This is a genomic window from uncultured Aquimarina sp. (genome assembly GCF_947492405.1).
Classification (GTDB): domain Bacteria; phylum Bacteroidota; class Bacteroidia; order Flavobacteriales; family Flavobacteriaceae; genus Aquimarina.
This window is the reverse complement of sequence record NZ_CANLMP010000001.1, coordinates 230,685-346,027: the sequence shown is the minus strand read 5'-3', so window position 1 is coordinate 346,027 and position 115,343 is coordinate 230,685. Positions and strand designations below refer to the sequence as shown.

Genomic DNA, 115,343 nt, shown 5'->3' with positions numbered 1-115,343 from the left:
ATTGATATCATGAAAGGAGTGGTGGCTAAAAATCTATCGCTGGATGCAGAAAGGAAAAATATTGAGTTAAGTAGTCAAGATCTAAAAACTGCTAAAAGTAGTTATCTTCCCAATGTAACTGCCAGTGCCAATAGTTTATATCTAGATCCGGAGGTTGCAGAGATTTCTAATGGCGCTAATCCCGAGTTTTCTACTTCTGGAAACGTAACCCTGGAACAAGTTATATATTCTGAAGGTGCGGGAGCCAATATCACAATCAGTGAGAATTTACAAAAAGCACAAGAAGAAACCTATAACGCAGCAGAACTGGATGCACTATTAGATGCATCGGTAGCCTATTTTAATGCTTTGATTTTAAAAACGAATGTAGAAATTCAAAATCAAAATCTTCAGGTTACAAAAAAGAATTTGGAAATAGCAGATCAAAACTTTGCTGCTGGAGAATCCGGAAAGTCTGATGTATTACGTTTCAGAAGTCAACTAGCACAGAATACCCAGAGTTTAATTAATGCAGAAAATCAAAAACAGCAGGCTTTCAATGCGATTAATCAGTTGATGAATAACCCTATCGCTACTGAGATTGATATCGATAATGCCGAAATATCTGAAGGAATATTTGAAAATTATAAATATCAGGATTTTAGAGAAATTTTGGACGACCCGAAACTAAGACCTGCACTTATTGAGTTTTTAGTCGAAGAAGCAAAGAAAAATGCTCCTGAGTTAAAAAACATTGGTTACAATATGGAAGCCACCCAACGTAATTATCGATTGAATAATCTTGGACGATTTGTACCAACCGTAGCGTTACAAGGGCAATATAGTCTTGTCTTTTCAGAATCAGGTAAAGGGTCAACAGTGCCAGCTGGTTTTCCTGATGCTCCTGATGGAACCTATAATGTAGGTGTAAATCTTTCTTTACCTATATTTCAGCAAAATCAACGAAACATTAACAGGCAAACTGCAAAAATTCAAGAAGATCAATTATTGGTTCAGAAAGAGAATGTAGAACTAAATATCGAAAGAAATGTGAACGACATTTTACTAGATATGATCAATCAAATTGCAAACATCGAAATATCCAAAATATCAGAAGAGGCTGCCAAAGAGAGCTTAGAACTTACTCAAAATGCATATTCTCAAGGAGCAGTTCCACTGATTCAGTTAATCGATGCTCAGACCAATTACTTACAGGCTAAACTTGCAAGAGCAACAGCCAATTATGACTACTTATTAACCTCAATGCAGTTAGAAAGGTCGATAGGATATTTCTTTTTAATGAATGATGAAGCAAATAATCAGGATTTTATTCAAAGAGCTAACCAGTATATTTTAAATAAAAACTAATAAACCACCTATGAAATCTATAAAGCATATAGTACTTATGGTTTTTTCATTATTAATGATAAATGCCTGTAAAGAAAAAGAAGTTATAAAAGAAGAAGTACTGAGACCTGTGGAATATCAAGTTGTAGGTAGTTCTAGCGCTCAAAAGATGAGAACCTTTAGTGGTATTGCTAAAGCTGGTGATGAAATAGAACTAAGTTTCAGAAGTACCGGAATCATTACTACTCTTGATATAAAAGTTGGACAAAAAGTAACTAAAGGTGATCTGATTGCTAAATTAGATAATGTACAGGCTAATCTCGCTTATGAGCAATCAGTTTCTGCCCTGAACAGTGCCAAATCTTCTATGAATACTGCAAAATCAAGTTTGGATCGTATTAAATCATTATATGAAAAAGGGAGTAACTCCTTAAGTGATTATGAATCTGCAAAAAATTCATATCAGAGTGCTTTGGATCAGTATGAATCTGCAAAACGAAACAAAAGCATCCAGCAATCTCAGATCAGTTATGGATATATCAAAGCGCCGAAGACAGGCATCATTGCTGCAAAAAACAGTCAGCTAAATGAAAATGTAAGTGCAGGACAGGTTATTGCAATATTAAATGCTGGAGATCATACGAATATCGAAGTAGGCTTACCAGAAAATGTAATTAATAAAGTACAATTAGGAATGAATCCTGAAATCTCATTTTCCGCTTTGAATGATAAAAAATTCGCAGGAAATGTTATCGAAATTGCTCCTATTGTAGGAGAAGGCTCTGCTTCCTATCCAGTAAAAATTGATATTACAGATTCAACTAAAGAAATAAAACCTGGAATGACCGCTAATGTTACTTTTAATTTTGGAAATACGCAAACCAGTAGTGATACTGCATTAGTAATTCCAGTAAAAGCTGTTGGAGAAGATGGCGAAGGTAATTTTGTTTTTTTAATTGAATCTAAAGATGGAACCACAGGTATTGCAAAAAAACATCGTGTAGAAATTGGAGAACTTACTACAGATGGTTTTAAAATTAAAAGCGGTCTTACAGAAGGACAAAAAATCGCTACCGCGGGACTTCAGACCCTGCTAGATGGACAAAAAGTGAAGTTACAATAACTACTATCAAAAGAAGAATATATGAATTTTGCTAAATTTTCTATTGAAAAAAATCGTGTTGCACTAAGTATTCTTACTGTAGTGATGGTAATGGGGATGGTTTTTTATGCTTCACTTTCACGAGATAGCATGCCGCCATATACGATTCGTGTGGCATCTGTTGTTTCATCATTTCCGGGAGCAAGTCCAGAACGTGTTGAGGAATTAGTAACCGATAAAATTGAAAAAATAGCGCAGGAACTCCCTGAACTAAAAAAAGTAACCAGTACTTCTAGAACCGGACTTTCGGTCGTTCAAGTTGAGTTAAAAATGGAAGTCACTCCCGAGCAGTTACAACCCGTTTGGGATCGATTGCGACGTAAACTAAATACAATCCAAGGATTGCCAAGTAATGTAGTTCCACAATTGAATGATGACGGTATTGGAGAAGTATTTGGGATAGCTGTGGGAATTACTAGTGATGGATTTTCATATGCAGCTATGAAGGAACAAGCAGATGATCTTCGTGATGATCTAATTAAATTAGAAGATGCAGCCAAAGTAGAAATCAATGGAGCCCAAGAAGAACGTGTTTTTGTGAAATTTGACAACACAAAACTTAAGGCATATGGATTAACATCAAGTAGTTTGCAAGGAATTATTGCAAGTACAAATATCCTGAATTCTGGTGGAGAAGTTAATATTGAGGTCGAACGTATCATATTAGAACCAACAGGAAATTTTAATGAAATAGAAGATATCAAAAGTATGCTGATTCCTATTGGGCAAAGTGGTCAAGTAGTTACTTTAGGAGATATTACGGATATAGAAAAAGGATATATTAATCCACCTAATCAAAAAGTACGAATTAATGGAAAAGATGCAATTTCATTACATATCTCCTTAAAAGAAGGGAGAAATATTATCCAATTAGGAGAGGAAATCGATCTGCTATTGACAGCATGGCAAGCAAAACTTCCTGTGGGATTAGAAGTTTCTCGATTAGCATCTATAGATCAATATATCGATCTTAAGATTAGTGATTTTTTAGGAAATTTGATGCAAGCCATTGCTATTGTACTAGCAGTAATGCTTATTTTCTTGGGATTCCGCACAGGAATGGTTATTGCCAGTTTGATCCCTATTGTAACGATAACAACGTTAATGGTTATGGGACTTATCGACGTTGGTCTTAATCAGATAACGCTGGCAGCTTTGATTATGGCATTAGGAATGATGGTGGATAATGCCATTGTAGTAGCAGAATCCATTATGGTAAAAATGGAAAATGGGATTGAAGTTAAAAAAGCGGCTATTGATTCCTGTGCTGAATTATTTATGCCTTTATTGATTTCTACACTAACAACTTCAGCAGCATTCCTGGCATTTTTTATGGCAGAATCTGTAATGGGTGATATTATGGGGCCTATTTTTGTAGTGATTACCATTGCTCTCTTATCTTCCTGGATTATTTCACTGAGTATCATCACTTTATTCTGTGTATTTTTTCTAAAAATAAAAAAACGAGAAGGTGGCAAGGTTGGTTTTTTGGATCGTATGATCAATAACCTAAAATCCAAATATAAAGATCTCATCCTAATCGCTTTGGCTTGGAAAAAATCTGTTTTGGTGAGTATTGTAGTGCTATTCTTTTTATCACTCTATGGTTTCACAAAATTAGCATTTGTATTTTTCCCGGATAGTGATCGTAATATGATTACGATAGACATTAATTTACCTCAGGGAACAAAAATTGAAAGCACTACAGAAACCATATTAGCCATCGAAGAATTTATAACGAATACGCTAAAAGTTACTGAAGAAAAAACAGATGGTATTGTAGATTGGTCCTCGTATATTGGAGAAGGACCATCATCCTATGATCTGGGATATAATGCCGATGAGCCCAATTCTAATTACGCTCATATTTTAGTCAATACTTCCTCATTTTTAGTAAATAATGATATGGTAAAGCAACTGGATGCTTTTTGCTTTGATACCTTTCCTAATGCAGATATAAAAGTCGGATTGTTAGGATCAGGCGGTGGAGGAACTCCAATAGAAATTAAGGTTTCTGGCGATAATCCGGATAAACTAGCCAGTATTTCTGAAGAAATCAAGGCAAAACTCTTTAGTATTTCAGGAACTAAAAATATTAAGGACGATTGGGGTCCTAAAGGAAAAAAGTTTGTCATAGATATTGACCAAAATAAGGCACAGCTCGCAGGAATTACCAATCAAGATGTCGCCATCTCTCTTCAAACTGTATTAGATGGTTTTCAGGCAGGAGAATTCAGAGAAAATGATAAATCTATACCGATTGTTATGACCAGTAATCAAGGAAAACAACAATCTTTAGCTTCACTAGAAACGCTTAATATTTATGGGCAAAACTCTGGAAAAAGCGTCCCTCTATTACAAGTAGCTAACATTATTCCACAGTGGCAATATTCTAAAATAAAGCGATTAAACCTTACACGAACCATCAATGTATCCAGTGAATTAACCGAAAATGGAAATGCTTCAGAAGTGACTGCAGTAATAACTCCTTGGTTAAAAGAACAAGAATCAAAATGGGGAAAAGAATATACCTATACATTAGGGGGAGATGCAGAGAATAGTGCTGAAAACATGGGAGCTGTAGCGAACTACTTACCTCTTTCAGCTTTCATTATAGTTATGTTATTGATTATTCAATTTAACTCTTTTAGAAAAATGACAATGATCGTTACCACCATTCCTCTTGGTGTGATTGGTATGGTTATAGGTTTATTAATTTTTGGAGTTCCTTTTGGTTTTATGGCCTTCTTAGGTGTAATCTCTTTAGCAGGAATTGTAATAAACAATGCCATTGTATTGATCGACAGGATAGAAATAGAAGAAAACGAATTGAAACGAAAACCTCAAGATGCGATTATAGCAGCTTGTATTCAACGTTTTCGACCCATTTTATTAGCTACTTTTACTACGGTACTAGGTTTAATCCCATTGTATCTTGGTGGAGGAGAAATGTGGGAACCTATGGCGGTAACTATTATGATTGGATTATTATTTGGAACTGTGATTACCTTACTATTTATTCCTGCTTTTTATAGTGTATTGTATAAGGTGGATTATACAGAATATGAGTTTGATGATACATTGTTAGAATAAAAAGATACTTAAGAATTTATTAAATGACTAATATTTAGGTTTAACATATCTAATGAGCCATACTAAAAAATCGCATTATAATGCAAAATAAAGTTTTGATAGTCATTTGTTTTCTTGTAATCAGTATTATCGCGAGGGCACAAGAAAAAAATCACATTAATATAGATCCTCTTTTACCCATTTTTGGTACTGTGCAGCTTCAATATGAACGAGCTATTAGCGATAAAATGAGTATTGGAATGTCGGTTGGGCTAAAAACAGGTTCAGGAATACTTAAGATTTCGGGAATTAATAGAGATCGAATTTCTATTGATGAGTTAAGTTTTAAAGGTATAAAAATCTTGCCCGAATTTAGATGGTATACCCAAAAATCCAGTAATGGACTATCAGGGTTTTATCTTGGAGTTTACACTAAATATCAGAATTTTACTGATGAAATTTCTGGTATTTATACGGATAGCAATCAAATAGATAGTACTATCGAAGTTGATACGAACATAATAACATTTGCTGGTGGATTGGAAATAGGCTATAAATTAATGATTTGGAAACGTTTCTTTATCGATTTTTTGATTGCAGGGCCTGGTGTAAGTACTAATAGGATTAAACTAGTGGAAAAGCAACCCATACCAGATGAATTCTATGATGATGTATCTGATGCGCTTTCTGAATATGCTTTTTTTGATGGACTTAATCTTGATTTTCGTATCAATGGAAATCAAGACACTAACATTGTACTTCCTGCATTTCGCTATGGGATAAAATTAGGATATTCATTTTAATAAAAATTAATAAAATTGATCAACTAAATTTATACGTAATGAAAAAAATAAAACATCTTCTAATAGTAATCCTAGTTGGCATGGGTACTTGGAGTTGTTCTACAATCAAATTAATTGATTCTTGGAAATCAGAAGATTTTCAAACGGTAAAAAGCAAGAAGATTTTGGTAGCTGCAAAAAGTCCTAATCCTACTATTCAAAAATCCTATGAAAAAGCAATCGCATCCAAACTGCGGGGACAACAGATTGATGCTATTGAAATGCATAAGGTATTTCCTAGTATTGAAGATAAAAAAGAACGAACTGCAGAAGAAATTGAGCAAATTCTAAGAATGTTCAAAGAAAAAAAAATAGAAGCCTTATTAATTACATCATTAAAGAAAACTATCGAAACCAACAATTCTTCGAAACCGGAAAGAGGAAAAATTCTTATGAAAGATATAAAAAAAGGCTTTTTTTCAATAGAAGATTATGATAATTTAAAAGATTTGCCAGATCTAGACAAGTTAGATTTTGATACATCACGTGAATCAAAAACTATAGCTACTACATATATTTTAGAATCTACTACCTACGATTTAGCCTTAGAAAAAAATCAACAATTAGTTAATGTATGTCTTTTAGACGTCATCGATCCTAATACTTCTGATCAAGTTCTAAATGCCTTTGTTAAAGTGATTTCTGACCAATTTAAAAAATAGTTAATGTGCAACTAGGTAAATCTATTTATAGGAATTCATTGATGCTACTTCTTTATTTTGCTTGCACTAGTTGTTCTATTAAAACTCCTATTGTTCACAATCCAATTTATAAAGGAAAAAATCCTCGAAAATTAGCAATATTTCTGGATGGCACTCATAATAATGAAGCGAGTCATACGAATATATCTAAACTTTATAACCTAACTACGCTTCAGGATAATCCAGATGTAAGTGCCGTATATCTAAGAGGAGTCGGAAACGGAGCAGATATATTGGGTATGGTGGCAGGTTCAGGAATGAAACGTGAAGTATGTAAAGGATACCTTTATTTAGCAGAACATTATAATCATCAAAGACAAGATGAAATCTATATTTTTGGATTTAGTAGAGGTGCGTATGCTTCAAGAGTTTTAGCTGGTTTGATTTACGTTGCTGGAATAATAGATGTAGAAGATATTCCTAAAGAAAAACGTCTAAAATTCATCAAAAAAATCTTTGATGCTCATAAAACTAAAAAGACCTTAGAAGATCGGAGAAAAGATATTTTTGAAATAACAGGACAATCGATACATCCTGATGATTATAAGATCAATTTTATGGGATTGTGGGATACGGTAGCAGCTCTTGGAGTTCCAAAATATGATGAGGAGTATTATGCTCCTAAAAACAGCTATCTTGATCAATTATGTAATGTAAAAAAAGCAGTGCATGCCCTATCACTTAATGATAATCGAAGTTCTATATTTACACCTGTATTGCTTACACAGCAACATATGGTATCTAGCTGTTCAGAAGTAAAACCAGAAGATGTTGCTAATGAAGTTTGGTTTTTTGGAGCACATTCTGATGTAGGTGGAGGCTATAGAAACACTAATATTAGTGGAGTTTCTCTAAACTGGATGATTCAACAATTAGAACCGTATCAATTACTTCCTTCTCAGACCAAGGTATATGAAGATCGTTTTGATAAGACTAATAATCCAGCAAAAGGCTTTGTTCGATTGTTCTACCCTAGAAGCAGTCGTAAGCTTTCTTTTTTAGTTTCTAAAAATGGTTATAAAAAAGAAAAACTAAAAATTCATAAATCCGTTTTAGACCGATTAAAAGTATCTTTACAAACCTATGAAATTAATCTTATCAAGCTTTTTAGCGAATGTTTTGAAAAAAATCAGATCGGAGGATACAATTATAATAAAGATGCTGACTGTTTTATAGTGATCGAATAATTTAATATGATGAAAAAATTATACCCATACCGTTTTGAACTCTTTCTATTTAGTCAGATCGCCATTCTTTTTGGGTCTCTGCTTGTTCCCGGAGACTTTTTTGAAATTGTTATATCTCCCCTACTCTTTCTAATCAACCTCGTGGCTGGTGTTTTATTGATTTCGAAGAAGAAAAAACTAATGTGGTTTTTTATTGCATTGTTAATAGTATCGGGCGTTGTATTCAGTGCAGATGTGTTAGAGGATCAAAACAATAAACTTCTGAAGTTTCTTAATATGGGAACCTACTTCTTGTTTTATACGATGGTTACTTTTGAAATAATCAAACAGATTTGGGAGACTAAAGTCATTAATAAAAATATGATCTTTGGATTGATTAGCGGATACATTTCGCTAGGGCTTATTAGTTTTTTTATTTGTTTAAGTATAGAATTGGCATATCCCGGTTCTTTTGAAGGACTCAATGCAACTATGAATCAACAACAACAATTTACAGAGAGGATCATGTACTATAGTTATATTACCCTAATGACCATTGGTTATGGTGAGATCGTACCAGTAACTTCTCTGGCTCAAAAAGCATCTATTTTAATTGGAATGATGGGACAGTTCTATTTAGTGATTCTAACTGCTATCATAGTTGGAAAATATGTAAATAAAAGAGACAATAACTAAGCCCTAATATGAGCGTGTTTCTTTTTCCAAAAGAAAAATTGATTCTTTATAAATCTATATGCCTAGGCTCGAAAGTTTAAAAGCACTTTTTTTAGAACCTTCATGATATACAACCTATACACTAAAGACAAAAACCACATTAGAGAAATTCTAAGGTAGTTTTAAATTTTTTATGATGTTATTTTAACTTACATCTGTCAGCTCAAAGCATCGATCTGTTTTGTTTTTCATGTATATATTTACTCATTTTTTAAATCACTCCAATATGTTATTAAATTCAGATATTTTTAACTAAAACTAGTGTAACTATACTATATACTTTTGCGTCTATATTATATGGAAAAGCTCTTATGGGGGATATTATTTTTTAGTTTATCTATTGCCAAAGTATATGCAAACAATACGAATGATATCGTTTTTGATAATAATAATATAACTTTTCCAAATGCAGAGGTTCTTAATGAATTTACTACTAGAATTCCCTTTAAGCTAATTGATCACTTGATCGTTATAGAAGCGGCTTTATTGAATAAAAAAGGAAATTTCATTATTGATACTGGTTCTGAAACCTTAATTCTGAATAAAATTCATTTTCCAACTAAATATTCTCACCGAAAAAAAAGAAAAGAAACTTCTGGAGTTCTTGATATAATTGAAGATACGAACACAACAAAACTAAAAGAATTCATACTACAAAATTTTAATCTTAAGAATAAAGCCTCTGACATAATAGATTTATCGCATATTGAAAAAACGAAAAAAATGAACTTATTAGGCATTATTGGCTACAGTATTTTAAAGGATTATGAAGTTTTTATTGACATGCATCTTCACCAAATCACTCTCACTAAAGTGGACAAATTTGGTAATACTCTAGATAAAAAGGTGTATGCAGAAAAATTTACTGACAGTATAAGTTTTAAACTTAAAAAACACACGATTGTCTTAGACACCTATATAAATAAACAAAAATTAAAGTTTGGATTAGATAGTGCTGCCGAGTATAATCAAATTAACAAAAACAGTAGTAAAAAAGTACTAAAATATTTCTTCCCATCTAAAAGAATAGTATTAACAGGAGCCAGTAAAAATACAATTGAAGTTATGGCAGGAAAATTGTACCGTGTACGGTTAAGTGAAACAACATACTGTGGACCGATGATTACACTTCTAACAAATCTGACAAAAATGAGTGAGGCATTCGGGACTCAATTAGATGGCATTTTAGGCTATGAATTTTTAAGACAAAAAAGAACAATCATAAATTATCAAAAAGAAAAGCTTTACTTTGTTGATTATCCTATTATAATACATTGAAAAAAATAACATTATATATTATTTATTCCTTATTTGCTTTTATAAGTATATCCATATACGCTCAAAATGAGTACAAAAAAGTAAAAGGATACCGAATTGATGGTGATGAACTTGTATTTACTTTCGATAAGAGAGATTATGACAGAGTAACATCTGACACCCACGGAAGTATACACGACTTTCAGGATTTAGATATAAAAAACGTAGTTGTTTCTGGTAAGTTTAATAATTGGTCAAAAAAACAATGGAGAATGACCAAAATTGATGATAATATATATGAACTTAGAAAAAATATCCAAGATTTTTCTGACGAACTCTCTTGGGAATTTAAGTTTGTAGTTAATAACAACTATTGGGCTGAACCATCAAAAAAAGATCTAAATATAACGCGAGCTAAAAAAAATGGACACTCTCTAAATGTATATAACTTAAAAATGTATACTGTGGCTTATCCTGATAATCAAGGGAACATGACCTTTAACTTACCGGGGCATACAGAAGCTGATAAAGTTATTTTAAGTGGAAGTTTCAACAAATGGAATGAACACATTTATGAAATGAATAAAACCGAAGATGGTTGGGTGCTAACATTACAAATAAAACCGGGAGAATATCAATATAAGTTTATTGTAGATGGCGAATGGATGGAAGACCCTATTAATCCTAATAAGACATTGAATGAATATCAAGGCTACAATTCCATAATAAATATTAAGAAGCAAATAAACTTTGTTCTTAATGGATATTTAAATGCAGATAAAGTAATATTATCCGGTTCCTTTAATAACTGGTCGGAGAATGATTATATTATGGAAAAAACAACCAATGGATGGAAATACACGATACTTCTTTCTGCCGGAAAACATCATTACAAATTTATTGTAAATGACGCGTGGGTCTTAGATCCGTCAAACTCGGTTATTGAATATGATTATAATGGTAATATTAATTCTGTTTGTATGGTAAAATAAACCTATGATTTGATAATTTATATTATACTAAAAAACCACCTTAAAAAATAAGATGGTTCTCTAATCAAAAAATATTTTATTATAGATTTTACATCTGTCGACTCAAAGCATCGATCTGTTTTGTTTTTTCCTGCATATATTTACTCATTTTTTCAATTTCTCCGGCAGGTAATGTAGAAATCAATTTTCTATATTGCTTCGTTAAATCACTACTAGATTTGCTCAATTTTAGGAAAGCGTCCATATCCGCTTTGGATTCGACCGCTTTTTTGTATTTAGAAACGTATGCTTCATAATCTCTAACATATTTTCTAGCAGCAGTACTATTAAAAGAAGGCGCACCAGCTGGAACTTCTATAACGTTTGTTTTTGGCTTCTTTTTCGTTGTTTTCTTTTTCTTTTTCTTTTTTACCACTGGCTTCTTTTCCTCTACAACCTCTACTACATCTGTTGAGTCTACAACCTCCTCCACAACTTCTACTTTATCAGATTTAGGGTCTTTTTTACAAGATACCACAGATACTAGCAAGAGACATAACAATGAACTCAATAAGATATTTTTCATAATTCTAATTTTAGGGTAGTTAAATAGTGTTTATTTTTAGTCTGGTAATTACGTTATCTATTGTAAAAGTACTTTTAATTCTTTTAAATCCATTGATTCCTGAGTACCTGTTTCCATATTTTTAACCGTAAAGCTATTATTTTCCACTTCTGAAGCACCTGCAAGAATCACGAAAGGAACAGCTCTTTTATTAGCATATTTCATCTGCTTATTCATTTTTGCACTATCAGGGTATAGTTCCGCAATCGTTCCATTACTCCTTAGTTGTTGTATAGCTTTTAAGCAATACAACGCTTCGATCTCTCCAAAATTAATAAATAATGCTTTTGTAGATGGAGCTACTGTTTCTGGAAACAATCCTAATTCTTCTAGCACAAGATATATTCTATCTAATCCAAAAGAAATACCAACACCACTTACATCTTTTAATCCGAAAATTCCGGTAAGATCGTCATAGCGGCCTCCACCACCAATAGATCCCATTTTCACTCCTTCTGGAGCAGAAACTTCAAAAATCGCGCCAGTATAGTAATTAAGACCTCTAGCTAATGTTACATCTAAATCAAGAGAGGTTTTATCTAAAGGAATTTCGTTAATCGTATTTATAATAAATTCTAGTTCTTCAACACCTTTTATTCCTTCTTCAGAAGAAGCCAACAAATCTTTTAATTTATCTATTTTTTCTGAAGTGGTTCCTGTAAAATTAAAAAGTGGTTTCACTTTATCAATTGCTGACTCAGAAATTCCTTTAGCCAACATTTCTTTTTTAACTCCGTCTTCACCTATTTTATCTAGCTTATCCAAAGCAACAGTAAAATCAATCAATTTGTCACTAGCACCAATGACTTCTGCAATACCAGAAAGAATTTTACGGTTATTCATTTTAATGGTAACCCCATTCAATCCTAATTTGCTAAATACTTTATCATACAATTGAATAAAATCAACTTCTTGCCATAAAGACTTGCTTCCTACTACATCAGCATCACATTGATAGAATTCTCTAAACCTACCTTTTTGTGGACGATCAGCGCGCCAAACTGGTTGTATCTGATACCGTTTAAACGGAAAGTCAATCTCGTTTTGATGTTGAACTACATAACGTGCAAAAGGAACGGTTAAGTCATAACGGAGTGCTTTTTCACTTATCTTAGAAGTCATCTTTATACTTTCTTTACTAGCATATAAAGCATCATCGACTTTACTCAGATAATCTCCACTATTTAGTATCTTAAAAATCAATCGATCTCCTTCTTCTCCATATTTACCCATTAAGGTATCACTATTCTCAAAACTAGGAGTCTCTATAGGATGAAAACCAAATAACTGAAATTGTTCTTTGATTGTATTCATTATATAACTTCTCTTTGCCACTTCTATCGGAGAAAAGTCTCGTGTTCCTTTTGGTATGGATGGTTTTTGTGCCATATATTTTTTCTACATATTTTGCTAGATAGAGGTTATTTTATCAATATCTGCATCAACAATTATCTTTTCTTAAAGGATGTAAATATCTAAAAAAGCTTTAAAATTTTACACGAAAACCATAAAGAGTTTTACTTATATCCAGAAAATTTACTTTTTTGAGTAACTTTAGACTCGTTTTGTAGTCTTATACTGCAAATGATACTAATTCACCCACTATGTTTTCACTTTTTCGAGAGAATATCCGTATCGCATTAGATTCCATAAAAGGACAGCTTTTACGTACGATTCTTACCGTTTTGATTATAGCCATTGGTATTACTGCACTAGTTGGTATTCTTACATTTCTTGGAGCTTTAGAAAATACGATTACAGGTGATTTTGCCTCAATGGGATCTAATACATTTAATATTCAACGCTATGAATTTACCACAAGACGTGGAGGAAGTGGCGAAAGAGAGAAAATAAACCCTATTATCAGCTATCGTAATGTAAGACAGTTTAAAGAAAAGTTTCAATATCCTTTTTCTAAAACTTCTGTATCCTTTACAGGAACTAAAAACGCCGAAGTTAAATTCGAAAATGAGAAGACGGATCCTGAAGCATCCGTAGTAGGTGTGAATGAAAATTATCTAGAGAATACTGGAACTGAAGTTGAATTCGGGAGAAGTTTCACCTTTTTTGATATAGAAAATAACAATAACGTATGTTTAATCGGATCGGATTTTAAAAAGAATATCTTTAAAGACACAGACCCTATTAACAAAACCATCAGCATTAGAGGTGTTAAGTTTAAAGTTATTGGTGTCTTAGAAAGTAAAGGAGCTACTTTCAGAAATAATCAAGATCTTAAAGTATTAATTCCGCTTCAAGTTGCTCGTTCTATTTATACTTTACCTAGTATCAATTACAATATCAGTGTAAAAGTTGATGACAAGCAATTCTTAGAAGGTGCACAAGATGAAGCAATTATAACTTTTAGAAAAATAAGAGGCTTAAATCCTGTAGAAGAAAATGATTTTGGTTTAGAACGAAGCGAAGACCTTATTAACCGTATTTCGAGTATCACCGGGTATCTATACTGGGCAGCCTGGATCATTAGTATCATTACTATTTTTGGATCCTCTATTGCTTTAATGAATATCATGCTGGTTTCTGTTACGGAACGAACTCGAGAAATAGGAGTACGTAAAGCCCTTGGAGCCAAAAAGAACACCATATCAAGTCAATTCTTTATGGAAACCGTAATTATAGGACAAATCGGCGGTATCGTTGGTATTATACTCGGCATCACCATTGGAGCAATTATAGTGGCGGTTTCTGGTTTTGAATTTAGCATTCCGTGGCTAGCGATCTTTGCTGCAGTAGTCACTTCTTTCCTAACCGCGGTGGTTTCTGGATCGTATCCTGCAGTAAAAGCTGCTAGACAAGATCCTATAGAGTCATTGAGGTATGAGTAGTTGGTAGTCGGTAGTCGGTAGTCGGTAGTCGGTAGTCGGTAGTCGGTAGTCGAGTTTAATAAACTATGTTTACCTCACCAACAAGAACTATGAAAATCAAAAAAATAGTATATCAACTTTTGGCCATATAAGATATGATTTTTCAAAGAGACTCATTTTTTCTAAGTGCTAGATTTGGGCTAATTTCTTTAGGAACCTTTTTAGCTGTATCCTTTGGAAAATTGTTTTTGAGCGGAGGAGTATTAATTTCATTCTCGAATGATGTAAAACTTATCAGTGTTGGAACTATAGTTTTGATTAATTTATTTATGGTTCATACTATTAAACTAGAAGACAAGACCTTATTAATGAAAAGTATTTTCGGGATAACAATAAAAAGAATCAAATCAAAAGAAATAAAAGGCCGAAAAGTAAAATATACTCATAAGCCCAGTAATATTCCCAATATCTTATTTAGCAAAAAGTTTGACAGAAATTGTCAAGTAAAATTTAGCTTAACTCAAGACTCATACTCTTTTAATGGTCATATTCTATCTAACAAAGGTTTACAACAGTTACTTACTAAAACTAAAAAATAAAAAGTACCAAATTATTTATTAGCACTAACAATTTTCTCAAAATACTGATACAATTCGCCTTTAGTAATATTAGCACCTTGTAAAATAAGTTTGAATTTATCCATGTTAGAGTCTTCACTATAATCTTTATTAGCATTATAAAAAGCTACCTGATCATCTAATAAATTATTTCTTAACCAATCATACCCTTGTTGAGTCGTAATGTCAATATCAGGAACATTCACTTTTATAGCTATAAGATTCATTTCGGTTTCACCCAGATAGAATAGATGAATTTGATCTTTAGAAAAGTGTTCTAAAAATTGAGCATTACTCAAGACTCCTTCCCAAACCAAATCGCTAAAGATATCTAGCTCTTCTTCTGCTACCTCAGGTTTGTTTTCTTTAATCTCACTCCATTCGTCTGCAGTAATAGATTGTGTTGCTAAAAAATTGATGAATTCCTGATGTAATTCTTCAAATTGTTCTTTGGTAAGTCTTTGATATTTCATCTTTTCTCCTAAAATTGGCTGCAAAAATAAGCATTAATCAACAATCAGAATAAAAGACTACTAAGTATGTTTTCAAAAAAACACTATCTTTTTTTATAGAAAACTATTAGAAATAGAAACCGCTATAAAAGAAAATCCGTTCCCAATAAATTAAGAACGGATCTATAACCTTTAATAAATCTAATCATTTAGTTAAAAATATATCGAAGTCCAACCTGTGCCTGCCATCTAGAATCCAAGCTAAAGTCATTAGCAAATGTTTTAGTCTGCGAAGTATCAAATGAATACGTTGGCGTATTGGTAGCATCAACTGTAACACCAATTGGTTGATCATTTACAGGAATTTCTATTACACCCCAGTCTGAGTTTAATAAGTTTCCGAAATTCAGGATATCAACGCTTAACTGGATAGTATTTGTTTTATCACCAATTTGAAAATTATAATCTTGTAATAATTTTACATCCCATCGTCCTCTCCAAGGACTTAGAATAGCATATTTCTCTGCATAATTTCCTCTGCGTCCTCTTAGGTATTCATCTTGCTGTATATAAGCCTCTAAGCTTGCTCTCTGATCAGCCTGTTCTGCTGGAGTACCGCTAAAATTATACGACGCAAGTTCTGATTCAGTAGGAATATAAATCAAATCATTCAAAACGGAACCATCATTATTTATATCTCCTGAATATGTATATGAAAACCTTCCTCCTTGAGCATATTCATAAAAAGCTCCTAATGAAGTCCTCCATTGCTTATTTTTCCCATAATTAAAAGACTTATTAATTTGCCCAACAATTCTATGTTTATCTCCATATCTAGAAGCGGTACTTACAGCTTGATTAACATTACCAATAGCCGGATTTCTATCATACGCATCACTGGAAATTTCAGCATCCAGCGAGCTTGCATCTTCCGCTTCTAAGAAATTATAAGCAACACTAGCAAATAGTCCATTCTTAAAATTCTTTTGCAATTTAAAAGACCAATTAAACGAGTAACCAACATTAGTATTTGTAAATACATAGGCATTTGTTATGCCTCCAAATTCATTCACTGCTCTATCAGATGCTAAATAAATAGGTCTTTGATCCGCACCATTCAGTGTTCCCGAAGGATTCGCTAATCCATAATTCCGAACCATCTGTGCATTAATATCTTCTGTATAAATAATATCTGTAGAAGCGATCAACCCATTTTTAAACTTATAATCTACTCCTAAACTATTTCTAAACACCTGAGGAAACTGAAAATCCGGTGCTGATGTTGTGTAAAAAAAGAAATTTGGATTTGCAACTTGATTACCAATCCACACAAAAGGAAGACGTCCGGTAAAAATACCCGTACCTCCTCTTATTTGGATTGTTTTATCTCCTTTTACATCATAATTAAAACCTAATCTTGGAGAAATTAGTAATTTTTTAGAAGGTAAATCTAAACTGTTCAAGTTGGTCGGGGTTCCATTTTCATCGAAGTATGTAATTCCAGGTTGATAATTCCCATCAGGAAACTCTCCTCCAGCTGCTCTTTCAATATTTTCGGCAATTTTATCTCTAGTATCAAAGAAAAGCGGTTGATCCACTCTAATACCATATGTTAAAGTAAATTGATCACTCATTCTCCATTTATCCTGAGCATAAAATGCCAATTGCCCTACATTGGTTTCTGCTAATGCCCAACTATCTGCAGTATTATTTGTATCAAAAACATTTTGAGCATTAGCCAGAGCCTCTGCAATAAGACCATTATTAATTGCTTGCTCAAAACTATTAGTAGAACCAGCCGTTATACGAACACTATCAAAATCAGGAGCGAATGTACCGACTCCTCCATTAGCATTAAAATAGGTATACAAACCAAGATTGAATGAATTATCAAATTCAAATCTTTCAAAGCTTCCTCCTAAAGTAATTGTATGTTTACCAGTAACAATATTTAAGTTATTCGTCACTTGATACACTTTTTGCTCTAAACGATTATTAATAGAAAAAGGTTCATGACCGGCTACAATATATCGTACACCATCCTGCGCTATGTTAATAGGAGGAGCTGGTGCAGAAAACGGATCTCTACTATCATCAAAAAATGTATATCCAGCTTGAAATTTATTAGATATATTCCCTCCAAAATTAGAATTCAATTCTACCAAAAACGAATTAATCTTGTTATTTATAGTATATCCAGCATTTCTAAACTGAAGTGTTGTTAAATCTGGACCTCTCCTTCCGATAGCTTCTGGATTTGCAGGCAAATCACGAGATGCGTCCAAAAAGTTATATATCAAAGCTAATCGATGATTGTTATTAATATTCCAATCAAGTTTTAAAATCCCTTTAGTAGATTCCGTATTATGCGTATATCCTTCATAAGGTCCTGTCTCATAACCCAACAAACCAAGTTGTTGAGAAACGTAATCCAAATCTTCCGCAGATACTCTTGAGATATTAGCTCCAGTTAACCCTGGTCTTGCTGCTAAAAAATTTGAACCTAAATCCTCTCGATCATCAATTTCAAAATTTCCAAAAATGAATAATTTGTTTTTTATTATTGGACCACCTACACTAAGACCATATTGAGCCTGAGTAAGATCCGGAACAATGATATCATCATCACCCACCTTATCTCCAGTCAAATCTTGATTACGGTAAAAGCCATATACAGTACCCTTCCATTCGTTCGTACCACTTTTAGTAACAGCATTTACTGATGCTCCTGTAAAACCAGCTTGAGTCACATCATAAGGTGCTGTAGAAACCTGAATCTGATCAATCGCATCTAATGAAATTGGCTGTGCATTAGCCTGACCACCTGGTGTTGCTGCATCCAGACCAAAAGGATTATTAAAAATAGACCCATCTAAACTAAAGTTATTAAACTGATCATTTCTTCCTCCGAAAGATCCGTTACTAGACGCCGTTGGTTCTAAACGATAAAAATCTGCTGCCGAACGTGTAATCGTAGGTAAAGATTTTAATTCTCTATTACCAATACTGGTTTCGGCTCCTGTTCTTTCACTACTAAAGGTAGCATTCTTACTGGTAGTGATTACTACTTCTTCTAGCTGATTATCATCCTCTATCATAACGACATCTATATTATAAGTTTGCCCTAATTGAAGAAAAACATCATCGTATACCTTTTTCTTAAAACCTACATAACTAATAGTTACTCGATATGGACCACCAACTCTTAAATTAATAAGGTCGAAACGACCATCAAAATTCGTAGTTCCTCCATAGGTCGTTCCTGTCGGAGAGTGGATTGCTGTTACGTTAGCTCCAGGCAATAGCTGGCTAGCATTATCATATACTAAACCAGAAATATTAGAAGTTGTTACCTGAGCCCGAATGGTTATTGCCAATAATACAAAAACCAGAGTGAGAATATTTTTTTTCATTGATTGCTGTTTTTGTGTGAGTACCAATGAAATTAAACAAAAAAACCGCTCAAATGAGCGGTTTTAAATATTCTTATAAACCAGTTATTAACTGATTATGAGACTTTCAGATTATTTAGCTTGAGCTACAATCTCAAAAGCAACTGGAGCAATTACTGCTCTGTGTAAACGAACAGATGCTTCATACTGACCTAAACGTTTGATAGTTCCTCCAGGTACAGTAATAAATTTCTTTTCTAGCTCTACACCTTCTTTTGCTAAAGCTTCAGAAACATCAGCGTTAGAAACAGAACCGAATAATTTATCTCCAGATCCTGTTTTAGCAGCAATCTTAATTTCTAATCCAGTAATTTTCTTAGCTATTTTCTCAGCATCTTCAATTTCTTTCTTCTCTTTAAAAGCACGTTGTTTTAACGTTTCTTCTAAAACTTTCTTAGCAGACGGAGTCGCTAATACAGCTAAACCTCCAGGAATCAAAAAGTTACGTCCATAACCGTTCTTCACCTCTACTACATCGTCTGCGAATCCTAGATTCTCAACGTCTTTCTTTAATATAAGTTCCATAATGTTATGACGAATTTTATTTTAATAAATCACCAACGTATGGCATTAATGCTAAATGTCTTGCTCTCTTTACAGCAACACTCACTTTACGCTGATATTTTAAAGAAGTACCTGTAAGACGGCGAGGTAATAATTTACCTTGCTCATTTACGAAAGCCATTAAGAAATCTGGATCTTTATAATCAATATACTTGATTCCTGATTTTTTAAAACGACAATATTTCTTCGTTTTTGTAGTATCTATATTTAATGGAGTTAGATATCTAATTTCTCCATCTTTTTTTCCTTTAGCTTGTTGTTCTATAGATGACATAATTAAGCTTTTTGTTTGTTTCTATTTCTTCTCTTTTCAGCCCAAGCAATTGCATGCTTGTCTAAACGAACAGTAAGATAACGCATTACTCTTTCGTCTCTTCTGAACTCCACCTCTACAGTGTTGATAGCTTCTCCTGGTACAGTGTACTCAAACATGTGATAAAAACCACTCTTTTTGTGCTGGATTGCGTAAGCAAGCTTCTTTAGCCCCCAGTCTTCTTTGGATATCATCTTGGCACCGTTAGAAACAAGAATGTCTTCGTATTTCTTAACTGTTTCCTTTATCTGTTCTTCAGATAAAACGGGATTCAAGATGAAAACAGTTTCATAATGATTCATAAAAAATCTATTTTTAATTAAATTGGCTGCAAAAGTAACACTATTTTTTTGATTTTCAAATAAAAAAGTGCTTCGACGAAACACGTCTTTTATCGATAAAAAGCGTAAAATGTTTGTGGAAATAATATATATTCATTAATATTGTATAGAATATTAACCTATGCAAGTGGAACAATCTCAATTAAAATGTGCAGTAGTGGACGATTCCCGTCTGCAAAGACTGGCTATTGTTAAATTAATAGACGAGCATTCATCACTAGAATTGGTGGCTGAGTGGAACAATGCTATTGAGACAAAAAACGGATTATTAGATACTCCTGTTGATTTATTATTTCTAGATATTGAAATGCCAATCCTTACAGGATTTGATCTTTTAGATGATCTGGAAAATAAACCTCATATCATTTTTGTTACCGGAAAAACCAAGTATGCTTTTAAAGCTTTTGATTACGATGCAATTGACTACTTAAGAAAACCTCTTAAAAAAGATCGATTTAATGCTGCTGTAGAAAAAGCATTAAGTATGTCTCGCCTAAATTCAGAACAAGCCTCTATAGAAGATGATGATTATATTTTTGTAAAAAGTAATCTCAAAAAACGTAAAATATTTTTAAGTCAATTAAAATATGTAGAAGCTTTAGGTGATTACGTAAAATTAATCATGGAAGATGGTGATCCTATAGTTGTATTAGCAACTATGAAATCCTTCGAAGCTGAGCTACCTAGTGATCGTTTTCTTAGAATACATAAATCGTATATCGTAAATCTTGACAAAGTAGAACGTTACAACAGTCGTAATATCGAAATTGCGGATGAGAAGATTCCTTTAAGTAGGCATAAAAAGCATTCTTTAATAGAAGCTTTAAGCGGATAAAAAATTACTATTGATATATTAAAAATCCCACTTTTTTCTGAAGTGGGATTTTTTGTTTTTAATATATTCTTCGTCTAATTTAGGCTGTTTTCTTTTAACCTGGAGACAATCAAATTACAATCATTGCCTCTCCTATAAATCTAGTAGTAATAGTATCATAATGTAAAGACCTAATATCAGAAGCTTTGCTACTTTATAAACACTAAAGTTTTCTAATTGTAAGATCTTCTTAGTGTAAATACTTTCGGGTGGGATTCAACCAATAAAAAATCAAAAATAAAATAGCAGGAACTAGAAATAGGATTGAAATGGCAAAAGCAAGCTCACTTACATCACCTAAATATTTAATATCAGTATAAGAAGATGCTGCTATCGCTATAGTTATGATATACATTATTTGACTTACAGTATATACATAAAGTCCTATCTTTTTTCTTTTACCAACCATAACAATTGCACCAATCAAAGTTCCAATACCCGAAATAATATAGAGCCAACCCCTATAATACTCCTCATACAATATTGTATTTTGATCATACCAAATACCTGAAAACAATTGATACCAAAATCCTCTTATTATTACAAATAAGGATCCTAGAATGGTTAAAACACATAATGCTATAAAAAAGAAGGGTAAGGATTTCTTATTTTCGTGGTTGTCTAAACTTTTATTGGAAATAGTAGTTCGATCAAGGTTGATCACATTTTCTCCTCTTGCCTCTTTACTAAGAGCACTATTTTCTTTCATAAAAAGGATTTTAACTTCGTACTAAAAATTTTAGCTAATAAATAATGAACCCTAAATATACTTATAAAAATGAATTAATAATTATCTACATTAATTATAATTCTTACTCCAGAAAACTCTTTAATACTTCTAAAAGAGTTTTGTACTTTTTTGATCACTTCTTTTGTTTTCTTTAATGATTGTCCTTGAGGTATTTTTATCAAGATATTCTTATTGTATTGATTTCTTATCCTAGAAATAGGAGGAAATTCAGGTCCAAGAACATTTTCTTTAAAAGTTATTGCTAATGATTTTGCCAACCACATTGTTGCTTCATTGACTTTATTATAGTCCTTATGGCGACCTGTGATCTTAATAATTCGATGAAAAGGGGGATACTTGTATTGGTAACGATCTTCTATCTGATCTTTATACATTCCGGTATAATCATTAACCGACACCTGCTGAAGAATTTGATGAAATGGATTATAAGTTTGGATTAATACTTTTCCCCTTTTACGTGTTCTCCCTGCTCTACCTGCTACTTGTTGCATTAATTGGAAACTTCTTTCATGCGCTCTAAAATCTGGGAAATTAAGGAGATTATCAGCATTCATAATTCCGACCAACGTTACGTTTCTAAAATCTAACCCTTTTGTTAACATCTGGGTCCCAACCAGAATATCTATTTCTCCTTCTTCAAATTTATTTATTATTTTTTCATAACCATGTTTCCCTCTGGTAGTATCTTGATCCATTCTACCAATATTATGATCAGGAAATAACTCTTTGAGCTCATTTTCTATTTGCTCTGTCCCAAAACCTTTGGTAGATAACTCGTGACTATCACATGCCATACATTTCTGTAACATCGCTATATGATATCCACAATAATGGCATCGCAACTGATTACGATAATTATGATAGGTAAGACTGACATCACAATTAGGACACTGAGGTGAATGTCCACAAGTATTGCATTCTACTACTGGAGAATATCCTCTTCTATTCTGGAATAAAATAACTTGTTCTTGCTCTTTTAATGCCTCTTGAATAGCTGTTAACAAGGTATCACTAAAATGCCCTGTCATTTCCTTTTTTTTGTATTTAGTCTTCAGATCTACCAAATTTATATCTGGCATTAACACATCTCCATATCGTCTAGATAATTCTACCATTCCATATTTTCCCTGCTTCGCGTTATAATATGATTCTAATGCTGGTGTAGCAGATCCTAACATTACTTTAGACTTGAACATATTGGATAATACCACAGCCGTATCTCTAGCATGGTATCTGGGTGCTGGATCATATTGTTTAAAAGAACTTTCGTGTTCTTCATCTATAATAATTAATCCAAGATTCGTAAAAGGGAGAAAAATTGAAGATCTTGCTCCAATAACAATTTGGGCTTTGGACTTAGCATCTTTGACATTATTCCAAGCTTCTACCCTTTCATTTACGGAGTATTTAGAATGATATACTGTTAATTTCTCTCCAAAATATTCTCGCAACCTTGTTATTAATTGCGTGGTTAACGCAATCTCTGGTAATAAATACAAGACTTGTTTTCCTTTTTCTAATTCTTCTTCGATCAATTTTACATACACTTCTGTCTTTCCTGAAGAAGTTACTCCATGAAGTAAACAAACGTCCTTTTCTAAAAGATTTTCTTTAACCTCCTTTAGCGCTTGTTCTTGGTATTTATTTAATTCTTTAGTACCACTTACTGTACCTTGTTCATATTGAATTCTGTCTGTTTGTAAATGATATTCTTCTAAAATATTTTTATCTATTAACACCTTAATAACCGCAGCATTACTATTTGCTGCTTTTACAAGTTCACTCACCTTAATCGCATTCTCACTTTTGGCCTGCAGCATAAACAAATGCATCAAGACATCTCTTTGTTTAGGAGCACGAGTTAAGGAGTCTAATAGTAATTGCAGACCTTCTTCGCTTGTATATTCTGATTGTAGTTTGACATATCTTACCAGCTTGGGCTTATACTGCTCATAAATTTCTTCTTGAACCGTAATTACTTGTTTTTCTATTAATCTTTTAATCAGGGGAAGTACGCTTTTCTTCCCAATGATATCCATTACTTCTTGTATACGCAGTAAACTTTGATGCTGAAGTGCTTCATATAGTAAGAATTCATCATCTTTTAATAAGCTTTCGTCAACTGAAGCATTATCATTTCTTAGAATAATTGTTTCGCTCTCTAATAAAAATGCACTGGGTAAAGCCGCTCGCATTACCTCTCCCTTTGAACACATATAATATTGAGAGATCCATGACCAAAGTTCTAATTGATGCATCGTAACTATAGGCGTTTCGTCTAAAATGTGTTCTATCTCTTTAGCTTCGTATACTTGGGGAGCTATCTGATGTATTTTCGTAACCAATGCTGCGTATACTTTACTTTTACCAAATTGTACGGCAACTCGCATTCCTGGTTTTAAGAAATGAGCCTCATTCTCGTTAATACTATACGTAAACTCTTTATCTAGAGGAATAGGAAGGATTACATCTATAAAATACGTCATCGACACTTTTGATTCTAATACCAATTATATTGCGAAATGAGCTGGTCAGACTCGTTCATTTCATTTTTATAACTTCTTATTCTCATTTTTGATAGCGCTACTATCAAAAACTATCACGGCGACATATAAAAAGAAAGCAACTTCGTTTCTAGAAACTCATTTTACAATATAATTGGTATAACAAAAATACATCTTTAACCCTATTACATACAACAAAAGCCTGATCAATTGATCAGGCTTTTGTTTATTTTGGGGTAAACTTATTTATCCGTTCTGTCCTAACATTCCTCCTTTAATTAACTTACAAGCTGGCTCATCACCTAACCAAATCTTAAATAATGCATATTTAAAATCTCGCCCTTCTATATATCCAACTTCTTCTCCATTTTTAAAGGTTCTTATCCCTTTTCCTTTTATATATACCAGATCAAAAAAATCATTAATCTGAGTGCTACTTCCGAACAATTCTAAAAACTCATCAATTCTTTTATCAAGGCTTTGCGTATTTCCAAACATAGCATCATCAAAACCTTTTCTAAATACCTTTTTCATTCTTTTATTAGTCACTTTCTTAGAATTAATAACTAATCGGATAGACATACTTTCGTCTGCATCTAAAACTTTTCTATCGTCTGTATACTTATTTACAGTATATAATCCTCCAGAATATGTTTCAACTCCTAACACTTTTCGAACACCTGCTCCATTTAGGGTTAACTCTTCTCCTTCAAAAGTTACTTTATATGGTACTACTGCATCTCCAACTCTAATTTGAGCTGTTGTCATAGCTGTTACAACTAATAAGATAGATAGGGTAATTATTTTTTTCATGATTTAGTTTTTAATTATTACAAGAGCTTAGTTCTGTATTTTTTAAAAAACTAACAATCAGAAATGTTAAAATTTTCTTTAAAAGAAAATTTTACATAAAATCACTATGCTTTGATCCATTGCTGAGTTCGAAACAAAAATGCAATATACCCCCTAACATTCAACACATTAGGATCATCTTCATCTACCCAAATTTTACATTTATAGACTTTTCCATTTTCAGGATCCATGATTGTTCCATCTTCATACTCATTTCCATCTTTCTGTAAACCTTTTAGAATAATCATTCCTTCTATAGGTTTATTATAGTCCTCACCTTCGCATTCTTTACATAGCTTATCTCGGTCAGACTCTTTTAAGATTCTGTCGATTTTACCATATATTTTGCTTCCTTTCTTATAAATAACTACAATTGATTTAGCCTCTCCTGTATTATCATCAATCGTTTTCCATTTACCAATAATTTCACTCTGAGCACTTGCAAAACTTGTTATGAATATTAATGCTACAATAAGAATTTTAGATACGTTCATTAAATTAATAGTTTTAAATTTTTGGGTTCAATATAGAAAATATGAATATAACAAAAAAGCTATCTGTATTTCAGATAGCTTTTTAATAATAATATAGAACAGGGAACTATTGAAGTCCTAACATCCCGTTCTTGATTCCTTCACTGGCTGGTTCATCACCTAACCATATTTTGAATAAAGCATATTTAAAGTCTCTTCCTTCTATAACTCCAAGCTCTTTTCCATTCTTAAAAGCTTGTACTCCTTTATCTTTTATATATACAATATCAAAAATGTCATTCTTAACTATAGGTTCATTAAAAAACTTAATAAACTTGTTTATTCTTTCATCTAGCGGTTTGGTGTTACCAAAAGTTGCTTTGTTAAAACCATCACGAACTGCCTTAATCATTTTCTTTTGTGTTACAAAACCAGAGACTATATTTAGTTTTATAGACATTGTTTCGTTTGCATCGAGAATCGCTCTTGGGTCTTTACTCTTTTTTTGCAGATAAAGTCCCCCTGCATATAAATCGATCCAAAGCATTTCACGCATCCCCGCTCCGTTTAACTTAAGATCTGTATCTCCGAAGTTTTCTTCGTAAGGCAATACAGCTTTACCGACTCTGATTTGTGCTGTAGCAGTTGTTAAAGAAATAAGAGCTACAACTAGTAAAGTAATTTTTTTCATCTTTGTTAAAGTTTTATTGGGGTGTATTAATATTTAAATTTTTCCTTTCTATTGCAAAAATAGTTAAATTTATTATGCGCGCACAGCAAAAATTGAAAAAAAATGTTAAATTTGTGTATTTCACCGCTAAAATAATACTTTTAATCCTAAAAAGCGCCTAGCATTTTATTTTTCAAATCTTTATCTGCAGGATTATCTCCAATCCATATGTTAAATAATGCTTTTTTAAAGTCTAATCCTTCTACATATCCTTTTTCTACTCCATCCTTATAAATCACACTTCCTTTACCTTGTTCATAAACAATGTCATAGATTTGTCCTTTTTCGATTTCATCTTTTATGAACCCAACGAACGTGTTAATTCTTTTATCTAAAGAGCTTGTATTTCCTTTAGTAGACTTTTTAAATCCATCTCTTAATGCTGATTCCATTTTACTTCTAGACATCATACCTGATACTATATGTAATTTTATCGCCATTGTTTCGTCTGCAGCAGCAATAGAACCTGCACTAGCACTTTTTTTCTTGAGATATAATCCTCCATTATAAATGTCGAAAAAGAACTTTTCTCTTACTCCTTCTCCATTTTTCATCAAGTTTTCTCCATTAAAAGTTACTGTGTCGGGCAGTATAGCATCTTTGTCTTGTGCCTGAGTAGTTCCTAGAGTTACTAAAAGAATAAATAATAAGCTTAATTTTTTCATTTTTATTAAATTAATTGTTTGTATAATGCTAAAATATTAAAAATTCTTCTTCAATTTTATAAGTGACGCATTTAATTCGAAACCTAACAAAAGTAAATTTGCATTTAACCATATATATACCATTAAAATTAGCATAGCTCCAATCGATCCATACAATTTATTATAGTTAGAAAAATTGTCTATATATACTCCAAACAAATATGTTGTTATCATAATAAGTATGGTAGTCATAAACGCTCCAGGCGAAAAAAACCTATTCATTTTTCCTTCTGTGGTACCAAAGTAAAATAACGTTGCTATTACCAGAAAAATCATTAAAACGAATAAACCATATTTTCCAAATTGTAACCAAAAAACGGTATTATCCATAACTCCTATTTCCTTTAGGTTTTCCAATAAATAACTAAAGTATAGTGTTACTATTACTGTGATTAGCAATAACGATGCCACAATTAGTGAGACACCTAAAGCTACTATATATTGTTTTACAAAATTACGATTGAGTGTAACATGATACGAGTATTCAAAACCTGAAAATACCGCATTAATGCCGTTGGTCATTAAAAAAAGTGAAAGCACAAAAACCGTAGATAATAAACCTGTTCTAGGGTTCGCAGAAATATCATTATATATCTCTTCAAAAAACAACTTAGACTGATTTGGCAACGCAGAGGTTATAAATTCGAAGAAATTCTCCTGAAACCCATCAATATGTATTATGGGAATTAAGTTTAATAAAAATAGAAGAAAAGGAAACAGGGATAAAAAAAAACTCCATGAAATTGCACTGGCTCTTGCAGAGAATGTTCCTTTAACAATCCCTATTGTATAAATTTCTACTAAATCATAAAGAGAAAGCCCCTCAAAACCTGGAAGAATAATTTTCTTTCCGATTTTAACCAAAATATTTATAATCGGAATCTTATTAAGCTTATCTTCAACTGCTTTTGACATATACTATACTGCTTTCAAGCTCAAATCGAGATTATAAACAGAATGTGTTAAAGCGCCACTACTTATATAATTTACACCACATTCTGCATATTTGCGAACTGTTTTTTCATTTATTCCTCCGCTGGATTCCGTAAGACAGGTATTCCCAATAAGTTCTACTGCTTTTCTGGTATCTTCATAATTAAAATTATCTATTAGAATTCTGTACACTCCAGGAGTTTTCAATATTTCTTTAATTTCATGGAGATCACGAGCTTCTACAATAATCTTAAGATCTCTATTGGTATCCTCTAGATATTTCTTTGTCTTTTCTATTGCATTGGTAATACCTCCCGCAAAATCAATATGATTATCTTTAAGCATAATCATATCGTATAATGCAAATCTATGATTCTCTCCCCCACCAATTTTTACTGCCCATTTCTCTAAAGCTCTAATTCCCGGAGTCGTTTTCCTTGTATCTAATATCTTCGTTCCTGTTCCTTCTAATAACTGTACGAATTGATTTGTCTTCGTAGCAATAGCACTCATTCTTTGCATTGCATTAAGCACCAATCTTTCTGCTTTTAGAATGGATTGAGAGCTTCCTGATACATAAAAAGCAATATCACCATGTTTCACCTTTGATCCGTCTTCAATCTTTACTTCAACCTCCATTTTTGGGTCTACATAGTTAAATACATTTTTAGCAAATTCGACACCTGCTAATATTCCTTCATCTTTAACTAATAATTTAGCTTTTCCGGTTGCTACTTTAGGAATACAGGCTAACGAACTATGATCTCCATCACCTACATCTTCTCTAATAGCATTTTTAATTATTAATTCAATTTCGTTATCAAATTGAGCTTTTGTAATCATATTGAATGGTTATTTTTGCTAAAGTAGGAAAAGAAGTTGGAAGTACGAAGTTGGAAGTAAGAAGTCAATAAAGAAACTATATCAATGACAATTAAATTAATCGCCGTAGGTAAAACGGATCATAAACAACTAGAGAATCTTATTGCTGAGTATATCAAAAGGTTAGGGTTTTATATCAAATTTACGTTTGAAATCATATCCGATATAAAGAATTCTAAAAACCTAAGCGAGGCACAGCAAAAGGACAAAGAAGGGAAATTAATTTTAGCTAAAACCAACATTTCTGATGTTTTGATACTACTGGATGAAAATGGTAAACAATATGATTCTGTTGGGTTTTCAGAACTATTGCAAAAGCATATGAATAGCGGTATTAAACAATTGATATTTGTTATTGGTGGTCCTTATGGATTTAGCCCTGATGTATACAATCGGGCTAACGGTAAGCTCTCTTTATCAAAAATGACATTCTCCCATCAAATGATCCGGTTATTTTTTATTGAGCAATTGTATAGAGGTTTTACCATTCTAAAAAATGAGCCCTATCATCATCGATAGAACCCATTTAAACAGTTATTATACGTATTAATCCTTGATTAATTCTCTTAAATCACTAAAAGCATATATTAAATCTTCTACCAAGTCAATAGATACAACTTCTTTGTCCAAAAAAACAGATAGTTTTCCTTTTCGTAATTTAACTTTATATCCTTCTTCTCCTCTATTATTGTAATTCCAGCTGTACGATCCATAACTTTTAGACATTTTTGTTTCTAAATGATCATTTAAAAACTTTTTAACCTTATCTGTTTTATCAGAAGGAAAGCTAGCCTTTAGGGTATAAATATCATCTGTATTGGAAACAGAAATATTTATTTTGTAACCGTTACTGTCATCATCGCTAGAATAATTAACGGTAACTTTATTATTAGAACTTGTTTGTGCTTTGACCATTGGTATAGCAAATGCCATACATAACATAAAAATGATTGTTTTCATAATATTCGTTTTTTGATCCTCCTGAGGCGGACGGGTTAATGATCCACGATAGGTGGACAGATTATTGATTGATGTTTACTATTAATGATTTTTAACTTTTTTCTGAGTTTGAAGTGATTGATTTTAGTTCTTTGCCTATTTCTATAAATCTTTTGATGAGTTTGTCTGAGGCAAGATCTTTATTTAGGTTAATCCTTAATTTATTCCCTTTCAATCTCACTTCATACATTTCTTCTTCATCTACTTCTTTATTCCAAAGGTATATATCATCCTTTACGATCATATTTTCTTTCCCAAACTGATCTATCAAGTAGGATTTTACGTCAGATTTTAAGTATTTCATAAATCTAACTTTTATCCTATAGTCATTATCCATGTCTAAAACAGTAAAAGATCTATAATATTTTTTATTGGGAGCATCCGAGTCGTATGTAATCGAAAACTGTGATGAAGATTTTGACGAGCTAGTTTCTGTTGTTTGAGCTATGGTTGTACATATTCCTAAAACAAGACTGACTGTAATTAAAATTAATGTTCTCATGATATTTGATTTTGATCCGCCATGGGCAGAAAGGTTATTGATTGATATAGCCTAAATCGTATTGGCATATTGTTTTTTGTATTCTTTTATTGCATTCCATATGTTTTGGACAGAACGTATAATGTCTTTATTTTTTTCCAAAGAAGTATTCATAAAAAATATAGCTCCTATTTTTTCCTTTTTATTAAAGTACATCAACGTTAGTATTCCGGGATCAGATCCATTATGCCCCATTTTTCCGGTAGGAGAAACTTCCCAAAAGAATCCATAATTATCTCTTAATTCTTTTTTAGTATTATAGTGTTCTTTGGTTAACTTTGGTGACATCATTTCCTGAAAAGATTCAGTTTTAAGTATACCATCTTCTCCATAATATCCTTTCATAAGACCTTGCAGATATATAGATAAATCTTTTATACTACTTTTAAATCCTCCATCAGGATATGTGCTCAATTGATACTTTGGGATTTCATTCCCAGCTTCAGTATATATTGAAGCATATTGTTCTGCACTTCTAGATTCGTATGACCAACCTGAACTATTCATTTGTAATGGATCCAAAATATGTTGTTGTGTATACTCTGGAAATGAAGTATTTGTTACTATTTCGATAATATATGCTAATAAAGCAGATCCTACATTAGAATATCTATACCTATCACCTGGTTGATCCTTTAAAAAATTACTTTTCTTGTACCATTCTCCTTTTGGAGTTAAATGATTTTTCAGAAAGCTTTCCAAACTATATTGTTTATTAGACTTCATTAGTTTAAGTTCTCTATATTCTTCTTTGGTATAGTTTTCTTCTTTTAATTCTACACCCTTTTCAAAAACATAACTCTTTTCGTATGCATCAGTATCTAAAATTGAAGATGTATGGGTCGCCAAATGTTTTACAGTAATTGGAACTTCTGAATATTTAGGATGATTTATTTTAAAAGGTAAAACATCATTAATAGGAGTATCTATTGTAAGCCTTCCTTCTTCAATAGCTTTCATTAAAGCTATCCCTATAAAAGTTTTAGAAACAGAGCCAATATTTTGTAATGTATTTACAGTATATCTTTTATTAGTTTCTATATCAGCGTAACCAAATCCATTTTGATAAAGTATTGTATCAGGTGTCATTATAGAAACTCCAAAACCAACTATTTTACTTGTTTTATATATAGAATCTATCTCTTTATTTAACTGATTAACTGATGTTTGCGCATTCGCATAAAATGACATGACCAAGCACAGAATACTACTAATTGTTCTCATAATTTTTCGTTTTTTGATTGATGATTGATGATTGATGATTGATGAAATTTCTTTATTTTAAATTAAATGTGAGACCTACTCCTCTTACACTTTCTATTGTTATATTATTATCTTCTTTAAAATACTTTCTTAATCTACTAATAAACACATCCATACTTCTTCCTGAGAAGAAATCATCATTACCCCAAACATCTTTTAATAAGTGTTCTCTTTTTATCATTGTGTTTTTATGATCATATAGGTATTGAATTAAGATGGTTTCCTTTTCTGTAAGCTTTTGTCGCTCTTCATTTAATTTTAGACAATGATTAGTTGCATCAAACTTATAATCTCCTATAGAAATGACTTCTTCGCGGATGGCTTGAACCTTTTGTGATCGTTTCAGAATATTCTGAAGCCTTAGCACCAAAATATCTGCTTCAAAAGGTTTTACGATATAATCATCTGCCCCAAGTTTTAAACCTCGAATTTTATCTTCTTTCATTTTTTTTGCAGTAAGAAAAACAAAAGGAATTTCCGGATTTAATTCTATTACTTTTTCTGCCAATGTAAATCCATCCATCTTGGGCATCATTACATCAAAAACACAGATATCAAATTGTTCTTCGGAGAATATTTGCAAAGCTTCTTTTCCATCTTGAGCCCAAATCACTTTATACCCATGAAGCTCTAAATATTGTTTTAAAATACTTCCAAAATCAAAATCGTCCTCTGCTAATAATATATGTTTCATACTTATTCGGTTATTGGTAATGTTATGGTAAATGTAGTTCCTAAATCGGGCTTACTTTCTAAAGAAATTACTCCTTGATGTGCCTTAACTATCTGGCTGGTATAAAATAATCCTAATCCTAACCCTTTTACATCATGAACATCTCCTTTACTGACACGATAGAACTTCTCAAAAATCTTACGCTGTTCTTTTTCAGAAATTCCGATTCCATTATCATGGATAGATATCTCATAATGATCATCTTTTAGGTAAGTTCTAAAAACGATTTCTACTTTTTCATTTCCATATTTTACAGCATTATCCAAAACATTTAATAAAGCTGTGGTAAACATAAATTTATCTATCCTTAAATGCACTTCTCTAAATTCAATCTTTGAGGCAATACTGACTTCTTTGTTCTGAACAGAAAGTTCAAAATCATTCAAAACATTCTGAAAATATGTGTCATCTAATATTTCTTCTTTTTTAAGTACTATTTCTTCAGATCCTAAACTATTAGTAACTACCTGATCAACAAGTTTCTGTAATCTATTGTTCTGACGATCAAGGATATCTAATGTACTTGTAAATGCATCAGAAGAATTCTGTATTTCTTTTTTCCTCAGACTCTTAGAGGCAATTCCTAAAGTCGCCATTGGAGTTTTAAGTTCGTGGGTAATATTATTTATGAAGTCAGTTTTTATATCTGCTAGTTTTTTCTGGCGAATCAAGTTTCTGATAGAATAGAAAAACAAACTAACTACGAAAAGAAATAATAGTACTGAGAAAATAAATAGCATAGCCATCTGCTTAAATACTATTCGTTTCCATCCTATTATGTTAATATAATCTTCAGTTCTAACTTCTATATCCAAAGACACATTGATTGATCCGTCATTAACTTCGCTTTCATAATCAAGATCTGTAAACCAGCGAGCTTTACTCATTAGCACTTCATCTTCTTTAGGAAATTTTTCTCCAAAAGCATATATATTCTCTCCATCAACAGCAGAAAAAATAGTATCCATTTTTTCGCCTTCAAAAATCACAATACTCTTAATATCTTTTTTGTACTGTATATCATATTCTAAATTACGGCTTGCAATTTCTTTTTTATAATATGTTATGAATAGGTCGTTTAAAGAATCTGTTTTAGGTCTAAATTTATTAAGTGCTTCTTTCTTTTGAATCTTTTTTTTCTTGTAATCCACTAAACTTTCACTCAAATAAGTATACCAGAGCTCTGCTAACGAATCCATCTCTTTTGTGTTATCAATATTGCTTATAGCTCTTTTTGTTTCCTTGATAAACACATCTTTCTTTAATTGATATGTATTATGTATCAAATATGCCTGTATAGCACATAGCGCTAATAAAGCTATAATCGATGTAATAATAAGTGTATTTACTTTCTGCTTCATTATAAAGATTCTTTAATAATTGCAATTGCTTTTTGCAATTGATCCTGGGTATCTAAGATATAATGTTTTGGACTAAAATCTTCTCTAGTTGTTCCATTCATATGAAATAACTTTTTTACAAGTAAAATAAAATCATCATCATTTTGAATTGTATTTACAGAAGGTTGATAAATCCTTCTTTCATCCAAATTGGTTTTCTGAACATCAAGATCTTTCCGATACTTTGTTTGTCCAAAGGAACTAGACACTACAAATAAAATGATGATGATTCTTAGCATTACTATTCGCTTTTTGATTGTTGATGAGATCAAAATTATAGCATACTCTTAAACAAACCGAAGAATTCAGCTCCGTTAACCCACCGTTAACGTTAACAAATCTTTATCACCTTATAAAACAAAGGGTTTAAGAGGTTAAGTTAATACTGCATCCAAAAGGATAAATTATTACATTTGCTGACTAATAATATCCGTTGTCTATTGATTTCTATAAATTAGAAATTCGTCAATTCGAGTACTTCGACCATAGGAAGAAGTGTATCGAGAATATGATTTCGGGTTAAAAAAGCTATTCTCGATACAATTTTTCTGCATTTTATTCCGAAAAACCACTCGAATCGATGCTTTTTATCTTATTAATTTTAAAATTTACTACAGGTTAACAAAACACATCTTTTCATGCAAGCATATTTAAAGCTAATTAAATTCGATAATCTTATTCTTATAGCCATAGCACAATTATGCATTAAATATGGTCTTTTTGAACCTTTTGATATTGCAATAACCTTAAATGGATTCGGAATTTCACTTTTGATTATCGCTACCATTTCTTTGGTTGCAGCGGCAAACTGTATGCTATATATTGAAAACAGAGAATATGTTATTAATAAGCAAAACACAAATGCAATAATCTCTGAAAAGATCGCTAATCGTCTTTTTATAATTTTTAATGTTATTGGTGTTGCGATTGGTTTTTATCTATCCAACATTATAGGAAATCCTAAGTTAGCTGCTTTATTCATAGTGGTTTCTGGTATATTTTATATCTACGCTACCTATTTAAAAGAAATTTTAGTTCTAAAAAACGTGGTTATAGGTGTTCTTATGGCTTTGGCTTTAATTTCTGTTGCCATTTTTGATTTACTTCCCGCTATTACTGATCAAAACAGGGATTCGCAGAAAGTTATCTTTCTAATTATAGTTGACTATTCCATTTTTGCATTTACGATCGTTACTATTAGAGAAATTGTAAAAGATTGTTTCTCAATAGACAAAGATCATAATGCTGGCATACAAACAATTCCCATTGCATTAGGAAAGGATCGCACAGTAAAACTGATTGGTGGATTAACAATAATTCCGATTGGATTAATTATCTATTATGTCTATACATATTTATTTAGTAATTCTACTGCCGTTGTTTTAGTTTTGGGACTCTTGGTAGCACCTTTATTATATTTTATGTTTAAAAGCTGGAGTGCGGAAACTAATAAAGACTTTAAAACGTTGAGCTTCATTTTAAAACTTGTATTATTTATCGCATCCCTATCTATACTGCTTTATCAATTTATTTTATTGTAACACATGCTAAGAGAATTATTAAAGAATCACAACGTTATTCTAGCGTCCGGATCACCTAGAAGACAACAATTTTTCAGGGATTTAGATTTTGACTTTACTATTCAACTGAAAGAAGTCAACGAAATATACCCCGATCATCTTAAGGCATCCGCAATATCAGATTATCTGGCAAAACTAAAAGCAGATGAATTCACACAATTAAAACCAAACGATATTTTAGTCACCAGTGACACCATAGTTTGGCATCATAATAAAGCTATCGGAAAACCTAAAGATGCACAAGACGCTAAAAATATGATAGAATCATTATCAGGAGAAACTCACGAGGTAATTACATCAGTATGTTTTAAAACGGCTACTACCATCAAAATTTTAAATCAAACCACAAAAGTTACCTTTAAACCACTTACATCTGAAGAAATAGACTATTATGTAGATACGTTTTCTCCAATGGATAAGGCAGGTGCGTATGGCATACAAGAGTGGATTGGATATATAGGTATTACTCATATAGCAGGAAGTTATTTTAATGTTATGGGACTTCCTGTTCAACTTGTTTATGAAACGTTAATGGAACTTGCCAGATCATAGCTTTATCGTAATTTGCTTTATAAAAGCATAAAAAAACATATTATGAAAAAGTCATTGCTCTTATTCGGAATATTAGGTGTTTTGATAATTATTGCGTGCAGTAATATCAAAGCAGATGAAAAGAACAAAAATGCTGAAAAAGTAATTATCAAAAATACAGCAACAGCATTAAAACCAGCAAAAGAACTTTCGGAAAGCTTTAAAAAATACTGGTATGCCGGTAATGCAGAAATTACATCGTATCAATTAGAACAAGCGAGATATGGTGAAATTAGAGAAGGAAAAGCAGTTCTCATTTATGTAACCGAAGATTTTCTTAGTAAAGAACAAGTCAAAGCAGATTATCAAAACAAAGAAAACATAGCTGTTCTAAAGTTAAATGCTACCAAAAAATTTAATACAGGTATTTATCCATATTCAATTATGCAAAGTACTTTTTATCCTGTAGCAGACAATCAGCATGCCATAAAAATATCAAGTTCTATGCAAGAGTGGTGTGGACATGTCTATGCACAGTTAAACAATAGAAAGAAATTTGATATTATGTCTCACTCCTATTTCCAGGGAGAAGCTGATCAGAATTTTTCATTAGAAAAAGATATTCTAGAAAATGAATTATGGGCAAAAATCAGAATCGATCCTAATAACTTACCACAAGGGGATTTAAAGATCATTCCTTCTCTAGAGTACTCCAGACTCAAACACAAGGAGATTAAAGCATATTCAGCAAAAGCTACCTTACAAAAAAACACTACTTCTAATGTTTACACCATAAACTATCCAGAATTAGATAGAAGTATTAGCATTACCTTTACTAGTTCTTTTCCATACGAAATAGAAGGCTGGACAGAAACTTTTAAAAGTGGATTTGGAGCTAATGCACAAGAATTAACTACAAAAGCTACGAAATTAAAAAGTATTAAATCTGCTTATTGGGGAAAGAACAGTAATAAAGATGAGGTATTAAGAGATTCTTTGGGATTGAGATAAGCTAAATACACTTTTTCGACCTTAAAACACTGAAAATCAAAATAAAAAAAAGCACTCTGCACTAAGAAACAATTGTTGAGGTATATTAGGAAAACTGAGCTTTTATTAAGAAATTGGTATTGCCAAAAAATTAAACTTAACAAATCTACTTAATTATGAAAAAGCATGTGTTATGCATATTGTTTGTAATAGGTTTAAATGGAATCCAAGCACAATCATTATCTGATTATATTGTAATTGACCAGTTTGGATATAGACCTAATTCAGATAAAATAGCGGTAATTAGAGATCCTCAAACGGGCTTCGACTCTGATGAATCTTTTAGCCCAGGAAACACATATGCATTAGTAAATTCATCTAATAATCAACAGGTTTTTACGGGAACACCTATAATATGGAATACCGGTGCTGAAGACACATCTTCAGGAGATAAAGCTTGGTGGTTTGATTTTAGTAATTATTCCATTTCAGGAACTTATTATATTCTTGATGTGACTAATAACCTTCGTTCTTTCGAATTTGAAATAAGAGAAGATATCTATAACGAAGTATTAAAACAAGCGGTAAGAACCTTTTACTATCAAAGAGTAGGGTTTACTAAAGCCCTCCCTTATGCAGAAGCGAATTGGGTAGATGATGCTAGCCATATGGGATCATTACAAGACACTCAATGCAGAAGTTATGATGCTCCTAATGATCCTACAACTGAAAAAGATGTAAGTGGTGGTTGGTATGATGCTGGTGATTATAACAAATACACCAATTGGACTTCTAATTATATATATGAAATGTTACTTGCCTATACAGAAAATCCTGATGTTTGGGGAGATGATTATGACATCCCAGAATCCGGAAATAACATCCCCGATATATTGGATGAAGCTAAATGGGGAATGGATCACTTATTAAAATTACAAAATAATGATGGTAGTATGATTTCAGTAGTTTCAGAAAGCCATGCGAGTCCACCTTCTTCTGCTACTGGTCAAAGTCTTTATGGAGATATAAACACAAGTAGTACCTGGAATTCTGGGAGTACATTTGCTTTTGGAGCTAAGATATTTAAGTCATTTGGGATGACTGTTTATGCCAACACCTTAGAACAGGCGGCGGTAAATGCCTGGAACTGGGCTACGGCAAATCCTAATATTATCTGGAGAAATAACGATGCCACTAATGGATCACAAGGAATTGGTGCTGGACAACAAGAAGTAGATGATTATGGAAGGGCAATGTATCGCTTAAGAGCTGCAGCGCATCTATATGAAATTACTGAACAGGAAAACTATAAAACTTTTTTTGAAAATAATTATACAGAAACTCATATGATTGCCTGGAATTTTGTTTTTCCTTTTGAAGCTAGAGAACAAGAAACCTTACTCTACTACACCAGAATTCCAGGAGTTTCTACCGATGTAATTGATAACATAACCAACACCTATAACAGTTCAATGAATTCAAACGCTATTAATTTTATGTCATTTGATAATAAAGTTGATCCGTACATGGCTCATTTGGAAACATATACTTGGGGAAGCAATAATACAAAAGCAAAGAAAGGACTTACTTTTTACAATATTAAAGAGTATGAACTAAATACTTCTCGAGCTTTGGATGCCGAAAAAGCTGCAGAAAATTATATTCATTACTTACATGGAGTAAATCCTCTAAACCTAACATATCTAACAAATATGTATAATTTCGGTGGTGATCGTTGCGCAAATCAAATATATCATACTTGGTTTCAAGATGGAACTGATTGGGATGAAACTGGAGTTTCTCTATATGGTCCTGCTCCTGGTTTTGTCCCTGGTGGACCTAATCCAAGTTATGATAGAGATCAATGTTGCAATAGTAGTTGTGGAAGCTCTGCCAATGATGCTTTATGCAATTCTATTTCTATATCTCCCCCAAAGGGGCAACCGAATCAAAAATCTTATTTAGACTTCAATAATAATTGGCCACTAAATTCCTGGTCAATCTCAGAAAATAGTTGTGGATATCAGATAGCTTACATAAGACTTTTATCTAAATTCGCTTCAGAATCTGGAGCCTTATTATCTAATAACACACCAAATATTGAAACTCCCAAATTGGTATTATACCCTAATCCAACCAAAAATTCAATCAAAATCCAATTTCCTGAAAATATAGATACAACAAATTTCACTATTACTATATCTTCTATTATTGGAAAAAAGTTGATCCAAACTGAAGTTAAAGACTATATCAATGTTTCAAAATTAAATCAAGGAATTTATATTCTTAAAGCTGAAACCGCCAATAGAAGCTTTAGTCAAAAATTTATTATTCAATAAAAACAATCACGTAATAATCACATAACAATGAAACTAACTGAAACTGAAATTACCTCTCGACTTGAAAAAATGGATGGTTGGGAATATGAAGATAATGCACTTCATACATCATTCGAATTCGAAAACTTTAAAGATGCTTTTTCGGCTATGTCTCGTATTGCTTTTGAAGCTGAAGCATTAAACCATCATCCTGATTGGTCCAATGTATATAATGTAGTTAATGTAAGTCTGTCCACACATGATGCAGACGGCGTTACTGAAAAAGATTTTCAACTTGCCAAAGCTATTGATGGAATTGTAGAAGAAGAATAAAAATTAAGTGGAAATGAATATGTATTTGTGAAACATTTGGTTTCTACTTATGTTTGTATTCAGATTTTAAATTTAGATTATGGGAAGAGCTTTTGAGTTCAGAAAGGCACGTAAGATGAAACGTTGGTCAGCAATGTCCAAAGCATTTACTCGTATTGGTAAAGACATTGTAATGGCTGTAAAAGAAGGTGGTCCGGATCCAGCTTCTAATTCACGTCTGAGAGCAGTAATACAGAATGCAAAGTCTGTAAACATGCCTAAAGACAATGTAGAACGTGCAATTAAAAAAGCTTCTGACAAAGACCAAAGCGATTATAAAGAAGTCTTATTTGAAGGGTATGCTCCACACGGAATTGCTATTCTGGTAGAAACAGCTACTGATAATAATAATAGAACAGTTGCTAATGTTCGATCCTATTTTAATAAATGTGATGGTAACCTAGGAACCTCTGGTTCTGTAGAGTTTATGTTTGATCATACCTGCAATTTTAGAATTAATGGAGAAGGACTTGATCCTGAAGAAATAGAACTAGAATTTATAGATTTTGGAGCAGAAGAAGTTTTTCAGGATGAAGACGGTATATTGATTTACGCTCCTTTTGGTAGCTTTGGTGCTATCCAAAAAGAATTAGAAAGCAGAGAAATTGAAATCTTGTCATCTGGTTTTGAACGTATTCCGCAAGTAACTAAGAAACTTACTCCAGAACAAGCAGCTGATGTGGAAAAGCTTCTGGAAAAAATAGAAGAAGATGATGATGTACAAAATGTATATCATTCTATGGAAGAGTCGTCTTCTGAAGAGTAAACAAAAGCATAACAATACTTTATGAAAAGACTGCCTAATTAGGTGGTCTTTTTTTGTTATGTTTAAAAAGTATTTACGACCTAATTAAAAATCAATACAATTATGAAGCATTGGATCTTTTTGGCATTTCTTTTTCTGGGATTATTTTCTCAGGCTCAAAATATGAACAATCATACGTTAGGTGAAATTATTACCAGAAAATCAGATACTTTAAAAGGAATATCAGGAAACTGGCAATTTGTTTATAAAGAAACTCCTATGTTATGTATTACGGATGCAAAAAATAACAGAATGCGAATTATAGCACCTATTACAGAATCCAGTAATCTTGATAAAGATTTACTATTAGATTCTATGACAGCAAACTTTCATTCTGCTCTTGATGTAAAATATGCGATTTCTAATGGGATTTTATGGTCTGCGTACGTACACCCTTTGAAAGAATTAACCACAGAACAGGTAGAAAGCGCTATATCGCAAGTTTATCTTGCAGCAAAAACTTTTGGAACAACCTTTTCCAGTACAGAATTACTTTTTGGAGCAAGCGCTTTAGAAGAACAAAAAGAAGAACCTAAAAAGGAGATTATAAAAAAAGAAAATACTCGAAAGTTTTAAGATTCTGGTTCAAAACTATATTCTGGGACTTTTCCTTTTACACCTTTAAAAAAGCTATACATAGATTGTAAATCTTTATCAATATCATCTGTAGGATAAAACGCTGAAGATATTACTGCTTGTTTGTTTCCAAAGTCAAAAGCAACCATAATGATAGGCACATTAGCAGCTTGAGCGATATAATAGAAACCTGTTTTCCACGAAGTCACTTTTTTCCTTGTTCCTTCTGGAGCCAATGTTAATCTAAGCTCATCACGTTTCTCGAACTCTTTTGCGATCGCTTCAACCTTGTTTTGACCAGGAGTTCTATCTAACGCAATCCCTCCTACTTTTCTAAAATACCAACCAAATGGCCATTTAAAAAGCTCCTTCTTACCCATAAAACTTATTTTAACACCAGCAACTTGTCGGATAAGTAAACCAATATAAAAATCATGCCAACTAGTATGTGGAACTGCAATAACAACGCACTTCTTTATATTATCATTGTCAAAATCTCCTATCATCTTCCACCCCAAAATTTTGTGAAATATAAAAGATGATAGTTTTCTCATGATTATCTGATTATAGTATTATTAGGCTTATAATGTACGATAAATTGCCTTTAACGTATCGGCATTCATCTTTTCTTGCCAATTTTTGCCTAAAGCGTTTTCCCATAAAGGTACCAAACCTAGAGCTACAGATGCCATAGTATCTAGTTGTTGTTCTGTTACATTAGCACAAATTCCTGTAGGGAGTTTAATGTTATGAACTTCTTTCATTTTCTTAAAAAGCGCTACTCCTTCAGGATAATAATCTCCTAACTTATCAAAAACAATACAGTTCCCTATTCCGTGCTTCGTTCCTAAAACGTATGCTAATCCATAACTCATAGCATGTGCAACGCCTACCTGCGAATAAGCAATACTCATACCTCCATGCCAAGAAGCCATCATTAGTTTGGCATCTGCCTCTTCTTTATCTAATGTGTTTTCTAGAAAGATCTCTTTGCAAAGGTCATATGCTTTCTCACCATAACTTTGACTAAACGCATTGAGATAAGTACCATTTAAAGATTCTATACAATGAATATAACAATCCATCCCCGTATAAAACCACTGATCTTTAGGCACCTCTTTTATCAATTCTGGATCCAGAATTACCTGATCAAAAGGTGTAAAATCAGAATTGATACCTAATTTCTTTTCAGGACCTGTTAATACTGTTGTCCTTGAAACCTCTGCTCCTGTTCCCGAAATCGTTGGAATTCCTACATGATATACAGCTTTATTATCTACAAGGTCCCAACCTTGGTACTCTGTAGCACTACCGGTATTGTTCATCATAATAGCTACAGCTTTTGCAAGATCCATTATTGATCCGCCACCAATACCAATAATACCGCTTGGTGTAAAACTGTATGTACTCTTAAACTCTGAAACTAATTGGTCTACCTGAGAAGTTTTAGGTTCTTCTTTTGTAGATACGTAAACTATACTATCATTTCCTGATAAATTTATCCTATCTTCAATAAACGTTTTATTATTTTCAAAAACATCATCGATAAGATAAATAAAAGGGGCTCCACTTTTTCTTTCTGGAGAGAGGATTTGTTCTAGTTGATTAAAGGATCCTTTACCAAAAACCACTCTTGGTACCATAGGAAAATTCTTATGGATTGATTCTTTAACGTTAGAAGTAACCGTAGATGTAATATTCAAAAGATTTTGTTTATTAATTAAATTCCTTGCTTTTTCTAAATCTTCCGGGGTATCTATTTCCACACCTTCGTGGTGTGTTTCTATCATTTTTATGTTCTTACCATACTCCAAATATCTAATACACTCAATCTTTTCTGAAGCTTCTAAAGTTCTCATCGGTAGGCGATAAAAATCCAGAATTGCTTGCTTTCTGAATGCATAAATTCCTTTATGTTTATAATATGTATGGCTAATTTCTTTATCTCTAGGATATGGAATTGGAGCGCGAGAAAAGTATAAAGCATAATCGTCTTTGTCTACAATTACTTTCACGCTATTTGGGTTCACGATATCATCCCAATCATTCATTGGAGTCATAAGACTTGCTAGATCTATTTTATCTGCATCATCTCCCTGAAACACTTCCAAAACTTTTTCAAGACTTTCTCTTTCGGTAAAGGGCTCATCCCCTTGTACATTGACTACGATATCAATATCCATATTCTCCACAGCTTCGGCAATTCTATCACTCCCGCAATCATGGTCTTTAATACTCATGATAGCTTTACCACCGTGAGCTGTAATTTCTTTAAAAATAATATCGCTATCAGTAACCACATAAACTTCACTAAATAACGATGTATTTACTGCTGCTTCGTATGTTCTAAGAATAACTGATTTCCCTTCAAGATCCTGCATTAATTTCCCAGGAAATCGGGATGCAGCATATCTCGCAGGAATCATTGCGATGGTTTTCAGATTAGTTTTGTTCAAAATTGTGTGCTTTTTGAAGGATCAAAAATAACTTTTTTAAATCGATTTTCAAGAAGAGCGAGTAAATAGTTTTTTATAAACTTTTCTTAAACCAAAGAACAACAGTATTACCAAAATAATTGCCAAAGGTGCTATAAAAATAGATACCAAAGACATCACAGATGCTGTTCCAGTTTCTACAGTCGCTATAACAGGATTTGCCAATCCTCCTGTAGTTGCTGTAGATGTTAGTCTAGACGCTCCCATTGTGCTTTTTACAGTAGTTGCTGTTCCTCCACCTGCGATAATAGCTAGTGCCCAAGTTACTGTAGGACTCAGATTAGCAACAGTTGATACCATAACCGCAGTACCCGCTATTGCGGCAAGTGGAATCGCTATCGTATCCAATAGATTATCAAACCAAGGGATATAATATGCTAAAATTTCAACTATTGTAGCTATAGATAGAACGAGCAACGCTACATTACTCCCTACCCATTCCCAACTAGAATTTAACGGAATAACACCATAATGACCTGCCAAACTAACTGCTAATAACGGCAAAAACACTCTAAAACCAACAGAAGCTGCCAATCCAATTCCTAAACATATGCTTAAAATTGTTTCTTGCATTTATAAATAAATTTAATTCTCAATAAAAAAATCGTCCTTAAACCCAATAAGATACAGTTTTTCTTTAGCTCTAGTAACCGCTGTATACAACCACCTTAAATAATCTTTGTTAATCCCATCAGGAAGATAAGGTTGTTCTATAAAGACAGTATCCCACTGTCCTCCTTGAGATTTATGACAGGTGATCGCATAAGAAAATTTCACTTGTAATCCATTAAAAAACTTATTGTTTTTCACACCAAGAAACTTTTTATATTTTGATTTTTCACCTTCAAAATCTTTCATTACTTCTTGATATAACTTATTAGATTCTTCATAGGACAAAGAAGGTGTTTCTGAAGTTAAAGTATCTAAAATCAAAACGGTTTCCAATGGTTTTTGATCCGGATAATCAACCATAGCTATTTTCACTTCTGCAAAACGAAAACCATATAATTCTTTTATAGCATATATCTCCAAAATTTTAATAATATCTCCATTTGCTATAAACCCTGCTTCACTCTTATTGTCCAACCAAAAGTAATTATTCTTTACAACCATTAGGTAATCTCCAGCTGAGAGTTCTTCTTCCTGAAAAAGTATTCTGGAACGAATTTGTTGGTTATATATATTGGCTCTTTTGTTAGATCTCAAGATAATTACTGATTCCTCATGACCTGAACTGGCATAAGAATCATTTAAAGCATCCATAATATCATGTCCATCAATTAGCCTTATAATATCTGGATATCCTTCTATATTAAATTGAAAAGACTCATAAAACCCATCATTAAGCAGTTCTCTTAATGATGTTGCATTCATTAGAATACCACTGTTTTCAGCTTGTCTTACTACTTCATCTAATTCTATTTGGGTTACTTCTTTATTAAAACCCATTGATAAATTATCGGCATCCAAAGCTGGACTTACTTCTAATTTAACCGGAGGTAACTGAGCTGTATCACCAATAAAAAGGATTTTACAATTATGACCTGAGTACACATACATCATTAAATCATCTAATAATGATCCATTTTCAAATAGTTTACTATCACTAGGAGTGTCTGGAATCATAGAAGCTTCATCTACAATAAAGATGGTATTTCTGCTTTTATTTTGTTTTAACTGAAAAGCAAGACCTCCACTACTTGTTTTTTTTGGATAATAAATATTTCTGTGTATTGTTTGTGCTTGTCTGCCCGAATAGTTGCTAATTACCTTCGCAGCACGACCTGTAGGAGCCAATAAAACAGAATTTAATCTCGCTTTTCCAAGGTTTTTGACCAAAGTTCCTATTAAAGTTGTTTTTCCTGTTCCTGCATATCCTTTTAATAAAAAAAGTGAATCTTTTGTGCCTGATAATATAAAAGCAGAAAGCTTCTGAAGTACAATGTCCTGTCTTAGAGTCGGTTCAAAAGGAAAATCGTCTTTTAACAATTGATAAAATTCTGTTTCCCTCATGAAATATCCATAATACTTAAATTCATATTCTGTTAATAAATCAAAGATAGTAATGATTTTTTGGCTATAAACTTTTACGATTGAAAAAAAATTGTAGATTTGCGTATACACTAATGTCTAAAAGCTAAATTATAAAATGAAAATTGTTCTTCAATTAGTTCTATGGGTAGTTATCGCAGCCTTGGGTTACATGGTATACAATTCTGTAATGGGTCCTGTACGATTCAACAAAATTAAAAAAGTGCGTTATGCAAAAGCTATCGAAAACTTAAGAGATATTCGACAAGCAGAACTAGCTCATAATACGGTAGTTGGTAGATTCGAAAAAGATCCGGCCAAGTTAATTGCTTTTATAGATACTGCTAAATTTACTCTTACACAACGTAGAGATTCTAGTTTTATCAGATTTAATAAAATTTTACAGATAGATGAACCAAGAGATACTGTAGTTGTTGATACACTTGGTTACGCATCTATAAAGGATTCTTTGTTTGGAGGAAGCGATCGCTACAAAACTATGATGAATGTGCCTGTAGAAGGTAAAGACGCTAAGTTTGACCTTGATGCTGGTTTTATTGATAAAAACGGAATTAGAATTAGCGTTTTTGAAGCTAAAGTCTCTAAGGATATTTTATTACACGATCTAGATAAAGATTTACTATATCAAGAAAAACAAGTAAAATCTGTAGAAGGTGTGGATGGACCATTCTTATCAGTTGGTTCGATGCAAGAAGTAAACACTACAGGTAATTGGCCAAAAACTTATGACTCAAATACAACAGAACAAGAGTAATACTTTTGGTAATACAAAATATACATTGTCCATTCAGGTAAGCCTGAATGGACTTTCTTTTTGTACAGTAAATTCTGATAACGAAGTAATTGCCTTAGAGAAAGATGATTTTGGTATACATTTATCTCCAGAACAAGTATTAGAAAAGATAAAATATAGCTTTGATCACAATACAAATCTAAGACACAACTTTGATGTTGTAGAAGTTATTTATCAAAATGACCTCTATACTTGTGTTCCAAAGGCTTTGTTTGATTCTGAATCTCTAAAAGATTATCTAAAACACAATATCAAAGTATTAGAAAACGATTTTATAGCGTATGATGAATTGGATCAACACGAAATAGTTACTGTTTATATTCCTTATACCAATATTAATAATTTCTTTTTTGAAACTTTTGGATCATTTACCTATAAGCATTCTGCTACAATACTAATTGATAAGGTTTTATCAAAAGAGAAAAATACCGAAACTACGAGAGTTTTTGCACATATGAATTCTAAAACATTCGATCTGGTAATCACTAATAAAGGAAAATTACTATTGAGTAATTCATATATTTATGAAACCAGTGAAGATTTTTTGTATTATGTGATGTTTGCTGCAGAACAATTAAGATTGAATCCAGAAGAGTTTACATTAATTTTCTTAGGTGATATTTCTAAAAACAGCTCTTGTTACGACATTGCACATAAATACATACGTCATGTGGGTTTTGGGAACAGAAACAACAATACCAAATTCTCTGAAACTTTACCTTCTATTGATAATCACCAACATTTTATTTTGTTAAATCATTTTTAGTATGCGAATTATCTCTGGAAAATATAAAGGAAAAAGACTACAGGCCCCGAAAAAATTACCTGTACGACCTACAACGGATATGGCCAAAGAAGGGTTGTTTAACATCCTAAATCATCATTATGTATTTTCTCAGGTTACATTGCTTGATCTTTTTGCAGGAACAGGTAACATCAGCTATGAGTTTGCCTCACGCGGTGCGGATAATATTACAGCCGTTGATTCGCACTATGCTTGTGTAGGCTATATAAAAAGTATAGCAAAAGAGCTTGATTTCGAAATAGAAACCATAAAAAGTGATGTATATCATTACTTAGAAAAAGTAAAACGTACATCAGATATTATCTTTGCCGATCCGCCTTATGATTTTACAAATGAACAGTTTGCAAAGATTGCCGAATTAGTTTTTGAGCACGATTTACTTAATGAAGATGGTATTTTAATTATTGAACACTCTAAGCACACTAAGCTTGATGATGTTGCCAATTTTAGCAATGCTCGTAAATATGGAGGATCTGTCTTTAGCTTTTTCGAAAAAAGTAAACCTTAGCATACTACCCTAAAAAAGGTGGTTAAAGATATTTTTGTCTAAATATATACACTCATCCACATTTTTCTGTAGAACTTCCACAAGATTAAGTTTTATAGTTTTTAAGAATTTAACTTAGAACTATATAACTTAATAAATTTTTCACATTATGATTAACAAAATCAAAAACTTAGGGACTTCTCTTAACAAAGAACAACAAAAGGAGATCAACGGAGGAAATATCGGTGGAAGACGATGTAATACAAATTCAGACTGCTGGAATATGTCTCCATTCTTGGGGCCTGGAGATGTTTCTTGTAGATACACTCCTTTTTCTGGATTTAAGGTATGCCAATTTAATTAAGAGGATTTATTCTCATTAATTAAAATAATTAAGGAGTTATACCATCTGTGTAACTCCTTATTTCATAATGCTACATTATCTGTTTTTCTTTTTTGAAGGAACTCTAAATGCTCTCCTTGCTTTTATCTTATTATATAATACAATTACCACTGCAAAAAGCGCTAACAAAGCAAATCCACCTCTACCCAATAAGTAATCAATAATTTCCATAGCTATAATTTTACTCTAGAGTCGATAAAAATAGTAGATACTTACAGTTTTTCTAATCTTCTTAACTATAAAGTTTAGGCAGATAATATCTAAAATATTAAATGAAATTTATTCTATTTCTCTGTAAGAACTATAATAAAAAAACAATAAACACTTAACCAGTCATCACGGAGGTACGTATAGAATATTCATCTATGCTAGAAAGATTACTAAGCGAATGAATCTGATGTGAAGTATTGCTTATGATATCTTCATAATACGCCAAAGTCCTGGCATCAAAACCAGGAGTATCTTCTGCCGTGATTTTAAATATATCCATTTGATAAATAAAATTATTTAGAATATGATGACTAGAAGATAGCATTGCTTTATAAATTTTTAATTTTGCATTTTCCAATTTGATTCTTTTGACACGCCTGCGCATATCAAATACCCAAAAAACGAAAAACAAAAGGAAAGGAATAATAAACTCATCGAACTCGAATTGCTCTATGCTGGACATAAATACCAATACTTGTTCAAAAAGGTCTAGTTCTAAAAAAATAGCGGAAAAATAAACGAACGCGGATATTACAAATCCGATGATCGTAAGTTTGTAGTTGTTCATTGGAGGGGTCGTGAGGTTTAAGTAATGACGATTTGTGATTGTTTTTAATACATTATGATTTTTATTTCTGGATAAAATCATATAGGGATCAATTGTTAAGCCGGATAAATGTACACAAAATTTAACAAAAAAACGGTTTAACCGTAACTTATTAACAATGCACGCATAGTTATTCACAATTTTAGGTGTCTTTATAGAACCTTATTATCAAAATTTGGCTACGGCACACATACCCCGCATATAACCGTAGCCATTGATTCTTGTAATTGCTATTCAATTAAATGCCTACCTTTATTTATTGAATTTTGCTCTTACTATAAGTAAGTGTCATTAGGAGGTGTTTTGTTACTGTCTATTTTCGAGTTTTTTTATTTTATTTCTAATCTGATTTATATTCTACTGAATACCAGTATTTTGAATATTTTTTTTTGGACGTTTTAAATCAAGAATTAAATTACTCTTATAACAACACAGGATTTATTCAACCGGAGAACGAGAAATAATGAAACGCGACGCTATATGTGTTAAAAAATTAACAATACTATACTCGTAAAGGGTACTTATAAAGTACCCTACCCCTAGTTCTTATAATAGGTGAGTCCTCTGTGAAACACAAGTAACACTTAGCTCTGACACAGGAAGTACATCTGTTTTAAGTACCCATATCCAGTATTTGCACTACCCAATGCGAAACTTTTAGATACAAAGACCTACTATTATTAGTACCCCCAGCGATACTCCGGTGCTCACATACCGACTTATATAAGTACCCTCTCCCCACTTATGGTAGTGGGTTTTGGGTGTTTTATGATTTTTTTGTTATAAAAAATGTAAAGAAATGCTATAGTAAAATTTACAGTATAAATTATATTCTTGATATACACTACCCCTATAATCTCTCACCCTAACCCTTTGATAGAACTTAATACGATTTATTTTTTAATTCTCTATATTAGATAGCGATAAAAGCTTTTTATAACACCCTAAAAAACATCAAAAAAAGTGGCTAAAATTTTGTTGTTTTTGGTATTAAACGGTTATTTTTATCATATTAAAATAATTGTAAGTTCTTATAAATACTGACGCACCTGTGATTTAGATTACTATCCGTTTGGGATGCTATTAACAAACCGAAATGGAAATGCCGGTGAGTACCGTTATGGCTTCCAGGGACAGGAAATGGATAACGAAATCAAAGGAGAAGGGAATAGTCTGAACTATAAGTATCGAATGCACGATCCAAGAGTGGGTAGATTCTTTGCAGTGGATCCTTTGGCACCAAAATATCCTCATTATTCACCATATTCTTTTAGTGGAAACAAAGTTATACATGCAGCTGAATTAGAAGGATTAGAAGAAATTACTATTCATAGCCCCTGGTTTGTTGAAAAAATACGAAGTCAAACATCATCAATTGTTCTTCAAAATGACGATGTGATATTAACTTTAGTATTAAGAGCTATGGTAGCAAAATCTAATGATGATTGGGGAAAGGCAAGATTTAAAGAAAGAGGAGGCGATGGTTCAGTCGCGGCAAGTCATACGGCAGATATTGCTTACCCAAATAAAATGGATATCTATACCATTAGTCCTGAGAGTGGAGAAAAAATATTCATAACAAGTATTTCTACAGGAGAAGCAGTGGTTACTAAAACACTAAATAACTTAAAAGAAGACAAGAGTTTTTGGAGTAGTTTGAATAACTTTTTAAAGGAACAAGGTGGAGGAATATATTTTAGCGATGGAACTGGAGGAAACAAGAAAGGCTTAGGCGGTTCTCGTGAAGGAAAGGGAGATATTAATATTGACTTTGGAGGCGCATTATCAGCACTTACAGCAATATTAGGCAGAAAACTAGGAGGAGCAGAGGCTGGTATTACATCAATTACAGATTTATCCAAAAGGATATCAGATCTTCTCAAAGAAAATACTGAAAATAATGATCCATCCACGGACCGAAAAAATGTACCTAAACCAGAAATTAAAAAAGTTAAAGTAAGAATTACGAAAAAAGATGCTAAAGTAAGAATAAATAAAAGTGATAGACTTAAAGTTATTCATATACCAAGAAGTGACACTCTTATTCCTGATACACCAGAAAATAGAGAAGCGAATAGGTTATTAGATAAAGAAAGAAGACAAGCCAAACAGGATTCTTTAGAACAAACTAAGTAATTATGTGGAAAATTAAATATTTATTTATTTTATTATTAGTTATTTCTTGTTTAAAAAGAGATAAAATTGATAATAATGCTTTTTCCTTTGATGAAAGCAAGAATGCAATGTATATATCTGGGAAAGACGATAAATTAGCTAAAGAGACTTTAATTGATTTTTTGATACCCGATACTTTAATTTTAAATAAGAAAGTACGTGGAGAAATTAAATATTTTAGTTCTTTAGAAGATAGTATCAAAACTACATCGAATGATATTAGGTTTTTGCTTGCGTGTTTGGATGTCAAACCCATAAAAATGGCGGATGACGAGTTATTTAAACGTTATTTTAATTTACCTTGCGATACTTTAGTTGGGCATTCTAAAAGTTTTTTAGATACTATTACGAAACCTTTTTATATTACTCCAACAAAACTAGGTGACAATTATATTCGCGGCATTATAAATGATCATATTTCTTTAAAAGCTTATGGTATGTACAAGGGAACAGATTCTGCATCTTATAGGGTTACCGATGCAAAATATTGTTTTCAGTTTAAGGTGTATGTAAAGAACGAGTAATTAGAAGTGGCCCTCGCTTTCACTAAAGTGATCGCTACCGCTATATCTTTGACTAGTGGCCGAAGATGTAAACCCGATAGCGCAGATTTGCAATCCGTGCATTTATAAAAAAGATACTATAATTTATAACAAAGCTACTTTTGCAGTAGCTTTTGTTGTTGTAAGAATATTCAGTGCAGAAACCAGCTACTCACCATAAGCTTCCAGCTTATTATGAATTTTTTCTATTTCTGTATCTACATAAGACTGCGCGAAATGTACATATCGATAAAAAGAATTACTGTTAGCACTATGACCGCTAATAGAACGTACCAAGTGTTCTGGCATACCTAAAATTAGTAGTGTAGTAATAGCTGTACGTCTCATCATATGAGAACTCATTTTATCACAAAATCGCTCAGGCTTTTTCTGTACGTTTTTAGAAGCGTTGTAGGGTTTCCCTTGTCGTTCTCTAGAAAGCTCGATAGGAGCCGTAAAATTAGCTTTCTTACCAATGCTTTTTAAGGTTTTATTAAAATTAAATAACGTAATCGGTGTAAATAGCATATTCTTGTTACTTCTGGATTTGTATTTCTTATAAATATCTATGACGTAGTTAGGAAGCTTTACTGCGCTATACGACTTTGTTTTTTTACTTTTCACCTTTAGGTACCATTCGTCATTTTGCAGCTCAAAATTCTTATTGGTCAACAAAAATATATCCGAGAATCGTAAGCCTGTGGTACATCCAAAAACAAAGATATCTTTAATACGCTTTTCTGAAGGAGTTAATATTTTCTGAAACTTCTGATCATGAATCAGAAATTTTAACTGTTCTGGAGACAATACCAAGATATCTACTTCTTCTTTACGTACATATAACAGCTTATGAAAATCCCCGGTATTATAGTGTTTTTCGTTTTTTAGATAATTAAAAAAGGTTCGTATCTGTTTCATATTCGCACCGACATAATTATCATAACACCCCTTTTTGTACATAAAATCAGAGAATTTGCGATAGAATTTTTTCCAGTAATTCTTTTCTGAAGCTAATTCACGTTTGGTCAGTTTACTAGCATCACTGATGCGCAGATCAAAATCTGTAGTAGTTGTAAACTCTATTAAGTTATGCAGTACATACCGATAATTCTCGATAGTACCTTTAGTAATTTTAGTACCATTCTTTTTTAAGCGCTTACCTGTCTCAGAATCACGAATAAACTGCTTAAATAATGGCAGAATGGGAGTAGTTTTTTTCATATAGCCTAAAAATATAAAGCCTTTAAAACTATAGATGTTTTTGTGAAGAGCTACAAATGTACTGTTTATATTAATTAGCGCAAAAATTGTTTTTCATTCAAGTTACTAGAATAAAAAAAACTACCTAAGGCCTATCTAAGCAGCTTTTGTTTATAATTTGCTACAACCTCACAGGTTACAAATCCACGCCATCCAGATTTATATTTTTTTCCAACTGATCCAATATGACACTCGTCTATGAAGAATCCTAGCGAGGAGGTTTACTAGAAAAGAATCTAATTTTTTTTACTTTTTTTTAATAAATTTTATCATTTGTTTTTGTTCAATTTGATTCGTAGGTTCAATTCTTTCTATTTCAAAAACAAATATTTTTAAAACTTCAGATTTTAAATAATCATTGTCTATTAGCTCAAAACCACTAAATTTAATCTTACCCAGATAATATTTATTTCCCTTAATTTTTTTTAAAAAATATTTTTCATTAATAGTTGAGGTATCATACTCATAATGAAAATAAACCAGTTGAAAATTAAGATTCACATAAAATTTTAAATCCTTCTTTTTTATATTAGAACTTTGACCTTCAAAATCATATATATTTTTATAAACTTTTAAGCCCTTCGCAGAACGAATTTTATGTTCTAATTCATCATCTTCAAATTCCAAATTCTTTTTATCAAAAATAAAACTATGTTTTAAATAATTTGACGGCAAATAATAGTACTGATTTAGATTTTTATCTCCAGTTTCAGAATTGTCAATACATAAAATATAGCCATCATAATTTTGTTGAGAAAACAAAAAACTAGTAAAAAGAAAACATATTATAAAAGTAAATCTAAACATTAATTGTTAATTATTTCTTTGCTTGAATTATCTCTGGGTACTTCAGATTCATTAACTGCTGGAACAGTACTCAAAATAAAATCAATATTGTTCTGTGATGGAGGTGAATTCTGTCCATAAGTCATAGCACCTCCTCCTCCAATTTTTTTGTCAGAATGTTTCTTGGGATCATTTAACATCTGTAGTTTAGGGTTGTAAGAAAAGAAATTATGTATTATCTCGTGAACAATTACTGACAACCCGGGTCTTCTAAAAACAATCCCATCACTCCCAGAAGTAGCTATTTTAGCTCCATTTACAACCTCAGTTGATTTTTCAATCCTACTTATAGTTACAGCTCTTCTTATTACATCACCATCAGTTGAAACAAACTTATTATCTTTACTGTTCTTTTGAGTAGCTGCATCTGCATTCATATGACGGTCTCTTTTGCTTTCGCCTCCAACGTGATTTTGTTCCTTTACATTAAAAATGAACTCCACCGGAACTGTATGCCCATCAATTGTTGTCGTATACTCTCTTTTCTTTTTTCCTATTTTATCTTTTCTTAATTTCCTATTCAGCCAATTATCCTTATAGATAGCCGATGGATTAAAATTATCATTCAATATTTTTTCTACTTTTTCACCAGTGCCAGTGGTAAAACTGATTTTTTCATTTTTATTATTAGTAACCAAAACAATAACATCTACCTCAACTATTTGCTTCAGAGGCGTCTTTTGCCCATTCACTATACCATATTTCGTATATTGAAAACCTTCTAACCCATCAATTTCTTTAGAATCAACAGGTCTATTTCCGCTAAATTGATAAGGGCTTAGCATTGGATATTTCTTTTCTAGAGGGTCTATAGAAAAGAACCTACCGATTCTAGGGTCGTGCATTCTAAAGGTGTAGTTCAAGCTATTCCCTTCCCCTTTTAGTTCATCGTCTTTTTCCTGTCCCTGGAAGCCATAACGGTACTCACCGGCATTTCCATTTCGGTTTGTTAATAGCATCCCAAACGGATAGTAATCATTATATGAAAGAACGTCCGGAGTAAAGGTAGCTAAATTCTCCGTATCAATCAACTTACGATCGGTGATTACACTCAATACATTCCCTAAATGATTGCTTAGTTCATAACGCTTATCTCCTACTCCATTGGTAAACATGTCTGCTAGTGCAGTCTCCTCATCGGTAGTTTTAATACGTTTTTCTTCTAACCCTAATCGGCTGCTACCGTAAATATGATGCTCGGTTAAGAACACGCCTTCTTCATTACCTACCATTCCTTCTACCGGAGCAATCTTAGCGAGTATATCTGCACCAGCTTTAAGGTGCGTATTAGGCTTTAAGGTAATCCCATTTCCTGCTGTATAGGTAACCGTAGCTGTAGGCTCTACCACTACTTCTTCCGTCTCCGTACCCAGAGTAATCATATCTACTGCTTTGAAATCTTGATTATCGGCAATGTTTTCTCCTTTTTGTTCTAGCTCTATTGGATTTACTTCTGGATTTGGTATTCCGTCAGAATAAGTATCGTATACCGCCATGGTATTTCCTTGTGCATCTCGCACATATAAGGTCGTCTTATTCTCTGGCATCACAGTTTTAGAAATACGATTTCCTAATCCGTCATATCCAAAACTAATGGTAGTTCCATCATTCTTAGTTACCTTCCTTACTTTACCATCTACTCGCCATTCTATAACAAGACCTTCTGCCTTATCCTCTATCAACTGTCCGATCTCGTCATAGATATAGTTATCTAACTCCTGCCCGCTATCAATATCTTTATCATATACTGCATCTATGCTCGGATCATCATAAACTGAGCGCAATTGATTAGATAGTTTGTATTTTTTGTTGGTTATCGGATCAGCTGTTGCCTCTTCATTATAATTATAGGTAAAATTATCCATTACCGTACCGGTATCATCGGTACGCATTAGCTTTTCTAAGTTACCATTATTATCATAGTCGTAGGTAGTTTTATAATTTTCATTTCCACTACCATCATACCCTTGCATTTGTTTGATACGATTCAACTGATCATATTCATATTCGTTACGCTGTAATCCCAGCATAGACTCATCATTATCGATCAAACTGGTAATCATCTGTTTGATATTACCATTATACAGGTTTTTACCGGCTGTGTTTCCGTTAGCAAAAGCTGTAGTACTTATGTTTCCTACAGAGGTATAGTCTCCATTAGTTGTTGCAGGATCTGTTACTCCGTAATAACTTAAAGAGTATCCCATAGCATCTTTTGCTACTTTGGATCCAGCAGCACCATCATTACCCATATCGGCATCCGGGGTTAGGCTTTCTGAGTTCACTCCTTTTAACCAACCTTGTAAGGTGTAGGCGTAATCCATACCTTGTACTTTGGCATTACCCAGTTCGGTTCTGGCTAACGGTCCGTGTGCAAAATATTGATAGGATGCATCTTGCTCCCAGATCATATTGTCATCAGAGGTCTGCACATTAACAATACGGTTATCAGCATCATATTCGTATTTATGAATAAACTGATCCGGTTTTCCTTTTTGATAAATTACGCGCTGCACATTACCACTGATCAGGTCATATTCATATTCTATATTCTTAATTCCAGAGATACTGTTAGTAGGATCTGTAGCCATTTGCTTATTATGCTGTACTACTTCTTTTACATTCCCGTGGATATCATACGCATAGAAAATCGCATTATTATATTGTCGGATTAACATACCTGATTCAAAAGCATCAAAATAATAGATCCCTGTTACTCTATTTCTGGCATTATCTACTAGATCATCGTTAGCGTCTACAACCGTATTAAAAATAGCAGCTGCATTAAACACCGGTGTACTATAAATCGTTTTGGTTACCTCTATCTGGTTTTCAGAGATATTTTTTGGGTAATTATCCTCTGGTCTATTAGGCACCCAAGTATTATCTGCTGTAAATATAAGTTTACCAGAACTTTCTTCTATAGCAATACTCTTTGTCGGTATAAGTTCGCCGGCTTCTGTAATACGCCCTAATTGATCATAGGTTGTGTAACTAAAGGTATTATCTTCTTTTTGTCTCGCGTTTTGCGAAGCAATGATTCTACCTAGATCATCATAGGCAAAACGAGTTTCTCCACCATCCGGAGTGTATTGCCACACTAATTGATTAAGCGAGTTGTACTTATACTCTGTCACCAAACGGTGGTTTGGCAGCAATGTGGCATTTTCTGTAGCATTATTTAAAGCTCTATGCTCATTGATCTGCGCATGGATACCATTAGCATCGAGTTCATCTTTTGTAAAACGATCAATTCCTGCAGGTGGCACCGTCTGTGTTAAGTTACCTGACTGATCATAATAATACAATGTATATTGATACTCTTTATCAAAATAACGCATGGTAAAGGTCTCATTAACATTTTTTAAAGCAGCTTTTAGATATGCTTTCTTAAACGCCAATCTTTTCGCTTCCAGGAAATTATTATAGCTATCTGCATTATAAGTCTCGCTTACATTAAGAATAAATTCCTCACAGTCATTTTCATTATCAATAATATCCACCTCTACATCAGGAATTACGGTGATCACTGCAGGCTGACAAGGCAGTTCATTCTCTGTTAAGTACTCTCCTACAAAATCTACCCAACTATCTGCATTGTCAGGATCTGGATTGACGTGCTGTACATATGCATCAATTACAGTCTTTGTTGCGCTGCTTCCGTAGTTAAGACCTGAAGAAGCAAATTCTGCTATGGTTAAGAACTGTAAACTCTCTATATTGTTTATACCAAGTCTATCGATATAATATTTATAATCCTCGGTGATCACTGCATATTTGATATCACAGAAATACTCCTGCGTATATAACTCTGGTAAAGTATAACCTTGTATACCTGCTGCAACACTTTGTAGCGTTATATAGGCATCTGTACAACTTACCGGTTCTACAGTTTGTGGGATACAAGGTAGACAAGACCCTGGTTCTTCAGAATTTGTTGTGTTTTTTGTATTGAAAGATAAGTCTTGTGAAGAGGAATTAATATTCGTTCTAATAGATACAGGTTCATAATCTAACAAAGTACAAAGGAAAAAAGGAGCACTTTGCCAAAGCTCAGGATTGTCTGGTTGTGGACTTCTAGAACGAAACTCGACCAACGTTTCAGTGGTAACTGTTTGTTTCTTTTTATCAATATAAGTTAATCTAACTCTTTCTAATCTCGCTGTTGTATTTAGAACCCTACCTATAAAATCAAAAGAAACAAACTGTCCTACATCATTAAGGTTAAAAGGCTCTTTAATCTGATTTTCTATAAAAGGACTACTTTCATATCCTAACCTAATAACAAGACTATGAACATCTGAGTTTGATTCAGATTCCCCAATTAAAATTGTTGAAAAATTATCATTAACCTTATATTCAGTTAAATCATCCTGATCAAAGAAATAATTGACACTAGTTGCTTTTAATTGTATAACCCTTTCATTTAAATCAAGTTCATTAACAAAATTATTTACCAGATTATCTCGGAATATACCGAAATTAGAAGTTTGATTTTTTTGTATAATTAAATTCCATAATTGGGTTTGGTAGTCCTCAAATAGAATCTCATCCTCTGCATAACTGGAACAACTTATACCTGTATTCGTATCATCTTCCAGAATATCAAACAGATCACAAGAGAAATATGCGCCAGAGAATTCCCCTTCTTCCGAAGGATATTCTGAAGAAAACTGAAATCCAAAATCATTACCATTTCTTTGTCTTTCTTCAGTTGTATTATTAATGTAATAAAAGAATCGAAAACGTCTTCTTCCTTCAGAACTAGCCCCCAATTCTATTTCTTTTACCAATGTAATGTCATCAACATCTCCATCTATTACAATGTCAAAATTGTGCTGATTTAGATAATGAATTCTTAGGCGAATTTGACTACTAAAATCATTATATGACCAGAAAACCTCATTCGTATTGAAAAAATCTACAAAATCATTATTAGTACAACTCCCAATATCCCCACAATTTCTTAAGGCATTTGATTGTAAATATTTCTGAATAAAATCGTTATACTCAGGATAATTCCCTAGGGATACATCTTTATTAAAAAATTCTCCATTTGCCAATAAAGCATTCATCAACTCTTTAAAATAAAATTCTACTTGTGAGTCTAAACTAACGCCTCCATTTTCACAAGTTTCGAAATCATCTTCACCTGGATTATCAACCACGCCACAACATGAGAAATTAAGTAGTGTTTTTGCCTCTTTAAAAATTCGACCTTCTATTTTTACTTTAGAAAAGTTAGCATCTAAATATGTTAGATTGGCTACATTGGATAGTCCTGTAACGTTATTAATAGTTTCCCCAATAAACAATCCACTGATGATATAATCTGATCCCGAAGGTAAATTACCATCCAACACATACGTAAGATGTGTTTCGTTGTCAGTTTCTATATAACAGGTATTACCCAATACATTCCAGTATACCTCTTCTCCCACAGGAATTTCAAAGTACTCTGGCAAGTAACTATCTCTATAAGCATCTAAATTGGTAATTTCATAATCTGTACTTCCGATATTACCGTTTTGTACCAAAGCATTCATTAAATTAATCATAGCAGCTTTGAAACGAGGTTGCTTATCACAATCATTAAAAACTGAGGTTCCTTCTGCTCCAGATCCTAAATCCTGACCAACATCATTCCCGGAATTGTTTATTGAACATTGTCCTATTCTGGCTTGCGTAGTACCTGACAACACTATTTCTTCAAAAGAACTTGTATCCCCTGTAGTAGGCTGTACTCTAACTAAAATCTTAAAACCAAAAGTTTGGGTAGATGTATTATATTGGTTCTCATCATCATAAACACCACTCATCTTGGTGATACGCCACTGATTGTTATATCCAGTCCAAGAGTAATTAGCAGCATCTATATCGGTTAAGGTTAAGGTAACAGGAGTTCCATTATCAAAAGTTAAAGACAAGGTACTACCATTTGGAGTTCCCACCACATTAAAACTACCCACCGGAAGTGTACCTCCTAATTCTTCAAATAAATCCTTACTCAGATACTGTCCTTTATATTCTCTGGTACCTACTAACGAGATTGGCTTTTCATTATCGTCCAATTCTGTAGCTAATCCATTAAGATACAATTCCATATCTCTAGCCATAGGACATATTCCTGTATTGATAAAATACTCATAATTGGCTTGATTAATTGTTTCTTGTACCACATCTGCTGTATCCTGACCGGAATTGTATAAATCATCGATTGGAGGAAAACGTTTTTCTTTTTCCAGATACAATTCATTCCCGTTTGTATTACATAAGTTATCCGAAGGCTGATTAAACAATCCGTTAATCGCTCCTGCTTGTGGATAATCAGAAATTACAGCTACTAATGAAGCCGGTGCTTCATCGACACCAATACAGGTGTTATAAAACCCATTATTGTATGCGTATAAAGAAGATAATACAAACTGAATCTTTTGCTTTAATGCTAAATAATACGATCTATATGTTTGCCATACTCTATTTTGATCAGCTGGTGAAAGGCTACCCAAAGAAATGGTTAATTCACCAAATGAAGAAAAGTTATTATTACAATCAGACACACTATTACAAAATGCCGTATTATAAGCAACCTGAAGCATAAATGTGTCGAAGCTATCGTAATAGGTATTCAATGCGTACTCCATTAGATTTACTCTATTGGAATAACTGGCGCCAATTTCGAAATTAGGAATACTTGATCTAAAGTACGGATCATTATCAGATAGAAATGTTTCCGCGCCTGTACTAAATACTCCAAATGCCTTTGCTCCTTCATAATCCAATCCCATAATATAGTTATTGAAACCATCGCTATTCATTCTAAACGATGTTCCAATATTCTCTATCTGTGCACATACTGCAAAAGAATATTCCAGATAAGTATATTCTGGATGGTATACAATTAGCGATTCTCCCCAGGAATCCTGCCAATAACTTCTTAGCTGATTTATATCTGTAATATATTGTGGTTCTACATTGTAATATCCTTCTTGCTCTGTTTCTTCTTTTGGCGCGCCTTCCAGAATTTGTGGATCATAAGTATCATTTCCTAAATCTTTTACTCGGATATAGCTAACAAACCCATTTTCATCATAATAATGCCCTGTATCTGATCCTAGATCTTTTTCATAGTGAAAAGGATTTCTCCAGCTATTTCCATTAGCACTGAATAATATATTGTCTTCTTTGAAAATACTTAGGGGTTCTAAATTTTCCCAGGTTTGTAATGTTTCATCTTCTATTGCCTCTTCAATAAACTGCATTCCGTATTGACCTGCGATACTCATGTCTTTTATGAGTGCATCTTTATCATTATTACACGAAATAGAATTTTTGATCACCTCATCTTGATTATCAGTTCCATCAGTACTAATACCATCTGTTCCAAAGGTTTCCTCGCAAACTGCTAATAACAAATCAAATTCTCTTGCAAAACGTTCTCTTAACATAACAATTTCATCAGCTGTGGAAAACTGATTATAAGACTCAAGTTGTTGGGTGATATAATTCTCTTTTGCTATACCCACTTCTTGTCCCATTAAAATAGCATTTCTACAACTTTCTTTATCTTTTATAAAACATCCATCTAAACTTGCATCAGGAGAAAATGGAGATGGGTCTATATAACATTCCGTATTCGTCTCATCGGTAATTCTTGCTATATAATCCTCGGTATATTCTTCTAACTTCTCTTTGTTTATTTTTAACAACTTTGCAATACCAAAAGAACCCGCCTCGAGATCTAAGACACTGTCTTTTAAAGTTAACAAAGACAATGAGGTATCTGTTGTCAGTGTTGTATTTACAGAATTGGTCAAAAGAGACTCCCCTATATCATTCATTACGTCTAACTGCAGATCATATACATAAGGGTATCCATTGGTGTCATCTGCGCACTCATCAGTGAATTTTAATTCGTTTACATCTAACGTATAATCAAAGAAATAATCCGTAAGATCCGCAGCGTTTACTTGTTGAGACGCATAGAACTTAGCATCTTCTAATGCTCCAAAATTCCGTGTAACATAATTGGCATTACTTTTTGGGTCCTCAAAAAGATCAAATGTAATTAGTTCGTGTAAAACATTATTAGTTTCATCAAACAAGGGAACTAAACTTGTTGGACTTCCTCCTGCTAATGCTGTAGCAATTGTTCTCCCTTGTGGATCTATATAACTAATACTGGATTGACCGTTTGGATCAATAACCACATTTTTCTTATAGTGAATCTCATTACCTACATTATAGCCAAAAAGTCTATTTAACTCTTTTTGTTTTGGTTTTCCATAGTAATAACGCATCTCATGCTTACTCCCTAACTGATGATCTGATCCAACTCCTCCTTTTCTTTTAATACGTCCCGTATTATCAGAAGTATATTCTATCTGAGAAAATGGTTTCCCACTTGCCTGAGCAATACGATCTCTAAAAATAGTAGCAATATCATTATTTACTGAGTAATATTTACTAGCTCCTGCAGCATTAGACATACCTATTGTTTTCACTTCATTAGGAGATATTTTATCTTCAGTATCAAAATCCTGGTAACTATATGGTGCATTGGTTTCGTTTAAATTGAAGTTTTCATAATAACGAATTTCATTCTCGTTTACAGGAACGGGCAATACCTCTATCCCTGGTCTTCCTTGTGCATCGTAGATTACTTCTCCGATAATTGCACGGTTATCACTATTAATTTTAGTTACTGTTTGACGATTTCTTAAGGTACCATCAAAATAACTTACCACTTCTTTCTTTTTACCTTCTTCGGCATAACTAGCCTGAAACTGCCAGTTTTTATTATTCTCATGATCCTGAGTCACTTCTACTACGTGTGGCCATTGGTCAACTTTTTGTTTCTCATCTAGTCCGCTACTCCATTGACCGTATTTATATTTTGTAATATCTTCAAGATATTTACCTACTGCACGAACCCTAAAAATGATATATCCTTTTGAATAAATAAGCGGAATCGAATAGTTTGTCGTATCTGTTTGAATTCTGGTATTATCCAATTCAAAATCCCTTGTAGAGAAATCAATTTGGTCTGGTCGTAACGGTGTGTTAAAATCTTTTGAATAACTATCTACCCAAGTCCACTCTAAATCATACCCTATAGCCCCCGTTACCTCTGTCCAGCTTATTGCTACTTCTTTAGCAACCGCAATATCTTGTGCCGTTGGCACTGAAACTTGTGGAGCATTTGCAGGATCCAAGTTAAAATAACGATCCACATCAAAACCTACAGTTAACGACACATTTTCTGGAATTGATACATTATTCTGTTCTGCACTATCCGTATCAACATCCTTATACGTTGTTTTAACAATCCTAACCGTAGCACCGTAAACATCTCTTAATAAATGTTTATTTACATTCGTAAAACTCCCTCCAGAACCGGGTATATTATTACTTTCTACTTCCAAAACTACAGTTTTGGCTGGTTCTCCTTCAGGAAATAATGATGTGATTTCTAATTCAACAGAAAACCTAAACCAGGATGCAGCACCTAATTGCTCATCGACATTCAGTGCTATATATGTCATAGGATTTACATCCTTGATATCATCATTAGGTAATACAGATTCCTCGAAAACAAATGTTGCATTAGAATTATCTATAATATCGTTAAGTTGATCTGCTGTATATACATCTTCGTTCTGCGCATACCCGATACTACCGATTACCAATAACAGGGATAATAATGCTTTATGTAAATTCTTAGTATTCATATTGTCGTATAGTGAGAATTACTATTTATATTTTATTTATTAGATAGGTTTACTACCTTATATCCTTTATATTTTTTAACAGAAGTCATATTGCTTCCAGATCCTTGTATATAATTGCTTACTTTATCATTCACCTTGTCTGACATAGTAAGGTCATGCGTAAAGCTTATCTCCAGCCTACCAAAATCTTCTTCAGTTTTTCCTCCTTTTGTTTTAAAAGGCAACTCCCTACTCAGAAACAAAACTTGTTTTTCAACAAAATGATAGTCTTTATTAATATATAATAAGATCTTATTACAAGGAACAAATGCTGCAGAAGGTTTTACGTTTAATTCACAAATCCATTGTTTTTCCGTGCTTTTTAAAGAAGAGCCTTCATAATGTTTCAAAAATCCGCTAATATCAATCGGAGCTGAAACACCCTTTGAAGTTTTATTATATTCAATGGCCTTACTGTCATGGTCAATTATTAAACGAACATTAGAGAATTCAACGACCTCAGAATTTAATAATTCAAGTTTGGAATAACTCTTATCTTTTGTGAATTTTCCGCTGTAGCTTTCTGAGATATTGTTTCCTGTTTTTCCTCTTAATAGCGTTTGTTTTATGGCTACATTATACCTTGATGTAGTATCATAAAAACTTGTTACCTTCTCTAAAATTGGTTTTATATCCTTTTTCTGTTGTCCGAAAAAAACCAAAGGAGCTAACAGTATAAAAAAGGATAAATAATATGTCTTCATTCTATTCATAACAACACAGCTACTAATTATTATTTAATTTAGAATTCCCTGATCTGGTTTCCTGAATGGTATATACACCTCTTTCTGTTTCTTTCTTCACTCTAATCAAACCACCTTCTTTATCATATTCATAAAAAGTAGCATAATTATTCTCGTCCAATTCTGATTGTAATCGTTGTGTCTCGGGGTCATACACAAAAGTTTTCATATTACTGTTAAATGGATGGAATCTTATATCATCAAAGTATACATTAAGATTCGTATCTTCACTCTGAAGAGAAATGGTCATAAATTCCGCATTATCGGGTATTCTAAAATCCGTAGAAATACGCTGCCACCCATCAACGATATTTCCTTTAGGTCTAAAACTTACGGATCCGTCATCCTCTAATTCTACACCTTCTCTATCTGTATAGGTAATTTTTAATAATGAATTCGCATAGGTCATTGCCTGGTAATCAGGATCAGGAGTGTATGTATTAAAATCTACAGATTCTTTTAAAACATTATCGACCGGTATACTCTGAGGATAATTTATACTTATCGGGATAATCACTATGACAGTGTTATAAACAAAGTTAGTATTTACACACAGACCTTCTGTACAAGTTTGTAAACCCGTAAAATCAATACTAATAGCATCTTCATTTCCAACAATTGGAAAACTATAGTAAATATTATTAGAAGTAAAACCATTTAATGGTGTTTTATATGTAAATGTGGTTTCTCCTTCTTCATCAAAAGAAAAAGAAAACCCTACCGTTCTTACAAATCCATCTTGATCTTCTTTAACTGGTTTCAAGTTGTAAATTGTAAGGTTATCAATACCTGTTGTTTTAATATAAGGTACTAAAGCATCATAAGTTCTGTCTTCTGGAGAAGGTATATAAACCGGTGGAACTGGAGTTTGAGTAACAATAATATCCTTTAGTTCATTTAAAAGCTTTGCAAAAAGCTCACTTATTTCTGAATAGCTCTTTGTTTCTGTCGAAGCTATCGTAACTCCATTTTCTCTTACCCAGCCGCTCACTACATATTTATCACCAGGTTGTGGTCTGAATTTCTCACAACTGAAGTATTGTGGTGGTAATTCAGGAAGGATTCGTACACGCACAGCTAAACGATCAATACTTCTACAAGTTCCAGAAATATTTGCTTGATCTGCATAATATATACCTCCATCTTCTAAAGGTTCATCAAGAGATAATTGTATTCCGTCACTGTCGTACCATAACACACCATTACCAAGCGCTACAAGGTTTCTTACTGTTGCACCATCATTCGTATATATAGTTTGTTCTGAAGCTCCGATAGGTGCTGATACAGATATAAGAGAAACATATACAGATATCCTATCAGAAATTGAGCCATTGCTTGTAACCTGACTTACATAGTAAAATCTAGAATTCACTATTTGAGTATCTTCGCTTAAAGGAGTAACAGCGTCTATAGAATCATACCAATTAATGGTATAAGAAGGATCTGATGGAATCGCTACCAAATCTCCAATTGTCGGTAAATCAGAAGCACATAAAATCTGTATTCCATTAACATCTGGGGAATTCAATTTTATTTCAACTTCAACTACCAACCTACAATCTAATCCGTTATGACCAGCATAATAGGTATAACCATCAATTAATTCTACATTTTCTAGTAAAGGTATTTGACTAGTTGGGGATGCAAACCATTGTACATTATTTCCTATTGCCTGTAAATTTGCTACTGTTGGGTTATTTAATGGATCAAAAACCTGAAGCGTATTTCCTGTAGGGATTCCTTCATTAATAACCACGCTAACAGGTTTTCTTCCCGTAAACTGAGAACTTTCTGCCCAGTATACGTCTGTTGAAGGGATTCCATTTCCGCCAACTAAAAGAATGTCTTCTGAAGAATATTGATATCCATTCACCTCACTACTATACCATAGAACATCGGTCGCCCCGTCTGGTGGTAATAAATCACCAACTGTCGGATCCTCAAACATACTACAAAAGCTTTGCGTATCATAGACTATATCATCTGGACATCCCGTATCGCCTCCTGTTACTTGTGATAATTTGATCCCATCAATTAACATATATACATATCTAGTAGACGTTGTCTTATCCGCAGAAGAAGCATTAAATTCTAGTCTAGCTTCTGTGGTATTGGCAGTAAATTCTAATGTCGATTTCTGCCATACAGGATTTTTACTCACTACCATATATGCAGAATATTGAATTTGATCTCCAAAAATTACTTTCCATCTTGCCTCTTCAAGTCCTTCTGTAGTATCAAAATTACCAGTTACATTAGATTGATAAAACTCAATTCTATATGTTTCCCCAATATTAAGACCATTAAGATTAGTATAAAAAGATTCTAACTCATTAGTGTTTAGAGATTTTGCAATTGCACCCGCCGCAACTCCATTATCCGGAGAAGGTTGAATGTTATCTGCGATACCGCTATGAGATGCGTCAAATGGAAACTTCCAGGTATCAGCAGAACCTTTTCCATTTATCCATTGTCCACAGGTAACATTACTGTTATGCCCATAAGAACTGGCTATAGATTCGCAATTTTCAAAAGATCCATCAACATATTGATCAAGTATATTACAATCCGTTATCACACCTTCTATTTTTACCGCCACACGTAGTCTACATTTACTATACCCGTTTGCAGCATAGTAATATGTATTGTGGAGTAAAGGTGTATCATTAGATAAAGTAACTTCTCCATTTTCCGAAAGATACCATTGGATATTGAGTCCTGTTGCTTGTAAATCTGCTACTGTTGGCGCATCTGCTTCATCAAAAATCTGAACCGTATCTCCCGTTGGTACTTGATCATTCAAAATTATACTTACAGGTACTCTTGGTAAAGAAGGGTTTTCATCAGATGAAGCCCAATAGATGGCTGATTCAGGAATCACATATTCTGGTAATATTAGCGCTTTATCTAATTCGGTTCTGTACCATGAAGCCGTACTTCCTGGGAACGGTGATTGTAGGTCACCAATAGTTACTTCTCCATTTAGTATACAGAAACGTTGAATAGCTATCCCATCACAATCTTCTTTGATGATGATCTGCACCGCTACTCTTGGATTCGTAGAGTTTCCTTCTGCCCATAATGTAACAGTTTCAGTAATCTCCATTGCAGATGGCAGCGGAGCACCGCCAGTTTCATTTTCAAACCATGCAATAGAATTTAGGAAAGGAGACTCTAAATCATTAATTGTCGGTACTCCATCAGAAAGACAAAATTCTTGTACTAATGGATCAACAGGATTACAATTCTGTTTAATTACTTTGATTCCGTCTATCAAAAGATTATAATAAAATACATTCTCTACAACATTTATTAAAGATCCAAATGATGAAAAACTTAATTCTTGTTGTGTAGCTGTAGGGACGAATGTAATTTCCTGTTTTTCCCATACCGGAGCAACTGAAATATCGGAAATTGACTGGATCGGAATTAAATCACTACTTTTTGTTTCACTTCCAAAACTTACATTCCATTGTGCTAAAATATTTTCTGAATTTGGAACTGTAGTGTTCCCAAAAATATCAAAACTACCTCCTTGTGACTGGTAAAAACTAATTGTATATGTCTTACCTATTTCAAGGTTATTTAATGTAGTTTTAAAACCTTGTCCTTTTGTTAAGTTTGATGTTCCTCTTCCATGAGTAACTAATGCTGATGCAAATATCCCTCTATCAGGTGACTGTCTTACTTGGGATGTCATTACTGGGTTTAGATCACTTACCGGATCGCTCAAATCCACAATCCAGGTACTCGGTGAAGAAAGAGCGTTGATTGGTTGCCATCCACTACATTCAATATTATTATTATAACTTAATTGTGTAGATCCTGACACTAAAGCACAATCCTGGAAACTTCCATCTACAATACCATCCAAAATGTCACAATCTCCATCTCCAGATGTATTGATAGTTACCAAAACCTGCAGTCTACAAATGCTATTTCCTTCTGCAGCATAATATGAGGTATTATTGATTAGTGCAGTACTATTAGCTAAAGGAGTCTCTCCTGATTCTAAAGAATACCACTGTATATTAGAACCTGTAGCTTGTAAATCAGCTATCGTTGGATTATCGATTTCATTAAATGTCTGAGTAGAGGAACCTGTTGGAGTTCCGCTTTCTAAAATCACCTTCACTTCAATACGTGGTAGCAAAGGATCGTTATTAGAACGTGCCCAGTAGGTTACATTATTAGCTAATATCGTTGGAGGAAGTAACGCTTCATCGTTATTTTCTCCGGTAAACCAGGTAACTGTAGTATTAGGTATTGGAGATACTAAATCTCCTATCGTAGGCGGTGTTTCATTATCCGAGCAAAAGCGTTGTTCAGTAATTTCTTCATTACAGTTCCCATTTACTTTTATTACTTTGATTCCATCAATTAAAAGATGAAATGATGCTCCTTCTACAAATACTGCTTCATCTGGATAGCTAACATTAGGAGTAAAACTTAAATCTTGTTCTGATGTGGTTGCTGTAAATCGTAACTCTACCTTTTCCCAAGGAATTGATTCCGTAATATTTGAAATTGGACGAATACTTATTGAGTTACTAAATTTAGATTCGTTTCCAAAATTTACCTCCCATTGAGGATCTGAAAAAACTGCTATTCCATTTAAATCATCAAAACTACCTCCATGAGATTGATAAAAACTAATTATATATTCTTCTCCAATTGTCAGATCATTTAGAGTAGTTTTAAATCCATTACCTTTGGATAATCGTCTTTGAATTTCTAAGAAAGAGGATGTAAATACTCCTCCATCTGGCGAAGAAGAAATGTATTCACTAAACTGAGATTCTGGCATATTAGAACTATTCCCATCAACAAACCAAGTACTTATAGAACTTTGAAACAAAGGGTTTACAGGAAAAACACTCGTTAACTCCCAATTACTACAATCAATTGTTCTATTAAAGTTTTCTTCTGAAATAGGACCTGCTACAGATAAACAATTTTCAAAACTTCCATCTACAACACCTTCTAAAATATCACAACCATCAGGATCTGTGTTACCTAAAACCAGAGTAATATTATTTCTAGTTAATGTTAAATCATTAACCACACTGTTAGTTGCTGTAAAATAGTATTCCCCAAGATCAGCAGCTGTAATGTTATCAATAGTGATCTGTGGTAAAGTAGTTTCTATAAGTACATCTGTACCTTTGTACCAAGTGTAGGTATTATTAGTACTTGTTAATTGCGTAGTAGCTAAGGTAACAGAACCTCCTAATTGTACTTCTATTGTCTCTTCTTGGTCTACATCTGCTTGAGGCGCATATATAAAATTATTTCCTAATCTGGCTTGAATTTCATCATATTCAACTTCTATTTCATTAAAAACATAACCATTGTTTTGTATATAAAAACGAAAAATATAAGGTAAGTTTATTATCTGGAAAGGTATTATTCCTTGAAATTTATTATTCTCAATATAAATAATTCGTAAATCATTTAATTGATCTAACCCTAATGGTAATTGACCTTCAAAATTATTATTCCTTAAAATAAGTTCTCTTAAATTAATTAAATTTTCAAGTTCAACAGGAATACTTCCCGTGAATTGATTATAACCTAAATTAAGGATTTGTAATAAACTTAAGTTACCCAATTCAGCCGGTATATCTCCTGATAATTGATTATTAGATAGAGTAATATCTAATAACCCACTAATCTGTCCTAATTGAGGAGGTATACTCCCTGTCAACTGATTACCAATCAGACCTAAATACTGCAATGATCTTAAATTTCCTAACTCAGAAGGGATATTTCCAGTAAGTTGATTTCTACCAAGGTATAAAATAGTAAGGTTAGATAAATTCCCCATTTCTAAAGGAATCTGACCTGTAAGACTATTTGATAATAAGGATAAATATGTTAAATTATTTAAAGAACCTATAGAAAATGGAATACTTCCTGAGATTTCATTTATAGATAGATTTAATTGATTTAAGTCAGTTAGACTACCTATTTCTATTGGGATTTCACCAATTAATGAGTTATTACTTAAATTTAGTATGGTAAGACTAGGCAAATCGCCTATACGATTAGATATTGTTCCCGATAAATTATTCTTGACTAATTCTAATTTCGTTATTTTCCTGTTTTCCACAGTCACTCCATACCAATCACAAACGGGAGCATCAGTTAACCAGTTGGTATTATTAGTCCAGTTAGCACCATCTGTGCTATTATATAAATCTACTAATGCTTGTTTTTCTGCATCAGAAACTCCACAGGTGTCTAGATCTATTGTTATTGATGTAGCTTCCTGTGCTAACGTTACACCTGGGTAGGTGGGGTTAGTAATTTGTAGTTTGTAGATTCCCGCATCATCTACATCAACATTTTCTTTACTATAATCTTTGCTAGTAATCCCTGTATTAACAAATGTAGCTCCACCATCATCCGATTTAAACCACGCATATTGATTATTGTCTTCTAATAATCGTTCATTTGCTAAAATTGTTAAAGTATCACCTTTTGAGATTGTTTGATCCGGTGCAGCTTCTAAAGCCGCTTGAAAGTTATACGAAAAGGCTGCATCATTATAAGATGCTTGAAAATCATCGTATACAAAATTGTTGTGAAACACATAAACCTTTGTTAAAGAATTAACCCCAAACAAAGGAAGCTTTCCAGAAAACCTATTGTTATTCATTTGAAAATCTCTCATCAAACTAGAATCAGTAAAAATATCTGGAATTTGGCCTTCCAAATTATTCTCACTAAAATCTAATCTTATCAAATTTTCAAGTTTTGGCCCTACTGGTATTGAACCAAAAATTTGATTTCTTTCTATGTATAGTCTTTCAATATTCAACAGCTCTGTAAAGCCATAAGCTGAAAATTCACCATTTAACTCATTATCTTGTGCAGATAAGTTTTGAAGGTTTGGCATGTATTTACCAAAATCAAAAACACCTGTTAAACCGTTATTACTTATAATCAACTTTGTTAAACTAGTATTTACATAATCAAAATCAGTAGTAAACTCTTCGGTAAGATTACAACTCCAAACTTCCAATGAACTTATATTTGGCAACTTAAACAAAAAAGAAACATCACCAGTTATACCTATATTACCACCTAAACTAAGTGCAATTATATTAGTTAAATTAGAAAATGAAGATGGTATATTCCCTTCTAATTTATTACTGGCAAGACTTAAATTATTTAAATTAGTAAGATTACCGATACTTTCTGGTAACACTCCGCTAATTTCATTACCATATAGGTAAAGTAATTTTAAATTAGATAAATTACCTATCTGATCCGGGATGGTAGAAGAGACACTATTAGTATTTAAATGTAATTGCTCTAAGTTTATTAAGTCACCTATTTCATTAGGTAATACACCTACAAGATTATTATCACCTAAAAATAACCTTGTAACTTTACAATCCTCTACTATAACCCCTGCCCACTCAGAAACTGGTTCATTAGATAACCAGTTAACATTGTTAGTCCAGTTTGCTCCGTCTGTACTATTATATAATGCTACCAACGCCGCTTTTTCTTCCGCAGATACACAATCCGCAATACCTTCTGTAACTGTTACTGTAATAGGATTACGCTCTAAGGTAAGATCTGTAACCACACTATTAGTAGCTGTAAAATAGTATACGCCTGCGTCCGTTGCTGCTGCATTGTTAATGATATAATCGTTACTCGTTGCTCCTGGAATCGCAGTGTTATTTTTATACCATTGGTAACTATTATTTCCACTGGTTAATTCAGTACTGGTTAACGTGATACTAGCGTTTTCTGTAACTGAAAGCGTTTCAATCTCATCAACTTTTGCTTGGGTGAGGTAATTGAAAGCTATAAGATCACTTTGATAAACAGGGAACTCTGTTTCGAAATTATTAAATACAAAATTGTTCCTGTCTAATGTTAATGTATTTAATATATCAGATGAAGCCAATATTCCAAAATTAGGCGGTACTGACCCTGATAATTGGTTGGTAGACAACCCTAAAGTTGTTAATTTTGTCAAATTACCCAATGCTTCAGGAATACTGCCACTAAGTTGGTTTCTATATAGCTGTAAAACTATTAAATTAGATAAATTACCGAAGGACAAAGGAATTGCTCCGGTTAATCCATTACTAAACAAATTAAGAGATTCTAAATTTTGCAAATTCCCTAATTCTGATGGGATGGAACCACTTAGTTGATTACGAAATAAGTTTAACGTTTTTAAGTTATTCATCGTACCTAACTCTGAAGGGATTACACCCGTTAACGCGTTAGAACTTAGATCAAGAGTTGTTAAATTAACAAGATTACTTAATGTAACAGGTATGGAACCTGTTAAAGCGTTTCGAGTTAAACCTAATTGTGTTAAACCGGTTAGATTTCCCAATTCAGGAGGAATTGAACCATTAAGCTGATTAATAGAAACATCAAATTTCTCTAACTCTGTCAAACCTCCGATAGATGATGGAATATCACCTGTAAATCTATTTTCACTAATACCAATAGAAATTAATTTAGTTAAGTTTCCTATTGATGAAGGGATGCTACCTGATAATTGATTTCTAGCTAATTGCAAAGAAACTAAATTGGTTAAATTTCCTATCTCTACTGGAATTTCTCCTGTTAATTGATTAGAAGTAAGATTTATAGTTTCCAAATTCACTAGGTTTCCAATAGTCAAAGGTATTGCCCCCGACAAACCACCACTTCTGGTGATAGTTAATGATGTTAAATGTACCAAATCACCTATCGAAGCCGGTAGTGGTCCTGCAACACCCCCTCCAAAAAGGTAAAGCCCTGTAACTTTTCCATCTTTTACAGTAACCCCCGTCCAGTCGCAGACCGGAGCATCAGTCAACCAGTTATTACTACTAGTCCAATTGGGTCCGTTTGTACTATTATATAGATCAATTAATGCTTGTTTTTCTGCTTCTGATACTCCACAACTAATTTCTAAGGTAATTGGATTACGTCTTAAAGAAAGATCAGCGATAATGTTATTTGTAGCTGTAAAATGATATACACCTGCATCAGAGTCCAAAGCATTGCTAATTACCAAATCTTTATTAGTAGCTCCTGGGATTGCTACATTGTTTTTAAACCATTGATATCTATTATTAGTACTAGTCAAAACATTACTGGTTAAAGTAATTGACTGACCTGCTACCACAGATCTTGTTTCAATTTGGTCTACCTGTCCTTGATTTAAATAAGAAAAGGTAGTAAGGTTATCATTATAGGCCCGAAATTGTAATTCAAAATCACTAAACACAAAGTTATTTCGTTCAAAAACTAAGGTATTTAATATATCTGCAGAAGCTAAACTTGATAGTCCTTGAGGTAAATTACCAGAAAACTTATTTATACTTAAGGTTAAAACCTCTAGATTTGCTAAACTTCCGAATTCATTTGGAATACTGCCGGTAAGTTGATTAGAATTTACATCCAAACCTTTAAGGTTTGATAAATTACCTAACGAAACAGGAACTTCTCCCGTTAAAGCATTTCTAAATAAAAGTAATCGTTCGAGTTTAGATAAATTTCCTAATGAATCAGGAATTTCTCCAGAAAGACCATTTACATACAATCCTAAATATGTAAGGTTACTTAAATTTCCTAGCTCTGAAGGAATTGACCCAGTTAGCTGATTAGATCCTAAAATCAAAGTTTCAAGTGAAATCATACTACCAATAGATGGAGGAATGGTACCAGTAATAGCATTTCGTTCTACTGTAAATGTTTTGGCATTTATTAAATTAGTAAATACATCTGGAAGAGGTAGTGTTAATTGATTGATTGAAAAATCTATCTGAATCAGATTAGTCAAATTACCTATAGAGGAAGGAACACCTCCTGTTAAAGTATTTCGAGTGAGCTGTAATACTTCTAAACTTGTCAAATTACCGATAGATTGAGGTAATTGACCAGTCAACCGATTAATTCCAAGATTTAAGAATGTTAAACTTACTAGATCTCCAAATGAAGTAGGTATTTCTCCTTTCAAATTATTACCGACTAGAGAGAGACTTGTAATCTTACCATCAACAACAGATACCCCAAACCAATCACTCACTAGCGAAGTAGGGTCATTAACTAACCAAGGTTGGTTACCAGCTATCGTATTCGACCAATTATCACCATCAGTAGCATTGTACAAATCAATTAACGCCTGACGTTCTGATGGAGATACCTGAGCAATTGCAACTTGATGCATCATACTCATTGTACATATCAGTATAAGAATATTTTTTACTCTGTATGTAATATATGTTAAGTCTTTCATATATCTTTTTTAATGTTTTTTTCTTAGTAAAATTCTTAATTAATTGGTAGCCAAACTGGAGGACCATTATGACACTTATCGTAGCCCACAGCCTTAAGATCTATAGAAGTACCTTGAATTGGTTCTAAAGTGGATTTATGTAGTAATACAAACTCTAATCTCCAAATATTTTTTTTACTACTATTTCCTGGTTTACCCTTTGCAACATCCAAATCATATTCAATATATCTTGTTCCTGTTGTGCCTAAAACTATTTCTCTATTTTTAAAAATCAGTATATCCCCAGCACGAAGTCCTTCATGGTTAAATTGGCGAACATTATTAAAGCTAACTGACATTTGTCTAAATCCAGCTTCATGGACTATAAAGGCATAATAAACATCGTCATTAGGAGTACCGTGAATGGTAAATTTGGCCGTCCTACCATGACAAGTTTGTCCAGTCCAAGTATTCCCCTCTGTGTATACACCTTTAATTATTGGTTCTGACATATCATCACACTCATCTCCAATACCATCTCCATCGTAATCTGCCTGATCTGGATTATAATTATACGGACAATTGTCTGCAGGATTAACTACATCATTTATAACCTCTTCTACATTTGTGATTCCATCCTCATCAGGATCCATATCTTCGACTAACTCACCTATTAAACTTGTGGTTTGATCGGCACTACCATTACTACCCTTTGGGATCAAAAGGCTAGTACGTCCTGAATGGGATTTTTCCTCAGAAACAACTATCCCGCCATCTCCATCTCTATCTATAGCCTCACGAAAATTAAAATGATGACCTAAAGCATTTTTAAAATAAGAATCTTCAAAGTTATCAGCTCCCATATATCGATATCTACTATTAGAAGTAACCGCAGTCGGTAATGTGAAGTTATATCCGTATTGAGCAGAAGAATATCTTTTTAGTGCATCTTTGTTCTCTATTTCTGCTCCATAAGGGCTATATTGTGTTACCTCACTAGCAAAGGTCCATTGTTTGGAATCATCAGGTACGATCATTTTCCAAGATCCACCTTCTAGTTTGTAAAAAGGTTCAAAACTTTTAAAATACCCTTCTCTCCTATTAAATGCTTCGTTACTCTGTCCCTCTGCTATTTTAGATCGTTCTACTAAATAGGCATATGACTTTTTTGCTCTCCATTCTCCTTTTATATTTTCGATATAAGGATTGAATGTATAATCTCTTATGTCCACTTTATCCAAATCATCCGCATGTAAACTTTTTAAATCGCCTTCGCACTGAGCATTCCAAAAGTCATCATACTCAACAGCACTTGCATTTATTATCCTAAGATTATTGGTAGCAGTATCATCAGCTTGTATGAAATCTTCATTAGTAATAGTAGATCCAATCTTACCTTCTATTGGATTCTTCATCATCGTAATTGATGCCATATTTGCAGATTGCTGGTTACGATACCCCGATCGAATCACTTTAAAATCGATAGTTCCATTGATATTAGTATCATCGTTTAGTAGCTCTCCTTTTCTATTCATTAAGTAAACTCCATTTGATCCATTAAATCCAACTACCCAAGCACGCATTGATTTTAATCCTACATCAATTAATAACTCATCACCCTCAGCCATGAAATCTTTTACATTTGGATAAGTAAAAAATTCACCAGATTTTTCCAATTTACCCTTGGCTCCAATATTTTTTGAAGCTTGTGCCATATTCTTATAACTCCAATATGCCGGGAAATTGAAACTATAATATTGGTCTTCATACTCATTCACCGTTTTTGTTAAGAGTACCTGACCAGTAGAAGCATCCCAGGCTTCATTTACAGTACTGACTTGTGATCCTAAATCTTTAGCGATTTTTTCCTTCAGAATTCCAGTTGTATGAATAACCTTTGTGGTTGTAGTAGTATGTAACGTAGAGATAATTTCAGATCTCTCTGGTGGAGCCGTAGGAATTATCAATGGAAAAATACCTATAAACAATGTTGCTACGTTACCCTGAATCCCAAATACTGTAGATTTAGAGTAATTCTCCCTAAAATCATTAATCACATCATAATGAACTCCAATTTCTCTATTAACCACGGATCCATCTTTCGCAATGGTGACAAGATTATTATCTAATTTACTTTCGTCTTCACTATTAGTACTGTATTTATAATCCACACCAGATATGAACTCATCAAATTCATTGTAAACACTTTGTGATTTTGTTTTACCGTTCATATCATTGGTATGAACCACAAATCCTTGTGACAACGTAAGTTCTGATTTTACAGAGACTTTCAATCCAAAAAGTCCCTTTAAAACATTGGCCACAACTTCTTTATCATTGGATTTCCAGTTAGCTGGATTATCAATATCTGTATAATCTGCAATTGTTGGAAAATCTCTAGAAGTAAAAAACTCATTAACCACTTTACCTGTAGCGTGCTGTTTTATATCCTCGGAAGGGTTATAATTTTTAACAGTTACCCTGCTATAGGTAATAGTTGGCGATGGAAAAAATGACTCTCCAAAAGGCTTCTCCACATAATTTACCTCTTCGGGTCTTACTTTATCACCTCTGTTATAGAAAGGTTCTACAAAAGGATTTTCTTTACTTCCCAGAGGTTCGTATGTGGCCACTCCACTAGACGTTCCATCTTCTGCTAATGTATAATCATATAACTGACCATATTTTTTAGCATATCTATCAATATTATCATCAGTGCTACTTACGTTTAGCATTTTATCCCATTGATCTTCTAATAAGAGTTGTTTTACTCTACAACCTCCTCCTAATTTCTTGCCATCAGGATGTTGTAAACGTATCCAAGATTTCTCTGGTATAAAACGTCTTGAATGTAGCTCCTGATCCCTAAGTACTCCATTTGGACCTTTAAAAATTTCAATAATTCCTCCAAAACTTTTAACCAGTTCCTGAGCTATATCTGCAGGGTTTTGAGGATCATTAGCCAATTTCATTCCATAGGCTAATCTATTCAGGAATTTTCTTCCAAAATACCAACCAGCTTTTGATATTGGGTTTACATTTTTTCCACTACCATTGATACCGCCTTCTAAATCAGACATTCGCATCGGAATTGCGACTTTCTTTTTACCTGATGCATCTGGTGGAAGAATGATATTATCATTTAAAGCTTCTTGATCAATTCTAAAATATCCGGTTACATAATCAAATTCATTTTTGGAATAAACAGGATTAGATATACCTCCTGATTTGGACATATTCACCATGAACTTAAAGAATACCGGTTTATCGATGTATTCGCCCAAATATCTCTCTTTGAAATCTGCTATTGAATTAACATTATTATCAACTTCGACTATTAAATACTTAGCATCAGAAGTACCATTATAGGATCCAGGTGTATATAAGGTATCATCAATGGTTCCATTAAGCGTTTTACTTGCTCCAAGCACTTTAAACATTTGCATAGCTTTACGCTGCTGTACATATTGATAGTCATCGGATTCATACGTCATTTGTAAACGACCCCCAGATGGTAATTCTACAGAAGTAAGACTCCACGCCTGTGCAAACAAATCTTGTTGCTCTTGATCACCTTGTTCTACATACGGATATTCTGGTGCCGTGATGTCATCATTTACGTCACAACCACCTTGATTAGGTTTGTAATTACCCCAAATATCATATCCTTTTAAATTATATTCAGGATTAGAAGCACTATCCTGTATCCATTTACCATCTTCGTTATAGGAACCTGTTCCGTAGTTAAAGGTATACGGAGTGTATTTACCCATTTTAGAATCACGATACGTGAAGTACACTTTTTTTAGTGTAAGCTTACCCTTATTTGCTAGTTCTTCTTTTTCTTCATCATAATAATCCAGTTCATTATCATCTAAAGTACCTCCAAGATTATTTGGTATTCCCTGGCACTGAGAGTAATCATAGATAAAATGAGCTGTTTTAATAGGCGAAGTTTCCTCCCCATATTTTCTATATTCCGGCCTAGAATATAGAGAAATACTATCTATTTTCTGCATATGTGCAGAGCTATCATCTCCTCCTCCTTTATCATCCTTTACACCACGACCATCTTTTCTATCTGATAAATGAAAAACAGCTACGTGTGTTTTCGTTTCAATACTTTTAATGTATTTGATCTCTTTTTTACCATATACATAACTTCCCTTTTGATCCTCTTTATCCGAGTTTAATCCTGCATTCAAAGAAGCATCCTCATAAGGTACACGCCATTGATACTCATCTTCAGTTGTTTCGTAGTTAAATTTTGTATAAGCTCCAAAATCATCATCCGTAGGTCCATCTCCTTTCCTATCTTCATAATCAGAAGATAAAACACTGGATAACAAATATGTATGAGCAAAATCAGGAGTGGCGATTTTATTAAAGTAGTGATCCTGACCACTTCGGTTATTTTTAGTATTCTCATTACCGGTTATTGGTACGCTCCCTAAAGAACAATTACCGGCTGCTCTAACAGCAAAAGAAACTTCTTCTTTTTCCAGATTGTAAGCGGTTTCTCCATAGGTATATGTAGAACCATCAGCTTGTAGTATTTTCATACCTGCTTTGTGATGCGGTTTTGCATGTGTATTAGCAGTAAAAGTTCCGAGACCAAATTTCTCTACATCACTAACGGTAACGGGCTGTATAGATTGATTACGAATTTCTCGCTTCTTTCTTTGAATTGGTTGATTAAAAACAACTTCATCATAATTATAATTCACACCATCATTTTCGAAATTCTTAACTCTATATCGATTGGCAGCAAACTTTCCATAACTATTATTTCTTCCCAGAGTACCCATATTTCCTCCTGGTTGGTCGATTGCTAATGCCATCGCATTATACCCTCCTAAAGTGTTTTGAAACAATTCTTTTTCCTGATCTACAGACAGTTCCCCAATAGATTTAAAATATACTTTTTCATAAGTCGGGTCGTCTAATGCTCTCTCTTTCAAAAATTGAGTTGCATTGGTTTCCCAAACTCCTGTATGACTATCTGATGGAGAACTTTTATAGTCTAAACCAATATGAATACCTGATCCCGGTTCTATTTCACCACCACCGGAATTACTATTACTTTCATCACCTACGAATTGATCATAGATATACCCCGTCTGACTTCTAAAAGGGCGAAACATCCCTCCTATCCCTTGACCGTTGATATTATAGAGATCGTACGAATAATTCACCATTGGAAGCACGCGCGTATTCTTACTTACTATATCTTCTTTTTCTCTATTAAAATCTAAGATATCATTACGTGTAGCATTCTCTGTAAACTCATAACCATAAGCTTTTTCTATATTCTCTTTTCTTGCAAGACTTTGTTTATTTCCGTAGGCCGTTACTCCCACTTCTCCATCAACTCCCCAAAGGTCTCCACCTACAGAAATACCAAATGTTAATCCTGTATTTTTAAATGAAGTTCTTTTGGTAGGGGTAAACGTGTTATTGATAAACGAAACACTTCCTGAACCTGATAAGCCAAAATCTCCATTAAAACTTGTAGTTTTTGTCTTACCATTAACCTTCCTTGTTTTTTCTGAAAGAACTGCACTTTGAGAAATTGAAGCACTCATATTAAAGGATGTCAATCCTTGTCTGGAGTTAAATGGAGCTCCAAAACTTAGACCTCCTGTCAAAGCATTATTAGAAGACTTTTCTTTGTCATTTAAATTTGCACTAATACTCACGCTAGGTGTTACCGTAGCCCCATCAGATGCAGAAGATGACAAATTCATTCCTACACTCACGTGATCAGAAACGGCAAAATTTAAACCAAATGATGGCTTGAAAGTAATCCCTTGATAGTTATTATGTTCAATAGTGAGCCCAGCACCGCCTTTTAATGCCTCAATACCAAATATCTGAGCATTTACATCTACGGTCGCACCAATGGTAAGATTATCTTTCAGATTATTTTCATACCTAATTTCATCTCCGTCAAAATCATCCGGAATACCACGTACTTGTCTATTGATCTGACCAACACTAAGATTCCATCCTAGTCCTACCCAAGAAGATTCCTGATCCATGTTAACTCCTGAATTATAAGCAAGGTTTAGCGGATACCCTCCTACATCCATTATCGGAATATTATAATTAAAATCTCCAGAAGATAAGTCCACCATATCTGAAGTTCCGATAGGTGTAAATGCATTAAACTCTGGTTGAGATGGACCACTCGTTAACGCCCATAGATGAATTGGTTGAGCCATTTGAACTATCATTTGGATTGCCAAATAACTCGCAATAACTTTTGTAACCTTACTTTTTCGTATCGTATTGATCATATCACTTAGTGTGTTATAATTTTATAACTTAATAGGTGTTTCTTTGAAATTGAATTTCATTAATCCATTACCAAATAAATTATCTTGGTAAATAAGTTTTATATTTTCTTCTTCTGGAATATTACCAAAATGAAGTAATAGTCTTTTAAAAGGTGTAACTTTGAAATTACGCTCGAATGTTACTCCAGAACAATTGACAGTATCACCTTTTTGTGTTATCGCCTTAAAATCCTTTTCTATATAAAAAGACATATACTTGACTGAAGTTTCATAATCTCTATTTGTATAGATATCTTTTAACAAATCATCCTCTTTTTCTTGCTGAAACTCCACTTCTATAATTCGTTCATTTTTAAGGGATTCATAAACGGAATCTATTTTTTCTAAATCCCTATTTCCTTCATTTTTTAGAATATAATATTGTAACGGAACCAATGTAGCCTTGTATGTTATATCGGAAAACAGATGCGAAACAGATTTGGATTTCCAACCAGCTTGTTCCAAATTAAACAGCTTATATTCTGTATCTGACAACGGAATTTTCTTTTCCTTTTGGCAGGATACAAACAATAAGATCCCAATCAAAAAGAGCATATTTTTCTTTTTGAACATCATAATTCTAAAAATGGTGATTAAATTTTGCGATTATTGCTGTAACAATTTTTCTAGCTTTTGTAAACGTTTTTCTAACGCATCGTTTGCTTCTTGTTGTTCTTTAATCGCTTTTTCTTGTGCAATCGTATATAATGTAAGTTCCTCTACTTTCTCCAGTAACCTCATATTCATCTCTTTTAGATTCACTCCTTGTGATTCCATTTCTGATGCAGATGGAATATTAGGCAAGTGTCCTTCTTGATCAATATAATCTTCAACTTGTTCTAAAGTTTTTAGTTTATAATCTTCATAGAATACATAATCAGGTGCAAGGACTCCAAGAAGATCAACTTTTACTTCCTGTACGTGTACTTTTCCTTTTACTGTAAGTGCATATCCAGGATCATCTTCTGTCGTACCAATAGCTATTCTGCCGTTAGTATAAATAGCATTTTCAATCAATGCAGTACCATCTTTTACGATAAATTTATGTCCTTGATCTTCTAAATAATCTCCGAATCCAGCAATTACAATTTTAGAGTTTGTTAACGGCATTTGTATCGCTGCCTGATCTTGTCCTTGTCTATCATTATGATCTAATGAAAAAATGTATTGATTTCTATTACTCATATATGAAATTCTTGTGAAATCATCTCGGAAATAATTATCCTGTCTAGAAATTAAATTTTTATCAACTATACTAAACCCTAACAATTCATTAGTACTAGTGCTAGGAGAAACTACAAAATTAAAATTTCTAGTAAAAGGCTTTACTTCTCGACCAATAGTAACTGGCAGCCAATCCTCTGAATTATCCGGAGCTTCTATATCTAACGTTGCAGCCTTTACACTTCCATCGATACTAGCTCCTCCACCCACAGCAAAATTATAACCATCAGGAATGGTATTGGTATTAATACCAAATTGATCCGTAGCGAAGTCTCCGTAGACTAAAGGAGTATCTGAATCCGAATTTTCAATAATTAATTTATTGTTTCCAGTTTCATTAAAACCAGCTCTATATCCAATAAGAATATTTGCATTACCAGTTGAATTCCGTCCAGCATTACCTCCTACAAAAACATTTCTTCTCCCATCAATATTCTCCCTACCGGCAAAAGTACCTAAAAACGTATTAAAATTTCCAGAAGCATTACTGAACCCAGCAGAGTTCCCGTTAAAAACATTATTACTTCCTTCTACATTATTACGACCAGAATTTCGTCCTACAAAAACATTTGTTTGTCCTGTAGTATTACTCTGACCAGAGTTTGCTCCAAAAAAACTATTATTATTGGCTGTATTATCACGTCCAGAATTTCCACCAAAAAAACTATTATTATTTCCTAGCTCTCCAGAGTTAACTCCTTGATTTGTAGTGTTATTTTGTGCAAAAGTGACAAATGAGGTAAATGCAAATACCACAAATAGTTTAGTAGTTATTATTCTCATACATTCTTTTTTAAAATTGCGTATATACGCAATTATTGATTCCTATAAATTTTATTAATTCCCTTCGTATTTCGTATTAGCATATTCTAATACTGTTGTAGTAATATCTACTCCGTCTTGAGCAAACATAATATTACCATTACCTTGAGTTCCAAGTATGATTTTATATTGATTAGCTTCTCCGTATTCCTTAATATATTGATTCAGTCGATTCCAGACTTGTTGGCTCATTTCATTAGAAAAATACTCGTTAATTTTTCTTAACTCTTGATCTTCTGATCTTAGCTGATTTTCTAATGCAGTAGCTTTTTCTGTATTTTTCTGTTCTTTGAAGATTGAATAGATCGTATACAGACTATCAAGTTTTTTCTTTTGTTTTGTAATTTTCTCATTGTTGATCTTTCCAAGATCCTTAGACATGTTAAACCCATTAAACAATGTAACATTGTCAACATAAACAATATTAGATTCGGATCTATTAAAAAAAGAAAATAGGACGAATATGGTAATTAAGAGCAAAACATTGCATATTACCAGCAAAGCGGTGTAATTTTTTTTCAAGATGGTTAACTTTTATTTTGGGAGGGCAAATATATGTTAAAAAAAATAAAAAAATAAGTTAAAACCGTAAAGTTTTTAATGTTTAATTATCTAATAATAATTAATTCAAAAACGTATGATTTCTTCAAAAATTTATTTAAAAAATTATAAACAACTATTACCCAATACATTAATAATTAATTAATATCGTTTTATTATTCAAATATTCAATAAATAATAAAGCATTTTACTTTTCTCCATATATTTATGTCTTTAACAATTGAAATGTTACCATGAAAATCCGTTTTTTTTCAAAAAAAATAAAGTCATAAAAATACCGTGATACAATTTAACGTATCACAGCCTTATTTCTAACACTATATTGTGAGATTAAACACTAATTATTTGTTACTACTTTCAGTACCTAATAATTATCTTTTAATTAGCCTTTTTAAAATCTTTGACGTCTTTTTGGAATTGCAGAGTTATCTTATCTAGAGAAATACTTTTTACTTTAACCCCTTGTATATCGGCTCCATTCCTCACTCTTTTTAAAACGCCATTAACTCGTAACAATCCTAATCTAGATGTACTCTCTTTTGATTTTATAAAACCTAAATATTCAATTCTAGGCCAGTTCTTAGATACAACTGTTTTGGATCGTGACTTCTTTTCAGGCTTAGAAGAAACAAATACTTTAGGCTTTCTTTTACTCATGGTTTTACCTAAAAAAGGATCTCTATTTGGTATATTGAGATTAAAAGTATCTTTCTTTCGTAAAAATATTTTCGGAGGATTAACAAGAGCATCTGCTGTAACTACTACATCATTGGTTAGGAAATATGGAGCGGCAAACTTGTAAATGACCACTCCCCAAATCAGAGCAACTGCTATAATCAAAACTTTATTAATCTTTTTCTTTTGCATTAATTAATAATAATTTGATTTGCAGCACTAAACTCACCAGAATTTCCGGCATCATCTTCGCCTTTTACTCTCCAAAAATAAGTGTCGGCTACCGTAAAAGTAAATGTATACTCATCTGCAGTAAGCGGATTGGAATTTGTTTCTATAACGTCATTAAAACTATCATCTGTAGCTATCTGGATGGTGCTTGTTATTCCAGATGTAATGGCTCCTGTATCCGTATAGGACCATTTAAAACTGATTTCTTGATTTACGGAACCTGTCTGCCCTGTAGTTGGTTCTGTTAAAACTGGTTCTGGAGGATTCTGAGTATCTATAGAAAAGAAATTCGAAAAAAACATGGTCATACTTGAATCATTTAAAGCTTGTATTTCCCATTTATATCTAGCATCTTCTGGTATTACTGAATTTCCTATGGTAATAGATGTGCCGCTAATATTATTATCATCATTATCAAAAATAAGGGTTTCCGAAGTTTCATTTATTTTCGAAATCTTGATCTTATAAGAAGTAGCTGTACTAATTGATTGCCAAGAAAAAGTAATATCCGTATTATTTAGAAATTCCTCATTAAGAGGACGTTCTAATGTTACTACTTGATCAGAAAGATCTATTGACGAAATTACCTCAAAATCTGAATTAAAAGAATATGCTGTCTGGTATGCAAAATTTTCTCCTCTTACTCTCCATTGATACGATCCTGGATTCATAGTATAATCAAAAAGAGTAGTATTAACAAGAGAATCTAAGATAATGCTGTTTGAAACTTTATTGTTAATTTGTATGCGATACTCATCTGCTCCATCAATTCCGTTCCATCTAAACTGCACAGAATTTCCTTGAATCTGTGCCATATCCTCTGGTGCATTAGTCGTTACAATATCATTGGTAATATCATCTTCAATAATATCATCACAGCCTGTAAAAAAGCTTACGCACACAATAGCAATATAACTAACGTATTTTTTCATAATTCTGAAATATAATTTGTTCAAATAATTTTTTTCTTCGTGTTCTTGGTTCTTTTTCAATATAAAACTGAAGACTTACCACTCTAGAAAAATCAAAAGCTTTTTCATAATTATAGGTAGTTTTTAAAAGATCTCCATAATTACCAGTTAGAATTAACCGATTCGTATAAATATTGAAATATTCATCACTAGCTTTATGAATTGCTTCTAGTTTTACTAATTGAGTATCCGAATTTATTTCGGTAAATGTATTTAGAATTTCTTGCTGAACTATATCTGGGTTTGCGACCTCCTTACCTATTAGCTTATCTAAATATGATACTTCTGCAATCAAGTTAGTAATGCGCTGTTGAGAGTTACTTACTTTCTCTAATTTCTGCTTAGACTCTTCTAACAGTTGAGCTGCATCTATGGTCATGCTAAAGGATCGTTTATATGCTGTTATACCTAAAACTAACATCAAGGCTAATAACGCAAAAAACTTCTTTTTATATGATAGGTTCTCAAACATCGAATTTCAGTATTAATTTAATTTTAAAAGAATTCGTTCTGTTCTCTCTTTGAAAATCAATAATCTCTAAGTTATTGATCCATGGTTCTCTTTTAAGTTCTTTTATCCAAGATGTAAATTCAGCATTAGAAGAAGCCGTTCCTTCTAATTCTATAAGGTTATTACTAAAATTAATTCGCTGTTCTGCTTTAATTTTAGATGTAGTTGGGAATATATTCAACACCCTTAAATTAATTTCTGATGGAACATTTTTAGTGATCTCAGCAATATAAAAGCTTAAAAAATTACTATCACTAAGTCCAGATTGCTTTAATATTGCTTCTTTATTCTCTTTGTCTTTTTCTAAAGAAACTAATTTAGAATACGCTACATTTTGCTGACCTAACTCAACCTGTATTTTATGATGTGCTTCTTGATAATGACCTAATAAAAGGTAGCTTATCAATAATGAAACTAAGAAAAATGAAAGTGTAAAAACTCCTAAAACATTAAATGCTTTCTTAAAGGCGAATTCTTCCTTTCTTAAGGACATTGTATCAGATTCGGAACTAATAGCATCATTTGGATACAAGTTATTAAGTCCGTTTGCAAAACAAAGGATATCTATGTTAGATAAAGTTTCATCACCGATAGTATATTCAAAAGTGTTCCGTTCCTGCTTTTTTTCAAAATTTATTAATGAATAATCTTTATTAAAATGTAAGATGTTATTTTTTGTATGCACCTCCTTTTCTTCCATAAGAGGGCTCAACGAAGTCATAACAAAAGGACCAATAGTAAAATCAACTATAGAAATCTGCGCTTTATCAAATAATTCTATTTCCTTGTCTACTATTGCTGTTCTTGCTACAGAAACAAAAATTTCTTGTTCTTGTCTATATTCATTCCAATAGAAATCATTAGGATCTGCATTGAATATTATTTTTGATTGATATCCTACATCATTTTTTACCTGCTTAGACAATATTCCCATACCGGTTATTGCAAGTATAACAGGTTTGTTTTTAGAAAGCTTTGTTAACAATTCTTCAAAGCTTTGCGTAGTATATCGATCTACAATAGTCAGGTTATTTTTTTTCTTCTGAATTTCGACCAAACTATACTCTTTCTGATCAGTATCCAAATGAATCTGAACAGATTGAATTCTGCTTCCGGAAAGGATATTATTTAGAAGTTTAGGAATCATTAGTAAATTACTGTTGGCTTAATAAATACGTGCAATTTTGATTTATCTCTGGCTTTTCTTTTACTGCTAAAAAACCATTTTATCACTGGTATTCTTGATAAAACAGGAGTACCACTACCCGAGTTTTCTCGTTCTAATTCATCTAGTCCTCCTAATAATATCATTTCATTATTTCGTACTCTAATCAATGATTCGAATTTTTGAGTAGACTTGCTTGGTGGGGCATTCTCTCCTGCTCTACCTAAAAAGGCACTTTTTTCTACTGAAATTTCCAAAGTTACATGCTCATCCAGAGATACGAAAGGTTTTATGTTTACACTTAAATTTGCCTCTGTTGGTTTCCATTGACCAGATTGCAGAATATTATCATTGACTCCAGTGTTGATTAACCTATTTGTTTGTTCAAAGTAATAATCGGTTTCTCCAATAGAAATACTTGCTTCATGCCCACTCAATGTAGCGATCTTAGGTGTTGATTTTAGATTCACAATAGAATTGTTTTCCAGAGCACTAAGATTGGCATAGAAGTTTTTAGTTACTTTACCAATATTAATAATTCCAAGTCCATTAAACGCATCTATTAATTGATTGATTGAACTAGAGTTTACTGTAACATCTGTGTTAGGAAAAATTACTCCTCCTGTTTTTATATCTTCTGAACCATCACCCAGAATTCCTTGTAACCCTGTCTGAATGTCATAGGATTTGTTATACTGAACTACAAGTACTTCTATTTGTACCAAAGGCACTACTTTATCCAGTTTACGAATAACTTGCGCTAATTCCATAATAACTGGTTTTGATCCAGAAACCAGCATTCCGTTTAATTCCACAAACTCCTGAACTTCTACATCTTGAGTCAAGGATTTAGGTAATGTTGCTAACACAGATTCGATAGTTCTATTCTCTAGTTGGATTAACTCTGTAGTTCTTAACCCTGCTGTAGTTTCTTTTCCGATAAGGTAAAACTCATCGGACTTGTTAACTGCAAATTTCTTTCCTCTAAATACATGTTCTAATAAACTATCAAAATCTATTTCTTCAGAAAAAATTGTTGTGATAATTTCATCAGGTTTGTCATACATTGCATAACCAAGCTTTAATAACTCTGCAGCCTGAGTAATTATTTCCGTCGCATTAGCATCAAATGCTTTTATGTTCAAATACCCGTTATCGTTTAATTTAATCTCCAAATCACCAGAAACATTTTTAGCAGAAGATCTTGATGAAGACCTCCTTCTACTATTATTTCTACTTCCGTTATTTGTTGGAGTCTGTAACTCTGCATCTTTGGAAAGAAAATAAAAACCATTATCATCTCGCTCAGCGATCAACTGATTAGACTTCGCAATCATGTCAATTACCTGATCAAATGGTCGGTTAATAATATAAGCCGAAATACTCATATTCTTAACATCTGGTGCTAGCACTATATTTTTATTAGCTAATTCTGTAATTTTTGCTGCTACTGATGGTAAAGAATCGTTTTTAAGTTTTACAGAAAGGAAATCATTTTGCTTACTATAGTTAATATCTAATTCTTTTTTAGGCTTTGGTTTGGGTAATTCCTTAACAATTTCTCGTTGTTTAAAAACAATAATATTATTCATAAATTCCACTTCCAGATCATAAGTTCTAATTAGAAAAAGAAAAACATCTTTTACTTTTACGTCAAAAAAGTTACTTGTAACCATTTGACTTAGTCCAGGGTCTGCTACTACATTAAGTTTATGTTCTTCTCCCAATGAGGTTATGATCTCAAAAAGGGTTAAACCAGAAACATCCATTTGAGTTATTTCTTCTAAACCTATCTTTGTTTTGGCAATTTCTTCTAATTTTTCTTCGACCGTCATTTGTGTATTCTGAGCACACAATACCTGGATCGCTAGGAGATAGCTAATTAATAGTATTTTCCTTATCATTCTTTATTTTTCTATAATAATTGAGTATACCTCCTCAATTGATGTTATTCCATTTTGTACTAATCGAATTGCTTTCCCCGACAAACTCGATTCTGTATAATCTGAAATGGATTCTTCCAGATTTGTTGAATTTTTCTTTATTTCCTGAGTTAATACACTATCAATCGGTATGATCTCATAAATTGCTGTTCTTCCTTTATATCCTGTATAGTGACAATGTTCGCATCCTTTAGAAATCCAATGTTCTTTAAGTCCTATAAAAGCATCATTCTTATATTCATTTCCTTCTAAAACGGAATGTTCTTTACAAGAATCACATAATTTTCTTACCAATCGTTGCGCTACAGAAATTTTCAGTGTTTCTGCAATAAGAAAAGCCGGTACTCCCATATCAATTAATCTGGAAATTGTTCCTAAAGCAGAATTTGTATGAATAGTAGATAATACTAAATGACCAGTAAGACTTGCTCTAATTGCCATCTCGGCAGTAGCTCCATCCCTGATCTCACCCAACATAATGATATCAGGATCTTGTCTTAGGAATGTTTTTAATGCACTGGTAAACGTTAATCCAATGTCTTCTCTAAGTTGAACTTGGTTAATTCCTTTTAACGTATATTCAATTGGATCTTCTACCGTAACTATATTGCTGGTAACTTTATTTAATTCTTTTAAGCTAGCATACAAGGTAGTTGTCTTACCAGAACCTGTCGGACCGCTGATCAGTATAATTCCTTTGGATGCTTTTAATGCTTCTTGATATAGTTCTTTTTCCTTTTGTTCCATTCCCAGCTTATCCATACTAAGATGTGCTGTATCTCTTCCTAGTATACGCATCACGATTTTTTCACCGTGCAATGTTGGTAAAATAGAAACTCTAATATCAAATTCATCATAATTAATACGACCATCTTGCGGTAATCTTTTCTCAGTAATATCAAGATTGGATTTGATTTTGATCTTGTTAACTAATTCAAGATAATTTTCTTTTTCTATTTTATATTTCTCAGTAAGTTTTCCATCGATACGATAACGAATTCTGGCTTCATCTTTAAAAACTTCAAAATGAATATCACTACTTCCTATTGCTTTTGCTTCGAAAATCAGTTCCTCTAAAAAATCTTGAGATGTTGATCTGAAGTTTTCCGACTTAGTTGTATTTTGAGTTTTACTAGTATTACCCGTTCTATAATATAAAACCAGCGCTCTATTAATGGTTTCAGGAGTAACCTCATGCAATATCACCGTTTTACCCATGATCAACTCTAACTCTTCTTTGACAGTATCTTTTGCAACAGTTTCTGATATATAAAAGCTAGTGCTGTTTCCTTTATCTTCTTTTGGGACAATCTGATAATTGTGAGCTAAATCTGCATTAATAATTTGCTGCTCTTCTGTAGTTAATGTTATTTCTTTAGCTATATCCATCTTATAAAAAATTAGTAAAGAAAATATCAAAGCCCGAAATGTAACTTCCGATTTTGAGTAAAATTAAATACAACGCTAACAATCCTGCTAACGGAACTAAATCTGTTTTAACTATTAGCTTTATTACTAAAAACCCTAGTATCGAAAACAGCATCCCTGTAATAAAAAATAATATATAATTGTAGGACGAGAAAAAGGGAATTACAGCTATAAAAAACAGTACATCTCCAAGCCCCATATTTCTTTTAAAAGGATTGGTCAGTCTTTTATTTTTAAAAGATAAATACAAATACAATCCGCCAAAAGTAATGATCAGAAAAATCAAGCTATATAGTAAACCAATTATGCTATAGTCATTTTTAAAATAAGGTATCAACCCAATAATTAAAATAAAAATTGGTAATAATATATGAATAGCTCTAAGCTTTAGGTCTTGAATAAATACCAACGAAAGCAATAGTATTAGGGTTATTTGAATAACAGTATCCAACGAATTAATCTTTAACTGTTTCTTTTAATGTCTTTTTTTGATCGATTTCCCAGGTATTATAATTACCATCATCATCAAAATCAGATAAAGAAGTGGCAGAAGCTTTAAACGAGTTTGTAGAAGCTTCTATGATTTCTATTCTATACACTGCTTGACCACCTTGTTCTATAGTCAATACTGGTTCAAAACCTAGTTCGTCAAAATCAGCCGTATATCTAGAATGTCTAAAAAAGTAGTTTTTCTCTAATCCATATAAATGGTTTAGCATACTCTGTGCTTCTATAGATTTTGCCTGAGTAATTACAGAAGTCTGACTTGGAAGTACCATTAGGAGCAAAATACCGATAATACAAAGTACAATCAATATCTCTGTCATAGAATATGCCGCAGCATACCAGTTGTTTTTGCGTTTCATAGGTTTTTCTTGTAATCTTAATGAGTTCATTAAGATTGATTTAGGGGTTGCAAAAGTATTAAATTGTGTTAACAAAATCTAAATTTTTTAATTTCCATTTATAATTTTACTGAGATCAAACATTGGTGCATACATTGCTACCATTATTAAACCAACAATTAGCCCAATGACAATAATTATCAATGGCTCTAGAACTACTCCGATCATTTTGGTTTTATGTTCCACTTCTTCATCATATTCATCTGCCAATCTAGAAAACATAGTATCTAATTCATTAATTTCTTCTGCTACTTCTACCATAGAAATTAATTTATATTCATAAATCTTATGCTTTTTCATAGCTGCAGCAAAGGGAACTCCTTTAATAACATCATTCCTAATAGGATCAATTGAAGATTCTATTGGATAAAAACCAATCATCTTTTTCACCATATCCAGAGATTCTGTTAATGATGTTTTTGATGTCAGTAGTAAATCTAAAAACTGACAATACCTCGCCAGATATACCATCTTAACTAACTTTCCGAAAAAAGGAATTTTCAAAACCAATTTTGACTTGAAATTTCTAAAAGAAGAGTTTTGCCCGTATATTTTAACTAAAAACATACTAGTCAAAACCACAATTAATATCCCAACAAATATGGTCGGAAATTTTTCTGACAATACGATGATATTTTCGGTCAATGCCGGAAGATCTCCATCGAATTGATTAAATACAGATTTAAACATCGGAACCACATAGGTTAACATAAAGTATAAAACTCCTACAGTCAAAACTAAAACAAATGATGGGTACGTAATCACCGAGATAATTTGCTTTCTTAATTTAATCTGACGTTTAAAATATTTATGTAATTCTAATAAAACAGTATCTAATTTTTTAGTTTCCTCTCCTATCTTGATACTGAAATATTCATAGGAAGAAAAAAGCCCTGTATCTTCTAAAGCTTCATAAAAGCTTTTTCCTTTTACAATTTTGGATTTTAATTCTAAAATTAATTCCTTTAACTGCTTCTTTTTTTGTTGATTCGCTAATATCTCTAGAGCAGTCTTGAAATCTACACCTGCATTCAATAGTGTAGACAAATCCTTATACAATACGACCTTCTCCTTTGCGCCGATTTTTTTGGAAAAGCTCAATTCTTGATTAAAGAAACCACTAACAGAAGACGATTTATTATCTGTCTTCACATTAGTGTTTTTATGTATTTTACTTATATCAACTCCCATTACAATTTCAGTTTAAGATTAGGCGCATAATCCTTAGCTATTATAAACTCGATTGGTTCATCAAAAAGCGTTGTTTCAATCATCATTTTGGTAATAAGATCTTCTTTTGTAATGCTATTAAAATCAGATGAAATGGTAAGTTTATTTATAGAAAGAGTATCCAACATATGAACCTGTCTTCTAATAAGATACTTTTCTGTAATTTTATATTCTATTTCTTTATTATTATAAGGAATCACTTTAAATCCTTTATAAGATTTTACAATCCGCTCTGCATTAAAAAAATCAGTTCTTAATTGCACATAACTTGTTGTCAATTCATTTTGTTCATCTATAGACGCTTGATAGTTTACTACCTGCTTTACAAATGAAGCATACGCAAAATATATCAACCCCATTATGATTGACATAATAGTCAGGTTAATTAACATTTCTAATATGGTAAATGCTCTTACCTTACTCATTGCGTTTTTTATTGGCTAACAAATAGTTATATATAATAGTATCGGAAGTTGTTTGCACTATGAATTTTATATTTTTCAATTCATTATTGCTTTGGAAATCTTCAACTACTTTTTTAATTGAATATGTTTTAAACTCATATAATTCATCATCAAAATCTCTGGCTATTCTAGTATCATTAAATAGCTCAGCTACTTTAAACTTCATTCTATACGAATTCAAAGATGAACTACTATTTAAAACAGCTGCATACAACCTAATTGCTACTAATAAACAAGTAGCTATAATCGAAATAGCTATTACCGATTCGATTAATGAACTTCCATCAAGGAAATATTTATTGTATGTTTTTAATTCTTTCAAATCTATTTTCTCCTGTATTTCCAAATAGTGGTAATCTCACAAAATTCTTTGGTAATTCTGTTGCGTCAATTACACCATTTAAGATAACATCTGCATACTTAGAACTTCTAGTTTCTAATTGTAATTTATGTGTATATAAAGAACCAATAATACTGCCCTTTAATTCCATAACACCATTACAATACACATCTCCTACTACTAAAGAGTTTTCATCAATAAAAACAAAATTATTTTGCTTTTCTCTAAAACTCGATCCATTGATTACAATCCCACCATAGATTTCTACATCCTCAGCTATATGAATATTCTTTTTATAATCTCTGGTAGATGCTTCAATTACAATACAAGATGGATATCGTAACTTAACATCTGATTCTATATCAACTCCTTTATCTGCGTAAATTTGTAAACTTCCTTCAAAACCTTCTTCCAATACTACTTTTGGTGCCTGAATAATAACATCTTCAATTTTTGTAGTATCATCAATACGTATCGTATCTCTTGATTTAAAAATAAAATTACCCTTAATGTTTAATCTATCTAGAGATTCCCCTTTATCCAGATATACTATTGCGGTTTTTTGATCGAACGCTCTAAATATTGGCTGGTTTTCCTTTAACTCAGATAAAGTAGTTTCTATAATACTAGTTGGATATTCTAATTTAGGAGAAATTATTTTAGGTAAATTCTGAGATGAAACGCTAATATTTCCATCAAGTTTTGGGTTATTGGCTTGTTGATTACCTAAAATATTTACCACTTTATATCTTTTTTTTGGGAGTCTTACATTTCCCTTGATCTTAGTAATCCCTGAAATTTTAAGTTCCTCTCCAAAATCACATAGATATAGTGCTAATGGATTCGAATCAACAACTTCTCCAATTATATAATTTCTATCAATTGTATCTTTTTTAAAAAAGGCTTTTCCTAATAATTTAGAATACATCCCCCATCTTTCTTTAGTAAACTTGCACATTAATCCATCATTAAATAGATCAGCTTGTTGTGTGCTTGCTTTGTCAAATGATTTTGGGTTTAACAAAAAATAATCAAAACAGGAAGTACAACGATCTATAAGCTGTTCTTTTACAGATTGTCTGGTTGCTAAAGTTTTATTGATTGTGAAGACATATATAAGTCCACCACTGAGAATAGCAATAATCAGACAAACGTAAATAGCATATAATAAAGAACCCGCTTTTAGCATTTACTTATTGTTTTTTTGGAGTGTTCTTTTTACTAGCTTCTTTCTTTTTTGCTAACTCTTTACGTTTTTTCTCTATTTCTTTCTTTTGCTTTCGGATCTCTTTTTCCTTCTTAGCTTTCTCTTTTTCTTCAGGTGTTTTCTTCCTGAAAATATCTTTAAAAAAGTCTTTGGTCTTTACTATAATACCCTTCTTCTTATCATCCTCAATTTCTTCTTCAGCGGCTTCTTTAATTACTTTTTCTCCTTTTTTGAAATAAAGCGTATCATTGGTATTATGGCTAATCCATCTACCGTGTTTTTTATTATTTTTATATTTACCACTAACTAATAAAACACCTGATTCTGTAAACTCCTGATATGTACCGGAAAGTGCTCCTTTTTGCCAATTAGATATTTTTTTTATTTTTCCATTTTCATACCAATTCTTCCAGGTATCATCCCTAAGACCATAATAAAAATCTCCTTGTTCGGCAATTCCATTACCTCTGTAAGTCTTATTATATTCTCCATGTAAAATTTGACCATCACCACCTCCAAAAGAGGAATGAATTTTTCCACTTTTATACCAATGATATTCTTTTAAATCTTGATAATTGGATGCTTTCTTGTTAGAAACGTAGAATGTATAATTATAATTATCATCAGAAATAACCTTTCTCGTTACATCTTTGTTGATATACTGGGTAGATCCGAATAGCAAAATTAGTGTAAATAACAATTTCATTTTGGGTAAATTTTAGGGTTTGCAAATAAACTACTTTCATCCGAAAAAAAGAACAAAAAACGCAGTTTTTTGATAATCAACTATATACAAACAATCAAGAAAAAACATGACTACGATACACATACCCCTACGTAACCGTAGTCATTGATTTCTGAGTAAAGTTAATCTGACTAAAATGCCTACCATAACCATCAAACTAAACCATTACTATATACATGTGTCGTGAGTGATCATTTTGTTACCCCCTCTTTCTTGATTTTTTTTATTTTTTTTTACTTTAAGAAAAATATGACATACAAAAATCAACTTCTTATCAAAAAGATGTAATAGTTAATTTTCATAACAAAGAAATTTAAAGTCGAAACCTGCTTTTGAGTTTCTAAAACAGAAAAATGGCTAAGCTACCTCTTGACCTGTAGAAGCTTCCCAGATCTTAAACCATTCTTCATCTGTTATCTGAAGTGATAAAGAATTTACAGCAGACTGAATACGATTTATTTTTGTAGACCCCATTACCGGTACTATTCCTGAAGGATGTTTTAGTAACCAGGCGGTTAATATCTGATCAGCAGAAACATTGTACTTTTGTATTAATTGATTCACAACTTTGTTGATTCTAACAACTCTTTCATCTGGTTGCTTCGAAAAAAACTTCCCACCGGCTAGTGTAGAATATGCCATAGGTTCTATGTTATGCTTTATGCACTGATCTAAAGAACCATCAATAAATGGTGCTAAATATAATGGTGATATTTCTATTTGATTGGTCTGTAGCGGAAAAGAATCGTTTAACATATCGAACTGAGAAGTATCAAAATTAGATACTCCAAAATTCTGTACTTTACCACTTGATTTTAGTATTTCAAAAGCTTCCGCTATTTCTGAAGGATTCATTAGAGGGCTAGGTCTGTGAATCAACAACATATCTATATAATCTGTCTGTAAATTTATCAATGATTGTTCTGCAGACGCTATAATATACTTTTTGGTTGTCTTATAAGATTTTATCTTATTATTAGGTCGATTAGGTGTCACTAACCGAATACCACATTTAGTAACTAACTGTATTTTATCTCTCAGCGAACTTTTACCTTTGATGGCATTACCAAATAATGCTTCTGTAGTATAATGACCATAAATATCTGCATGATCAAAAGTTGTAACACCAATAGCAATACAATCTTCTATTAATTTTTGAGATTCCTCAATGCTAAGATTTGCTCCCCATTCTCCCCAGTTCATACATCCTGCTACTATTCTAGAAAATAATGATTCGCTTTTTGAAACCTTTGTATTCATTTTATTTAATTTTTAGACTATGAATCTATGATATATATCTTATCAATAATTTATTGCTTCATATATCAATCTCTGAATCTCCGACCTAATATCATTAGATATCAGTTTACGATTAGCAGAATCAGGAAACGTACGATTACTTAAAAATACATAGATTATTTCTTCATCAGGATCTGCCCAGGTAAATGTGCCCGTAAAACCACTATGTCCATAGCTATTCATTGATATACAGCCACAAGTGGGACCCACATCACCTAACTGGGGTTTATCAAAACCTACTCCTCTTCTTACACTTTTATTACAATAAGTACAGGTATTAAATTCTGCTATTGTCTGACTACTTATATATTGTTTACCACCATAGTATCCTCCATTAAGATACATTTGCATCATTTTTGTAACATCGTTGGCATTAGAAAATAGTCCTGCATGGCCTCCAATACCTCCGAACATCGCTGCACCTTGATCATGAACATATCCATGAATAATTTCTTTCCTATATGCTTGATCATTTTCAGTCGGAACAATTTGTTTTTTATCAAACCTATTTAACGGCAAATATCCCATTTTGCTTGCCCCCATAGCTCGATAAAAATGTTGTTGAGTTAAAGCATTCAGGTTATTTCCATAATGTTCTTCAATAAATGATTTCATTAAATAATACGGGAGATCACTGTATTTATAACTAAGTCTATTTCTTAATTCGCTATCTTTTATTCGTAACATCAAAGAATCTTTCATATCACTTCTCAGATACAAATTACTAGTTACCTTAATATTAAATTCATCAGAAAGTTTATTTCTATAGTATTTCTTATCAGGTCTCGTAGTAGCAGTATCTAGCGTTTTTAAGTAAAAGGGAATCCAAGCTCTTAATCGTGCGTAATGCGACAACATCGACCTTACGGTAATATCCTTTTTATTAGAATCACTAAATGAAGGTAACATCTCTCCAACTCTAGTATCCAAAGACAAAATACCTTTATCCTTCAACTCCATTGTTAATGGTAATGTAGAAAGAATCTTTGTTAAGGATGCTAAATCATAAATATCTGAACTTTTAACTTTCCGAGATTTTGAATAGGTATGATATCCATAATTCTTATTAAAAATCACTTTACCTTTTCTCGCTACAATTAATTGTAAGCCAGGTGTCATCTCTTCTTTTAATGCTATATTCACTATAGAATCAATACGTTCTAACTTATGAGAGTTCATACCTACGGTTTCCGGTATACCATATGTAAGACGTTTTAAAGGTCTTGTTTCAAATCCTGTTCCTAAAGGAAAATCTTCACCAAGACTTACAGGGAGTTTCCCTTTCGCCTCTATAGCTCCAAAAAGCAATTGAGCAGCTTTTTGTTGAGCAACCGGACTATTTTGATATGCCATTAAAACGCCTTCGAAGTTTGTGGTTGTCTGAAGATCTAGCATTGCATATGGGCGAGAAAAAACACTTAACACCGTATTATTAAGTCTTGCTATTTCATACAACCATACCAATTCTTTATCCTTAAACTTATAATCTTTCCAGGGATTATCGTTTGATTTATGCAAACCAACAATAACGTAATTATAGTTTCGTAACTGATCTAATATATCAGGAAGCTGATTACCTTTTACCCAATCTACTTTGGTATACTTATTCAATTCTTCTAAAAAGATTTCTCCAGAATCATCTCCTAAAGAAACATATGCTACTTTTTTAAGATCCAGATTCTTAACAGGTAATATTGCCCTATCATTTTTGATTAAAGTTAAAGAATTCTCTACCAATTTATGATGTAAAACCTCATTGGCTATACTGTTAAGCTCTTCTGTAAGGTATTCTATTTTTACAGGTTTGTATTTATGAAGTCCTGCCTTGTATTTTGCTTGTAATATCTTTTTAACAGAACGCGACAAACGTTCTTCCGTAATTTCGCCTGCATAATAAGCAGATACAATTTTCTGAGATGCCAAAGGAACATCTTCAGATATTAAAAGAATATCATTTCCTGCTTTCAAAGCTGCCAGATCAATATCACCAGGTGCTTTAAAATCAGAAGCTCCTTTCATATTTAAAGCATCTGTGATGATTAATCCTTCAAAGCCAAGACTGTCTTGCAAAATATTAGTAACCACGTTCTCAGAAATCGAAGATGGATATCCTGATCGAGGTTCTAAACTCGGAATATTAAGGTGTGCCACCATTACACTAGATAATCCATCAGCAATTAGTTTACGATACGGATATAGCTCTATACTATCTATTCTTTTCTGATCAAAATTAATAGTTGGTAGTGTTTTATGTGAATCACTATCTGTATCTCCGTGACCTGGAAAATGTTTTGCACTTGCTAGCACTCCTTCTTTTTGCATTCCTTTCATGAAAGCTAATGCCTTTTCTGTAACATTATCTTTGTCTTCGCCAAAAGAACGATTTCCAATAATTGGGTTTTTAGGATTCGTATTCATATCAACAACAGGGGCAAAATTAATATGAACTCCTAACCGTTTACAGTGTTTAGCAATTTGTCGCCCAGTCTCTTCAATTAAATCATTATCCTGAATAGCTCCTAAAGTCATATTCCAGGGAAAAGCTTTAGTAGAATCCAATCGCATAGCTAATCCCCATTCTGCATCCATCCCAATAAGCAGAGGTACTTTGGAGAGTTCTTGATATTCATTGTTTAATTTAGCCTGACGTTTTGGTCCTCCTTTAGAAAAAATGATTCCTCCAATATGAAACTCTTCTATCAGTTTCTTTATTTTATCTGTCTCTTTCTTCGGTTTTGAAGAAAAGACATCTACCATAAATAACTGACCTATTTTTTCCTTAAGTGTCATTCTGTTATAAATACTATCTACCCACAATCTTTGGACATCATATTGATCTTTAACAACAAGTGGATTTAATGGAGTTATATCTGTTTTTAATTCAATAGTAAGCGAGTCAGACTGGTTTCCGTTAATCGAATCTTCTATCTTTAAAACATCAGATTGTTGAGAATAAACTGACAATGTGAAAATAAAAATTACATAGGAAAAGTATTTTTTAAAAGTATATCGCACAAAAAAACTAATTTAAAAAACGGTTATGCCAACTCTCTTTAGCAGGAACTTCCCAATCTGTCTTATATTCGGCAATATTAGTCACAAGGTTATTAAACACAATAGTATTCGGAGAAACAGATCGGTTTTTTGCCATTTTTCTAAAGTCCGTAAGGGATTTATATGCAACAAACTCTCCTTGTTTATAAGAAACATTCATTTTATCCATCAAATCCACATTGTAATCGCCTTCTAATTTCTGTATGAAATGTACAGAAGCATCTATAGAACATCCAGTTGCTTCATTAACATTTTGATCTAGAGCAATACTAATAAACCTTTTATATTTTATATCATATCCTGCCTTGAGATCGGATCCGTGTGCAGTCCATTGTGTTATAAAAGCATCTAACTTTTTTCTTATCTCTTCTAATTCCTCTAAAGTAAAGGATCTGTTTGCCTGATATATCCAAATTCTCGAGGTATCAGGGAGCTCATTAAAATCTACTAACATCAGCTTTCTTTTTATTCTCTAAAATAACAAAAACTATTTCTAATTGTTGCAACAAAAAAGAGTTAATATGAACAAACATATCAACTCTTTTATTATTGTATTTCATTTATTAAAAAATACTTTTATAAATCTTGGGCATTTGCAATTAATTCTGCTACATCCATCACGTCAATACTATCTTCTTTTTCTTTATTTTTAACACCATCCGTCATCATAGTATTACAGAAAGGGCAACCAGCTGCGATAATATCTGGCTTTGTTTCCAGAGCATCCTCTGTTCTCTCGACATTAACGTCTTTATTTCCTGGTTCTGGTTCTTTAAACATTTGTGCTCCTCCTGCTCCACAACATAATCCATTGCGCTTGCAGCGTTTCATCTCTATAAGCTCCACTTCTAATTTCTTAAGAAGATCTCTAGGCGCTTCATACACATTATTCGCTCTACCTAAGTAACAAGGGTCGTGAAAAGTAATACGCTTTCCTTTAAACTTTCCTCCCTGCACTGTTAATCTTCCTTCATCTAGTAAGGACTTAAGAAATTGTGTGTGGTGCATAACTTCATAATCACCTCCTAATACAGGATACTCATTTTTTAGCGTATTGAAACAATGAGGACAAGCGGTAACTACTTTCTTTATTTCATAAGCATTCATTACTTCGATATTAGTAACTGCTTGCATTTGGAACAAGAATTCATTACCTGATCTTTTAGCAGGATCACCGGTACAACTTTCCTCAGTACCTAATACAGCAAAGTCTACATTGGCACTATGAAGTAATTTCACAAAAGCCTTAGTAATTTTCTTGGCTCTGTCATCAAAACTACCAGCACAGCCTACCCAAAATAAAACTTCTGGCTTTTTTCCTTCAGCCATATACTCTGCCATTGTTGGCACCTTTACTGTTTCACTCATATGTATTTACTATTTATATATTATGATTTCCGTTTGAAAAATTATTCAAAACAAAAATTCATATTTAATCGTGTTTACCGTCGTCAAAAACTTCTATGGTTACTACTCTTTCTACCAGTTCAGTAAATTTACCAGTATATCGAGTAGCTTTTACCAAGTGATTATCAATCCAATGATAATTTCCTCCTCTTGGTTTCCCCATTAAAAGACTATGATATTTAAACCCATGTTTATTTAACCAAGTCTCTGTAACTTCTCTATGTTCTTCTGTTCTGGATGTAAAAAAGCATATAATATGCCCTTCTTCATACCATTTATTCAATGTAATTAATGCATCCGGGAATGGTTTACAAGTAGCCATTCTCTCTGGTTCTTCATTAGGAACATCTTCTGTAATTGTTCCATCAATATCGATAAGATAATTTTTAATCCCTTCTGGTAAAACAGGACTGATATGTTCTCCAGCTTCTATCTTATCATGCAATAATTTCTCTACTTCTTCCTTCTTCATAATTTCTAAATTCTCTTAAATTTTAAAGTTTATGGTTAATAGTTATGGTTAATAATATTATATTTTTTATTCCTGACTCCAGTTTAATCTATCCATTTGGTTAAATGGCCAAGGAGCTCCATTATTTTCTATATTAGACATCATATTGTTTAAGTCTGTTGGTGCTGCACTTTGTTCCATTACTAAATATCTTCTCATATCCATAATAATAGATAACGGACTAATACTTACAGGACAGGCTTCTACACAAGCATTACAACTGGTACAAGCCCATAATTCTTCTTGAGAAATATAGTCATTTAGTAATTGCTTACCGTCATCCACAAAACTACCATTCTTATCAATATTATCTCCAACTTCCTGAAGACGATCTCTGGTATCCATCATAATTTTACGAGGCGATAACTTCTTTCCTGTCTGGTTTGCCGGGCATTCACTAGTACAACGCCCACACTCTGTGCAGGTATATGAATTAAGCAATTGTACCCAGTTTAAATCCATTACATCTGATGCTCCAAACTTTTCTGGTTCAGCTTCGGCTTCATCATCTGCCGGAGCTGCAAATGGATCTGCATTAGGATCCATCATAAGCATCACCTCTTTGGTAACCGCTTCTAAGTTATCCATTTGCCCTTTTGGTTTTAAATCGCCATAATAGGTATTAGGAAATGCTAAAAGAATATGTAAATGTTTGGAGAAATATAAATAGTTTAGAAAAACTAATATTCCAATAATATGCATCCACCAAGCTCCTCTTTCTACTAGAATTAATGTTCCTTCGGACATTCCACTAAATAATGGTGAAATATATTGGCTTATTGGATATGCTCCTGCTTTTATATAATGTTCTGCGCCCAAATATTGTAACTGTAGATCCGCTGCATTCATCACTAGGAAAAGCGTCATCAATACCATTTCGAAATACAGAATCAGGTTTCCATCATTTTTTGGCCAACCTTTCATTTCAGGGTTCCAAAAACGTTTAATTCTAATTACGTTACGTCTGATCCAGAATATAACTACCCCTACAAATACTAAAAACGCTAAAATTTCAAAAGAACCTATTAGGAAATCATAAAGACCTCCTAAAAAAGCAAATATTCTATGGGTTCCTAAAATACCATCAATGATTATTTCCAGTACTTCAATATTTATAATAATAAATCCTAGATACACTATAATATGTAATGCACCAGAAACCGGTCTTCTTACCATCTTAGACTGTCCCAAGGCAATACGCGCCATATTATTGAAACGTTCTTTTTTATTATCTGTTCGATCTACATCCTTACCCAATCGAATATTACGAATGACTTTTCTAATGTTCTTAGTGAAATACCCAATTCCTGCTATTAAAGCAATTGTAAAAATGATATTAGGAATATACTGCATAGTTTGATAGTAGTTAGTTTATTGAATCTGTTGGTTTTACGTACGGCTTATTCTTTTTTCCAAAGACAGAGACATTAACGTATCTTGTAGGGTTCAATCGAAGATCCTGAAGTAATAATTCTAGTTCTTTACTGGCTTTTTCTAAATTACCATATAATTTATCGTCCTTAAGTAGTTTCCCGGCAGTTCCGTTTCCAACTTCTAAATCTTTAGAGATTTTCTCAAAATTAGCTAATACACCATCTAAATCATTAACCAATTTACCTATGTTGACCTTTGATAAGGAATCCGAGAATTGGTTAAGGTTTGTTGACATTTCGTCTAGATTAGAAAGTGTTTTATTTAACTTCCCTTCATTACCTGACAAAATATTGTTCAAAGCTCCAGACGCTCCTTTAAAGTTTCTAACCGTAACACTTAAATCGTTAAATATAGAATTCAAATTATTTTTATTATCAACTGATAAAATTTCATTTACAGAAGTTAATAAAGTATCTGCATCTTTTATTGCGGATTCTAATTTGAGCTGAAGAGGAGTTAACTGCTCATTTACCAGTTCGAGAAGACCTGCTTCTACCTTTCCTGGAAGCGTATCCTGATCTTTTGCTTCTAACCCTTGTTCATATATAGGTTCTATTGCAAGGCTTTTACCTCCTATTAAACCTCCTCCATAAACCTTTGCTAAGCTATTTTTAGAAAAAGCAAACTTATTATTGACATTAAATTTAACCAACAACTTCCCATTAGTATCGGCAAAACTAATAGAGATCACTTTACCAACGACTAAACCATTTATGGTAACAGGAGAAGATGGTATTAAACCTTCTACATTATCGTATATAGCATAAAAAGTCCTATCATCATTCAAAAGGTTTTTACCTTTTAAAAAACTATAACCAAAAATCAAAAGTGCTATAGCACACAGTGCTAAAATTCCTGTTTTAACTTCGCGAGTAAATTTCAAAATAGCATATATTTAGGAAACAAATTTAGAATAAAAAAAATACTTCTAAAGATTATTAACGAATGAATTCTCAGTATTTATTTAGATTAATTCGATGAAGCATCCATTTTTAACGCTTCTGTAAGTGGAATTAATTCATTATCCTTAAATGCAACTACAAAACACGAGGTGTATCCTTTCTCTACAGCTACTCCTTTTAATTCCTTGATTAAATTATAATTAGAAGTGTTTCCGAAATAATATTTATACAAGTCATCAAACTGAACTTTCGATAATTGATCCAGTCCATTAAAATTTTTCGGGTCAAGCTCAATATCATTAGAACCTGCTGCAATCTGAACTTTAAAAATTATATCATCATATAATTGCTCTCCCACTATTTGTGTTATAGAATCATTAGTAACTGTTTTTTGGATTTCAGGTTCTGGAACATAATACGCTGCATCCAAACTTTCCTTATAGTCTACGATTGATTTAATTATGGATTTAGCCATTTCTTCCTGACCTTTTTTAGAATTAAGATACTTTCCTTCTTTATTATTGGTAAGAAACCCTAATTCTATAAGTACGCTTGGCATATATGTTTGATGCAATACAACAAAACCAGCTTGTTTTACTCCTCTACTTTTCCTTTTTAATGTTTTATTGAATCGATTCTGCACAAAACTTGCTAACGTAAGGCTTTGATCAAGATACTCTTCCTGCATTAATGTTAATCCAATAATAGATTCTGGAGAATTGGGATCAAACCCATCATAGTTTGCTTCATAGTTATCTTCCAGTAAAATAACCGAGTTTTCGTTTTTTGCGACATTAAAGTTTTCATCATTAGCGTGCAAACCGAGTACAAATGTTTCTGTTCCATATGCTTGAGAATGATGAGAGTTACAATGAACAGATACAAATAGATCTGCCTTTGCTTTATTTGCTATACTCCCTCTCTCATGTAATTCGATAAATTTATCATCCTTTCTAGTATATACTACTTTAAATCTATCGTCCTTTTCTAAAGCCGTTCCAACTGCTAATACTACTTTAAGTGCAATATCCTTTTCTTTATAACCATTTCCTCTATTTCCAGGGTCATGTCCACCATGTCCAGCATCCAAAACCACGACAAACTTTTCCTTATAACTATCCGGAGCTACTGATATAGAAAATGCAGACAGTATAAAAATCAATACAATCGACAAGGAGCTATATATTATTTTCTTTTTCATAATTACACAAAATTATCACTTAGCTTGAAACATTACCTAATTGTTTCCGTATTTAGTATAATAATTCTAAAATCATAAGGTTATGATCTTAGAAATTACAATACAAGTTTTATTTATAATAACGTTAGAGCGCTGTATTTGATATAAATATTTATTTTTTTACCAATTACAATCTCTACATAAAAAATATATGTAATTTTGGCACTTCAAAAACTAAGCCATAGTTTTACAAAAATAGGATTTAAACCATTGCAAACAACGGTACGTAACATACTTTATTCACTAAGTTTTTCACTATTTTGTATTTGTTATACAACTGCACAAGAGTTTGATAAAACCACTAAGAAACCAGTTCCAGTTCAAAAGGATACTCTTTCTATACCTAAAAACACTGTAGATCCGAAATCGGAAATACTACAGAATGAGAAAGATCAAGACACCACCAAAAAAGATACTGTTGCTGAACCACCACAATTATTGACAGATAAAGTAAAGTATAAATCAACTGATTATATGAGACTTAGTCGTAGAGAAAACAAAATGTACCTCTACAATGAAGCTGAAATCATATATGGTGAAATGCAAATTAATGCAGGACTCATTATCGTCGATAATGCTAAGAACGAAGTATACGCATATGGTATTAAGGATTCTGTTGGCGATTATTCTCAGACTCCAGTTTTTAAACAAGCACAGAATATAGTAGAACCAGACTCTATCCGTTTTAATTTTGATACAGAAAAAGCGCTTATTTACAATTCCAGAACCAAACAAGGTGAAATGAATGTTAAAGGAGAAGTGTCAAAAAGAGTGAATGACTCTGTAATATATATGAGTAATGTAAAATTCACCACTGCAGAAGACGTTGATAATGCAGATTATTACTTTTATGCAAGACGGATAAAACTAGTGCCAAAAAAGAAGATTGTAACTGGACTTGTTAATATGTTTATCGCAGACGTTCCTACTCCTCTTGGTTTACCATTTGGGTATTTCCCTTTACAAGAAGATAGAACTTCTGGGTTTATTATTCCTAGTTATGGAGAAGAAAATAATAGAGGATATTTTCTTCAGAATGGTGGATACTATTTTGCACTTAGTGATTTTGCAGATTTAACTGTGACTGGTGATTACTATACAAATGGTAGTTACACACTCCTAGCGGAATCCGCATATGCAGTACGTTATAAATATAGAGGTAATGTTCGTTTTAGGTTTGAAAATAATCTAACTAGCGAAAGAGGATTTCCTGATTTTGCTAGAACTACTACATATAACCTTCAGTGGTCTCATAACCAGGATGCAAAAGCTAATCCTAATTCGAGGTTTTCTGCATCGGTAAATTTTGGAAGTAGTGACTTTTTTCAGCAGTCTACAAATCAGTTAAATACTGGTAATTTCTTAAACAATCAGCTTAGTTCTTCTATTTCCTACGCTAAAACATTTCAAGGAGATCCTCAGGTGAATGTCAATTTAGCCGCCACCCACAATTCTAATACTCAAACAGGAATAGTTAATCTTTCTCTTCCTAATGTAAATGCTAGTGTATCACGAATATTTCCTTTTGCTCCAAAAGTGGGTGTTAAAAAAGGAATTATTCAAAATATCAATACACAATATAACTTTAGAGGAGAAAATAGAATTCAGACTACGGATGACGAGCTTTTTACTTCTGAGATGTTTAGAGGTGCTAGTATAGGAATGCAACACTCTATTCCTATTAGTACTAATTTTAAGATCTTTAAATATCTAAGTGCTACAATGGGAACAAGCTTCCAGGAGAATTGGGTATTTGAGGTTATCAAACAGCGTTTTGATGAAGATGCCAATGAGGGCGTAGGTGAAGTGGTAAGAGACACGGTTACAGGTTTTGATGCATACAGAACTTATAATTTTTCTACTAGTTTAGGAACCACTATCTATGGTACCTTTAACTTTAAAAAAGATAAAAAAATACAAGCGATCCGTCATACAATGAGACCTTCTATAAGCTATAGTATCAATCCAGCTTTTGATCAATTCTATGATGAATATACTATCCCTGATGATCCGAATACACCAGATATTGATGAAACAGTTGTTGAATATTCGCGTTTTGAAGGTGGTTTCTTTGGTGCACCAAGTAATACTTTTTCGAGTAGTGTAGGATTCTCTCTTAGCAATAACCTAGAAGCAAAAGTAAGAAGCAGAGACACCACCGCTACTGAACCCAAAAAAGTAGTACTATTAAATAATTTGAATTTTCGAACTGCTTATAATATTGCTGGTGACTCACTTCAAATTAGTCCTTTATCAATAACCGGAAATATCCCAATAGTTCAGAATAAATTAGATATTAATTTTAGTGCTGAGTTAGATCCTTATGCATTAGACAACAACAACCGTAAAATTGATGTTTGGAACATTGAGAATGGAGGTAGTTTATTTAGGTTAACAAGAGCCAGTGCTAATTTTGGATACTCGTTCTCAAGCAAAGATTTTGAAAAAGGAAAATCTGATGAAGACCCTTTAACGAACCAGACATTAAGGAATGGTGGTAGGCCTGATAATCTATTTGGTGGGGGAACAGATTTTAGAGAAGAACAAACATATCGACAAAACGATAATAATCGTGAACAAAAGGATGTCAAAAATTATAATTACAAAATCCCTTGGTCCTTACGTTTATCATACACAGTTAATTACAGCAATAACGCACGACAAAACGAAATATCATCTCATTCTATTATGTTCTCCGGTGATGTCGAATTAGCTCCTAAGTGGACTGTAGGCGTATCTTCTGGTTATGATCTTAAAAATCCAGGATTTACATATACCAACCTCAGATTCCAAAGAGACTTAGACAGCTGGAATATGAGTTTTAACTGGATTCCTTTTAGTGAAAGAACATCCTGGAACTTCTTTATTGGAATCAAATCTTCTGTTCTTAGTGATATTAAGTACGATAAAAGACGAGAACCGGACAGACAACTTTAATATAGGTATGAGGTTTAACCCTTCGACACGCTCAGGGTAAAGGTTTGAGGAATTAAATTTATGAAATCTATATAAACAATAATACTTTGCACATATCATGAAAAAAATTATAACTACTTCTAAAGCTCCAGCTCCAATCGGACCTTACAATCAAGCCATTCTTAACGGAAATACACTATATACTTCTGGTCAGATTGCAATCAATCCGGAAACAGGTGAACTAGTCATGGATGATATAAAAACAGAAGCGGAACAAGTAATGCAGAATCTCAAAGCAATTTTGGATGAAGTAGGTATGACTTTCGAAAATGTTATTAAAACGACTATTTTCTTAAGTGACATGAATAATTTTTCAAAAGTAAATGAAATTTATGGAAACTATTTTGATGAAGATACAGCGCCAGCCAGAGAAACAGTAGCAGTTGCCGCATTACCTAAGTTTGTAAATGTAGAAATATCTGTGATTGCCGTAAAATAATTTTTTGTAAAAAAAACATACTATAAAACTCAAGTAAAATTTACTTGAGTTTTTTTATTTTTAATCATGCTTGATTTTAAAATTAGTTCAGAAGATAGTTTATCCAAAATTATTACGGAAAAAGGAATTACTTCTTGGTCTGAACTCATAATCTATGTAAAAAACATACCCTACGGCAGAAATTTCAATAGAACTGATGCCACATTAGTAATTACAGAAAATAAAGGAACATGTAGTTCTAAACACTCGTTCTTAAAAAGAATCGCAGATCTAAACGGAATGAATGACATTAAGCTCATTATCGGGATCTATAAAATGAACGCTACAAATACTCCTAAAATAGGTAATGTAATTCTAAATAATGATGTGAAATATATTCCAGAAGCACATTGTTATTTAAGATATAATGACGAAACAATTGATGCCACTTCTAATTCATCAGATTTTGGAAGGATTATAAACGATGTTATCATTGAAAAAAACATACAACCAAATCAGGTAGGAAGTTATAAGATAAAATATCATCAGGCTTTTATCAAAGAATGGATCGTCTCAGAAAAACTAAATTTTTCATTTGAAGAAATATGGAAAATAAGAGAGCAGTGCATAGAGAACTTATCCAGTCAATCTAAGAATAGTACCAACATATAAAAAACACCATCAATTTTCGTTCATCTTAATATATTCTATTTTTACTATTCTTGTATTCATTATTTCTTTTAAAGTTTTCACAACCAAAAACAATACTCTTCTCAACACCTTTAAAATCAACATCTAAGAGCGATTTTAAAATTTTGGCACGGCGATTGATTATATAATATCAAATAACAATTAAAATTATATATTATGAAAAATTTACTATTTAAATTCAAATTTGATTTTACATCTTTCGTTAACTTTTTAAAAGAACTTCCTGCATCTTCAGCTTATGCAATTCATAGGTAATCAGAAGATGATAATTCAGGAAATATTAACCGGTAAAAATTCCGGTTCTCCCGAAGATTATCGGGTACGAAGATTTAAGAAACCTTAAAAAGCGAGACATTATAAAAATGATCTCGCTTTTGTATTTTAATTCACTTTTCATCCTTTTCCTATTTTTTTTAGAGTTCGAGTTTTGACTTCTAAAGAATTTTGATGCAAAACTACCATCCCATTACTCTTTTATTCTATGATCTAACTCATAAAACAACAAGAAGAAAGCATCTACTTTTGGAGTAACTAAAAAAAAACAATTGATATGCATTTGACATCATTGCTTAAGGACATTACATATGGAGATCACAAACCCGTAATCACGAAATTAATGGAAAGTGAAACCTCCAAAGAAATTAGAATAGTATTTAAAAAAGGGCAAGAGATGAAAAAACACCAAACCATATTCCCTATAACGGTAGCCGTTTTTGAAGGAGAAATTGGTTTTGTTGTAGATGATATAACGTATGCCCTTAAAAAAGGGGATATAATTTCTTTAAAACCACATATCGGTCACAGCCTAATTGCATCAGAAAATAGCATTGTATGGCTTTCTTTATCCAAAAATGATTCTGTAGAAAGGGTACAACAGATAAATAAGTAACACTAAATAGTGTTTATACAGATAATATATCAGAAATACGTAGTAACTCTTTATTGATACTGTGATCTTCTTTTAATCCTTCATCAAAATTGGTTGCCACAATTTTATTGTTAAGTAATCCAACCATTACATTTTCTTCTCCGTCTAACAGCAATTCTACCGCTTTTACACAAAGCCTACTTGCTAATGTTCTATCGAAGCAAGAAGGAGACCCTCCACGCTGCATATGACCTAAAACTGTTACTCTCACATCATAATCTGGTAAATTATCTGTAACATAATCCGCAAGTTCATATACATTTTTTCCGATTTTATCTCCTTCGCATACAACTACGATACTAGAAGATTTACCAGAACGTTTACTTCTCTTTAAGGACTCTAGCATTCTGTCTAACCCTAAATCTTCTTCCGGAATTAGTATTTCTTCTGCTCCTGCTCCTACTCCGCTATTTAGTGCTATAAATCCTGCATCTCGCCCCATAACTTCAATAAAAAATAAGCGATCATGTGAACTAGCAGTATCTCTAATTTTATCAATAGCTTCTACAACAGTATTCAACGCTGTATCATATCCTATCGTAAAATTAGTGCCTGCTATATCATTATCAATAGTTCCAGGAACACCAATAACAGGAATATTGTGCTCTTTACTAAATATCTCGCCGCCTTTAAAAGTACCATCACCACCAATCAATATCATGGCATCAACTTCTGCTTTTTTAAGATTCTCTGCTGCTTTTTTTCTTCCCTCTATCGTTCTAAATTCTTCAGAACGTGCCGATTTAAGAATTGTGCCTCCTGCACTTATTATATTACGAACACTTCTGGCGTTCATTTCACAATAATCATTTTCTATCATTCCTTGATAGCCTCTATAAAAACCTATACATTTTACTTTGTAATATGAACAAGCACGAGCAACTGCTCGTATAGCAGCATTCATTCCAGGAGAATCTCCACCAGAGGTCATTACTCCGATAGTCTTAATTTGTCTAGCCATTTATTGTTTGTAAAATTTAATCAAATTACTAATTCTTATCTGTAAAATTAATAAATTCTGGTGTGTCTATTTTGGTTGTGTCTTGTGTTTTTACAACCAAAGTATCCTTTTGCTTTTTAGAATTAAAAACCTTTTGCCAAAGTTCGTTAAAATTATTAAAATCTACGGAGTACGATAATCCTAAACCCTGTTTATAACCTTGAGATTCTCCTATATATTGAATCTCATTCTGTCGATTAAAAATCTTTCCTTTTAATGTTCCATCTTCATTAAAAAGATATTCTACTTCTACATCTCCCGTGACTACAGATTCACTTACACCACCTATTGGAACTCCTACTCGCCCATTAATCAAAATTCTGTTGTTGATCTGAGTAGAAACCGTAACTCCAAACTGATCTGCAGCCTCTTGATCCACATTTCTATTTCCTTGAACATAGTTTACACCAACTCTAAATTTATCATCATCACCCGAAAATATACCATTTACCAGTCCTGCTGCACGTTCAACTAAATTTCCTGTTATAAAAGTTGGATCAAGATTCCCACTATAAAACTGTCCTTGGGTAACTAATGATAGGGCTTGTAATTCTTTAGTTGCTTGATCTTCTAATTGATATTCTAATTCACTCTTAGCAACAGAGCTTAAATTCGGTAATTCTATATTGAAGTTAAGATCTGGTTGTATTAATTCTCCATTTAAATCTACCACTACTTCTACAGGAATTTTTCTATTGATCGTAGCATTCTCCAATAATACTGCTGGATTTGCTTCGGTTTTATATACCGCACTTAAATTAAGTTTTGCTCTAGTTGGACTACCATCCCAGTTAATACTTCCACCTGATCTCACTGTAAAATCTTTACCAACCAAAGCTCCATATCTAAAATTATAGCTTCCCTCATACGCTACAAAATCCCCCCACATATTAAACTTACCATTCGTATTGATCTCAATAAGTAGTGTACCTGCTCCTCGCCCTTTTAAGGAACTACCTGTTTTTTTATCCACAACCACTTCTACCAATGCATTATCATTAACATCTAGATCAAAATTAAGCTCTAATCCTTTAATTTCTTTTAATACGATTTCTTTTCCCTCTAAACGTGCTTTCTTTTCTTCAAGGGTTAAAAAATGAATATAGGAGTTATCACCAATCGATTCGGATTCATTTAACGGAATTTTAAAAACAGTGCCTTCTTCTGTAGTAGCATTTACATTGATAACTAAACCATCTGTTGGACCTTCAATGGTTGCATCACCACTAATGAAACCGGTTCCATAATATAAAGAATCTTCATCTTCTTCTGTATCCAGAACCAATAATCTTTCATTAGCTATTAGTTTAAGTCCCAACTCCCATTTAGAAAAACGCTGATGCCCAATGAATCCTCCTAAAATTCCTCTCGTATTATACTTTGTATCAGTAATATCTACATTATCAAAATTAAATCGCTGTTCATTTAAGATAATTCTCGAATCGTTATCTAAATCAAGGTCTACATTTAGGTATGGAATTTTTAATCCAGCTTCATTCAATTTTAAGACTCCATCGATAGAAGGATTCACGTAATTCCCGGTTACCTTTGCGTTACCAGTTACTAAGCCTCTAAGATCCGATATCACGATTCCCCCCAAAGCGCTAAATCCAGACATATCTAACTGATCCAAACTTACATCTATATTCATGTCTGGGTTATTATTAGACACGTCAATTGATCCAATGGCAGAAAGTGTTTTTTGATTATCCTTATTCACCAATCTGGTATTCACCTTGTATTCTGTAAGCGATTCATTACCAGAAACATTTACTCTAAGCTCTCCTAAATCCGAATCATTTACGGCCAAATCATTGATAATTACAGTAGAGCTCGGAAAATAGACTCCCTTATCCTGAAGTACCGTTAGATCTCCGTCTACTATTCCAGATAATTTTAGATTCTCTATGTATGGTGTAATCTTATTTAAATCTACATCCTCGAAGGTTGCTTTGATGTCTTTATTGTTTTTACCTTCCATAACACCAGAAACACTTATTTGTTCTTCTTCATGTCTTAACAGGATGGATCGAATATCTATATTTTGAAAATTATTATCAAAAATGATTTTATTATTACTTTTACTTCTATTGGGGTTTGCATACCAAGTATATCCTTTAAAAGTAAAGTCAGATTTTTTAAATCCTAGAACAGAATTATTGTCTTCATTAATCGTATGATAAAATTCCAGATTATAGTCATCCACATTATTCTTACCTCCTTTAAATTCTGATCGCATAAACAACGTATCTTTTAGCGTCACATTAATCAGGCTAAATTTAGACACATCATAGTATTTGGTATCAATACTATCAATTGCAACGTAGGTGTTAAATAAAGGGTTTTTATTATCCACCTGTATGTCTACTTCTTTCATTAAGTTATCGAACGCCTTTATAGAAGGTGATTTAAAAGTTAGCTTAAATTCGGAATCGTTACTTTCTACTTTACCTTTTATAAAGGTATTAGGTGCGAACTCAATTTCTGGAAAAAACACATCTACGATTTTATTATAAATCTTAAAATTGAATTCCATGAATTCATTATCCGTGATCTCGGTAGGTTCAAAATTAGTATATAAACTACCTATAGAATTGCGAAATAAGTCATACACGTTTTCGAATCTAAAAATTCCTTTAACACTTCCATCAATAATATCTGGGCTATTCATCGTAATAGTCCTTACATTTTGATCATCAAAACTAGAATTGATCTCGAAATCGTCAAAATAGTAGCTTGCATTTTGGTTTTTGTATAATGTTTTTTCGAAAGAAATTGTACCAAAAGCATCATTAATTCCGGTTCCTTTCATTTTCATTATTACATCACCATTAAAAATAGACATACTATCTCTGGTAAAAACATTTAACTGTTTTAAATCTATATGATCTACATTTGCAGCAAAATCATAATTATTGATTTCCTCTGATAAATCAGCCACACCATTAAATGTGAATTTCACGTTAGGATCATCAGAAATTAGTTTCCCATCAAAAACGGGATCTTTTAGATTTCCGAAAACATTCAGATTCGTATAAGAATATCCATTAAATTCTAGTTTCCTGATATCTCCTTCTAATTTTGTATCAAGATTTTTCAAGGTAAACCCGCTTCCATCAACATGGATATCAAAAGCGGCATTTCCTAAGCGTGATTTACCTAGTAACTGCCCAATATTAAAGTTATTAGAAATAACATTCCCATTGTAAGTTGCTTCTTTTACATCATCGAGGTTTCCTAATAAAACAAAAGCATTGATTTTACCTAGCTGAGAATAGAAATCCATATCTACATCAACATCCTTTATAGTCACAATGGTAGTACCTACACCTTTTACACTTCCTAATTGATATAATTGTTTTGGTAATGACTCGCCTAAAATTCCTGGCAGTAAATTAACAAGGTCGTAATAATTAGTTGTTAAGTTTTTTAAATCACCGTCCAATCTAAACTTAGATGCGTTTGTAACCGCATTTCGTATTCTAATATCTCCTTGAATTATGGATCTATCTAATCCGGTAATGTTTGAGTTTAATATTTTAAAATCGTTAAGAGTACCTTTGATGTTAGTATTTCTAACCATAAGATCTTCATCATTACCAAATTCTTTGTAAAAAGGTATTAAATCATTCGTAGAGATAGTAGCTTTTGTAAAATCAGCATCAATGTCCACACTATTCTCAAAATCTACAAGCCCTCCTCTTTCATAAGAAAACACAATTTCAGCTTCTACCTCAGAATCTATTGTTTTTATTAACAATTCATGAAACTTCATTTCAGTGGGGGTGATTGAAAACTTAGTTTTTAGGTTAGAAACATTCAATCCTCTATGATCCTTGAATGAAAGTACATTGGTGGTAATATGAAAATCTTCTCCATCGACTTTTAAGCTCTCAGCATCTAAAGTAATATCTCTTAAAACAACAATTCTGGGAGTATTTAGATTTTCATCTATATAACTAAACTTACTATTATCCATAGTAACACTTCCGGTGGTCAATAAAAACTTTGTATCAGATGTAGAAGTTTTTCCTGTATTG

Annotated in this window: 88 protein-coding genes and 1 pseudogene (2 of these 89 cut by a window edge); 30 read left to right on the top strand and 59 right to left on the bottom strand. The window is 32.6% G+C overall.

Going from position 1 to position 115,343, the window contains the following annotated elements; genetic code table 11:
- The 9 genes from Q0829_RS01440 to Q0829_RS01400 form a co-directional block, all read left to right on the top strand.
- On the top strand, nucleotides 1–1,347 hold the 3' portion of the coding sequence (locus tag Q0829_RS01440; protein ID WP_298539056.1) for a TolC family protein. Its footprint begins 996 nt before the window's first position; 1,347 of the gene's 2,343 nt are visible here — the last part of the coding sequence; its start codon lies beyond the left edge, outside the window; it ends in the stop codon at nucleotides 1,345–1,347.
- A gap of 10 nt (nucleotides 1,348–1,357) precedes the next feature.
- Entirely contained in the window at nucleotides 1,358–2,449 is a 1,092-nt protein-coding gene (locus Q0829_RS01435; RefSeq protein ID WP_298311300.1) for an efflux RND transporter periplasmic adaptor subunit, read from the top strand.
- Nucleotides 2,450–2,470: 21 nt separating this feature from the next.
- Entirely contained in the window at nucleotides 2,471–5,581 is a 3,111-nt protein-coding gene (locus Q0829_RS01430; protein WP_298539054.1) for an efflux RND transporter permease subunit, read from the top strand.
- Between the two features lie 80 nt (nucleotides 5,582–5,661).
- Nucleotides 5,662–6,363: a DUF3575 domain-containing protein gene (locus Q0829_RS01425; RefSeq protein WP_298539053.1), complete on the top strand. Its 702-nt coding sequence runs from the start codon at nucleotides 5,662–5,664 to the stop codon at nucleotides 6,361–6,363.
- Nucleotides 6,364–6,401: 38 nt separating this feature from the next.
- Nucleotides 6,402–7,064 carry a hypothetical protein gene (locus tag Q0829_RS01420; RefSeq protein WP_298539052.1) on the top strand — a complete coding sequence of 221 codons (663 nt, stop codon included), beginning with the start codon at nucleotides 6,402–6,404 and terminating at the stop codon, nucleotides 7,062–7,064.
- A gap of 5 nt (nucleotides 7,065–7,069) precedes the next feature.
- Complete coding sequence (locus Q0829_RS01415) at nucleotides 7,070–8,290, top strand: DUF2235 domain-containing protein (protein WP_298539050.1); 1,221 nt, start codon at nucleotides 7,070–7,072, stop codon at nucleotides 8,288–8,290.
- Between the two features lie 9 nt (nucleotides 8,291–8,299).
- Nucleotides 8,300–8,965: an ion channel gene (locus Q0829_RS01410; RefSeq protein ID WP_298539049.1), complete on the top strand. Its 666-nt coding sequence runs from the start codon at nucleotides 8,300–8,302 to the stop codon at nucleotides 8,963–8,965.
- Nucleotides 8,966–9,301: 336 nt separating this feature from the next.
- Nucleotides 9,302–10,282 (top strand): hypothetical protein, encoded by a 981-nt coding sequence (locus Q0829_RS01405; protein WP_298539047.1) that lies wholly within the window; start codon nucleotides 9,302–9,304, stop codon nucleotides 10,280–10,282.
- Nucleotides 10,279–11,253: a hypothetical protein gene (locus tag Q0829_RS01400; RefSeq protein ID WP_298539045.1), complete on the top strand. Its 975-nt coding sequence runs from the start codon at nucleotides 10,279–10,281 to the stop codon at nucleotides 11,251–11,253. Before Q0829_RS01405 ends, Q0829_RS01400 begins: the two co-directional genes overlap by 4 nt.
- Nucleotides 11,254–11,341: 88 nt before the next feature.
- Here Q0829_RS01400 and Q0829_RS01395 read toward each other — a convergent pair whose 3' ends face one another.
- On the bottom strand, nucleotides 11,342–11,818 hold the full coding sequence (locus Q0829_RS01395) for a hypothetical protein (protein WP_298539042.1): 477 nt from the start codon (nucleotides 11,816–11,818) through the stop codon (nucleotides 11,342–11,344).
- A 57-nt stretch (nucleotides 11,819–11,875) separates the two neighbouring features.
- Nucleotides 11,876–13,246, bottom strand: coding sequence for a histidine--tRNA ligase (gene hisS / locus Q0829_RS01390; RefSeq protein ID WP_298539039.1), 1,371 nt, complete (start codon nucleotides 13,244–13,246; stop codon nucleotides 11,876–11,878).
- A 215-nt stretch (nucleotides 13,247–13,461) separates the two neighbouring features.
- Between hisS and Q0829_RS01385 the strand changes: the two genes are divergently transcribed.
- Both Q0829_RS01385 and Q0829_RS01380 read left to right on the top strand, forming a co-directional pair.
- Nucleotides 13,462–14,703 (top strand): ABC transporter permease, encoded by a 1,242-nt coding sequence (locus tag Q0829_RS01385; protein WP_298539037.1) that lies wholly within the window; start codon nucleotides 13,462–13,464, stop codon nucleotides 14,701–14,703.
- 134 nt (nucleotides 14,704–14,837) lie between these two features.
- Nucleotides 14,838–15,281, top strand: a complete 444-nt coding sequence (locus Q0829_RS01380; protein WP_298539034.1) for a hypothetical protein — start codon at nucleotides 14,838–14,840, stop codon at nucleotides 15,279–15,281.
- Between the two features lie 11 nt (nucleotides 15,282–15,292).
- Here Q0829_RS01380 and Q0829_RS01375 read toward each other — a convergent pair whose 3' ends face one another.
- The 5 genes from Q0829_RS01375 to rpsF all read right to left on the bottom strand — a co-directional run bounded on the left by Q0829_RS01375 (nucleotide 15,293) and on the right by rpsF (nucleotide 20,382).
- Nucleotides 15,293–15,772, bottom strand: coding sequence for a DUF6495 family protein (locus Q0829_RS01375; RefSeq protein WP_298539032.1), 480 nt, complete (start codon nucleotides 15,770–15,772; stop codon nucleotides 15,293–15,295).
- A gap of 188 nt (nucleotides 15,773–15,960) precedes the next feature.
- Nucleotides 15,961–19,164, bottom strand: coding sequence for a carboxypeptidase regulatory-like domain-containing protein (locus Q0829_RS01370; RefSeq protein ID WP_298539030.1), 3,204 nt, complete (start codon nucleotides 19,162–19,164; stop codon nucleotides 15,961–15,963).
- Nucleotides 19,165–19,275: 111 nt separating this feature from the next.
- On the bottom strand, nucleotides 19,276–19,728 hold the full coding sequence (gene rplI, locus Q0829_RS01365) for a 50S ribosomal protein L9 (protein ID WP_298539028.1): 453 nt from the start codon (nucleotides 19,726–19,728) through the stop codon (nucleotides 19,276–19,278).
- A 16-nt stretch (nucleotides 19,729–19,744) separates the two neighbouring features.
- On the bottom strand, nucleotides 19,745–20,044 hold the full coding sequence (gene rpsR, locus Q0829_RS01360) for a 30S ribosomal protein S18 (RefSeq protein WP_189457518.1): 300 nt from the start codon (nucleotides 20,042–20,044) through the stop codon (nucleotides 19,745–19,747).
- Nucleotides 20,044–20,382: a 30S ribosomal protein S6 gene (gene rpsF, locus Q0829_RS01355; RefSeq protein WP_298541193.1), complete on the bottom strand. Its 339-nt coding sequence runs from the start codon at nucleotides 20,380–20,382 to the stop codon at nucleotides 20,044–20,046. Before rpsF ends, rpsR begins: the two co-directional genes overlap by 1 nt.
- A 160-nt stretch (nucleotides 20,383–20,542) precedes the next feature.
- On the opposite strand from rpsF, the gene Q0829_RS01350 reads away from it, so the two are divergent.
- On the top strand, nucleotides 20,543–21,256 hold the full coding sequence (locus Q0829_RS01350; RefSeq protein ID WP_035084012.1) for a LytTR family DNA-binding domain-containing protein: 714 nt from the start codon (nucleotides 20,543–20,545) through the stop codon (nucleotides 21,254–21,256).
- Between the two features lie 229 nt (nucleotides 21,257–21,485).
- On the opposite strand, the gene Q0829_RS01345 is transcribed toward Q0829_RS01350, so the two are convergent.
- From Q0829_RS01345 to nadC, 8 genes are all read right to left on the bottom strand, one after another.
- Nucleotides 21,486–22,004 carry a hypothetical protein gene (locus Q0829_RS01345; RefSeq protein ID WP_298539025.1) on the bottom strand — a complete coding sequence of 173 codons (519 nt, stop codon included), beginning with the start codon at nucleotides 22,002–22,004 and terminating at the stop codon, nucleotides 21,486–21,488.
- A gap of 74 nt (nucleotides 22,005–22,078) precedes the next feature.
- Nucleotides 22,079–24,532: a primosomal protein N' gene (gene priA / locus Q0829_RS01340; protein WP_298539023.1), complete on the bottom strand. Its 2,454-nt coding sequence runs from the start codon at nucleotides 24,530–24,532 to the stop codon at nucleotides 22,079–22,081.
- 264 nt (nucleotides 24,533–24,796) lie between these two features.
- A complete protein-coding gene (locus Q0829_RS01335) occupies nucleotides 24,797–25,363 on the bottom strand; it encodes a chalcone isomerase family protein (protein ID WP_298539021.1) in 567 nt (188 codons plus the stop codon).
- A gap of 104 nt (nucleotides 25,364–25,467) precedes the next feature.
- Nucleotides 25,468–25,896 carry a DUF2147 domain-containing protein gene (locus tag Q0829_RS01330; protein WP_298539020.1) on the bottom strand — a complete coding sequence of 143 codons (429 nt, stop codon included), beginning with the start codon at nucleotides 25,894–25,896 and terminating at the stop codon, nucleotides 25,468–25,470.
- A gap of 106 nt (nucleotides 25,897–26,002) precedes the next feature.
- Complete coding sequence (locus Q0829_RS01325) at nucleotides 26,003–26,566, bottom strand: chalcone isomerase family protein (protein ID WP_298539018.1); 564 nt, start codon at nucleotides 26,564–26,566, stop codon at nucleotides 26,003–26,005.
- A gap of 146 nt (nucleotides 26,567–26,712) precedes the next feature.
- On the bottom strand, nucleotides 26,713–27,270 hold the full coding sequence (locus Q0829_RS01320; protein WP_298539015.1) for a chalcone isomerase family protein: 558 nt from the start codon (nucleotides 27,268–27,270) through the stop codon (nucleotides 26,713–26,715).
- A 36-nt stretch (nucleotides 27,271–27,306) separates the two neighbouring features.
- Nucleotides 27,307–28,224 (bottom strand): YihY/virulence factor BrkB family protein, encoded by a 918-nt coding sequence (locus Q0829_RS01315; protein ID WP_298539012.1) that lies wholly within the window; start codon nucleotides 28,222–28,224, stop codon nucleotides 27,307–27,309.
- A gap of 3 nt (nucleotides 28,225–28,227) precedes the next feature.
- The gene (gene nadC, locus Q0829_RS01310; RefSeq protein WP_298539010.1) at nucleotides 28,228–29,085 is read right to left on the bottom strand and encodes a carboxylating nicotinate-nucleotide diphosphorylase; all 858 of its coding nucleotides are present in this window, start codon (nucleotides 29,083–29,085) and stop codon (nucleotides 28,228–28,230) included.
- An 84-nt stretch (nucleotides 29,086–29,169) separates the two neighbouring features.
- On the opposite strand from nadC, the gene rlmH reads away from it, so the two are divergent.
- On the top strand, nucleotides 29,170–29,643 hold the full coding sequence (gene rlmH / locus Q0829_RS01305) for a 23S rRNA (pseudouridine(1915)-N(3))-methyltransferase RlmH (RefSeq protein ID WP_298539007.1): 474 nt from the start codon (nucleotides 29,170–29,172) through the stop codon (nucleotides 29,641–29,643).
- Between the two features lie 27 nt (nucleotides 29,644–29,670).
- Here rlmH and Q0829_RS01300 read toward each other — a convergent pair whose 3' ends face one another.
- The 6 genes from Q0829_RS01300 to Q0829_RS01275 all read right to left on the bottom strand — a co-directional run bounded on the left by Q0829_RS01300 (nucleotide 29,671) and on the right by Q0829_RS01275 (nucleotide 34,299).
- Nucleotides 29,671–30,084, bottom strand: coding sequence for a hypothetical protein (locus tag Q0829_RS01300; protein ID WP_298539006.1), 414 nt, complete (start codon nucleotides 30,082–30,084; stop codon nucleotides 29,671–29,673).
- A 91-nt stretch (nucleotides 30,085–30,175) separates the two neighbouring features.
- Nucleotides 30,176–30,625, bottom strand: a complete 450-nt coding sequence (locus Q0829_RS01295; protein WP_298539004.1) for a hypothetical protein — start codon at nucleotides 30,623–30,625, stop codon at nucleotides 30,176–30,178.
- 51 nt (nucleotides 30,626–30,676) lie between these two features.
- Nucleotides 30,677–31,888 carry a serine hydrolase domain-containing protein gene (locus Q0829_RS01290; protein WP_298539002.1) on the bottom strand — a complete coding sequence of 404 codons (1,212 nt, stop codon included), beginning with the start codon at nucleotides 31,886–31,888 and terminating at the stop codon, nucleotides 30,677–30,679.
- A 52-nt stretch (nucleotides 31,889–31,940) separates the two neighbouring features.
- A complete protein-coding gene (locus tag Q0829_RS01285) occupies nucleotides 31,941–32,621 on the bottom strand; it encodes a response regulator transcription factor (protein ID WP_298538999.1) in 681 nt (226 codons plus the stop codon).
- Nucleotides 32,622–32,623: 2 nt separating this feature from the next.
- Nucleotides 32,624–34,021: a HAMP domain-containing sensor histidine kinase gene (locus Q0829_RS01280; RefSeq protein ID WP_298538997.1), complete on the bottom strand. Its 1,398-nt coding sequence runs from the start codon at nucleotides 34,019–34,021 to the stop codon at nucleotides 32,624–32,626.
- Entirely contained in the window at nucleotides 34,021–34,299 is a 279-nt protein-coding gene (locus Q0829_RS01275) for a hypothetical protein (protein WP_298538995.1), read from the bottom strand. Before Q0829_RS01275 ends, Q0829_RS01280 begins: the two co-directional genes overlap by 1 nt.
- Nucleotides 34,300–34,698: 399 nt before the next feature.
- On the opposite strand from Q0829_RS01275, the gene Q0829_RS01270 reads away from it, so the two are divergent.
- The 7 genes from Q0829_RS01270 to Q0829_RS01240 all read left to right on the top strand — a co-directional run bounded on the left by Q0829_RS01270 (nucleotide 34,699) and on the right by Q0829_RS01240 (nucleotide 41,232).
- Nucleotides 34,699–35,601: a geranylgeranylglycerol-phosphate geranylgeranyltransferase gene (locus Q0829_RS01270; protein ID WP_298538992.1), complete on the top strand. Its 903-nt coding sequence runs from the start codon at nucleotides 34,699–34,701 to the stop codon at nucleotides 35,599–35,601.
- A 3-nt stretch (nucleotides 35,602–35,604) separates the two neighbouring features.
- Nucleotides 35,605–36,192 (top strand): Maf-like protein, encoded by a 588-nt coding sequence (locus Q0829_RS01265; protein ID WP_298538990.1) that lies wholly within the window; start codon nucleotides 35,605–35,607, stop codon nucleotides 36,190–36,192.
- A gap of 42 nt (nucleotides 36,193–36,234) precedes the next feature.
- Entirely contained in the window at nucleotides 36,235–37,182 is a 948-nt protein-coding gene (locus Q0829_RS01260; protein WP_298538988.1) for a septum formation inhibitor Maf, read from the top strand.
- 155 nt (nucleotides 37,183–37,337) lie between these two features.
- Entirely contained in the window at nucleotides 37,338–39,500 is a 2,163-nt protein-coding gene (locus Q0829_RS01255; RefSeq protein WP_298538986.1) for a glycoside hydrolase family 9 protein, read from the top strand.
- Nucleotides 39,501–39,527: 27 nt separating this feature from the next.
- Nucleotides 39,528–39,812 carry a 4a-hydroxytetrahydrobiopterin dehydratase gene (locus Q0829_RS01250; protein ID WP_298538983.1) on the top strand — a complete coding sequence of 95 codons (285 nt, stop codon included), beginning with the start codon at nucleotides 39,528–39,530 and terminating at the stop codon, nucleotides 39,810–39,812.
- A gap of 79 nt (nucleotides 39,813–39,891) precedes the next feature.
- The gene (locus Q0829_RS01245; protein ID WP_298538981.1) at nucleotides 39,892–40,617 is read left to right on the top strand and encodes a YebC/PmpR family DNA-binding transcriptional regulator; all 726 of its coding nucleotides are present in this window, start codon (nucleotides 39,892–39,894) and stop codon (nucleotides 40,615–40,617) included.
- A 102-nt stretch (nucleotides 40,618–40,719) separates the two neighbouring features.
- Entirely contained in the window at nucleotides 40,720–41,232 is a 513-nt protein-coding gene (locus Q0829_RS01240; protein WP_298538979.1) for a hypothetical protein, read from the top strand.
- Here the strand turns inward: Q0829_RS01240 and Q0829_RS01235 are convergent.
- The 4 genes from Q0829_RS01235 to Q0829_RS01220 all read right to left on the bottom strand — a co-directional run bounded on the left by Q0829_RS01235 (nucleotide 41,229) and on the right by Q0829_RS01220 (nucleotide 45,740).
- On the bottom strand, nucleotides 41,229–41,786 hold the full coding sequence (locus Q0829_RS01235) for a 1-acyl-sn-glycerol-3-phosphate acyltransferase (protein ID WP_298538977.1): 558 nt from the start codon (nucleotides 41,784–41,786) through the stop codon (nucleotides 41,229–41,231). The two genes, Q0829_RS01240 and Q0829_RS01235, sit on opposite strands and share 4 nt — an antisense overlap.
- Before the next feature lie 27 nt (nucleotides 41,787–41,813).
- Nucleotides 41,814–43,658 (bottom strand): 3-deoxy-manno-octulosonate cytidylyltransferase, encoded by a 1,845-nt coding sequence (gene kdsB / locus Q0829_RS01230; RefSeq protein ID WP_298541191.1) that lies wholly within the window; start codon nucleotides 43,656–43,658, stop codon nucleotides 41,814–41,816.
- Between the two features lie 78 nt (nucleotides 43,659–43,736).
- Nucleotides 43,737–44,300, bottom strand: coding sequence for a DUF4126 domain-containing protein (locus tag Q0829_RS01225; protein WP_298538976.1), 564 nt, complete (start codon nucleotides 44,298–44,300; stop codon nucleotides 43,737–43,739).
- A gap of 12 nt (nucleotides 44,301–44,312) precedes the next feature.
- Entirely contained in the window at nucleotides 44,313–45,740 is a 1,428-nt protein-coding gene (locus Q0829_RS01220; RefSeq protein ID WP_298538974.1) for an AAA family ATPase, read from the bottom strand.
- A gap of 136 nt (nucleotides 45,741–45,876) precedes the next feature.
- On the opposite strand from Q0829_RS01220, the gene Q0829_RS01215 reads away from it, so the two are divergent.
- The 4 genes from Q0829_RS01215 to Q0829_RS01200 all read left to right on the top strand — a co-directional run bounded on the left by Q0829_RS01215 (nucleotide 45,877) and on the right by Q0829_RS01200 (nucleotide 48,228).
- Complete coding sequence (locus Q0829_RS01215; RefSeq protein ID WP_298538973.1) at nucleotides 45,877–46,533, top strand: hypothetical protein; 657 nt, start codon at nucleotides 45,877–45,879, stop codon at nucleotides 46,531–46,533.
- Nucleotides 46,505–47,338, top strand: a complete 834-nt coding sequence (locus Q0829_RS01210) for a DUF3822 family protein (protein ID WP_298538971.1) — start codon at nucleotides 46,505–46,507, stop codon at nucleotides 47,336–47,338. The genes Q0829_RS01215 and Q0829_RS01210 overlap by 29 nt, the downstream gene beginning before the upstream one ends.
- A 1-nt stretch (nucleotide 47,339) precedes the next feature.
- Nucleotides 47,340–47,885 (top strand): RsmD family RNA methyltransferase, encoded by a 546-nt coding sequence (locus Q0829_RS01205; RefSeq protein WP_298538969.1) that lies wholly within the window; start codon nucleotides 47,340–47,342, stop codon nucleotides 47,883–47,885.
- 148 nt (nucleotides 47,886–48,033) lie between these two features.
- Nucleotides 48,034–48,228, top strand: a complete 195-nt coding sequence (locus Q0829_RS01200; protein ID WP_298538967.1) for a hypothetical protein — start codon at nucleotides 48,034–48,036, stop codon at nucleotides 48,226–48,228.
- Nucleotides 48,229–48,303: 75 nt separating this feature from the next.
- On the opposite strand, the gene Q0829_RS01195 is transcribed toward Q0829_RS01200, so the two are convergent.
- Together Q0829_RS01195 and Q0829_RS01190 are read right to left on the bottom strand one after the other, a co-directional pair.
- Complete coding sequence (locus tag Q0829_RS01195) at nucleotides 48,304–48,438, bottom strand: hypothetical protein (protein WP_298538964.1); 135 nt, start codon at nucleotides 48,436–48,438, stop codon at nucleotides 48,304–48,306.
- A gap of 154 nt (nucleotides 48,439–48,592) precedes the next feature.
- Nucleotides 48,593–49,045 (bottom strand): hypothetical protein, encoded by a 453-nt coding sequence (locus tag Q0829_RS01190; protein ID WP_298538959.1) that lies wholly within the window; start codon nucleotides 49,043–49,045, stop codon nucleotides 48,593–48,595.
- Nucleotides 49,046–50,158: 1,113 nt separating this feature from the next.
- On the opposite strand from Q0829_RS01190, the pseudogene Q0829_RS01185 reads away from it, so the two are divergent.
- Both Q0829_RS01185 and Q0829_RS01180 read left to right on the top strand, forming a co-directional pair.
- A pseudogene (locus tag Q0829_RS01185) lies at nucleotides 50,159–51,220 on the top strand (hypothetical protein); the annotation flags it as partial.
- 2 nt (nucleotides 51,221–51,222) lie between these two features.
- Complete coding sequence (locus Q0829_RS01180) at nucleotides 51,223–51,783, top strand: hypothetical protein (RefSeq protein WP_298538957.1); 561 nt, start codon at nucleotides 51,223–51,225, stop codon at nucleotides 51,781–51,783.
- Between the two features lie 186 nt (nucleotides 51,784–51,969).
- On the opposite strand, the gene Q0829_RS01175 is transcribed toward Q0829_RS01180, so the two are convergent.
- The 30 genes from Q0829_RS01175 to Q0829_RS01030 form a co-directional block, all read right to left on the bottom strand.
- Entirely contained in the window at nucleotides 51,970–53,022 is a 1,053-nt protein-coding gene (locus Q0829_RS01175; protein ID WP_298538955.1) for a tyrosine-type recombinase/integrase, read from the bottom strand.
- 285 nt (nucleotides 53,023–53,307) lie between these two features.
- Nucleotides 53,308–53,868 carry a hypothetical protein gene (locus Q0829_RS01170; RefSeq protein WP_298538952.1) on the bottom strand — a complete coding sequence of 187 codons (561 nt, stop codon included), beginning with the start codon at nucleotides 53,866–53,868 and terminating at the stop codon, nucleotides 53,308–53,310.
- On the bottom strand, nucleotides 53,868–63,638 hold the full coding sequence (locus tag Q0829_RS01165; protein WP_298538950.1) for an RHS repeat-associated core domain-containing protein: 9,771 nt from the start codon (nucleotides 63,636–63,638) through the stop codon (nucleotides 53,868–53,870). The genes Q0829_RS01170 and Q0829_RS01165 overlap by 1 nt, the downstream gene beginning before the upstream one ends.
- A gap of 32 nt (nucleotides 63,639–63,670) precedes the next feature.
- A complete protein-coding gene (locus tag Q0829_RS01160) occupies nucleotides 63,671–64,390 on the bottom strand; it encodes a hypothetical protein (RefSeq protein ID WP_298538948.1) in 720 nt (239 codons plus the stop codon).
- Between the two features lie 13 nt (nucleotides 64,391–64,403).
- Nucleotides 64,404–74,684, bottom strand: coding sequence for a hypothetical protein (locus Q0829_RS01155; RefSeq protein ID WP_298538946.1), 10,281 nt, complete (start codon nucleotides 74,682–74,684; stop codon nucleotides 64,404–64,406).
- Nucleotides 74,685–74,719: 35 nt separating this feature from the next.
- A complete protein-coding gene (locus tag Q0829_RS01150) occupies nucleotides 74,720–80,962 on the bottom strand; it encodes a hypothetical protein (RefSeq protein ID WP_298538944.1) in 6,243 nt (2,080 codons plus the stop codon).
- A 21-nt stretch (nucleotides 80,963–80,983) separates the two neighbouring features.
- Nucleotides 80,984–81,556 (bottom strand): hypothetical protein, encoded by a 573-nt coding sequence (locus Q0829_RS01145; protein ID WP_298538942.1) that lies wholly within the window; start codon nucleotides 81,554–81,556, stop codon nucleotides 80,984–80,986.
- A gap of 51 nt (nucleotides 81,557–81,607) precedes the next feature.
- A complete protein-coding gene (locus Q0829_RS01140; RefSeq protein WP_298538940.1) occupies nucleotides 81,608–83,008 on the bottom strand; it encodes a tail fiber protein in 1,401 nt (466 codons plus the stop codon).
- A 54-nt stretch (nucleotides 83,009–83,062) separates the two neighbouring features.
- Nucleotides 83,063–83,428 carry an OmpH family outer membrane protein gene (locus Q0829_RS01135; RefSeq protein WP_366141952.1) on the bottom strand — a complete coding sequence of 122 codons (366 nt, stop codon included), beginning with the start codon at nucleotides 83,426–83,428 and terminating at the stop codon, nucleotides 83,063–83,065.
- Between the two features lie 558 nt (nucleotides 83,429–83,986).
- Nucleotides 83,987–84,475, bottom strand: coding sequence for a hypothetical protein (locus Q0829_RS01130; RefSeq protein WP_298538939.1), 489 nt, complete (start codon nucleotides 84,473–84,475; stop codon nucleotides 83,987–83,989).
- Entirely contained in the window at nucleotides 84,475–85,446 is a 972-nt protein-coding gene (locus Q0829_RS01125) for a hypothetical protein (RefSeq protein WP_298538936.1), read from the bottom strand. Before Q0829_RS01125 ends, Q0829_RS01130 begins: the two co-directional genes overlap by 1 nt.
- Nucleotides 85,430–85,957 (bottom strand): hypothetical protein, encoded by a 528-nt coding sequence (locus Q0829_RS01120; protein ID WP_298538934.1) that lies wholly within the window; start codon nucleotides 85,955–85,957, stop codon nucleotides 85,430–85,432. Before Q0829_RS01120 ends, Q0829_RS01125 begins: the two co-directional genes overlap by 17 nt.
- Nucleotides 85,950–87,143, bottom strand: a complete 1,194-nt coding sequence (locus Q0829_RS01115) for a PilN domain-containing protein (RefSeq protein ID WP_298538931.1) — start codon at nucleotides 87,141–87,143, stop codon at nucleotides 85,950–85,952. The genes Q0829_RS01120 and Q0829_RS01115 overlap by 8 nt, the downstream gene beginning before the upstream one ends.
- Nucleotides 87,143–89,065 (bottom strand): type II and III secretion system protein, encoded by a 1,923-nt coding sequence (locus tag Q0829_RS01110; protein ID WP_298538929.1) that lies wholly within the window; start codon nucleotides 89,063–89,065, stop codon nucleotides 87,143–87,145. Before Q0829_RS01110 ends, Q0829_RS01115 begins: the two co-directional genes overlap by 1 nt.
- A 3-nt stretch (nucleotides 89,066–89,068) precedes the next feature.
- Nucleotides 89,069–90,493 (bottom strand): GspE/PulE family protein, encoded by a 1,425-nt coding sequence (locus tag Q0829_RS01105; protein WP_298538927.1) that lies wholly within the window; start codon nucleotides 90,491–90,493, stop codon nucleotides 89,069–89,071.
- 1 nt (nucleotide 90,494) lies between these two features.
- On the bottom strand, nucleotides 90,495–90,983 hold the full coding sequence (locus tag Q0829_RS01100) for a hypothetical protein (RefSeq protein WP_298538924.1): 489 nt from the start codon (nucleotides 90,981–90,983) through the stop codon (nucleotides 90,495–90,497).
- A 4-nt stretch (nucleotides 90,984–90,987) separates the two neighbouring features.
- Nucleotides 90,988–91,428 (bottom strand): type II secretion system protein, encoded by a 441-nt coding sequence (locus Q0829_RS01095; RefSeq protein WP_298538922.1) that lies wholly within the window; start codon nucleotides 91,426–91,428, stop codon nucleotides 90,988–90,990.
- A 57-nt stretch (nucleotides 91,429–91,485) separates the two neighbouring features.
- Nucleotides 91,486–92,628, bottom strand: coding sequence for a type II secretion system F family protein (locus Q0829_RS01090; RefSeq protein ID WP_298538920.1), 1,143 nt, complete (start codon nucleotides 92,626–92,628; stop codon nucleotides 91,486–91,488).
- The gene (locus Q0829_RS01085; RefSeq protein WP_298538919.1) at nucleotides 92,628–93,092 is read right to left on the bottom strand and encodes a type II secretion system protein; all 465 of its coding nucleotides are present in this window, start codon (nucleotides 93,090–93,092) and stop codon (nucleotides 92,628–92,630) included. The genes Q0829_RS01090 and Q0829_RS01085 overlap by 1 nt, the downstream gene beginning before the upstream one ends.
- On the bottom strand, nucleotides 93,085–93,453 hold the full coding sequence (locus Q0829_RS01080) for a hypothetical protein (protein ID WP_298538918.1): 369 nt from the start codon (nucleotides 93,451–93,453) through the stop codon (nucleotides 93,085–93,087). Before Q0829_RS01080 ends, Q0829_RS01085 begins: the two co-directional genes overlap by 8 nt.
- Nucleotides 93,428–94,660, bottom strand: a complete 1,233-nt coding sequence (locus Q0829_RS01075) for a hypothetical protein (protein ID WP_298538917.1) — start codon at nucleotides 94,658–94,660, stop codon at nucleotides 93,428–93,430. Before Q0829_RS01075 ends, Q0829_RS01080 begins: the two co-directional genes overlap by 26 nt.
- A 4-nt stretch (nucleotides 94,661–94,664) precedes the next feature.
- Nucleotides 94,665–95,384 (bottom strand): hypothetical protein, encoded by a 720-nt coding sequence (locus tag Q0829_RS01070; RefSeq protein WP_298538916.1) that lies wholly within the window; start codon nucleotides 95,382–95,384, stop codon nucleotides 94,665–94,667.
- A gap of 396 nt (nucleotides 95,385–95,780) precedes the next feature.
- Nucleotides 95,781–96,683 carry an aldo/keto reductase family oxidoreductase gene (locus tag Q0829_RS01065; RefSeq protein WP_298538915.1) on the bottom strand — a complete coding sequence of 301 codons (903 nt, stop codon included), beginning with the start codon at nucleotides 96,681–96,683 and terminating at the stop codon, nucleotides 95,781–95,783.
- A gap of 42 nt (nucleotides 96,684–96,725) precedes the next feature.
- Complete coding sequence (locus Q0829_RS01060; protein ID WP_298541187.1) at nucleotides 96,726–99,590, bottom strand: glycoside hydrolase family 3 N-terminal domain-containing protein; 2,865 nt, start codon at nucleotides 99,588–99,590, stop codon at nucleotides 96,726–96,728.
- Nucleotides 99,591–99,744: 154 nt separating this feature from the next.
- A complete protein-coding gene (locus Q0829_RS01055; protein WP_298538914.1) occupies nucleotides 99,745–100,230 on the bottom strand; it encodes an ABC transporter ATPase in 486 nt (161 codons plus the stop codon).
- A gap of 122 nt (nucleotides 100,231–100,352) precedes the next feature.
- A complete protein-coding gene (locus tag Q0829_RS01050) occupies nucleotides 100,353–101,144 on the bottom strand; it encodes a (Fe-S)-binding protein (protein ID WP_298538911.1) in 792 nt (263 codons plus the stop codon).
- Between the two features lie 64 nt (nucleotides 101,145–101,208).
- Complete coding sequence (locus tag Q0829_RS01045; RefSeq protein WP_298538910.1) at nucleotides 101,209–101,655, bottom strand: phosphoheptose isomerase; 447 nt, start codon at nucleotides 101,653–101,655, stop codon at nucleotides 101,209–101,211.
- A gap of 66 nt (nucleotides 101,656–101,721) precedes the next feature.
- A complete protein-coding gene (locus tag Q0829_RS01040; protein ID WP_298538908.1) occupies nucleotides 101,722–103,047 on the bottom strand; it encodes a (Fe-S)-binding protein in 1,326 nt (441 codons plus the stop codon).
- A gap of 13 nt (nucleotides 103,048–103,060) precedes the next feature.
- Nucleotides 103,061–104,011, bottom strand: coding sequence for an MlaD family protein (locus tag Q0829_RS01035; RefSeq protein ID WP_298538906.1), 951 nt, complete (start codon nucleotides 104,009–104,011; stop codon nucleotides 103,061–103,063).
- Between the two features lie 86 nt (nucleotides 104,012–104,097).
- On the bottom strand, nucleotides 104,098–105,231 hold the full coding sequence (locus tag Q0829_RS01030; RefSeq protein WP_298538904.1) for an N-acetylmuramoyl-L-alanine amidase: 1,134 nt from the start codon (nucleotides 105,229–105,231) through the stop codon (nucleotides 104,098–104,100).
- Between the two features lie 198 nt (nucleotides 105,232–105,429).
- On the opposite strand from Q0829_RS01030, the gene Q0829_RS01025 reads away from it, so the two are divergent.
- From Q0829_RS01025 to Q0829_RS01010, 4 genes are all read left to right on the top strand, one after another.
- Nucleotides 105,430–108,207 carry a putative LPS assembly protein LptD gene (locus tag Q0829_RS01025; RefSeq protein ID WP_298538902.1) on the top strand — a complete coding sequence of 926 codons (2,778 nt, stop codon included), beginning with the start codon at nucleotides 105,430–105,432 and terminating at the stop codon, nucleotides 108,205–108,207.
- Between the two features lie 97 nt (nucleotides 108,208–108,304).
- On the top strand, nucleotides 108,305–108,685 hold the full coding sequence (locus Q0829_RS01020; protein WP_298538900.1) for a RidA family protein: 381 nt from the start codon (nucleotides 108,305–108,307) through the stop codon (nucleotides 108,683–108,685).
- Between the two features lie 66 nt (nucleotides 108,686–108,751).
- Nucleotides 108,752–109,336 carry a hypothetical protein gene (locus Q0829_RS01015; protein WP_298538898.1) on the top strand — a complete coding sequence of 195 codons (585 nt, stop codon included), beginning with the start codon at nucleotides 108,752–108,754 and terminating at the stop codon, nucleotides 109,334–109,336.
- A 589-nt stretch (nucleotides 109,337–109,925) separates the two neighbouring features.
- The gene (locus Q0829_RS01010) at nucleotides 109,926–110,264 is read left to right on the top strand and encodes a cupin (RefSeq protein WP_298538896.1); all 339 of its coding nucleotides are present in this window, start codon (nucleotides 109,926–109,928) and stop codon (nucleotides 110,262–110,264) included.
- A 13-nt stretch (nucleotides 110,265–110,277) separates the two neighbouring features.
- Here the strand turns inward: Q0829_RS01010 and pfkA are convergent, their stop codons facing one another.
- Nucleotides 110,278–111,264 (bottom strand): 6-phosphofructokinase, encoded by a 987-nt coding sequence (gene pfkA / locus Q0829_RS01005; protein ID WP_298538893.1) that lies wholly within the window; start codon nucleotides 111,262–111,264, stop codon nucleotides 110,278–110,280.
- Nucleotides 111,265–111,292: 28 nt separating this feature from the next.
- Nucleotides 111,293–115,343 carry the 3' portion of a translocation/assembly module TamB domain-containing protein gene (locus Q0829_RS01000; RefSeq protein ID WP_298538891.1) on the bottom strand. It continues 374 nt past the right edge of the window, so the window shows 4,051 of its 4,425 coding nt (coding positions 375–4,425); its start codon lies beyond the right edge, outside the window; its stop codon occupies nucleotides 111,293–111,295.

What these genes read in the sequence shown, in the direction of transcription:
- Q0829_RS01435 (WP_298311300.1), top strand. Translation starts at nt 1,358, where the DNA reads ATGAAATCTATAAAGCATATAGTACTTATGGTTTTTTCATTATTAATG.
- Q0829_RS01430 (WP_298539054.1), top strand. Translation starts at nt 2,471, where the DNA reads ATGAATTTTGCTAAATTTTCTATTGAAAAAAATCGTGTTGCACTAAGT.
- Q0829_RS01425 (WP_298539053.1), top strand. Translation starts at nt 5,662, where the DNA reads ATGCAAAATAAAGTTTTGATAGTCATTTGTTTTCTTGTAATCAGTATT.
- Q0829_RS01420 (WP_298539052.1), top strand. Translation starts at nt 6,402, where the DNA reads ATGAAAAAAATAAAACATCTTCTAATAGTAATCCTAGTTGGCATGGGT.
- Q0829_RS01410 (WP_298539049.1), top strand. Translation starts at nt 8,300, where the DNA reads ATGAAAAAATTATACCCATACCGTTTTGAACTCTTTCTATTTAGTCAG.
- Q0829_RS01405 (WP_298539047.1), top strand. Translation starts at nt 9,302, where the DNA reads ATGGAAAAGCTCTTATGGGGGATATTATTTTTTAGTTTATCTATTGCC.
- Q0829_RS01395 (WP_298539042.1), bottom strand. Translation starts at nt 11,818, where the DNA reads ATGAAAAATATCTTATTGAGTTCATTGTTATGTCTCTTGCTAGTATCT.
- hisS (WP_298539039.1), bottom strand. Translation starts at nt 13,246, where the DNA reads ATGGCACAAAAACCATCCATACCAAAAGGAACACGAGACTTTTCTCCG.
- Q0829_RS01385 (WP_298539037.1), top strand. Translation starts at nt 13,462, where the DNA reads ATGTTTTCACTTTTTCGAGAGAATATCCGTATCGCATTAGATTCCATA.
- Q0829_RS01380 (WP_298539034.1), top strand. Translation starts at nt 14,838, where the DNA reads ATGATTTTTCAAAGAGACTCATTTTTTCTAAGTGCTAGATTTGGGCTA.
- Q0829_RS01375 (WP_298539032.1), bottom strand. Translation starts at nt 15,772, where the DNA reads ATGAAATATCAAAGACTTACCAAAGAACAATTTGAAGAATTACATCAG.
- Q0829_RS01370 (WP_298539030.1), bottom strand. Translation starts at nt 19,164, where the DNA reads ATGAAAAAAAATATTCTCACTCTGGTTTTTGTATTATTGGCAATAACC.
- rplI (WP_298539028.1), bottom strand. Translation starts at nt 19,728, where the DNA reads ATGGAACTTATATTAAAGAAAGACGTTGAGAATCTAGGATTCGCAGAC.
- rpsF (WP_298541193.1), bottom strand. Translation starts at nt 20,382, where the DNA reads ATGAATCATTATGAAACTGTTTTCATCTTGAATCCCGTTTTATCTGAA.
- Q0829_RS01350 (WP_035084012.1), top strand. Translation starts at nt 20,543, where the DNA reads ATGCAAGTGGAACAATCTCAATTAAAATGTGCAGTAGTGGACGATTCC.
- Q0829_RS01345 (WP_298539025.1), bottom strand. Translation starts at nt 22,004, where the DNA reads ATGAAAGAAAATAGTGCTCTTAGTAAAGAGGCAAGAGGAGAAAATGTG.
- priA (WP_298539023.1), bottom strand. Translation starts at nt 24,532, where the DNA reads ATGACGTATTTTATAGATGTAATCCTTCCTATTCCTCTAGATAAAGAG.
- Q0829_RS01335 (WP_298539021.1), bottom strand. Translation starts at nt 25,363, where the DNA reads ATGAAAAAAATAATTACCCTATCTATCTTATTAGTTGTAACAGCTATG.
- Q0829_RS01330 (WP_298539020.1), bottom strand. Translation starts at nt 25,896, where the DNA reads ATGAACGTATCTAAAATTCTTATTGTAGCATTAATATTCATAACAAGT.
- Q0829_RS01325 (WP_298539018.1), bottom strand. Translation starts at nt 26,566, where the DNA reads ATGAAAAAAATTACTTTACTAGTTGTAGCTCTTATTTCTTTAACAACT.
- Q0829_RS01320 (WP_298539015.1), bottom strand. Translation starts at nt 27,270, where the DNA reads ATGAAAAAATTAAGCTTATTATTTATTCTTTTAGTAACTCTAGGAACT.
- Q0829_RS01315 (WP_298539012.1), bottom strand. Translation starts at nt 28,224, where the DNA reads ATGTCAAAAGCAGTTGAAGATAAGCTTAATAAGATTCCGATTATAAAT.
- nadC (WP_298539010.1), bottom strand. Translation starts at nt 29,085, where the DNA reads ATGATTACAAAAGCTCAATTTGATAACGAAATTGAATTAATAATTAAA.
- rlmH (WP_298539007.1), top strand. Translation starts at nt 29,170, where the DNA reads ATGACAATTAAATTAATCGCCGTAGGTAAAACGGATCATAAACAACTA.
- Q0829_RS01300 (WP_298539006.1), bottom strand. Translation starts at nt 30,084, where the DNA reads ATGAAAACAATCATTTTTATGTTATGTATGGCATTTGCTATACCAATG.
- Q0829_RS01295 (WP_298539004.1), bottom strand. Translation starts at nt 30,625, where the DNA reads ATGAGAACATTAATTTTAATTACAGTCAGTCTTGTTTTAGGAATATGT.
- Q0829_RS01290 (WP_298539002.1), bottom strand. Translation starts at nt 31,888, where the DNA reads ATGAGAACAATTAGTAGTATTCTGTGCTTGGTCATGTCATTTTATGCG.
- Q0829_RS01285 (WP_298538999.1), bottom strand. Translation starts at nt 32,621, where the DNA reads ATGAAACATATATTATTAGCAGAGGACGATTTTGATTTTGGAAGTATT.
- Q0829_RS01280 (WP_298538997.1), bottom strand. Translation starts at nt 34,021, where the DNA reads ATGAAGCAGAAAGTAAATACACTTATTATTACATCGATTATAGCTTTA.
- Q0829_RS01275 (WP_298538995.1), bottom strand. Translation starts at nt 34,299, where the DNA reads ATGCTAAGAATCATCATCATTTTATTTGTAGTGTCTAGTTCCTTTGGA.
- Q0829_RS01270 (WP_298538992.1), top strand. Translation starts at nt 34,699, where the DNA reads ATGCAAGCATATTTAAAGCTAATTAAATTCGATAATCTTATTCTTATA.
- Q0829_RS01265 (WP_298538990.1), top strand. Translation starts at nt 35,605, where the DNA reads ATGCTAAGAGAATTATTAAAGAATCACAACGTTATTCTAGCGTCCGGA.
- Q0829_RS01260 (WP_298538988.1), top strand. Translation starts at nt 36,235, where the DNA reads ATGAAAAAGTCATTGCTCTTATTCGGAATATTAGGTGTTTTGATAATT.
- Q0829_RS01255 (WP_298538986.1), top strand. Translation starts at nt 37,338, where the DNA reads ATGAAAAAGCATGTGTTATGCATATTGTTTGTAATAGGTTTAAATGGA.
- Q0829_RS01250 (WP_298538983.1), top strand. Translation starts at nt 39,528, where the DNA reads ATGAAACTAACTGAAACTGAAATTACCTCTCGACTTGAAAAAATGGAT.
- Q0829_RS01245 (WP_298538981.1), top strand. Translation starts at nt 39,892, where the DNA reads ATGGGAAGAGCTTTTGAGTTCAGAAAGGCACGTAAGATGAAACGTTGG.
- Q0829_RS01240 (WP_298538979.1), top strand. Translation starts at nt 40,720, where the DNA reads ATGAAGCATTGGATCTTTTTGGCATTTCTTTTTCTGGGATTATTTTCT.
- Q0829_RS01235 (WP_298538977.1), bottom strand. Translation starts at nt 41,786, where the DNA reads ATGAGAAAACTATCATCTTTTATATTTCACAAAATTTTGGGGTGGAAG.
- kdsB (WP_298541191.1), bottom strand. Translation starts at nt 43,658, where the DNA reads ATGATTCCTGCGAGATATGCTGCATCCCGATTTCCTGGGAAATTAATG.
- Q0829_RS01225 (WP_298538976.1), bottom strand. Translation starts at nt 44,300, where the DNA reads ATGCAAGAAACAATTTTAAGCATATGTTTAGGAATTGGATTGGCAGCT.
- Q0829_RS01220 (WP_298538974.1), bottom strand. Translation starts at nt 45,740, where the DNA reads ATGAGGGAAACAGAATTTTATCAATTGTTAAAAGACGATTTTCCTTTT.
- Q0829_RS01215 (WP_298538973.1), top strand. Translation starts at nt 45,877, where the DNA reads ATGAAAATTGTTCTTCAATTAGTTCTATGGGTAGTTATCGCAGCCTTG.
- Q0829_RS01210 (WP_298538971.1), top strand. Translation starts at nt 46,505, where the DNA reads ATGACTCAAATACAACAGAACAAGAGTAATACTTTTGGTAATACAAAA.
- Q0829_RS01205 (WP_298538969.1), top strand. Translation starts at nt 47,340, where the DNA reads ATGCGAATTATCTCTGGAAAATATAAAGGAAAAAGACTACAGGCCCCG.
- Q0829_RS01200 (WP_298538967.1), top strand. Translation starts at nt 48,034, where the DNA reads ATGATTAACAAAATCAAAAACTTAGGGACTTCTCTTAACAAAGAACAA.
- Q0829_RS01195 (WP_298538964.1), bottom strand. Translation starts at nt 48,438, where the DNA reads ATGGAAATTATTGATTACTTATTGGGTAGAGGTGGATTTGCTTTGTTA.
- Q0829_RS01190 (WP_298538959.1), bottom strand. Translation starts at nt 49,045, where the DNA reads ATGAACAACTACAAACTTACGATCATCGGATTTGTAATATCCGCGTTC.
- Q0829_RS01180 (WP_298538957.1), top strand. Translation starts at nt 51,223, where the DNA reads ATGTGGAAAATTAAATATTTATTTATTTTATTATTAGTTATTTCTTGT.
- Q0829_RS01175 (WP_298538955.1), bottom strand. Translation starts at nt 53,022, where the DNA reads ATGAAAAAAACTACTCCCATTCTGCCATTATTTAAGCAGTTTATTCGT.
- Q0829_RS01170 (WP_298538952.1), bottom strand. Translation starts at nt 53,868, where the DNA reads ATGTTTAGATTTACTTTTATAATATGTTTTCTTTTTACTAGTTTTTTG.
- Q0829_RS01165 (WP_298538950.1), bottom strand. Translation starts at nt 63,638, where the DNA reads ATGAATACTAAGAATTTACATAAAGCATTATTATCCCTGTTATTGGTA.
- Q0829_RS01160 (WP_298538948.1), bottom strand. Translation starts at nt 64,390, where the DNA reads ATGAATAGAATGAAGACATATTATTTATCCTTTTTTATACTGTTAGCT.
- Q0829_RS01155 (WP_298538946.1), bottom strand. Translation starts at nt 74,684, where the DNA reads ATGAAAGACTTAACATATATTACATACAGAGTAAAAAATATTCTTATA.
- Q0829_RS01150 (WP_298538944.1), bottom strand. Translation starts at nt 80,962, where the DNA reads ATGATCAATACGATACGAAAAAGTAAGGTTACAAAAGTTATTGCGAGT.
- Q0829_RS01145 (WP_298538942.1), bottom strand. Translation starts at nt 81,556, where the DNA reads ATGCTCTTTTTGATTGGGATCTTATTGTTTGTATCCTGCCAAAAGGAA.
- Q0829_RS01140 (WP_298538940.1), bottom strand. Translation starts at nt 83,008, where the DNA reads ATGAGAATAATAACTACTAAACTATTTGTGGTATTTGCATTTACCTCA.
- Q0829_RS01135 (WP_366141952.1), bottom strand. Translation starts at nt 83,428, where the DNA reads ATGTCTAAGGATCTTGGAAAGATCAACAATGAGAAAATTACAAAACAA.
- Q0829_RS01130 (WP_298538939.1), bottom strand. Translation starts at nt 84,475, where the DNA reads ATGCAAAAGAAAAAGATTAATAAAGTTTTGATTATAGCAGTTGCTCTG.
- Q0829_RS01125 (WP_298538936.1), bottom strand. Translation starts at nt 85,446, where the DNA reads ATGAAAAAATACGTTAGTTATATTGCTATTGTGTGCGTAAGCTTTTTT.
- Q0829_RS01120 (WP_298538934.1), bottom strand. Translation starts at nt 85,957, where the DNA reads ATGTTTGAGAACCTATCATATAAAAAGAAGTTTTTTGCGTTATTAGCC.
- Q0829_RS01115 (WP_298538931.1), bottom strand. Translation starts at nt 87,143, where the DNA reads ATGATTCCTAAACTTCTAAATAATATCCTTTCCGGAAGCAGAATTCAA.
- Q0829_RS01110 (WP_298538929.1), bottom strand. Translation starts at nt 89,065, where the DNA reads ATGATAAGGAAAATACTATTAATTAGCTATCTCCTAGCGATCCAGGTA.
- Q0829_RS01105 (WP_298538927.1), bottom strand. Translation starts at nt 90,493, where the DNA reads ATGGATATAGCTAAAGAAATAACATTAACTACAGAAGAGCAGCAAATT.
- Q0829_RS01095 (WP_298538922.1), bottom strand. Translation starts at nt 91,428, where the DNA reads ATGAACTCATTAAGATTACAAGAAAAACCTATGAAACGCAAAAACAAC.
- Q0829_RS01090 (WP_298538920.1), bottom strand. Translation starts at nt 92,628, where the DNA reads ATGGGAGTTGATATAAGTAAAATACATAAAAACACTAATGTGAAGACA.
- Q0829_RS01085 (WP_298538919.1), bottom strand. Translation starts at nt 93,092, where the DNA reads ATGAGTAAGGTAAGAGCATTTACCATATTAGAAATGTTAATTAACCTG.
- Q0829_RS01075 (WP_298538917.1), bottom strand. Translation starts at nt 94,660, where the DNA reads ATGCTAAAAGCGGGTTCTTTATTATATGCTATTTACGTTTGTCTGATT.
- Q0829_RS01070 (WP_298538916.1), bottom strand. Translation starts at nt 95,384, where the DNA reads ATGAAATTGTTATTTACACTAATTTTGCTATTCGGATCTACCCAGTAT.
- Q0829_RS01065 (WP_298538915.1), bottom strand. Translation starts at nt 96,683, where the DNA reads ATGAATACAAAGGTTTCAAAAAGCGAATCATTATTTTCTAGAATAGTA.
- Q0829_RS01055 (WP_298538914.1), bottom strand. Translation starts at nt 100,230, where the DNA reads ATGTTAGTAGATTTTAATGAGCTCCCTGATACCTCGAGAATTTGGATA.
- Q0829_RS01050 (WP_298538911.1), bottom strand. Translation starts at nt 101,144, where the DNA reads ATGAGTGAAACAGTAAAGGTGCCAACAATGGCAGAGTATATGGCTGAA.
- Q0829_RS01045 (WP_298538910.1), bottom strand. Translation starts at nt 101,655, where the DNA reads ATGAAGAAGGAAGAAGTAGAGAAATTATTGCATGATAAGATAGAAGCT.
- Q0829_RS01040 (WP_298538908.1), bottom strand. Translation starts at nt 103,047, where the DNA reads ATGCAGTATATTCCTAATATCATTTTTACAATTGCTTTAATAGCAGGA.
- Q0829_RS01030 (WP_298538904.1), bottom strand. Translation starts at nt 105,231, where the DNA reads ATGAAAAAGAAAATAATATATAGCTCCTTGTCGATTGTATTGATTTTT.
- Q0829_RS01020 (WP_298538900.1), top strand. Translation starts at nt 108,305, where the DNA reads ATGAAAAAAATTATAACTACTTCTAAAGCTCCAGCTCCAATCGGACCT.
- Q0829_RS01015 (WP_298538898.1), top strand. Translation starts at nt 108,752, where the DNA reads ATGCTTGATTTTAAAATTAGTTCAGAAGATAGTTTATCCAAAATTATT.
- Q0829_RS01010 (WP_298538896.1), top strand. Translation starts at nt 109,926, where the DNA reads ATGCATTTGACATCATTGCTTAAGGACATTACATATGGAGATCACAAA.
- pfkA (WP_298538893.1), bottom strand. Translation starts at nt 111,264, where the DNA reads ATGGCTAGACAAATTAAGACTATCGGAGTAATGACCTCTGGTGGAGAT.